Below are 112,224 nucleotides of genomic sequence, written 5' to 3'. Positions count from 1 at the left end.
GGCGCGCCTGCAGAAGAATCGCATCTTGCTGGACGGCGCGCCGGGTGGCGGACTGCTGCTGCAGATCTTTACCGAAAACCAGATTGGCCCGATCTTTTTCGAGATCATTCAGCGCAAGGGCAATGACGGCTTTGGAGAGGGCAACTTCAAGGCCCTGTTCGAATCGATCGAGCTGGACCAGATGCGCCGCGGTGTTTTGAAGACCGTGGAATAACGCTTGAAGACAGGCGCCTGGCGTGCGTCGACATAGCCTGCTCAAACCCCGCTGAGTGGCGGGGTTTTTCTTTGAGCGCGCGGCGAGCTGACACGCGCCGCATCGGGAAAAGCACCGCGCGGGGAAAGGCCCCGCATGAAAAAAGGCCCCGCAGCGGTCGGCGCAACGCGTGTCCGCCGTACGGGGCCTTCAGTCAGGCGAAGTGATTGCCGCCGCTCAGCGCTTCAGGCGATCCTGGAATTGCTTGCGGAACTTGGCGACCTTGGGTGCGATCACGAACTGGCAATAGCCTTGCTCGGGATGCAGGGCGAAATAATTGCTGTGATAGTCCTCGGCCTGCCAGAAATGCGCCGGCGCCAGCAGCTTGGTGACGATGGGCGCATCGTAGACTTTTTGCGCCTCGACCTCGGCGATGACGGCCTCGGCCTGCTCGCGCTGCGATTCGTTTTGCCAGAAGATGGCCGATTCGTACTGCGGGCCAATGTCATTGCCCTGGCGCCCCGGGGTGGTGGGATCGTGGGTGGCGAAAAAGACGCGCAGCAGATCGCTGTACGAGAGTTCGGCGGGATCGAACTCGATGCGGGCGACTTCGATGTGGCCGGTGTCCTTGCCGCAGACCTGCTCGTAGCTGGGATTGTCGACGTGTCCGCCGCTGTAGCCCGGCAACACGCTTTTGACTCCGCGCAGGTCGGCAAACACTGCTTCGACGCACCAGAAGCAACCGCCGCCAAGAACGGCGACTTCATTGCCCGGTGATGGTTGTTCTGCCATGACGATTCCTTTGCTTTAGGCGGCCGCTGCGTGCGGCCCGCGCCCCCGGCTCGATACCGGGGCATGAAAATAAGACTACTGCTTTGCCGGCGCCAGCGACAAGATCCATTCGGACAAGGCGCGGGCGTCTTCGGGCGATACGTGGGTCTGAGCGGGCATGGGCACCGCGCCCCAGGCGCCGCGGCCACCGCTACGGATCTTGCCCGCCAGATAATCCACCATGGCGTCGCCCTGCCCCGCGTATCGTTCGGCCACGCTCTTTAATGGCGGCCCGACCCGCTTGGCTTCCACCTGATGACAGGCCATGCAGGCCTTGCTCTTGGCCAGATCCAGGCCGGTGGTTTGCGCATGCGCCGCGCCAGCGCTCAGGACGCCGGCCGCGGCCAACAACAGACTAATCTTCAAAAGCATCGGTTACTGCCCCACGGCTGGCGGTGCTGGCGAGCTTGCCGAACTTGGCAAGCACGCCGCGTGTATAACGCGGCTTGGGCTGGACCCAGGCCTGGCGACGAGCCGCCATTTCTTCGTCGCTGATATTGAGCTGCAGCAGCAGCTTGTGGGCATCGATGGTAACCGAATCGCCTTCCTGGATCAGCGCGATGGGACCGCCTACATATGCTTCTGGCGCGACGTGCCCCACGACCATGCCCCAGGTGCCCCCGGAAAAACGTCCATCGGTGATGAGTCCGACGGTTTCGCCCAGTCCTTGCCCCACAAGCGCCGAGGTGGGCGCGAGCATTTCGCGCATGCCCGGGCCGCCCTTCGGGCCTTCGTAGCGGATCACTACAACGTCGCCGTCACGGATCTGCTGGGCCATGATGGCGGTCATGGCATCGTCTTCCGAGTCGAACACGCGCGCGGGGCCCGTGATGACGGGGTTCTTCAGGCCGGTGATCTTGGCGACGCACCCTTCGGGCGACAGATTTCCCTTCAGGATCGCCAGGTGGCCCTGCGGATAGAGCGCGCGATCGATGGGCATGATGACATCCTGGTCCGCGCGGGGCGCGTCAGGCACATCCGCGAGCGTTTCAGCGATGGTCTTGCCACTGATGGTGATGCAATCGCCATGCAGCAAGCCTGCATTGAGCAGGAGTTTCATGACCTGGGGAATGCCGCCGGCGCGATGCAGGTCGGTCGCCACGTACTTGCCTGACGGCTTCAGGTCGCACAGCACCGGGACGCGCCGGCGAATGCGTTCGAAATCGTCGATGGTCCACGGCACTTCGGCGGCGTGCGCGATGGCCAGGAAGTGCAGCACTGCGTTGGTCGATCCGCCCGTGGCCATGATGACGGAGACGGCGTTCTCGATGGATTCGCGGGTGATGATGTCGCGCGGGCGCAGGTTGCGCTTGACCGCGTCGACGAGCACACGCGCGGACTCGGCGGCCGAAGTGACCTTTTCCTCGTCTTCGTTGGCCATCGTGCTGGAATACGGCAGACTCATGCCCATGGCTTCGAATGCCGAGCTCATCGTATTGGCGGTGTACATGCCGCCGCAAGAGCCCGAGCCGGGAATCGCGCATTTCTCGATCTGCTTGAAGTCCTCTTCGGGCATGCGGCCCATGGTGTATTCGCCGACGGCCTCGAATACGGACACAATGGTGAGGTCGTTGCCCTTGTAGCGGCCTGGCTTGATGGTTCCGCCGTAGACATAGATGCCGGGCACGTTGGTGCGCGCCAGGGCGATCATGCCGCCAGGCATGTTCTTGTCGCATCCGCCGATGACGACGACGCCGTCCATCCATTGGCCCTGCGCGGCGGTTTCGATGCAGTCGGCGATGACCTCGCGCGACACCAGCGAGTACTTCATGCCTTCGGTGCCCATGGACATGCCATCGGAGATGGTGGGCGTGCCGAACACCTGGGGATTGGCGCGCGAGGCGCGGATCGCGTCGATGGCGGCGTCGGCCAACCGCTGCAAGCCGCTATTACAGGGCGTGATCGTCGAATGGCCGTTGGCCACGCCGATCATGGGGTTTTCGAAATCGGCCTCTTTGTAGCCCAGCGCGTAGTACATGGCGCGATTGGGCGCGCGCGCGACGCCTTGGGTGATGTGGCGGGAACGTTCGTTGTGCGGCATGGTCAGTGTCTCCTGTCGGCCGTCGGGGCGCGGACATGGCGAACGCACCCGGGGAAGCTGGCTCGCTTGGCATGCGAATCTTCAGTGCTCGCCGGTTATTATCATTCAACTTTATTGTGTCGGGCAGAACATGCTGGAATATCCAAAAATCGACCCCATCGCCCTGCAGATCGGGCCGCTAGCCATTCATTGGTATGGGCTGATGTACCTGGCGGGCTTCGCGCTCGTGTATTTGCTGGGCCGCCACCGCATCAAGAGCGGGCACACCACGTCCCTGAACGTGCGGGACCTGGAAGACCTGATCTTCTATAGCGTGCTGGGCGTGGTGCTGGGGGGCAGGCTGGGATACGTGCTGTTCTACAAGCCGGGCTATTACCTGTCGCATCCGCTTGAAGTGCTGTATCTGTGGCAAGGCGGCATGTCTTTCCACGGCGGCCTGATTGGCGTGATCCTGGTGATGCTGCTGTTCGCGCGCAAGAAGGGCCTGCCGTTCTTTGCGATCAGCGATTTCATTGCGCCGCTGATTCCGCTGGGACTGGGCTTTGGCCGGCTGGGCAATTTCATCAATGGCGAACTGTGGGGCCGTCCCACCGACGTGCCGTGGGCCATGGTGTTCCCCGACAGCGGCGACGGACTGCCGCGCCATCCGTCGCAGCTCTATGAGCTGGGCCTGGAAGGCATCGTGCTGTTTGCGCTGCTGTGGTGGTTTTCGAGCAAGCCGCGGCCGCTGGGTCAGGTCAGCGGATTGTTCCTGATGGGCTATGGAACGTTCCGCTTCCTGGTGGAATTCACGCGCGAGCCGGACAACTTCCTGGGTCTGCTCGCGGGTGGATTGAGCATGGGACAGTGGCTGTCCCTGCCGATGGTCGCCCTGGGCGCCATCATGTTCAGTCTTACTGCAAAACGATCGTCCCGTTGACCGCGACGCTGACCGTCACGTTCCCTGCTTCAAGGGGAACGCTGACGTCGGCGCTGCTGAACGAACCGCCCTTGGCCATTGCCGCGCCGACCATGCGTTGAACCGGCACGGGGCCGCCGGAACCGCCGAGTTCAATCTTGGACAGGCGGTAGCCGGAAAAGCCGAAGGCATTGGCCGCGGCCAGTGCGCGATCCTTGAAGGCCTGCGCGGCTTCTTTCAGCAGCTTGCGCTCTTCGGCTTCACGGGCGGCCGGCGACAGCGAGAAGCTGATGTTGGAAATGGCGGTCTTGTCGGACAGCTTGGAAGCCAGCGCGGCGGCAGCCGCGAAGTCCTTGGACTCCAGCACGATCTCGCCCTGGCCGCGCCACGAGGCGATCTTTCCCTTGTTGTTCATGTTGGGCCAGACGTTGAAGCTGCTGGTGCGCACTTCCACGTCCTTCGTGTCGCGCGCACGCTTGACGGCGTCTTCGAGCGCGGCGGTCAGCTTCTGGCCGGCGGCCGGCTGGTCCGGCGCTTCAACTTCCGCGGACAGCGCAATGCGGACCGTGTCCTGCTTGACCTCGGAAGACGCCATGGCTTGCAAGGTCAGTTCGGGCGAGCGGTTTGCGGCGGGCTCGGCGGCGGCCGTTGCGGCAGGCGCCTGCGTCTGCGCGAAAACGGGTTGAGCCGCAGCGATGGCGGCCACGGCTGCGCACGCCGCACCAAGCTTGGTGAGCGAAAAAACGGGGTGTTTGAACATGGACTGGTCCTAGGAGGGAGGACGAAGGGGATTTGCCGAGAGGCACCCGACGCGGACCTGCGCTAATGGCAGGCCCGCTGGGATAGATGCCCCGCCTGTGCCGTCAAGGCCGGCATCTCGAACCCTGAGGTTCAAGGTGGTCGCGTTCCGAAGAGCATCGGGTTCGTCCGCAAGAGACAATCACTCCAGCTCTGCACTCCCGCAACCAATATGCCAAAAAGACATAGGTTCAGAGAATGTATGGCCTAGTCACGAACACGGCAGGGACAAACTGAAAAATCTTGAATGCTGCTTATGAACGTTAGAGCAGTTTTTCCTGACCCGACAAGGCGTCATCGAGTACTGCGTTCATGTCCTCAATTCTACGCTTGAAGTCGCCGACCGCCAAACCGCCCAGCGGACCATCGGGCGCTTTCATTGCAAGCAGCTCGCCAGCGACCTGCAATGCGGCCATCACGGCGATGCGTTCATTGCTGGAAACCTTGCCCGTGCCCTGGATGCGCAGCATGAGCTGATCGACATGGCGCACGGCTGCCAGCAACGTGGGCTTTTCTTCGGCGGAGCATGCAAGCGAGTACTCGCGGCCGAGGATCGATACGTCTACACGTTCCATTAGTGTTGCTCTCCGGACGGCGCACCCGGCAAGCGGGCCAGGACGGCGTCGATGCGCTCGCGGGCCGACGCGGCGGCCACGCGCAAGCGCTGTAGTTCTGTGTCGCGCGATTGCAGGCTACCCTGCAGTTCGCTTTCGCGTGCGGCGAACCGCGACTCGAGCGCGTGGCGCTCGGCGGTCTCGCGCGCGAGTTGTTCGCGCAGCGCGGCTTCCGCCCGCTTGGCTTCTTCGAGCATGGCCGAGACGGCGCCGTCGTTATCTTGAAGCTTGCTTTGCAGCGTGACGACTTCGGCTTCGCGGTCAGCGGCGCGCTGCTTGAGCACGCGCTGCTCGGCTTCGAATTCGTTCACGCGTAGACGCAACGCGTCACGCTCGGCGTGGAGTTGGCGGGTGCGTTGCACCAGTTGCCCGATTCGGGCGGCGAGTTGGTCTAGATCTTGCAGCATGGGCGCTATCGTAAACCATCCTGGGATGGACCGGGCCTCTTCACGCAAGGTGAGAAACCCGGCAATATTCAGTAGGAAATACGGTTGGGTTTTGGCGCGCGAAGGTTACCGGCTCTTGCCTGCCATGAAAAGTCCCATCCCCCGAAATTGCCGCATCCGGCCGATCCGGCTTTCGCGATTCTTTCTATAAACTTTCACTTAGCTTTCAAAAAGCCCTCAAACTTTCGACCGCGTTACAAACAGGGATCGGGAGTTCCCCAATTCTAGGGAAAACCCCAGGCTTTCACCGACCTTACAGGGTTTGCAGCGTGGCAGGCGTCCATTACCATTCGGCCTTTCAAGAAACCACGTCGTCGCTTTCAGAATAATTAATGGCACCCCGAAGTGCCTTTTTTGTGCCTGTCACTCGCCTTTCGGCGGGTGTCCCATCCGGCTACAAACCTCTTTTATCTACATGCTGTAAACAGGAGCCAACCAATCATGCAGCTACGCAATCGACAGGACTTCTGGTCGGGGGTGATGTTCATCGCCCTTGGGCTAGGATTCGCCTGGCAGGCCAGCAGCTACCAAATGGGTACTGCTGCCCGAATGGGACCCGGATACTTTCCTTTCTGGCTGGGCATTGTTCTCGCACTGCTCGGCGCCATCGTGCTGCTTGGCTCGCTGTCCAAGAAAGCCCATGAAACGCATGTCGACAAGTTCGACTGGCGCATCGTCTTCCTGGTGGTGGGCTCGGTCGTTCTATATGGCCTGATCCTCAAACTTCTGGGCGTCTACATCTCGGTGTTCGTGCTGGTGGTCGTCAGCAGCCTTGCCAGCCATGAATTCAACCTGAAGGTCGCCGTGGCCAACGGCATCTTCCTGGTGCTGTTCACCTACCTGGCATTCATCAAGGGGCTGGGGCTGATTTTCCCGCTGTGGCCGTCGTTTCTGGGCATGAACTGAGGAGCAATCGGCCATGGAATTGTTTGACAACCTCATGATGGGTTTCTCGGTGGCGTTCACGCCCGAGAACCTCCTGTACGCACTGCTGGGCTGCATCCTGGGTACGCTGATCGGCGTGCTTCCGGGCATCGGCCCCGTTCCGACCATCGCCATGCTGCTGCCGATCACGTACGTGCTGCCCCCGGTGGCCGGCCTGATCATGCTGGCGGGTATTTACTACGGCGCCCAGTACGGCGGATCCACGACGGCCATTCTTGTGGCGCTGCCAGGGGAAACGTCTGCGGTGGTGACCGTGCTGGACGGTCACCAGATGGCCCGTAACGGCCGGGCGGGCGCTGCGCTGGCAATTGCCGCACTGGGCTCGTTCTTTGCCGGTTGCGTTGCCACGCTGCTGCTGGCTGCCTTTGCGCCCCCGCTGGCTGAAGTCGCGTTCAAGTTCGGCCCCGCCGAGTACTTCTCGCTGATGTGCCTGGGCCTGGTCGGCGCCGTGGTGCTGGCTTCGGGTTCGCTGCCCAAGGCCATCGCGATGATCATCCTGGGCCTGCTGCTCGGCATGGTCGGCACCGACGTCAACTCGGGCGTTGCCCGCTTCGACTTCGGCGTGCCGGAACTGCAGGACGGCATCGACTTCGCCATCGTTGCCATGGGCGTGTTCGGCTTTGCCGAAATCATGACCAACCTCGAGCAGAAGGAAAACCGCGTCGACATCACCGATAAGATCGGCACGCTGTATCCGAACAAGCAGGAATTCAAGGAAGCCGCCCCGGCCGTGCTGCGCGGCACGGCGCTGGGTTCGGCCCTGGGCATCCTGCCGGGCGGTGGCGCGGTGCTGTCGTCGTTCGCGTCGTACACGCTGGAAAAGAAGATCTCGAAGAATCCGGAACGCTTCGGCAAGGGCCACCCGGCCGGCCTGGCGGGCCCGGAATCGGCGAACAACGCCGCAGCCCAGACTTCGTTCATCCCGCTGCTGACGCTTGGTATCCCCGGCAACGCCGTGATGGCGCTGATGGTGGGCGCCATGACCATCCACAACATCCAGCCCGGCCCGCAAGTCATGTCGAGCCACCCGGAGCTGTTCTGGGGCCTGATCGCCTCGATGTGGATCGGCAACCTGATGCTGGTGGTGCTGAACCTGCCGCTGATCGGCCTGTGGGTCAAGCTGCTGAAGGTGCCCTACCGCATTCTGTTCCCGGCGATTCTGGTGTTCTGCACGATCGGTGTGTACTCGCTTAACTACAACCCGTTCGACATCTTCACCACAGCCATGTTCGGCATCATCGGGTATGTGTGGTCGAAGCTGAAGTGCGAAGGCGCCCCGCTGCTGCTGGGCCTGGTGCTGGGCCCCATGATGGAAGAGAACTTCCGCCGTGCCCTGCTGCTGTCGCGCGGCGACTTCTCCACCTTCGTGACGCGTCCGCTGTCCGCTACCCTGCTGGCCGTCGCCGTGTTCCTGGTGATCCTGGTGGCCCTGCCGGCCATCCGCAAGAAGCGCGAAGAGACCTTCGTCGAAGAAGACTAAGGCCCAGCGCGCCGCCCTTGATGCGGCGCCCCAGCCTTCAAAACCCCCGGGCCTGTCCCGGGGGTTTTTCTTTGGGCGCTCGCCGCGCTGAAAAATACAAATAATTACGCCACGCAACCAATCGTACAGAGACGGATTCATCTACGTTAAGCTACGGGTTTACCCCACGCGATGATTCGGACATGAATTTCGACTGGAAGAATCCCTACACGACCACCCGCACGCCTGTCTTCGCCCGCAATGTCGTCGCCACGTCCCACCCCTTGGCCGCTCAGGCAGGGTTGCGGATCCTGGCGCAAGGCGGCAATGCGGTGGACGCGGCCATCGCCGCGGCCTCTACGCTGGCATTGACCGAGCCGGTCAGCAACGGGCTGGGCTCGGACTGCTTTGCGATCGTCTGGGATGGGGCGAAGCTGCATGGCCTGAACGCATCCGGACCGGCGCCGGCGGCCTGGAACGTGGACTACTTCCGGCGCAAGCACCAAGGCGCGATCCCCGCGCGCGGCTGGGACAGCGTGACCGTGCCGGGTTGCGTGGCCGGCTGGGGCGCGTTGCATGAGAAGCTGGGCCGCCTGTCTTTCGCCGATATCCTGGCGCCCGCCATCGAATACGCCGAACGCGGTTTCGCGATCACGCCCATGGTGCACCAGAAGTGGGCCGCGCAAGCCGACGTGCTGCAGCCGCAGCCGGGCTTTGCCGATCATTTCCTGCCGCGCGGGCGCGCGCCGCAAATTGGCGAACACTTCGTGCTGCAAGGCGCGGCAGCCACGCTCAAGCGCATCGCCGCGACCAGCGGACGCGATTTCTACGAAGGCGAGACCGCCCACAAGCTGGTGGCGCACGCGCAGGCGCACGATGCAGCCCTGACGCTAAAGGATCTGCGCGAATTCGCGCCCGAATGGGTGACCCCGATCAGCCAGTCATACCGCGGCCATACGCTGCACCAGATTCCGCCCAATGGCCAAGGCATCGCCGCGCTGATCGCGCTGGGGATCCTGCAGAATTTCGATCTGGCCGCGCGCCCGATCGATCATCCCGAGACGCAACACCTGCTGATCGAGGCGATGAAGCTCGCCTTTGCCGACGTCTATGCGCACGTGGCCGATGCACGCCACATGCAGGTCGCGCCCGAGCAGATGCTGCGCGCGGACTACCTGGCCGAACGCGCGCGCCTGATCGATCCGCGGTCGGCGCAAACCTTCGCCACCGGCCACGCGCCGCAAGGCGGCACGGTCTACCTGACCGCCGCCGATCGCAACGGGATGATGGTCAGCTTCATCCAGTCGAACTACATGGGGTTTGGGTCTGGCGTCGTGGCGCCAGGCACCGGCGTCAGCCTGCAGAACCGCGGGTACGGCTTCAGCACCGATCCCGATCATGCGAATGTGGTGGCGAGCGGGAAGCGGCCGTTTCACACGATCATTCCGGGTTTCCTGATGCGTGACGGCGCCCCGGTGATGAGCTTTGGCGTCATGGGCGGCAACATGCAGCCGCAGGGCCAGATGCAGGCGCTGGTGCGCATGCTGGACTACGGCCAGCAGCCGCAGGCCGCGTGCGACGCGCCGCGCTGGAAGTGGAACCGCGGCCTTGAGGTGGACCTGGAGGCGACGGTCTCGCCCGCTGTTGTCCAGGGGCTGCGCGAGCGCGGCCATGTGCTGCAGGGCATGGAAGATCCCTACATGGACTTCGGATCGGGCCAGTTCATCTGGCGGCTGGGCGATCCGGCCGTCGATGGCTACGTCAGCGCCAGCGACAGCCGCCGAGATGGACTCGCCGCCGGCTTTTGATTGCGTTAAGGTTAGTGTCCTGAAACAGACCTACCCTTATTCAGCGGAGTCCACTGCATGGCAACGATCGGTACCAAGAGCTACGACGCAGCCGTAGCCCAGAAAGTCGCTTTCCTCGGATTGGGCGTGATGGGCTTGCCCATGGCCGGTCACCTGGCCCGCGCCGGGCACGACGTCACCGTCTACAACCGCACGCCCGCCAAGGCGCAGGCCTGGGTTGCCGAGTTTGGCGGCCACAGCGCCGCCACGCCGCGCGAAGCCGTTGCCGGTGCACAGATCGTCTTTGCCTGCGTGGGCAACGATGACGACCTGCGCAGCGTCGTGCTGGGTCCGGACGGCGCGTTTGCGGGCATGGCGCCCGGCGCCGTGTTCGTCGACCATACGACGGCTTCCGCCGACGTGGCGCGTGAGCTCCATGCGCACGCCAAGGAACTGGGCCTGAACTTCATCGACGCCCCCGTGTCGGGCGGCCAGGCGGGCGCCGTCAACGGCGTGCTGACGGTCATGTGCGGCGGCGAGCAGGCGGTGTTCGACGCGGTCAAGCCGGTGGCCCAGTGCTTTGGCCGCGCGGTCACGCTGGTGGGCCACCCGGGCGCCGGCCAACTTGCCAAGATGGTCAACCAGATCTGCATCGCCGGCATCGTGCAGGGCCTGTCGGAGGCGATCGCGTTCGGCCAGGCGGCAGACCTGGACATGAAGCAGGTGCTGGACGTGATCAGCAAGGGCGCGGCGCAGAGCTGGCAGATGGAGAACCGCGGCGGGACCATGGTCGACGACAAGTTCGACTTCGGCTTTGCGGTGGACTGGATGCGCAAGGACCTAGGCCTGGTGCTGGCAGAAGCGCGCAACAACGGCGCGCGCCTGCCCTTGACCGCGCTGGTGGACCAGTTCTACGGCGACGTCCAGAAGCTGGGCGGCGGCCGCTGGGACACGTCCAGCCTCATCAAGCGGCTGCGCGACTAAAGATCTGGTTTTTCGGACCTACGAAAAAGGCGAGCCTCGCGGCTCGCCTTTTTTCATGCCGGGTGCGCGCGGTCAGGCGGCAAGCGAGGCGTGGCCAGCGGCCGGCAGCAGCGCATCGATGCGTTGCTTGGCCAGGGCCAGCCCTTCCAGCGCGGCCACTTCGCCCATCGCCATGCCTTCGGCGGCAATGAAGGTCACGTCAGTCATGCCCAGGAAGGCGAGCATCTGGCGCAGGTACGGCGTCATCGTGTCCGAGGGCGTGCCCTCGGCCTTGCCGCCACGCGCGGTCAGCACGATCACCTGCTTACCCTTGACGAGCCCCTCGGGCACGCCTTCCGGCGTATAACGGAACGTGACCCCGGCGCGCGCCAGGTGGTCCAGATAGGACTTGAATTGCGCCGGCAGGTTGAAGTTGTAAACCGGGACGGCGAACACGATGCGATCGGCGTCCATCAGTTCAGCGATGAGCGAGTCGCTCAGCTCGACCAGCCGCTGCTGCTCGACGGTGCGGGACTCGGCGGGCGTGAACAGGGCGCCGGCGGTGTTGCCATCGAAGTAAGGAATGGGTTGCGCGCCGATGTCGCGGACCTTGATGGCCGAGGCCGGGTTGGCAGCCTTGACGCGGGCAATCAGGTGATCGGCCAATTGCTTGCTGTTGGAACGTTCGCCGAGAATCGAGGAAAGGATGACCAGGGTCTTCATTGCAGTATCTCCAGTGGGTTCCCCCGGGCGGGGGTCTGGATCTGTCAGCGCCGCACCCGTCAGGATGATCGGGCGGGGCCTTGCCGCTTGGGCGGCGTTGGCAGATCCGTTGTGCATGCCGTCACTGTAGATGGACCGATTGAATACATAAATACGGGTATGATGAACTGTTCGTTCCAAACATAGAACAATCATGCAAGATCTCAATGACCTCTACTACTTTTCGCAAGTCGTCGAGCAAGGAGGCTTCAGCGCGGCGGCACGCGCGCTGGACATCCCGAAATCCCGTCTCTCCCGCCGAATTTCACACCTGGAAGAAAGCCTGGGCGTGCGCCTCTTGCAGCGCACCACCCGCCGGCTGCGGCTGACGTCCGCCGGCGAACGCTATCTGCATTACTGTCGCGAGATGGCCGCCTCGGCTCGGGCTGCGGACGACGCCATGCGGCAGTTGCAGGCCGAGCCCACCGGTCCGGTCATCGTGAGTTGCCCGGTGTCGATCGCGCAGGACGTGCTGGCGCCGCTGCTGCCGGAATTCCTGGACGCGTGGCCGGCGATCTCGGTGCAATTGCTGGTCACCAACCGGCGCGTGGACCTGATCCGCGAGGGCGTGGACCTGGCGCTGCGGGTCCGCACGAAGCTGGACACGGACGCGGAACTGGTCGTGCGGCATCTGGGCACGGCGCGCGGCACGCTGGTGGCCAGCCCCGGCTATCTGCAACGCCACGGCGCGCCCGATACGCCGCAGGATCTGGCGTCTCACGTCACGCTGAGCTTCAGCGATCCGCAAAATGAAGTGCGCTGGCCCCTGCGCAACGACAAGGGCGAAGAGGTGCACATCGAACTGAAGCCGCAACTGTCATGCAACGATTTCATCGTGCTGACGGAAGCGGCCGTGCGCGGACGCGGCATTGCCCTGCTGCCGTCGATTGCCACGCAGGAGGAACTGCGCCGCGGGCAGCTAGTGCCGGTGCTGCCGCAATGGCAATCGCCCGAGGGCATCGTGCACTGCATCTATCCGTCACGGCGGGGCATGATGCCCGCCGTGCGAACGCTGCTGGATTTCCTGTCGCAGCGCCTGCCCTCGATGTACGAGCGTCTGGATAAAGCCGCGTCTCCCGCGCCTCAGTAGCCGCGCGAGCGCTCGACCACGCCGGTGATGGCTTCGCCGCGCTTCAGTTGCGCGACCTTGCCCGCGATCTGCGCGATGCTTTCGTCGCGCAGCGTGCGCGCCGCGATATGCGGCGTGACGTGGACCCGCGGGTCGTGCCAGAACGGGTGATCCTTGGGCAGCGGCTCGGTGTGAAAGACGTCGAGCGTGGCGCCCGCGATCTCGCCCTCTTCAAGCATCTGCACCAGATCGTCCTCGACCAGATGCTCGCCGCGTCCGACGTTGACCAGATGCGCGCCGGGCAGCAGCCGCGACAGGGTCTCGCGATTCAGGATGCCCTGCGTGTCGGGCGTGAGCGGCAGAACATTGACCAGAAAGCGCGTGCGGCCAAGGAATTCGGGCAAGGCGGCTTCGCCTGCGAAGGATTCCACACCGGGAATCTGGCGCGGCGACCGCGACCAGCCCGCGACGGGGTAGCCGAACTCGGCCAGCGTCTGCGCCACGCGCGCGCCGACCTGTCCCAGCCCCAGAACCCCCACGGGCCAGTCGGCTTGCCGGGTGCCTTCGCGGGTGTCCCAATGCTGCCGTGCCTGCGCCTGGTCGAAGGCTTCGAAATCGCGCGAAACGCGCAGCAATGCATACAGCGCGTATTCGGCCATCTGCACCGCCATGCCGGCGTCTTCAAGGCGCACGATGCGCACGTGATCGGGAATCTCGGGCATCTTCAACAAGGCATCGACGCCCGCGCCCAGATTGAAGAGCGTCTTCAAACCGGTTTCGTGCTGGAAGAGCTGGACGGGCGGACGCCAGACCAACGCGACTTCGGCGCCAGAAGGCGGACCGTCCGGGTTCCAGACCGAAATACGGCAGCCGGGCATCGCGGCCTCGAGGCGAGGCACCCAGGCGTCGGGATCGTGATGGGGACAAGCAAAGAGAATGTGCATGGTGGCAGCGGGCAGGCGATGAAAACCCCAAGCATGAGGGATGCCGCCGCACAAATCAAACGGCCGGGTGCAAGCCGGGCCTGCACAAGTGAAGCGGCCCGGCATGAGCCGGGCCTGCACAAGTAGAACGGCCCGGCCTAAGCCGGGCCGCGTGTGCCGGATGCCGGGGCCGGGGATCAGGCCGTCTGCGGCACTTCGGGCTTGTTCTTGTGCTTGTTGCGGCGCAGGAAGGCCCAGACCTGCAGCGTGATCAGCAATGCGCTCGCGCCGATGAACCATGCGCTGATCGGACGTTCGACGAACACGGCCAGGTCACCGCGCGAGAGCAGCAGCGCGCGGCGGAAGTTCTCTTCGACCATGGGGCCGAGCACGAAGCCCAGCAGGATGGGCGCGACCGAGAATTCCAGCGTCATGAGCACCGCGCCAATCACGCCGAAGGCCAGCACTTCCCAGATCTGGAAGAGACTGTTCTGCGTGCTGTACACGCCCACTGCGATGAAGAACAGCGCCGACGGGAAGAGGTAGCGGTAAGGCACCTGCAGCAGCTTGACCCACACGCCGATGAGCGGCACGTTCAGCACCATGAGCAGCACGTTGCCCACCCAGAAGCTGGCGATCAGGCCCCAGAAGATGTCCGGATGCTCGGTGATGAGCTGCGGGCCGGGCTGGATGCCCTGGATCAGCAGCGCGCCCAGAATCAGCGCCATCACCGCGTCGCCGGGAATGCCCAGGCTCATCGTCGGGATGAAGTCGACCTGCGTCTTCGAGTGCGACGACGCTTCTGGCGAGGCCACGCCGGCGATCATGCCGGTGCCGAACTTCTCGGGCGTCTTGGAGATCTTGCGTTCCAGCGCGTAAGCAACGAACGTGGTGATCGTCGGGCCGGTACCGGGCATGGCGCCGAACAGCGTGCCGACGGCCGTGCCGCGCACCATGGGCCAGAAGGCGGTCTTCAGTTCCTGCTTGCTGGGCCGCATGTCGCGCAGGCGCAGCTTGGCGCCGCTGCCGATGATGGTCATGCGGTTCACGCTCATCAGGAAGTCGGCAACGCCGAACAGACCCATCGAGATCGCGACCAGTTCCAGGCCGTCGGACAGGTCGAGCAAGCCGAACGAAAACCGGATGGTGCCCGTGTTCACGTCGGTGCCCACCACGCCGCACATCAGGCCGAACAGCGTCATCGCCACGCCCTTGAGCGGCGAGCCGCGCGACATGGTGGCGCCTGCCAGGAGGCCCAGCAGCATGATCGAGAAGATCTCGGTCGGGCCGAACTTGAACGCGACTTCAACCAGCAGCGGCGAGGCAAAGATCATGACGATGATGCCGACCGATGCCGCGAAGAACGAGCAGATCATCGTGATGCCGAGCGCTGTCCCGCCCTTGCCCTGCTTGGTCAGTGGATAACCGTCCAGGCAGGTAACCGCGTGCGGCGGATGCGAAGGCAGGTTGAGCAGGATCGCGCCGATGGCGCCGCCGTATTGCGAGCCATAGAAAATGCCGGCCAGCATCAGGATGGCGGGCACGGGCTGCATGACGTAGGTGAGCGGCAAGAGGATCGAGATCGCGGACAGCGCGCCCATGCCGGGCAGCACGCCGATGAGGTTGCCCACCAGCACGCCGAAGAACGACCACATCAGGTTGTGCCATTGGAACGCGACGCCGAAGCCGTACCAAAGGTCTACCAAAGCTTGAGAAATCATGGCGCTTCAACCCCAACGGAACAGCGGAAGCTGCAGTTGCAGCGCCCACCAGAAAACGACGACCGCGATCGCGGACATGGCGATCGACAGCAGGACGGCCTGCTTGATCGTGTTGGTGCGGTCGCCCAGCGCGGAGATGAAGACGATGGCGAATGTGGCGGGCAACAGGCCGCCGTAATGGCCCAGCAGCAGGAAGGCCAGGATGCCGAGCAGGATGCAGACACTGCCGCGGATGTCCGGCATGCCGGTGGGATGGCCTTCAGCGGGCGCGGGAGCCGAAGGTTCGGCCGAGCGCGCCGACATCGCGATCAGCAGGCCGGTGAGCGCCAGCAGGCCGCCCAGCGCCGCGGGAAAGAATCCCGGACCCATGTGGCTGAGCGAGCCGATGTGATAGTCCGTGCCACCGTAAATCGCGGCCAGACCGATCAGGACCATCAGCGCACCGCCGTAATAGTCCTTTCTGTTGATTGTCTTTTTCACTTCCGTCCTCCTTCCTTGTGCCGGACAGCGCCGGCCTTTCATGCGCTGCTCGAAGCGGGCAGCGCCCGGCCCCTGACGACAGGCCGGATCGCAGATTACGGAAGGAAGCTGCTAATCCGCTTTCTATGCGCTGTCGCATTCCTGAATCCGGGGGTTATCCCTGATCGGCAGGCGCGCCAGGCGCAAGAAAGTAGCGGACAGTGAAGAAACGGGCGCTATTGATCGCCCTTGAGCTGGACCTCTGCGGGTCTCGGATACTGCGATACGGTGGGCGCCAGCGGCAGCCACAGCACCGACGCAAGACCAACGCCGCCCTGGTCGTTGGGCTCGCCGTCGCGCAGTTCGATATCGCCTTCGTTGCGGCGTGCGTAGGCGCGCGCAATGCCCAACCCCAAGCCCGAACCGGAGGAAGTCATGGGCTTGTCGGTGCCCACGCGCTCGAACCGCGTGAAGGCGCGCGTGCGCATGACCGGATCCAGGCCGGGGCCGTTGTCGGACACGGCAACCTCGACGCGGTTGTCGGCGCGGCACACGGACACCGTGATGCGCGCGCCCGCCGGGGCGTAATGGATGGCGTTGTGCACAAGGTTGGACAGCGCTTCGTGCAGCTCGGCTTCGTTGCCCGACACCGGCACCGGCGTGTCCTGACCGTCTTCGGCATCGGCCTGCACCCAACCCAGGTCCTGCTGTTTTTCGTGCGCGAGCGGCAGGTACTGCAACACGACTTCGCGCGACACCGCGTTCATGTCGAGCAACTGACGCGGGGTCTGACCGGCCTGGTTGGCGTGCGCCAGCGACAGCAACTGCTCGGTCAGGCGGCGCGTGCGGCCCAACTGGTCGACGATGGCGCGCAGCCCTTCGCGCACGCGTGCCGGGTCGCGTTCGCGCAGCGTGTATTGGGCCTGCGTCAGCATAATGGCAAGCGGCGTGCGCAACTGGTGCGAGGCGTCGGCAAGGAAGCTGGATTGCTCGTCCAGCACCCGCCGGTAACGGGCGATGTGGTGATTGACGGCCTCCACCAGTGGAGCGACCTCACTGGGCACGCGCGAGGCGTCCAGCGGCGTCAGATCGTCGGGGCGGCGGCTGCGGATGTCGGCCTGCAGCCGGCGCAGCGGCTTCAATGCCCAGGACACGCCCCACCACACCAGCAGCACGACCAGCGCCAGCATCCGCGAATCGCGCAGGATCTCCTGGCGCCGCGCGCTGTTCTCGGCCTCTATGCGCTTGCCAGTGCTTTCGGCCACGACCACCAGCACCTGACGATGCTGGCCCTGGTAATAGAGATCGCGCACGACGGACACGACCCGCACGGGGTCGTTGCGATACACGCCGTCGTAGAAGATGGGTTGGCCGTTCGAGCGGGGCCAGGAAGGCGGACGCGGCATTTCCGGCATGCCGAGCAGCGTCTTGCCCTGTGTCTGGGGCACGGGCGCCCCATCCGGCAAGGGCGGATCGATTTCCTCGATGCGGAAATACTTGCGCAGGCCCGCCCGGGATTCGAGCATGACCTGCGCATACAGCGGCGTGGCCACCTGCAGGTTGCCGTCGGGCGTGAATTCCAGGCTGCTTTCAAGCACCCGCGCCGGCTCCACCAAGGCGCTGTCGTAGGCCTCGTTGGTGATTTCGGAGAGGGTGCGGTAGTCGTTCAGGCTGTCGATGACCAGCAGCACCACCACGCCGGGCAAGAGCAGGATGATGAGAAGCGCGCGGATGCCGACGCGCGGCAAACCGGGAATCCGCAGGCTCACTTAGGGTTCCGCGGACTCGCTGGCCACGCTTTCGAGCATGTAGCCCAGCCCGCGCACGGTCACGATGCGCACGTCGCTGCCGGCCAGCTTCTTGCGCAGGCGGTGCAGCACGACTTCGATGGCGTCCGGATTGGCTTCGCTGTCGTGGGTGAAAACCTTGCCGAACAATTGCGACTTGTCCACCGGGTAGCCGCTGCGCGTCAGGAGCGCCGCCAGGGCGGCGTGTTCACGCGGCGTCAGGAACAGCAGCGATCCGTCCAGCGTGAAGGCTCGGCTTTCGCTGTCGTAGGACAGCGAACCGCACTGCAGGCGCGGGTGCTGGCGGCCACGGCTGCGGCGCACGAGCGCCGTCAGGCGGGCTTCCAGTTCTTCCAGTGCGAAGGGCTTGGTCAGGAAGTCGTCCGCGCCCAGGTTCAGGCCGCGGACGCGATCCTGCAGCGCGCCCTGCGCGGTCAGCAGGAGGACGGGGGTGCGGTCGTCGCGGTTGCGCATTTCGCGCAGGACGACGAGCCCGTGCTTGTCGGGCAGGCGCAAGTCCATGACGATGGCATCGTATTCCGTGCCCGCCATGAAGGCTTCGGCCGTGCGCGCATCCGCCGCGTGATCGGGTACGAACCCGCTTTGGGCGAGCGCGCGCATCAGCCAGGACGCCATGTCCCGTTCGTCTTCAACCAACAATATGCGCATGACCGTCCGTTCCTTCGGGCAAATTCTCTGCTGCCCGCTGACCATGCACACGCTGGCGCAGGTAGCGGGTTTCGTGATGGCGCCGAAAGAGGATAGCCGACAACTCGTTCAACGCCTGGGTATAGACGTCTCGCTTGAACTCGATGACGGCATCCAGCGGAACCCAGTACTGGCTCCAGCGCCAGGCGTCGAATTCCGGATGCTGCGTCGCGCGCAAGCACACATCACTGTCACGTCCCACCAGGCGCAACAAGAACCAAATCTGTTTTTGTCCTTTATAGTGGCCGCGCCACTCACGCCGGACAAAGTGATCGGGCACGTTATAACGTAACCAATCGCGTGTACGCCCCAAAATACGGACATGCTCGGGCTTCAGGCCCACCTCTTCATGGAGTTCGCGATACATGGCCTGCACCGGGCTTTCGCCATACTTGATGCCGCCCTGAGGGAACTGCCATGCATGTTCCCTGATACGCTTGCCCCAAAAGACCTCGTTTCTAGTGTTGACGAGAATGATGCCGACATTGGGGCGGTAGCCTTCGCGGTCAAGCATGGGCCACCCCCACCGAATTCAATACAATTACGGTCGATTATACGTATCTGCTGCCACCTTTAAACATGCGCGCATCCAACTACCATATCAACACCCTCAAAGAAGCCCCTTCCGAAGCGGAAGTCGCCAGCCACCAGCTGATGACCCGCGCCGGGATGATCCGCAAGCTCGCGGGCGGCATCTACACCTACATGCCGCTGGGCCTGAAGGTCATCCGCAAGGTCGAGGCGATCATCCGCGAAGAAATGAACGCGGCGGGCGCCATCGAGTTGCTGATGCCCGTGGTGCAGCCGGCCGAGCTCTGGCAGGAATCCGGCCGCTGGGAGCAGTACGGCGCGGAACTGCTGCGCATCAAGGACCGGCACCAGCGCGATTTCGTGCTGCAGCCGACGTCCGAGGAAGTCATCACGGACATCGCCCGCAATGAAATCCACAGCTACCGCCAGCTGCCGCTGAACTTCTATCACATTCAGACCAAGTTCCGGGACGAGCGCCGTCCCCGCTTCGGCCTGATGCGCGGCCGCGAATTCACGATGAAGGACGCCTACTCCTTCGACCGCGACGAAGCCGGCGCCCAGCGCAGCTACGACACCATGTTTGCCGCCTACATGCGCATCTTTGGCCGCCTGGGCCTGGAATTCCGCGCGGTGGCGGCCGACACGGGCTCCATCGGCGGCACGCGCAGCCATGAATTCCAGGTGATCGCCGACACGGGCGAAGACCTGCTGGTCTACAACGCGGAATCGGACTACGCGGCCAACATCGAATTGGCGGAAGCGCCCAGCCTGTATGCCACCCGTGCCGCCGCCGCCCAAGCGATGGCGGACGTCGCAACGCCCGGCGCCGCCAAGTGCGAGGACGTGGCCAAGCTGCTGGGCATTCCCCTGGAGCGCACGATCAAGTCGATCGTCCTGGCCACCGACGGCGAAAAAGGCAAGGTCGACATCTGGCTGCTGCTCCTGCGCGGCGACCACGAACTGAACGAGATCAAGGCGGGCAAGCTGCCGGGCCTGGCGGGCTTCCGGTTCGCCACCGAAGCCGAGATCGTCGAGTACTTCGGCTGCAAGCCCGGCTACCTGGGCCCGGTCAAGACGGCCAAGCCGGTCCACGTGATTGCCGACCGCACCGTCGCCAACATGGCCGATTTCGTCTGCGGCGCCAACCGCGAAGACTTCCACATCCAGGGCGTGAACTGGGGCCGCGACTTGCCCGAACCGGAGCTAGTGGCCGACCTGCGCAACGTCGTGGCGGGCGACCCCTCGCCGGATGGCAAGGGCACGCTGTCGATCCAGCGCGGCATCGAAGTGGGCCACGTCTTCTATCTGGGCAAGAAGTACTCCGAAGCCCTGAAGGCCACCTTCCTGGACGAAACCGGCAAGCCGGCCGTCCTGGAAATGGGCTGCTACGGCATCGGCGTGACCCGCATCGTGGGCGCCGCCATCGAGCAGAACCACGACGCCCGCGGCATCATTTGGCCCCGCGCGCTCGCCCCCTTCGAAGTGGTCATCTGCCCCGTGGGCTGGGGCAAAAGTGAAACGGTGCGTGACACCGCGCAAAAGCTCTATGAATCCTTGCTGGCGCGCGGCGTGGACGTCATGCTGGACGACCGCGATGCGCGCCCCGGCGTCATGTTTGCCGAGTGGGAACTGATCGGTGCGCCGCTGCGTGTAACAGTTGGAGAACGCGGTCTGAACGACGGTGTGGTGGAATTGCAGGCCCGTCGGGAAACCGAAGCGGCCAAGATTCCGGTAGAGTCCGCGCTGGAAGCGGTGCTGACGAAGCTCGACACGCTTTAACCCTGTAGCTGCTACGGACTTGCCGCGTCCCGACCCGCACCATCATTTCCTGAGTATCGTGACCGATCAGAAGTCCGCCGAATCCACCCTGCAAGTCCGCGTCTACTACGAAGACACGGATGCCGGCGGGGTGGTCTTCTACGCTAACTACTTGAAATTCCTGGAGCGGGCACGCACCGAATGGCTGCGCGATCTGGGCGTCAACCAATCCGGGTTGGCCGCCAGCGAGCAACGGCTGTTCGTTGTCCGCGCCCTGGACATGTCCTACCGCAAACCGGCCAGACTGGACGATTTGCTTACCATACGCAGCCGAGTCACCAAACTGGGCCGCGCTTCGATACACTTCGCGCAGCGCGCGGAGCGCAACGGGGAACTGCTTGCCGAAGGCAACATCCAAGTCTGTTGCGTCGATGCCGTTCACATGCGGCCGGCAGAATTGCCGGCCGACATTCGCGCAAAACTGGAATTCATTCAGGAATAACCATGCAAGTCACCAACGACATGTCGTTGCTTTCGCTGATTTCGCACGCCAGCGTGCCGGTCCAGCTGATCATGCTGATGCTGTTGGGTATCTCGATCATGTCCTGGACCTACATCTTCGCCAAGCGCATGGCCATCAAGCGGGCCCATGACCAGACGCGCCGCTTCGAAGACGACTTCTGGTCGGGCGGCGACCTGTCGATGCTGCAGCAGGCCGTGGCCTCGCGCCGCGACGAGCAGGGCGCCCTCGCCCGCATCTTCGATGCCGGCATGACCGAATTCCTGAAGGCCCGCCGCGGCAATGCCAGCGGCGACGCCACGGCAGTGCTGGACGGCCCGCGCCGCGCCATGCGCGCCGCCTACCAGCGCGAAATGGACGCGCTGGAATCGCACCTGAACTTCCTGGCCTCCGCCGGTTCGGTGTCCCCGTACATCGGCCTCCTGGGCACGGTCTGGGGCATCATGCACGCCTTCATCGGCCTGTCGAACATGCAGCAGGCCACGCTGGCCTCGGTGGCTCCCGGCATTGCGGAGGCGCTGATCGCCACCGCCATCGGCCTGTTCGCCGCCATTCCTGCCGTGGTTGCCTACAACCGTTTCACGAATGATATCGACCGCATCTCGATCCGCTTTGACAGCTTCGTCGATGAATTCCTGAACATTCTGCAACGGCAGGTGCGCTAATGCCCTCGGTAAGCTCGCGCGGCAGGTCCGGCCGCCGCATGAAGGCCGACATCAACGTGGTGCCGTACATCGACGTGATGCTGGTGCTGCTGGTCATCTTCATGGTGACCGCGCCCCTCATCACGCCCGGGCTGATCCAACTGCCGTCGGTGGGCGCCGCCTCCGACGTGCCCGTCAAGCCGCTGGAAGTCCAGATTTCGGAAGACGGCAAGATCGCGCTGCGCATGCGCGAAGCCGGCGCCACCATGCAGGACATCGCGCGCACCGAACTGGTGGCGCAAGTGCGTTCGCGCATTACCGCGGAAACGCCGGTGGTCATCGCCGCCGACGGCAAGGTGCCCTACGAGACGGTTGTGAAGGTCATGGACGAGCTGCGCACCAACGGCATCACCCGCCTGGGTCTGCTGGTGGACCAGTCCGCCGCAGGCGCCCAACAGCCCGCACCCGCCAAGAAACGCTAACGCGCCGCCATCCGCCGGCCCGGCCGGCATGCACCGCACATGACGCCACCCATAATTCGACACCGCAGCGGCCCGCCGGCCACCCCGCCCAACAACGACAACCGGAATTCGCTGATTCTGGCTGTGGCGGTGCACCTGCTGCTGCTGGTTGCCCTGATCTTTGGCGTGAACTGGCATACCGAGAACCCTGGCCCCGTCCAGGTGGAACTCTGGGCAGACGGCAATTCGCCCGTCTCGCCGCCGCCCACGCCGCAGCCCGAACCGCCCAAACCCCAACCCAAGCCGCAGCCCGAGCCCGAGCCTGAAAAGACGCCGGAGCCGCCGCCTCCGCCCCCTCCTCCTCCGCCGCCGCCTGAGCCCCAACCGCAGGTCCAGGCCAAGACCGAGGAAGTCGATCCCGAGATCGCCATCCAGGAGGCGAAGAAAAAGCGCGAGCAGGAAGAGAAGGCCCGCGAAGCCGCCGAGGCCGCCAAGGAAAAGGCGCGCCTGGAAGAAGAGCGCAAGCAGGCCGAGCTGAAGGAAAAGAAGCGCCTGGAGCAGGAACGCCAGGCCGCCGAGAAGGCCGCCGCTGAAAAGGCCGCTGCCGAGAAGGCTGCCGCCCAGAAGGCCGCGGCGGAGAAGGCTGCCGCCGACAAGGCTGCTGCTGAAAAGGCCGCCGAGAAGGCTGCCGCCGAAAAGGCCGCCGCCGAGAAGAAGGCCAAGGAAGAAGCCGCCAAGAAGGCAGCAGCTGAAAAGGCTGCCGCCGAGAAAGCCGCTGCCGAGAAGGCTGCGGCCGAGAAGGCGGCTGCGGAAAAGGCTGCCGCCGAGAAGGCCGCCGCTGCCAAGAAGGCCGCCGCCGACAAGGCGTTGAAGGACGCGTTCCGCAACGACGCCCTGGGCGCCGCCGGCATTCCGGGCGGCACCGCCGACCGCAACCAGGCGGGCGGCGGACGCGACAGCGGCTACGGCGCCAAGGTCCGGGCCTGCGTGCAGCCCGGGGTGGCGTATCCGCCTCCGCCCCGCAGCGGCTCGGGAAATCCGACCGCGCAATACCGGGTACAGTTAGGTTCTGACGGGAAGGTGAATGGCGTCACGTTGACCAGTTCTTCTGGCAACGCGGGCTTTGACCGCGCGGTCGAAACCGGCATCCGCCGTTGCAACCCGTTCCCGAAGCCCTCGACGGGCCGCTACGAACCCATTATTGACGTTGTCTACAGAATGTATGACTGACAGGAGATTGACGAACATGACTCCCGCTTATAGCCGACGAGTACCCACTCTCGCGCTCTGGAGAGCGTATGGAATCGGATTGCTGATGGTGGCGCTTGCCTGCCTGATGGCCATGAAGCCCGCCCACGCGCAGCTGCGTGTCGACATCTCCGGCACCGGCGCCACGCAATACCCCGTGGCCATCGCCGACTTCGCGGTCGATGACACCCACGGCCGCGCACTGGCCGAAGTCATTCGCGCCGACCTGACCCGCACCGGCCAGTTCCGCCTGATCAACGCCGCGGGCTCCGGCCTGAACGTGGATTCCCCGATCGCCCACGACGACTGGCGCGGCAAGGGTGCGGACTTCATCGCCTACGGCAGCATCACGCGGGGCGCCGATGGCCGCTACGACGTGCGCTACCGCCTGGCCGACACGGTCAAGAAGTCGCAGCTGGACGGCGTGGCCTTCTCGGGCACCGAGCAGGAACTGCGCCGCGTGGCCCACCAGATCGCCGATCGCATCTACGAAAAGATCACCGGCGTTCGCGGCGTGTTCTCGACGCGTATCGCGTACGTGCTGAAGAAGGGTTCCACCTACGAACTGCAGGTGGCTGACGCCGACGGCCAGAATCCCCAGGTCGCCCTGCGCTCGCGCGAGCCGATCATTTCGCCGTCCTGGTCGCCCGATGGCAGCAAGCTTGCTTACGTGAGCTTCGAGTCCGGCAAGCCCGTCGTCTATGTGCACACCCTGGCCACCAGCGCGCGTGCACCGGTCGCCAACTTCAAGGGCAACAACAGCGCCCCCGGTTGGTCGCCTGACGGCAGCAAGCTCGCGGTCGCTCTGACGCGTGACGGTTTGTCGCAAATTTACGTCGTTAATGCGGCCGATGGCTCGAATCCGACCCGAGTTACGCGTTCTCCCGGGATTGACACCGAGCCGAGCTTTACGCCTGACGGTGCTTCCATTATCTTTACGAGTGACCGCAGCGGCGGGCCGCAAATCTATCAGACCGGCTCGACAGGCGGCGAAGCCCGCCGTCTCACGTTTAATGGTGGTTACAACATATCACCCCGAATTTCCCCCGACGGATCGACGCTGCTGTACGTTGCAAGACGAGACGGCGCGTTTCGAATCGCATCCTTGAACCTGTCCACTGGCGCCGAAGCCTTGCTGACTGATGGTCGTGACGATCAGTCGCCCAGCTTTGCGCCAAACGGCATGCAAGTGCTCTACGCAGCCATCCAGAATGGCCGTAGCGTGCTTGCAGGTGTCTCGAGCGATGGACGCGTACGACAGACGCTTTCGGTACTGAACGGGGAAATACGTGAACCGACTTGGGGCCCATTTACCCGATAACACGTGTGACTCTCTTTGCAAAGGAACTATCATGAAGTCGCGCATTGCCAAAAGCCTAACCATCGCCGCTCTGGCTGCCGCCCTGGCAGCTTGCAGCTCCGTCCCTCTCGACGATAAAGCGGGTCAGGGTGGAGGCGCTGGCCAAGGATCTTCGGCCTCTGGCCAAATCCTTGATCCTTTCAACCCCCAAAGCATCCTGGCGCAACAGCGCTCGGTGTACTTTGATTTCGACAGCTACACCGTGTCGGACCAATACCGTGGCCTGGTCGAAACCCATGCCAAGTACCTGGCCTCGCACCAACAGCAAAAGGTCAAGATCGAAGGCAATACCGACGAACGCGGCGGTGCTGAGTACAACCTGGCCCTCGGCCAGCGTCGTGCCGACGCCGTGCGTCGCATGATGACCCTGCTGGGCGTCAGCGACAACCAGATCGAAACCATCAGCTTCGGCAAGGAAAAGCCGCGCTCGACGGGTACGACTGAAGCCGACTTTGCCGAAAACCGCCGCGCCGATATCAATTATCTGCGTTAAGCTTTTCGCTTAGTCTGGAGCCCTACCTCGCGTCGGGACGGCCAGCCGGCCGTCCCGACGTTTGTTTTTATCCCCGGGAATATTCATGCGCGATCAAGTTCTGTCCCTGCGTCCCCTGATTGTGGCCACTGGCCTGGCGCTAGCCGCCCTCACGGCCCCCGCTCACGCTTTTTCCGACGATGAAGCCCGCAAGGCCATCCTGGATTTGCGCCAGCAGGTGCAGCAGCAGAACGAGCAAAGCCAGCGCGCCAAGCTGCAATTGGCCGACCAGATTCAATCCCTGCAGCAGGAAATTGCCCAGCTGCGCGACCAGCTCGAACTGGTGTCGCGCCAGCAACCGAGCGCGAAGCCGGGCGGCGCCGCGCCGGGTAGCGCAAATCCCCCGGGCGCCTCTGCAGGCGATCCCCAGGAACAGACCGCCTATGACGGCGCGATGGACCTGTTCCGCAAGGGCCAATACAAGGAAGCCGCCGAATCGCTGGCCGCCTTCACCGCGCTCTACCCCAACAGCCAGCTCGCGCCCAGCGCCCAGTTCTACCAGGGCAGCAGCCGCTATGCGCTCAAGGACTTCAAGGGCACCATCGAGCAGCTGAACGCCATGGTGCAAAAGTCGCCGGACAACGCCCGCGCGCCGGATGCCCTGCTGATCATCGCGGGCAGCCAGATCGAACTGAACAACCGCGCCGGCGCCAAGGCCACCTTGCAACGCATCGTGCGCGACTACCCCACCACGCCGGCCGCCACCACGGCCAAGAGCCGGCTGCAACTGCTGCAGTAATGCCGCACGCCGCCAGCGCGGCAGGCGCTTACCGCCAGATTCTTCGCCGCCGGGCGGGGCTGATTGCCCTGCTGCTGGCGGCGATTCTGTTTGCGCTGCTGATCGACTTCACCGTGGGCCCATCCGGCCTGCCCTGGCGCGCGCTCTGGCAAACGCTTGCGGCGCCGGGCGATGCTGATCCGACCTATCGCGTGATCGTCTGGGACATCCGCCTGCCGTCGGCCCTGATGGCGGCGCTGGTAGGCATGGCGCTCGGCCTGGCGGGCGCCGAGATGCAGACCATCCTGAACAATCCCCTTGCCAGCCCGTTCACCCTGGGTGTGTCGTCGGCGGCGGCCTTTGGCGCCTCGCTGGCGATCGTGCTCCAGTTCGGGCTGCCGGGCGTTCCCGCCGGCTGGCTGATTGCCGCCAACGCCTTTCTGTTCGCCCTGCTGGCGGCGCTGCTGCTGGATGCGGTGGCCCGGTGGGGCGGCATGAACACATCGGGCGTCGTGCTGTTCGGCATCGCGATGGTGTTCACCTTCAATGCGCTGGTCTCGCTGGTGCAATTCACCGCCAGCGCCGAAGCCTTGCAGAACCTGGTGTTCTGGACGATGGGCAGCCTGGCGCGTTCCAGCTGGACGACCGTGGGCGTGCTGGCGCTGGCGTTCGCGGTGGCCTTGCCGCTGGCCATGCGGCAATCCTGGAAGCTGACCGCGCTGCGGCTGGGCGAGGACCGCGCCGCCAGCTTTGGCGTGGATGTGCGCCGCGTGCGCGTTGCGGCGTTGGCGCGCGTGAGCCTGCTGTCCGCGCTGGCGGTCGCCTTTGTCGGGACGATCGGGTTCATCGGACTGGTGGCGCCGCACATCGCGCGCCGGCTCTTCGGCGAAGACCACCGCTTCTATCTGCCGGGCAGCGCCCTGGTGGGCGCGGTGATCCTGTCGCTGGCGTCGATCGCATCCAAGAATCTCATGCCGGGCGTGGTGGTGCCCGTGGGCATCGTGACCGCGCTGGTGGGCATTCCCTTCTTCGTTTCCGTCGTGCTGCGCAGGCAGTTGCCATGACAAGGCCCGCTCCCGCCTCACACCCCGCCGGCCTGGCGGTCCAGGCGCTTTCGGCCGGTTACGGGCGCGAAGACGTGCTGCACGACCTGACGATCCCCGCGCTTGCCGCGGGCGAAGTGACGGCGTTGCTGGGCCCGAACGGCAGCGGCAAGTCCACGTTGCTCAAGGCGCTGGCCGGCTTGGTGCGGCCCCGCGCGGGCGGCGCGGCGCTGGACGGGCTGGACCTCACGCGCCTTGACCACGCCGAGCGTGCCCGCCACGTCGTGTACCTGCCTCAAAGCCTGCCCGCGGCCGTGCACCTGCGCGTATTCGAGTCCGTGCTGGTCGCGGCCCGCGCCAGCGGCGCGGCGGCGCGCCCCGTGGACCTTCAAGCCATCGACCAGCTGCTGGCGCGGCTGGGCATCGCGCATCTGGCCCTTCACTATCTGGACGCGCTGTCTGGCGGGCAAAAACAATTGGTGGGGTTGGCGCAGGCGCTGATCCGCCACCCGCGCGTGCTACTGCTGGACGAGCCGCTATCGGCCCTGGATCTGAACTACCAGTTTCACGTCATGCGCCTGCTGCAGCAGGAAACGCGCGAGCATGGCCTAATCAGCCTCATCGTGCTGCACGACCTGAACGTGGCCCTGCAGCATGCGGACCAGGCCGTGATGATCCATGAAGGGCGGCTGCACGCCGCAGGCAGCCCGGCCGACGTCATCACGCCCCACGCGCTGGCCGCCGTCTATGGCGTGCAGGCGCGCGTGGAGGCGTGCTCGAAAGGCCGGCGGCAGGTGCTGATCGACGGGTTGCAGGCGCACCCGGGCTGAACCGCGCAGCCCGGCACGGGCAAGCTCAGGCGCGCTGCGCCACGTCCGCGACGGGCGCGCCCGTCATGTCCGCCAGCTGGGCCGGCGTCAGGTTGAACACGGTATGCGGATGGCCGGCGGCGGCCCACAGGCTTTCGTAATTGAAGAGGTCCGCGTCCAGCAGCATGACCGGCTTGACGGCGTGGCCGATGGGGCAGACGCCGCCGATGGCATAACCGGTCATGTCGCGCACGAAGCGCGCGTCGGCCTTGGCCAGTTCGCCGACCTGCGCCGCGACCTTGGCTTCATCCACACGGTTGGCGCCACTGGCGATGACGAGCACCGGCGCGTTGTCGGTGGCGCGGCGGAAGATGATGGACTTGGCAATCTGGGCGACTTCGCAGCCCAGCCCCGCGGCCGCCTCGGCCGAGGTCTTGCCCGTCTGGGGCAGCACCACCACGGGTTTGTCATGCCCCAATTCCACGAGCAGACGCGCAACGCGCTGAGCGGATTCCGGCAAGGCGGCGATGGATTCTGGCGACATCGTTGAAAACTCCGTTCAAGAAAACTGGCCCGCGCGCGGACGGCGCCGGCGGGCCGCAGACGAGTGTATCAGCGTCCGGCCGGGCCGCCGCGCCCTGATGCCGGGCTAGAATGCGGACCTGGCTACACGTCCCGATCCCCATGCGTTCCGAACCCGTTTTGCCCTTGCAGACCGCGCCCATCGGCGGTTATGCCATGTCCTACACCGAGTACGGCAGCGGCACGCCGCTGGTGCTGGTGCACGGCTCCCTGTCCGACAGCCGCTACTGGAAGTCGCAGATGGCGCCGCTGGGGCGTTCGTTCCGGGTGCTGGCCGTGTGCCTGCGCCGCTATTGGCCCGAGACCTGGGACGGCGAAGGCGGCGGCTTTTCGGTCGAGCAGCACGCCAGCGATGTGCTGGAATTCATCGACACGGTGGCAGGCGGCCCGGCCCATCTGGTGGGCCATTCCCGCGGCGGGCGTGTCGCATTGGAAGCCGCGCTGCGTCAGCCGCAATCGCTGCGCAGTCTTACGCTGGCGGATCCCGGCCTGCAGTTGCCCGGTTGCGTCGATGAACGCGGGGGCTTTCGCCAACGCGCCCTGACGCTGATCCGGCAAGGCGACATCGAGGAAGGGTTGGCGCTGTTCGTGGACACGGTGACCGGCCCCAACACCTGGCAGCGCATGGTGCCGTGGTTCAAGGAGATGGTCCGCGACAACGTGGGCACGCTCTTCGGACAGGTGGACGAACGGCCGGAAACCCTGACGCCCGAGCAGATCGGCGGCGTGACGATGCCGGTGCTGCTAATTGGCGGCGCGCTAAGCCCGGCGCCCTATCCCGCGGTGCTCGATGCGCTGGCGCAATGGCTGCCGCAATCCCGCCGCATCGACATCGTGGGCTCTTCGCACGGCATGAACCTGGGCAACCCCCGCGCCTTCAATGGCGCCATCCAGGAATTCATCGGCGGTTGATCCGCGCGGTCAGGGTTCGACCGACGGCGTGTGCTTCAGGCGCCGCAGCACAAACGTGGAACGGCTGTGCCGCACGCCGCGCAGCTTGTACAGGCGCTTGCGCAGGAATTCCTCGTAGCCTTCCGTGCCCGCCACGGCAACCTTGATCAGGTAGTCGTATTCGCCCGTGACCAGAAACGCCTCGACCACTTCGGGCAGGCGGCTGATTTCCTCGCCAAAGCGCGCCAGGGTGTCGTCGTCGTGGTGCTCAAGCGTGACTTCGATCATTACCGTGTCCGGCAGCCCCAGCGCCTTCTGGTTCAGCAAGGCCGCATAACCTTCGATCACCCCCGCCTCTTCCAGCGCCTTGACGCGGTTCCAGCAGGGCGTGGGCGACAGGCCGACCGTTTCGGCCAGCTTCAGGTTCGTCAGCCGGCCATCTGCGCGCAGGGCGCGCAGGATCTTGCGGTCGGTGTCATCGAGTTTGGGCAATGTGGGCATGGTTGACGGACTATTGGAGGAAGAATCCCTACGGCAACGGATTTTACAGAAATCAGATTCTTCAAATCGTCGTAAACCGGCGTGAATCAAGAAACCTATTTTGCGCATGACGCCGTAGACTTTCCTCAAGGCGCGCACCTATCCCGCGCGTCCCGATTCGGCGCTCACGCTGCGGCACAACCCGGCAGGTGCGCCGGCAGTTTTCACGCAGCAAGCCCGCGCGCCGATCCGCGCGGCTGGAAATCATGCCTCACGCAGCAGCACCCGCGAAATCCGGTCTCGGCCTATCCGGCGCCGTCATGCTTTTCGTCGCCCCCGCGCTCTTCGCCTCGAACATGGTTGCGGCCCGCTGGGCGCACGACGCCAACCTTCCCCCCGTCTTTCTCGCCTTCGGCCGCTGGCTGATTGCCCTGCTGATCCTGTTGCCGTTTGCCGCCCCCGCCTTGCGCGCCCATCGCCGGGCCTTGTGGCGCGGCCTGCCGGCGCTGTTGCCGCTGGCCGTGCTGGGCATGGGCGTGGCGGTGGCGCCGCAGTACATCGGTGCGCAGACCACCAGCGCCACCAACATTGCGCTGATCTTTTCGTGCAGCCCGCTGCTGGTGACGCTGCTGGAAGCGGTGATCTGGCGCAAGCCGCTGTCAGCGCCTCGCGCGGCCGGCCTGGCGCTGGCGTTGACCGGCGTGCTGGTGGTGCTGACGCGCGGCGACGCCCACGCGCTGGTGCGGCTGGCGTTCGGACAAGGAGATCTGTGGGTGCTGCTGGCCGCCACCGGCTGGGCGTTGTACACGGTGCTGCAAAAGCGCCTGACGCTGCCTGCGGTGCCCGACAGTGCGCGGCTCGCGACGATGATGCTGGGCGGCGCGGTGGCGCTGGCGCCCTTTGCCGGCATTGAAGCGGCAGCCGGCATGGCGCCTGCGTGGACGGACCCGCGCCTGGCGGCGGTGCTGCTGTTCCTGGCGGTGGTGCCGAGCCTGGGCGCCTATTACGTTTATGGCCGGCTTATCAGCGTGGCCGGTCCCGCAACCGCGGGCCTGTCGATGTTTCTGGTGCCGGTCTACGCGGCGCTGCTGGCCTGGCCGCTGCTGGGCGAGGCGCCGCAGCTCTTTCATGCCTACGGCTTTGCCATGATCCTGCTGGGCGTGAAGCTGGCCTCGTCGCGGCTGCGCCCGGCGGCGGCCGCAGCCGCCGCCTGAGGTCACTGCATGACGGTCAGCGGCCCGCGCCCTGGGCCGCCATGACTTCCTGCGCCACCTGGCGGGGCGCTTCGGCGTAGTGCTTGAACTCCATCGTGTAGGTGGCGCGGCCCTGCGTCAGCGAACGCAGCGACGTGGAGTAGCCAAACATCTCGGCCAAGGGCACCTCGGCGCGCACGACCTTGCCGCCGCCGCCCGCGATGTCTTCCATGCCCTGCACCATGCCGCGGCGCGACGACAGATCGCCCATGACGTTGCCGGTGAAGTCTTCGGGCGTCTCGACCTCGACCTGCATCATGGGTTCCAGCAGCACGGGATCGGCGCGCCGCATGCCTTCCTTGAACGCCATCGAGCCGGCCATCTTGAACGCGTTTTCGTTCGAGTCGACGTCGTGGTACGACCCGAAGAACAGCGTCACCTTCACGTCCACAACCGGATACCCGGCCAGCACGCCGGCGTTAAGGGCCTCGCGAATGCCCTTGTCGACCGCGGGGATGAATTCGCGCGGCACCACGCCGCCCTTGATCGCGTCGACGAACTCGTAGCCCTTGCCCGCCTCTTGCGGCTCGAGCTTGAGCACCACGTGGCCGTACTGGCCGCGGCCGCCCGACTGCTTGACGAACTTGCCTTCGACCTCGTTGCAGGTCTTGCGGATGGTCTCGCGGTACGCCACCTGCGGCTTGCCCACCGTGGCTTCCACGTTGAATTCGCGCTTCATGCGATCGACCAGGATTTCCAGGTGCAGCTCGCCCATGCCGGAGATGATGGTCTGCCCGGATTCCTCGTCGGTGCGCACGCGGAACGACGGATCTTCCTGCGCCAGGCGGCCCAGCGCGATGCCCATCTTTTCCTGGTCGGCCTTGGTCTTGGGTTCCACGGCCTGCGAAATGACGGGCTCGGGGAACACCATGCGTTCCAGGATGATGATGTGCGAGGGATCGGTCAGCGTGTCGCCGGTGGTGACGTCCTTGATGCCGACCGCCGCGGCGATGTCGCCCGCATAGACTTCGGTGATCTCGCGCCGTTCGTTGGCGTGCATCTGCAGAATGCGGCCCAGGCGCTCTTTCTTTTCCTTGATGGGGTTGTAGACCGAGTCGCCCGACTTCACCACGCCCGAATACACGCGGAAGAACACGAGCTGCCCGACGAAGGGATCGGTCATGATCTTGAAGGCAAGCGCGGAGAACGGCTCGTTGTCGGTCGGATGGCGCTCGATTTCATGGTCGCGCTGGTCATGGCCCTTGATGGCGGGCACATCCACCGGCGAGGGCATGTAGTCGATGACCGCATCCAGCATTGCCTGCACGCCCTTGTTCTTGAAGGCGCTGCCGCACAGCATCGGCACGATCTCGTTGGCGATCGTGCGGGCGCGCAGGCCTTCCTTGATTTCCGCTTCGGTCAGCGGTTCGCCGGACAGGTATTTTTCGAGCAGGGTTTCGTTGGCCTCGGCGGCCTTTTCCACCATCTTCTCGTGCCATTCCTGCGCCTGGTCCTGCATCGCCGCGGGGATGTCCACGTACTGGAACTTCACGCCCTGGCTGGCGTCGTCCCAGATGATGGCCTTCATCTTGACCAGGTCGATCACGCCCTCGAAGTGGTCTTCGGCGCCCACCGGCAACTGGATGGGCACGGCGTCGCCCTTCAGGCGCTCGGCGATCTGGCGCTGCACGCGCAGGAAGTCCGCGCCGACGCGATCCATCTTGTTGACGAAGGCCAGCCGCGGCACCTTGTATTTGTTGGCCTGGCGCCAGACGGTCTCGGACTGCGGCTGCACGCCGCCCACGGCGTCATAGACCATGACGGCGCCGTCCAGCACGCGCATGGAGCGTTCGACCTCGATGGTGAAGTCGACGTGGCCCGGCGTGTCGATGATGTTGATGCGGTGCTCGGGATAGTTGCCCGCCATGCCCTTCCAGAAGGCGGTGGTGGCGGCCGACGTGATGGTGATGCCGCGTTCCTGCTCCTGCTCCATCCAGTCCATCACCGCCGCGCCGTCATGGACCTCACCGATCTTGTGGGTGATGCCGGTGTAGAAGAGGATGCGCTCGGTGGTCGTCGTTTTGCCTGCGTCAATATGGGCGCTGATGCCAATATTGCGATAAAGCTCGATGCGCGTCTTGCGGGTCATGGCCTCTTCCTACGGTTGGATGAAGATGCGTAAATATTACGCGCCGTGCGGCAAGATACAAGCCTGAATCGGCCCGCTGACGCGAGTTTGGCGGGTCCATGAGTTTGGCCCCGCCATACCAACGTATAAGCGCATGCGCCGGGCATGAAAAAGCCCCTCTGACAGAGGGGCCTTGGCGCATGCGGTGGCGCGCTACGCGCACCAAGTTGGCGCGCAATTACTTCTTGTCTTCCTTGACGCGATAGACCAGCACGGCAGTGGTGGCCAGCGAGAGCACCTTGGCGGTGACGCTGCCCAGCAGCAGGCGCGACAGGCCGCTGCGGCCGTGGCTGCCGATGAAGATCAGATCGCAGCCCGCATCGGTGGCGGCCTGGACGATGCCGTCAGCCACGTTGAAGTTGGACACGGCGCGCGCTTCGACCTTGACGCCAGCGGTGTCGGCGCGGTCGCTGATCTGCTTGAGGTACTTGTCGGCTTGCTCGGCGGAGGCCTTTTCGTAGTCTTCGTCGGTGATGGCATAGGCCGCGGCCATGCCGTCAAAACCGATGGTGGCCGCGAAGGGCTGCGTCACGTAGAGGGCGACGACTTCGGCGCCGACTTCGCGCGCGAAGCAGATACCTGCGTTGGCGGCTTGGGCCGAGAGCGGGGAACCGTCGGTGGGAATCAGGATCTTCTTGAACATCTTGCCTGCTCCTGTGTTGGAGGAATCTTTATGCTACCGGAAAGCCGCCGGGCCGACATCAGCCGAACTGGCGGCCTTGACGAGGGTCAAGGCGGGGTTTATCCCAACTGCTGGGCAGCCGCAAACAGGTTGGTGCAGCGGGTGCCGGTGCGGCAGTATGCCAGGACCGGGCCCGGCAGGGTGCGCAGCAGTTCCGCAAAGCGGGCGACGTCGGCGGCCGTCATGGCGCTGCCCACGACGGGCTGATATTCGATCTGCAGGCCGGCTTGCTGCGCGGCGCGCGACACGTCGGCGGCAGTGGGCTGGTCCGGACCGCCTTCAAAATCGGGGCGGTTGATGATGACGCTCTTGTACCCGGCGGCGGCCACGTCGGCCATGTCGTCGGGGCCCAGTTGCGGGGCGACAGCAAAGTTCTGGGTAAGGGGCTTGATGGGTGCGGACATGACGGTTCCTTCGGTGACTGGGCGATCTGGCTCGGAATTATTGATTGTAGGACCCGTTTTGCGCGAAAAGTTTTTCCAGTTCGGCCCAGATGCCCCGGTGGTCGGCAATCGATACCGAAAAGCGCAGCATGGTCGACGGCGCCTGCGTCGGCGAGAACAGCGTCCCCGGCGCGAGCAGCATGCCGCGGTCCGCGGCCTCGCGCGCCAGCACCTCGGAATCCCGGCCGCAATCGGCCCAGACGAACATGCCGGCGTGCGCCTCGTGCGGGATGGTCAGGCCCAGTTTCAGCAAGCCCTTCATGCAGCGCTGGCGCGCGTCGTCGACCCGCTGTCGCACGCGTTCGATATGGCGCCGGAACTGCCCTTCCATGAGGACGCGGTGCACGACGCGCTCGCCCAGTTCGGGTGAAGTCAGACCCGCCAGCATCTTCAGGTCGGCCAGCTTCTGCAGCAGGTCGGCATTGGCCGCCACATAGCCCACGCGCAGGCTGGCAGCCAGCATCTTGGAGTATCCCCCCACGAAGATGACGCGGTTCAGCCGGTCCAAGGCCGCGAGCTTGATGGCGCCGCCCGGATGCAGCTCGCCGTAGGTGTCGTCTTCGACAACCATGAAATCGTGGCGTTCGGCGATGCGCAGGATGCCGTAGGCGGCCCCGGCGGACAGCGTGTGGCCGGTGGGGTTGTGAACCGATCCGTTGATGATGAAAAGCTTGGGCTTGTGCTGCGCGGCCAGTTGCTCAAGCAGGTCGAGGTCCGGGCCGTCGGGGCCGCGCGGCACGCCGATCAGGCGGGCGCCAAAGGCGGCAAGGCGGCCGAAGATCACGAACCAGGCCGGGTCCTCGACCAGGACGGTATCGCCCGGCTTGACCAGGTGGCGCGCGATGAGATCCAGCCCGTGGGTGACACCGTTGGTCGTGAGCAGGTTGAGCTCTGGATGGGCCGGCACGCCCTCGTTCTGCAGCACCGCGGCGATCTGCTGGCGCAGGGGCGCAAAACCCTGGGGGCTGCCGTAGCTGACGAGGTTGGCGCGCACTGAACGACCCACCGCGCGCACGGCGCCAGCCACCATGTCGGGATCCAGCCAATCGGCCGGCAGGAGGCCCGCCCCGCCCGGCATGCCCGGCGCGTTGGATTCCCGGAACATGCTGCGCAACAGCCAGGCGATGTCCACCCGCGCGGGCGGCGCGAGCGTGCTGGGCGCGGCGGCGGCCACCGCCGTCAGCGGGCCGCTGCGGGCCTTTACGAAAAACCCCGCGCCCCGGCGCGATTGCACCAGCCCGCGGGCCACGAGGCGGTCGTAGGCCTCGACCACGGTGAAACGGCTGACGCCCGACTGTTCGGCCATCTTGCGGATGGACGGCAGGCGCGTGCCGGGCCGCAAGCCTTGCTCGTCGATGCGGCGGGCCAGGCCATCGGCCAGTTGCGCCACCAGGGTGGCATCGGCCTGGCGCACGGGCTGCCAGGGCATGGAAGGAGAGGACGGAGCAACTGTCATGGAGATTTGACCAGGCCAGTGATTAAAGTGACACGCCATTGTGTACCGGTACTGTACTGATGGCTGTGCGTAGAGTGACAGCAATGCCGAAAGCCTGCAACCGCAGGCTCGGCCATTGAGACATTTTTCCGGTGCTGTCATGACCCGTCCCGCGCTCTTCCCCTCGCCTTCGGCCGTTCCCGCCCCCTCGTCTTCCCTCTGGGAGGGATACGGCTACGGTTTCCTGGGCGTGCTGGTGTTTTCGCTAACGTTGCCCATGACTCGCGTGGCGGTGGCCGAACTGGCGCCGCTGCTGGTGGGACTGGGCCGCGCGCTGATCGCCGCGCTGCCCGCGGTCGCCCTGTTGTGGCTGACGCGCAGCCGCCGGCCCAATCGCGCGGAGTGGCCGGGCGTGATCTTGGCGGCGCTGGGCATCGTCGTGGGCTGGCCGCTGGCCTCGTCGATCGCGATGCAGACGGTGCCTTCGTCGCAAGGCGCGGTATTCAACGGCCTGCTGCCGCTGTCCACCGCCGCCTTTGCCGCGCTGCGCAGCGGTGAAAGGCCTTCGGCCGCCTTCTGGGGCTGGGCCGTCGCGGGCGCCGCGCTGGTTACCGCTTATGCGCTGCGCCAGGGCGAAGGCACGCTGACTGCGGGCTACCTGTGGCTGCTGGTGGCCGTGGTGCTGGGCGGCATGGGCTACGCCGAGGGCGCGCGCGCCTCGCGCACGCTGGGCGGTTGGCGCACAATATGTTGGGCGCTTGCCATCAGCGCACCCGTGGTGGCCCTGCCGGTCGGCTGGATGGCGGCGCAGCAGCCCCACTGGCCCAGCCCGGACGTCATCGCTGCCTGCGCCTACCTGGCCTTCGGCTCGATGTTCCTGGGATTTTTCGCCTGGTACCGCGGCCTGGCCGCCGGCGGAATTGCCCGGGTCGGACAAGTGCAATTGCTGCAACCCTTCCTTACCGTCGTGGCCGCTGCTTTGCTGTTTGGCGAAACCGTGGAGGCGACGACGTTCGTGTTTGCCGCCGCCGTGATCGCCGTTATTGCCGGCGGACGCCGCGCCATCGTGAGGACCCCGAAATGAACCTGCTTCCCGCCAATTGGGCCGACGTCCCGCTGGCCTCGCTTTCCCTGCTGGGCCCGCTGGCGTTGTTTGCGCTGGTCAGCTCGATCACGCCCGGCCCCAATAACGTCATGCTGGCCTCGTCGGGGCTGAACTTCGGGTTCCGGCGCAGCGTGCCGCATCTGCTGGGCGTGAACCTGGGCTTCACGCTGATGATCTTTCTGGTGGGCGTCGGCCTGGGTTCGGTCTTTCAGCAGACGCCCGCCCTCTACACCGTCCTGAAGTACGCCGGCGCAGCCTATCTGCTGTATCTGGCGTGGAAGATCGCCAACTCTGGCCCGCTGGACGAGGGCGAGGCGCGCGGCAAGCCGTTCACGTTCCTGCAGGCCGCCGCGTTCCAGTGGGTCAATCCCAAGGCCTGGGTGATGGCGGTGGGCGTGGTGGCGACCTACACGCCGCAGAACGGCTTCTTCGCCAACCTGGTGATCGCGACGCTGGTCAGCGGCATCGTCAACCTGCCCAGCATCGGCATCTGGGTGACCTTCGGCACGGCCCTGCGCCGCGTGCTGCACCGGCCTGCCGCCATCCGCGCCTTCAATGTGGGCATGGCCCTGCTGCTGGTGGCCTCGCTGTATCCCGTCGCGCTGGAACTGCTCCACTGACCCGCCGTTCAGGCCAGCAGCCCCACCACCACGGCCGGCGTGACCAGCACGTTGAACAGGCCCGCCATCACCATCACCAGGCCCGCGACTGCGCCCTCTTCGGCGGCCAACTCGCGGGCCTTGGCCGTGCCCGCCCCGTGCGCCCCCATGCCGAATAACGCGCCGCGCGCCAATGCCGAGCGCAGCGGCAGCCACCTGCACATGAGCTGGCCGATGGCCGCGCCAAACACGCCCGTCACGATGACGAAAACGGCCGTCAGGTCGGGCACGCCGCCCACGTGGGACGACACCGCCACGGCAAACGGCGTGGCGACCGAACGCGGCAACAAGCTGAGCCGCAGGTCCGGCGGCAAATCCAGCAGGCTGCCCAGCAGCCATGCGCTGGCGCCCGCGATGCCACTGCCCACCGCCACCCCGGCGGCCAGCACCGGCCAGTAGCGCCGGATCAGCGCGCGCTGCTGATACAGCGGCAAGGCGAACGCGACGATGACCGGGCCCAGCATGGCCATCAGCCAGTGCGAGCCGGACATGTATTCGCGATAGCCGGTATGCAGCAGGATGGCCAGCGTCAGCAGGAGCGCGGGCGCAACGACCAGCGTGGACGTCCACCAGTAGGCGTAGCGGCGGTAGAACAGACGCGCGCAGACGTAGGCGGCGACCGTCGCGGCCGGCCAGAAAAGCAGGTTGAATTCAGGCCGCATGGCGGTTCATCCAGCGGTAGCAAAGATCGATGGTCAGCGCCGTCCCTGCCATGACGAGCGCCGTGCCCAGCAGGATGACCGCCAGCAGCTTGACGCCCAGCAGCCCCAGGAATTCACGGTGGTCCAGCAGCGACATGACCGCTGGCACGAAGAAGAGCAGCATTTCGCCCAGCAGCCAGCTTGCGCCGCGCTGCACATTGCGCACGCGCAACCGGCGCGTCGCCAGCAGCAGGAGCACCAGCGCCATCCCGATGACGCCGCCGGGCACCGGCAGGCCCGAGGCCTGCGCCACCGCCTGCCCCGCCAGGGAAAAAAGAACGATCAACGCGATCTGGAGCAGACGGCTGCGGCGCAGCGCGCTGCGCAAAAGGATGGAATGGCGAAAGCGGGTCATGAGACGAAATCCAGCGGCAAGGTTCCGTTGTACGCCTGCGGCGGGCATAGATAAAATGAATTCGATGAATCCCTTCTATTCCAATCAGGCATAGCCATGGAACTGCGTACGTTGCGCGCCCTGGTCGAAGTCGTCCGGCAAGGCGGTTTTTCCCAGGCGGCGAAGGTCATCCATGCCACCCAACCCACGGTCAGCAAGGCCGTGCGGCAACTGGAGGATGAACTGGGCATGCCGCTTCTGGACCGGCAGGCGCAGCCGTTAAGGCTGACGGCGGCTGGCGAGATCGTGTACCGGCGCGCCATCGCCATGTTGGCCGAACGCGACGATCTGCGGGCCGAGCTGGACGATCTGAAGGGCTTGAAGCGCGGCGTGCTGCGCCTGGGTCTGCCGCCGCTGGGCAGCAGTTCTTTGTTCGCGCCGATGTTCGCGCGCTTTCGCAGCCGCTATCCCCGCATCGAGATCAGTCTGGTGGAACATGGCAGCCGCCGCCTCGAAGAGATGGTGATGGCCGGCGAAATCGAGCTGGCCGGGTCGCTCAAGCCGGTGCCCGACCATTTCGAATGGCAGCCGGTGGCGCGTGAACCGCTGGTCGCTCTGATGCCCGCCGACCATCCGCAGGCGCATGCGGCCTCCGTGGGGCTGCACGACCTGCGCGACTCGCCCTTCATCCTGTTCGAGAGCGGCTTCGCCTTGAATCGCATCATCCACGACGCGTGTCAGCGGGCGGGCTTCGTGCCGGCCATCGCCGCGCGCAGCGGCCAGATCGATTTCATCGTGGCGCTGGTGGCCGCGGGGCTGGGCGTCGCCTTCCTGCCGCGCATCACGGCAGACGTGGCGCTGCACGCAGGCGTGGCGCGCGCGCCCTTGCGCGATACGGGGACGGACTGGGAAATGGTGCTGGTGTGGCGCCGCGGCGGCTACCTGTCCTACGCCGCGCAGGCATGGCTGGCGTTGACGCGCGAGGTGCATCCCGGCACCCCGTGACGGCGCCGGGCCGGCCGCGCCGGAGTATGCTGATGCCGGAACCCAACCCGACTTGCCGGGTCAGACCCTTCATGCCCGCCTTGCCCCGCTTCTCTGCCCGCCGACTGTTTGCCGCCGCCGTGCTCACCGCCGCCGGCGTGGTCGGTTGCACGCAACTGGATTCCTGGCAACGCCAGACCATTTTTTCGCCGCAATCCGAGCCGCAATCGTGGTGGCGGGATCCCGCCGCCGGGACGCAGGTCTACGACCTGACGCTGGAAAACGGCGACAAGGTGCGCGCCTGGTATCTGGCAAGCCCCAAGCCGGGCGCCCCCACGGTCCTGTATCTGCATGGCGCGCGCTGGAACCTGAATGGCAGCGCGTTCCGTATCGACGGCTGGAGCCGCATGGGATATTCCATGCTGGCGATCGACTATCGCGGCTTTGGCGCGTCCACGCCCCGCCTGCCGTCCGAGGAAAGCGCGCTGCAGGACGCCATGGCGGGCCTGAAGGAACTGGCGCGGCTGCAGCCCGATCCGGCGCGCCGCTTCGTCTACGGGCACAGCCTGGGCGGCGCAATCGCCATCGACCTGGCCTCGCGTCCGGAGCAGCCGGACTTTGCCGGCCTGATCGTGGAATCCAGCTTCACCAGCATCGGCGCGATGCTGGCCACCCTGCGCTGGGGCAACGTGCCCGGCGCCAGCCTGCTGGTCACGCAGCCGTTTGCTTCCGTGGACAAGCTGGCCCAGCTGCATACGCCGATGCTGTTCATGCACGGCACCGCGGACCGCGTGGTGCCGCACACCATGAGCGACGAGCTCTTTGCGGCCGCCCGCAACGTAGCGCCGGATTTGAAGCGGCTGGTCAAGATTGAAGGCGCCTCGCATTCGGGCGCCTTCCGCAGCGGCACGCAGTACGAAACCGCCGTCAAGACCTTCATGCGGGACGCCCGCCAGGCCTACCAGCGCAAGAAGGGTTGAGCCTTTATGCCTCGGCGGCGGCAGCGCCGCGGCGCGACAGCCAGGCGATCACGCGGGGACGCGCGCGGTCGTAGGCCAGGTTGTAGAAGAAGGCATAGGGCAGATAAAACAGCACCAGCGCGATATCCAGCACGAAGGCTTCCCACAAGCTGATGCTGAGCCACCAGGCCGCCAGCGGGATCACGATGAGGATCAGGCCGAACTCAAAGCCGAATGCATGCACCACGCGCACCCGAAAAGTGCGCGTCCAGCCAAAACGGTTTTCGATGCGGTCAAAGCCCGCGTTGTAGATCATGTTCCACACCAGCGCGATCCAGGCGATCACCGCGGTCAGCACGCCCATTTCAAACAGGGATTTGCCCATGGCCCAGGCCGCCACGGGGGCACACAGCCCGATCGCGATGATTTCGAACAGGAAGGCGTGGAGGAATCGTTCTTTGAGGGTTTTCTTGGCTTGCGTCATGACCCACCTGCGGTCGGTTTGCTTCGGAGTGACGGCATTTTCCACGCCTATTCCGTTACGATAAAGATCATATCCATCGGAAAATCCGATACTCCGACCGATCACCGCCATGCGTCATTCCCTTGAATCCCTGGCTGCCTTCGCCCAGGTAGCCGCCGAAGGCTCTTTCTCGGCCGCGGCCCGCAAGCTGGGCAAAAGCCAATCCACCATCAGCGAAACCATCGCCAACCTGGAGGTGGATCTGAACGTCACGCTGTTCGATCGTACCCAGCGCCAGCCCGCGCTGACCGCCGCGGGCAAGGTGCTGCTGGGACAGGCCATGCAGGTGCTGGCCGCCAACGACCGGCTGAACCGCAGCGCCAGCCAGTTGTCCGAAGGCCTGGAACCCCGGCTTACGGTCGTGCTGTCCGACACCTTCCAGTCGCGCACGTTCGAAACCATGCTGAGCCAGATCGACAAGCGCTACCCGGCCCTGCGCTTCGAATGCCTGATCGCGGAATACGAGGACGTGGTGGCGCTGGTGCAGCAGGGCCGTGCCCACGTCGGCCTGATGGCCGCGCAGGAAACCTACCCGCCGGACGTGGCGCATGCGTGCCTGGCCGAGGGCTCGGAAATCGTCCTGTGCGTGGGGCGTTCGCATCCGCTGGCCAGCCTGCCGTCGGTCACGTCCGACCACCTGAAAACCGAACGCGAACTGCGCCTGAGCACGTACGAGCTGGATGACAAGGACGCCACGCCCGCGCATGCGACGTGGTCGGCGCCCGGCTACCTGATGCTGCTGGAAATGGCCAGTCTGGGATTCGGCTGGACTGAACTGCCGCGCTGGATGATCCAGCGCTTCGGCGGCGATCAGCTCGTGGAACTGAAGGTGCCGGGATGGCCGCGCCGGATCCATGTCGACGCGGTCTGGTCGACCCGGCGCGCGCTGGGGCCGGCGGGCGCATGGCTGCTGGAAAGCCTCACGCGGGGATAGCGCGTCCCACTACCGGCAATTCGTGATCGGCGCGTGTCAACGCCAGGCGCGTGATGCGCACGCCGTTGGCGTCCAGCCAGTCACCCAGCTTGGGGCTGGCCAGCACGTCGAATTCGGCACGGCGCTGGCGCGCCATCGCGCTGTCCTGCTCGTTGCTTCTAGCAAATCCCAATGCCGGATGACACATGACGAGATCGCCCTCGCGCGCATTGAACAGCCAGGTCTGCAAGAGCTGCGCGTAGCGGCGCTGGCCGCCGTCGAACGCATACACACCCAACAGGCGCCGGTTGGTCCGCAAGCCGCTTGAACGGGCCTCGCGCGCCAGCGCTGCCGCCCCCAACGCGCCGATCACATGCGCCTTGAACGATTCCTTAAGCGGAATGCCGCATTGCATGCCGGGCGCCGTCTGCCGCAACCAGGGCCTTTGCGTCCCGTAACGCTGCGCGAGCCGCGCCAGGACGCGCTTGCGGATGCCGGGCAATTGATGCACGTGCTGATGCCCGTCGACATAGTCCGGCGCGCGGCCGAACGCGGCTTCGAAAGCGTCGAACTGTTCATCAAGCCGCGCATCGATCCAGGCGGCATCGAGCCGGCCCGCATAGGCCTTCAGGATCAACGCGCCAAGCGAAGGCAGCGGTTCGGCGTCCGCGCCCAGCGTTTCCGAGAAGTTCAGATGCAGGCCGATGTCCACATCCTGCGCCGCCAGCCTGGGGGCATTGGCGGCGAACGTGGGGCCCAAGGAGAGACAGCTGACCGCGCTGACCCGCCGCATGCCGGCCAGCGCAATCATGCCCTCATCGACGTCCGCATTCATGCCAAAATCATCACCGCACACCACGACGCGCTTGCTCATCAACGTCTCTCCATTCAGCTCTTCGACACATTCCCCATGCGCACCCTCATCCGGCAGATCAGTCTTTTCGTCGCCGTCGGCTGCGCTGCCGCCGCAACGCATTGGGCCGTTGCCGTGGGCTGCGTCGAAGCGTTCGGCGCACCGCCGCTGGCGGCCAACCTGATCGGCTGGCTGAGCGCCTTCGTGGTGTCCTTCAGCGGCCATTACCGGCTCACGTTTCGACATTCGCCCATACCCTGGACCGTAGCGGCCCGTCGTTTCTTTTTTATTTCAGCGATCGGCTTTGCGATCAACGAATCTGCCTATGCCTGGTTGCTGCACGCCACCGACGTACCCTACGACACGTTGCTGGCGCTGATCCTCATCGGCCTGGCGTTCGGCACCTTCATCGCTAGCCGGCTGTGGGCGTTCCGGCACAAACCCGCTGCCTGAGCGCCGCGCCCGCGTCCACGCGCCACATCGCATGCCGGGCGCTCGTCACGACGGGCGCCAGCCCTTGCAGCGGCAGGTAGATGGCGCCATCGCCATGACCGCCCCACACCCAGAACCGCGCCCCGTCCGGCGCCGCGCACAGCGTGGCGTTGAACTGCGCAGCGCTGATCAGCACCTGTTTGCCGGTGACCGGATCGAACTTCGCGGCGTCGTACAGCTCCTTGCGCCAGTTGTCGCGCACCGGCACCTCGGGATTGAGCCAGTCATCCACGACCCAGGTGGGCCGCGGGGCGCGCGCGTAAAGCGCCAGGTCGAAGGGATAGGCGTGCAGCGACACGAAGGTATCGTCCGGCCGCGCTTCCTGCCGCACGACCTGGGCCAGCGGCGCGGCGCTGCCCTTCGCATTGAATGCGGCGATGCCCACGGCGATGACGCAGATCCCGGCGCCGACCGCGGCGCTGATGCGCACCAGCCGCGGCGTCGTCAAACCGTTCTCGCTGCGCCACGCTGCCAGGATGACCTCCGCCAGCAGAAACGCGAGCGGCGCCAGCGCAGGCAGCACATAGCCAATCAGCTTGGAATGCGGCAACGAAAAGAACACCACCACCACGGCGAACCACACCGCGGCCAGGCGCCGCAGGCTGCGCGCCGGACCCGCGATCCAGAACGCGCGGCGCAGGATGCCGCCGCCCCATAGCGACCACGGCAGGCTCAATCCGGCCAGCACGGGCAGGTAGAACCAGAACGGCTGGGCATTGTTGAAACCGGCGGCCGCGAAGCGCTGGAAATGCTGGTAGACGAAGAAGTAGTCGTAAAAGCCCGGAAACCGCACCTGCATCAGCACGAACCACGGCGCCGCCACCGCCAGGAACACCAGCAGCGCCGGCGGCCAGACCAGCGCCCCAAGCCCGCGCCAGCGCCGCTCCCAGACCAGCCACAGCAACAGGATGGCGCCGGGCAGCACCAGGCCGATCAGCCCCTTGGCCAGCACCGCCAGCGCGGCCAGCGCCCCGGCCGCCACGGACATCGCGCGCCACCGATCGCCACGCTCGACGCGCAACACGGTTTCCGCGGCGGCCAGCACGCACAGCGTAATGAGGCCCGCGACCAGCATGTCCAGGTTGGCAAACTGCGCGCCGCCGTAGAAGAACGGCACGGTGCAAAGCACCAGCACCGTCAGCGAGGCGGCCGCCGCGTCGCGATGCCGGCGCACGAATACGTACAAACCGGCAGCCGCGCTCCACGCGGCCAGCCACGACGGCAAGCGCGCCGCCCACGGATGCACGCCGAACACCGAAAACGATAGTTCGGTCAGCCAGTAATACAGCGGCGGCTTGTGAAAGTACGGCATGCCGTCCAGCAGCGGGACGGCGTGCGAGCCGCTGCGCAGCATGTCCCAGGCGACACCGGCGTAACGCCCTTCGTCGGGCAGCGTCAGCGGACGCATCCACGCCAACCAGGCCAGCCAGATTCCCGCGGCCAGCAGCAGCCATCCTGCCGGCGGGGTCCATTCGGAGCGCGCCGGCTTGTTAAGGTCGGCCATCATCAGCCCTGCGCCTTGCCGGCGGGACCGCCTCGGGTGCGTCGCACGACAAACAGCGGTCGGCCCTTCACTTCGTCGAAAATTCGGGCCACATATTCGCCCACGACGCCTAGCGAGATCAGGTTGACCCCCGCAAAGAACAGCACCGCCGTGACGATGGTCGTCCACCCGGATACGGCGTTGCCGGACATCAGGTAGTCCACCACCAGGAATCCCGCATAGGCCAGCGCCAGGACGGCAAACGCCACGCCCACCAGGCTGACCATGCGCAGCGGCCAGGTCGTAAAGGCAGTCAGTCCGTCCAGCGCCAGGCGAAAGAGGCGCAGACCGCTATAGGTGCTGGTGCCGTGCATGCGCTCGTCGGGCGTGTATGGCAGGGCCTCGCCCTTGAACCCGACCCAGGCATACAGGCCTTTCATGAAACGGGTGCGCTCGGGCAGCGCGATCAGCGCGTCGACCACGCTGCGATCCATCAGCCGGAAGTCGCCGGCGTGCGCGGGCACCTGCACGCCGCGCGCATTGCTGAGCAACTGATAGAACCAGCGCGCGCCCGAGCGCTTGAGCCAGGATTCGTCGGCGCGGTCGCGCCGCACGGCGTACACCATTTCAGCGCCGGCAGACCAGCGCGCGAGCATCAGCTCGATCAGCGCGGGCGGATGCTGCAGATCGGCGTCCAGGCAGATCACCACGTTGCCGGTGGAGGCCTCCAGGCCCGCGCTCAGCGCGGCTTCCTTGCCGAAATTGCGCGACAGCTGCACATGGCGAAAGCCCTCGTGCTCAGTCCATTCCGACATCAGCGCTTCGGTGCCGTCGGTGCTGCCGTCGTCGGCTACGATGATCTCCCAGCTGGTGCACAAGGCCGACAGCCGGTTGCGCAAGAGCGGCAGCAGCACGCGCAGGTTCTCGCACTCGTTCAGGCACGGAATGACGCAGGTAACACGGGTGTCATACGGCACGTCGGCCGTCTGCGGCGGCCACACGGAACGCAGGGGCAGAGGCTTACCCAACACCTGCGGCGCTGGGGGGTCGGACCGGAACTGGATGTGCATGGGACTTTGATTGGACGGAATGCGGGGCACGATGCGGTGCAGTATGCGCAGGGGCTCGTCGAATTTTCATGAAATGCCGGCGCGCCTCCGATCGTTACAATGGCGGGCAGTTTTCAGGCTTCGACACGTCATGCAATACCAAGTCCGTCCCATGCTGGCCAGCGATGTGGACGCCATCCTCCAGGCCCAGGCCCTCGCCTATCCGCAGTTCCTGCTGGAGGGCGCCGGCTTTTTCCTGAACCGCCTCGCGCTCGCTCCCCAATATTGCTGGGTTGCCCAGCCGGATGCGGCACGCAGATCCGGCGCGGTGCTGGGCTATCTGATTTCCTATCCCTGGGACGCGGGCCTGCCGCCCGCGCTGGATGTGCCGCTTTCCGCGCTGCCGCCGCGGGCCGATCACTGGTTCCTGCATGACTGCGCGGTCGTGCCGGCGGCGCAGGGCTTGGGCGTGGGCCAGGCGCTGGTGGGCGCCGCCGCCGCGCGCGCCGTGGACAACGGCCTGACGCGCGCCAGCCTGGTGTCCCTGGCGTCGGCGGCCGGCTACTGGCTGCGGCATGGGTATGCGCCGCTTGCCCCGCAGCCCGCCGGCCTGGCCGAGAAACTCGCCGGCTATGGCGCAGGCGCCAGTTACATGTCGCGCGCCTTTCCCTCCCCGGCCTCAACCCCCTCACGCGCCTGACCGAGCCGTCTTTCAAAACGTGTACAGCCACGCTTTGCCGGACGTAAGATAGGTCCGCAGTCCGCCAACGATGCGGCGGCAAAACGGTCTGAAAACGCGGTTTGATTACGGCTTGAAATCGGTTTGAACAGTCTGGCTTGCTGCGCCCCGGCGGGGCGCGAAGGTTCATATGATCTCCCTTTCGCCCGTCCAATCCCTTCTCGCCTGCTGCCTCGTGCTCGTCATCGGACGCGTCATGACCACGCGCATCGGCGTCCTGGCGCGCTACAGCATTCCGGACCCCATCGTGGGCGGGCTGCTGTTCGCCGTGCTGGCCTACCTGCTGTCCACCTGGGGCGGCGTCGCCGTTTCGCTGGAAACCAGCATCAAGCCCACGCTGCTCCTGCTGTTCTTCGGCTGCATCGGGCTCACCGCCAACCTGAAGCTGCTGGCCCGCGGCGGCCCCCGCCTCATTGCCTTCCTGCTGGCGCTGATCCCGTTTCTCGTCTTGCAGAATGCCGTCGGCCTGGGCATGGCCTGGCTGCTGGACATGCACCCGCTCATGGGACTGCTGGGCGGCACGATCACGCTCGTGGGCGGACATGGCACCGGCGCGGCCTACGCGACACGCTTTGCCGACTTCAACAACATCCAGGACGTCATGCCGCTGGCCATGACGGCTGCGACGCTGGGCCTGGTGCTGGGCGGCGTCGTGGGCGGGCCCGTGGCGGAATGGATCATGCGCCGCCACAAGGTGTCGGGCAGCCTTGACCATACCGCGGCTCAAGGCGACCAGCCCGCCGACCTGAATGAAGATAATCAGCCGCCCACGGCCGGGACGTTCATCCTGTCCATGACCGCGGCGTTCGTCTGCCTGGTGGTCGGCGGCGTCCTGGCGGCGCTGGTTGAAGACGCTCCCGTCAGCCTGCCCAACTTCCTGTGGTGCCTGGCCACCGGCGTGCTCATCCGCAACGCCGGTCCGCTGGTCGGCATCCGGCTCGACGACCGGGCCACCGACATCATCGGCACGATCTCGCTGTCGCTGTTCCTGGGCATGACGATGATGACACTGGACCTGTCCAGCGTCGCGCGCCTTGCCGGCCCGCTGGCGCTGATGCTGGCGGTGCAGACGCTGGTGTGCGCGATGTACGCCGGCTGGGTGGTGTTCCGGCTGCTCAAGCGGGACTACGAGGCGGCGATCATGTCCGCCGCGTTCTGCGGCTTCGCGCTGGGTGCGACGGCCACCGCCATCGCCAACATGCAGGCCCTCACGCGCCGCCACGGCCCGGCGCCGGAAGCGTTCATCGTGGTCCCCGTCACCGGGGCCTTCCTGGTGGACATCCTGAACGTGATCGTCCTGAGCTCGCTGATCTCCTTGCCATTCGTGGGAGGGATGTAGCCATGTTCAAGAAACTACTGATGGTCCTGCTGTGCGCGATGCTGGCCGCCTGCGGCCGCGCGCCCGACGTGGACGCCCTGCGCGCCGACGTCACGCGCAGCCTGGAGGCCACCTATGGACAGGACCTGTTTCGCATAAGCGATCTCAGGCGCATGGGCTCGGCCACGGACAGCACCGCCCCAGCCGGCGAAACCCGCCGCGTCGTGTATTACGACGTCGACCTGGAACTGACCCGCGACATTTCACTGGGCGCGTGGGACCAGCCCGGCGCGGCGTCGCTGGTGACGCTGCTGGGCGCCGGCCCGCGCAGCATCAGCGGCGTGAAGTCCGGCGGCAACAAGGCCGGCGATCGCATCATCGCCCATGCCAGCGCCATCTACCGCGAAGAAGGCGGGACGTGGAAGCTGGTGACGCCGGCAGGCTTCAAGGCGGCCGAAGCGCCGTCGCTGGACACCGGCGCGCCGCCCCCGGTCACGCGCCAGTTGCTGGACACGCTGGACCAGATCACGCATTCGGTGACCTACAGCGCGTCCAGCACGGCCCAGCACGTCGTGCAGCAGGAACTGGAACGCTCGGTGGCGCGCATCAACGGCCGCCTGTCCCGGCTGCAGCAGGGTTACCCGCTGGCTGGCGGCCCGGACCGCGGCGAGTACCTGGCGTTTGCGCGCGCCCTGAGCGACGTCGCCCGAAAACGCCAGATCCGGGTGTCGCCGCTCATCACCGGCGGCGGCGCCGACAACATCGCGCTCCTGCGCAGCGGCGACGCCGTGGTCGGTTTGGCCCAGGCCGACACGGCGCGGCTGGCCTACGAGGGCGCGGGCCCCTTCGCGGGGCAAGGCCCCTTCCCCGGTCTGCGTGCCCTGGGCAGCCTGTATCCGGAACTGGTCCATATCGTCGTGCGTGACGACCCCGCGCTGCGCGGCGTGCGGGATCTCAAGGGCAAGACGATCGCGCTGGGGCCGGAAGGATCGGCCGTACGCGAGACGCTGCAAACCGTGCTGGCGGCGCATGGCCTGCAGGCGGGCCGCGATTACAAGGTGTCCGACACGCCTTTCGTCGCCGCCCTGCCGCTCCTGCATGCTGGCACGGTCGACGCCGCGGCCCAGGTGATCGGCGTGCCGGCCACGCCGCTGCGCGATGCGCTGATTCCGGCGCAGCTCAAGCTCCTGCCGCTGGACCCGGACGCCATCAAGACCCTCACGTCCGGGGACAGCGTGCTGATGCCGCTGGATATCGCGGCCGGCACCTACCCCAATCAGGCACAGCGCATTCCGACGGTGGGGGTGGCGGCGCTGATGCTGACCACCACCGACCTCACGCGCGACGAAGCGCTTGTCGTGGTGCGCGCCGTCTACCAGGCCGGGCAGGACCTGCTGGCGGCCGGTTCGGCACAGGGCTCGCAGGTGTCGGCGGCCACCGCCCGGCTTGGCCTGAGCGTGCCGCTACACGACGGCGCCGAGGAAGGCATCGCCCAACTGGAGCACGCCAAACCGCGCTGAGCCGGGTTGCGTCTATGATGGCGCTCCCTATCAGGAAATCCGATGAATAAATTCGACCTCCAAAAGAACCAGGCCCTGAAGCTGGCCGGCCAACTCAAGCAATCGGCCACGCCGGACCGCTTCGGCGCCGCTTCCCAGATGCCCGACCGCCGCGAACAGCGCAAGCTGGATCAGGCCGCCGGCCTGGTCCCCTTCCCCCTGAAACTGTCGCAGGCGCAGGCCGACAAGCTGCGCGCCGCCGCCGCCGAACGCGGCGTGTCGACCAATGACCTCGTGGCCGAGGCGCTTGAGAAAGCGCTGGGCGCGTAAGCGCGATGCACATCTGGGTCGACGCGGACGCCTGTCCCGCCGTCATCAAGGACATCCTCTTTCGCGCCGCGCAGCGCTGGCAGATGCCGCTGACGCTGGTGGCCAACCAGGCGCTCTACACCCCGCCATCGCCGCTGATCCGTGCCGTGCAGGTGCCGCGCGGCTTTGACGTGGCTGACGCGCACATCGTGGAGCGAGCGGAAACGGGCGATCTCGTCATCACAGGCGACATTCCGCTGGCCGCGCAGGTGCTTGAGAAAGGCGCCATGGCGATCAATCCTCGCGGCGAACGCTATTCGACGGAGACGATCCGCGAACGGCTGGCGCTGCGGGACATGATGGAGGAACTGCGCGCCAGCGGCGTGGACACGGGCGGGCCGTCGTCCTTCAGCCAGTCCGACCGCAAGGCGTTTGCAAACCAGCTGGACACGCTGCTTGCGCGCGTGGCCCGGCAGCAGGCGCAAAAAAGCTGAAGCCGCCGGCGGCGGGGTCAAGAAAAGGTGATGTAGGCCTTGTAGATAATCGCGCCGATGGCGGTGACCAGGCCAAGGCCCATCAGGGTCATGCCAAGATTGCGGTCACGAAACCCGAAGCCGATCAACATGAGCGCCACGCCCGTGCAAATGATGATGAGCATGGTATTGGTGTGCGGACTCATGGCCTTCTCCTGTTTGCTTGGCAGTCAATCGCCGATTTATTGATGATAGACAGGCGTGGAACAGGCTTGGCGCAACCGCAGTACTGCCGGGTTGCGCCAGATCAGAGAAAGAGTAATGAATCAAAAACAAAAAAGCCAACCGATGAAGGTTGGCTTTTTGTTTGCTGCCCGAAGAACAAGACCGGCATCGCGAAAAACCTGCTGCGAACTGGCCATTGTCTTTTGGGGCACTTCAAAGGCTTAAGCGCCTTGGAAGGTCTTTGGTGGGTAGTACTGGGTTCGAACCAGTGACCCCTGCCGTGTGAAGGCAGTGCTCTACCACTGAGCTAACCACCCCGAAAGAGGCGAAATAATAGCACGAATTTTTAAACGCGTGCAAGTCGCCTCTGATAACTTCTTATGCGGCTGCCGCAACGGGCGCATCGACCTTGCGCCACACGCACTCGCCACCCACGCTCTTGTCCAGCGCGGCAAGGTAGGCCTCGTGTTCGGCAAGTTCTTCGGCGCTGGCCGTGATGACCGGCAGACCCGAGGCGTCGAACCGGGCAAGCACCATGCCGCCGCCGCTGGCGCCGGCGCTGTCGTCCACATCGATCAGCAGCGCATCCTGGCCACGCGTCATCGCCAGCCAGACTTCAGCCAGAAGCTGCGAGTCCAGCAAGGCGCCGTGCAGCGTGCGGTGCGCGTTCGAGATGCCGAAGCGGTCGCACAGCGCATCCAGCGAATTGCGCTTGCCCGGGAACAGCGACCGGGCGTGCAGCAGCGAGTCGGTGACGGTCTCGCAGAATTCGGTGATGGGACCGCGGCCGATCTTTGCGAGTTCGGCGTTGAAGAACTTCACGTCGAACGCGGCGTTGTGCGCGATCAGTTCGGCGCCCTGGATGAACTTGACGAATTCGTCCGCGACTTCCGCAAAGCGCGGCTTGTCCGACAGGAACTCGGTGGTCAGCCCGTGCACCGCCAGCGCCTCGGGATCGCTGTCGCGGTCCGGGTTCAGGTAGATGTGCAGGTTGTTGCCGGTCGGCGTGCGGTTGACGATTTCCACGCAGCCGATTTCGACGATGCGATGACCCTGTGCAGGGTCCAGTCCGGTGGTTTCCGTGTCAAAGATGATCTGGCGCATAACTATTCCGACGCTTGGGGCTGCGAGGCGGGCGGCGTGGGCGCGGAATGCGCCTGGCTGCCGGAGGTGCCTGGCTTCTTGCGTGCGGTGGCAATCAGCGTGTAGGCCACCGGCACGACGAACAAGGTCAGTAGTGTACCCAGCAACAGCCCGCCAACCAGAACCCAGCCGATCTGCTGGCGCGATTCCGCCCCCGCGCCCGTGGACAGCGCCAGGGGAACGGTACCCAGCACCATGGCGCCGGTCGTCATCAGAATGGGGCGCAGCCGCAGCACGCTGGCTTCGACCACGGCCTCGAACAGTTCCCTGCCCTCGTCGCGCAGCTGGTTCGTGAACTCCACGATCAGGATGCCGTGCTTGGTGATCAGGCCGACCAGCGTGATGAGCCCGATCTGGCTGTAGATGGACAGCGTGCCGCCCGTCAGCCACAGGGCAAGCAAGGCGCCCGTCATGGACAGCGGCACCGACAGCATGATGATGAACGGGTTGCGCCAGCTTTCGAACTGCGCGGCGAGCACCAGGTAGATGAAGGCCAGCGCCATCGCAAAGACCAGGTAGATGCTGCCCGACGAATCGCGGAATTCGCGCGACTGGCCGTCCAGGTCCGTGATGATCGTGTTGGGCAGGACCTCTCGCGCCACCTGGTGCATGTGGTCCAGCACCTCGCCCAGCGCATAGCCGGGCGCCACCGCCGCGTCGATCTTCACTGCCCGCAGGCGGTTGAAGTGGTTCAGCGACTGCGGCGACACGCCTTCGTGCACGCCCAGCAGGTTGTCCAGCTGAACCATGCTGCCGTCGCGCGCCCGCACGTAGATGCCCGAGATGTCGGTGGGATTGGCGCGGTCGCGCGGCGTCACCTGCACGATCACGTCGTACTGCTCGCCCTCGTCCTTGTAGCGCGTGACCTGGCGGCCGCCCAGCATCGACTCGAGCGTGCGGCCCACCACGTCCACGTTGGCGCCCACGTCGGCCATCTTGTCGCGGTCCACGCGAACGCGCAGCTCCGGCGTGTTCAGGCGCAGGTCGGTGTCCAGATTCAGCAGGCCCGGATACTTGCGCAGCTCCGCCAGGAAGATCTCGGTCAGCCGCGACAGCTCCTGGTACGAGGCCTGGCTCATGATGATGAATTCCACCGGTTTGGATCGGGCCGACTGGCCCAGCGACGGCGGATTGGTCGGGAAGGCGCGCACGCCCGGCAGCGACGCGAACTGCGGCTGCAACTGCTGGGTGATGGCCTGCTGCTTGCGCTCGCGTTCTTCCCAGGGCTTCAAGCGCAGGATCGCGGTGCCGTCCGTGACCGTGGGAAAGCCCACCGTGACCTGGCTGCCGCTGGCTTCCGGGATGTCGGCATAGAACTTTTCAATGCCCAGCATGCTGTCCAGGGTGTAATTCAGCGTGGCGCCTTCGGGCGAGCTGACAAGGCCAAAGACCACGCCGCGGTCCTCGACCGGCGCCAGTTCGCTCTTGACCACCTTGAACAGCACGCCGCTGCCTGCCGCCACGGCCAGCCCGATTACCACGACGATCCAGCGATGCCGCAGCGAGGCGCCCAGCATGCGGCGATAGCCGTTGCTCAGGCCGTTCAGCCAGCCTTCGATCAGGTTGTACCAGCGGTTGTGGCGGGTCTGGTGGCGCAGCAGCACCGAACACATCATGGGCGTGAGGGTCAGCGCCACGAAGCCCGACACCAGCACCGCCCCCGCCAGCGCCAGCGCGAACTCGATGAACAGGCGCCCCGTGCGCCCGGTGGCGAACGCCAGCGGCGCATACACGGTGACCAGCGTCATGGTCATGGCGACCACCGCGAAGCCGATCTCCCTGGAGCCGCGCAGCGCGGCTTCCTTGCGCGGCATGCCGTCCTCGATGTGCCGGTAGATGTTCTCCAGGACCACGATGGCGTCGTCCACCACAAGCCCGATCGCCAGCACCATGGCAAGCAACGTCAGCGTGTTGATCGAAAAGCCGAACAGATACATCAGCGCGCAGGCGCCCACCAGCGACACCGGGATGGTGACGATGGGAATGATGCTGGCGCGCAGGTTGCGCAGGAAAAAGAAGATCACCAGCACCACCAGAACGATGGCTTCAATGATGGTGTGGAACACGGAATCGATGGAGCGTTCGATGAACACCGACGAGTCGTACGCGATGTTCAGCTTCATGCCGGCCGGCAGGGTCTCGTTCAGCCGCTCGACCTCCTGGCGGGCGGCCTTGGAAAGCTCCAGGGGATTGGCGGTGGATTGGCGCGTGATGCCGATGTTGATGGCGGGCTTGCCGTTGAAGCGGGACAGGATCCGGTCGTTGGCGGCCGCGATCTCGACCTTGGCGACGTCGCGCATCCGCACCGGATAGCCCTTCACGTTGGCAACGATCACGTCCTCGAACTGGGCGGGCGTCTGCAGGTCGGTGGCCGACACCACCGAAAATTCCCGTGCCCGCGACTCGATCCGGCCCGCCGGAATTTCGACGTTCTGGCTGCGCAGCGCGGCTTCCACGTCCTGGACCGTCAATCCGTACGCCGCCAGCTTGTCGCGGTCGACGTAGATGCGCATGGACGGCAGGCGCTCGCCAAAGACGCGCACTTCGGCCGCGCCGGGCAGCACCGACAGGCGGGTCTTGATGTAGCGGTTGATGTAATCGGAGGTCTGGATCGCCGAGAACGATCCCGACTCCACGGCGATGTAGATGATGGGCTGGGAATCGGCCTCGACCTTGCCAATGATCGGTTCGTCGATCTCGTCGGGCAGGAAACGCCGCGCGCGCGAAACCTTGTCGCGCACTTCGGCCGCCGCCGCGTCGGGGTCGCGCGAGAGGTTGAACTTGATGTTGATGAGACTGCGCTCGGAGCGGCTGCGCGAGGTCATCACGTTGACCCCTTCGATGCCGGCCAGCTGGTCTTCCAACGGCTTGGTCACCTGCGACTCGATCACCTCCGGCGAGGCGCCCTTGTACGTGGTGTCCACCGACACGATCGGCTCGTCGATCTTCGGGTACTCGCGCACCGTCAGGCGCGAATACGAGATCAGGCCGATCAGCACGATGATCAGCGACAGGACCGACGCAAACACCGGGCGCTTGATACAGGTTTCCGAGATACGCATGGCGCTATCGCTGAAAAGGTGAAGGGCCGGCTATGGGCCGTTGCCCACGATGGTCACGCGCGCGCCATCGGTCACGCGCTGCAGGCCCGAGACCACCAGCATGTCGTTCAGGGCGACGCCGGTCAGGATTTCGACGCGGCCCTCGCGGCGTTCGCCGATGGTCACTTCGCGCCGATGCGCCACGCCGTTCTCGACCCGGTAAACGTACTGCGTTTCGCCCGACGGCGATAGCGCGGCCTCGGGCGCGACCAGCGCTTTGTCCTCGTTAAAGAGCAGTTGCACCCGGGCGAACATGCCGGGGCGCAGCACGCCGTCCTGGTTGGCAACCGTGGCGCGCAGCAGGATGGACCGGCCGCCCGCGTCGACCAGCGGGCTGACCGCGTAGACCAGTCCGCGCCGCTCCTGGCCGGGCAGCGCATCCAGGCGCAGCGTCAGTTGCTGTCCGACGCGCACCTTGCTCAGGTACATCTCGGGCACGCGGAAATCCACCTTGAGCGGATCGATGGCCTCAAGGGGCGCCAGGTCCTGCCCCTGGTTGACGTAATCGCCCACGGACACGCTGCGCAGGCCGACGATGCCGGCAAAGGGCGCGGTAATGGTCATCTTGTCCAGGCGGGCCTGCGCCAGCGCCACGGCGGCCTCCTGCACCTTCAGCGTGCTGGCCGACTCGTCGCGCGCCTGCTGGCTGACGAAGCCCTTGCCCTGCAGTTCGACAGCGCGGCGGTAATGGCTTTGCGCCAGCGTCAGGTTGGCGCGCGCCTGCGCCAATTCAGCGCGCGGCACGGAGTCGTCCAGGCGGATGAGAAGCTGGCCCTGCTTGACGGGCTGGCCTTCCTTGAAATCAATGGCTTGGATGCGTCCGGCCACTTCGGGGCGCAGGACGACGGACTCATCGGAGCGCAGGCTGCCCACGGCCGACAGACCGCGCGCAAAAGGCACTTCCTGGACGGCGGCCACGGCGACACGGGCCGGCGCGGCGGGAGAGGATTGAGGTTTGGCGGAAGCCTGGGCAGGGGTTGCGGCCGGCGCCAGCCAGCGCGGCACAAATACGCCGAGCGCGGCCCCCGCGGCCAACCCTGCCGCGACGGCGGCCAGCAGTACAGCTTTTTTCATGCGCGAAAGTGGCGGTGTTGCGGCGCGGACCGGGCATGCCCCACTCGGACGTCGCCGCAGGAACTGGAGGAAGGGTTGGCACTTTAGCACCCGGATTTACATACTGGAACAATCCTGAAGCGCGATGAAAGAACTAATCTGCCCTGGACGGTGATTTCGAGGGTATATCCGGATGCCGCAAGGCGGCTGGGCGAGGCGCGGGGCAGGTGCTCGGGGTCCTGCCGCGACGTGCCACCCCGGACAGCCGTCCAGTGGGCGGCGCCTGCCGCGTCAAGCGCGGCGCGCGACGTCCACGCCCATGTTGGCCAGCTGGTCGGCGCGCTCGTTGCCGGGGTCGCCCGCGTGCCCGCGAACCCAGCGCCAGGACACCGTGTGGCGCTGCACCTGTTCATCCAGCGCCTGCCAGAGCTCGGCGTTCTTGACGGGCTTTTTCTCGGCGGTGATCCAGCCGCGCCGTTTCCAGTTGGCCAGCCACTCGGTCATGCCCTTCATGACATATTGCGAGTCGGTGTGGATCGTGACGACGCAGGGGCGCTTGAGCGCGCGCAGGCCTTCGATGACCGCCAGCAGTTCCATCCGGTTGTTCGTGGTCTGGAGCTCGCCGCCATGCAGCGTCTTTTCGTGCGTGCCGGCGCGCATCAGCACGCCCCAGCCGCCGGGCCCCGGATTGCCCTTGCAGGCGCCGTCGGTCCACATTTCCACTTTCTGGTCGTTCGTTTTGTTGTCCTGCATGGTGCTGCGTGCGTGTCCTTGTGCTTGCAATGTGAGGCGGGCCCGGCGGCTCAGGAGGGGTCAAAGCCATCGTCCGCCTGGCGGTTGACCACCACCGAGGCCGCGCGGGCGCGCTTGGGTTTGGTCTTCCAGGCAGGCCCGATGATACGCATGCCGGTCACGCGCTTGACCGCCGAGACCATGTACACCGCGCCGCCCAGGCTCCACCAGCGGGCGCCGGCCGATTCCAGGAAGCTCCAGCGCTCAAGCCATTTTTCGCTGCGGCAGGCCGGCGCGTAGCAACCGAACTGGCTTTCATCGACCTCCAGCGACAGCAGCTTGAACCAGTCCTTGAGCCGCGCCAGCGACACCTGCGACGACGGCGGCTGCGGCAGCCAGGGCTCCATGCCCGGCATGCGGGTGCGGGCGCCCCACATGCTCCAGGGGTTGAACCCCGAAATGACGACGCGGCCCTCGGGGACGAGGACGCGCTCGACCTCGCGCAGCACGTTGTGGGGTTCGGGCGTGAGTTCAAAGGTGTGCGGCAGGATCAGGAGGTCCACGCTCTGGGATTCGAACGGCAGGGCCTCCGGCTGCGCGACGACCACGCGCGACTGCCAGCCCGGCAGGCTTTCCGGCGCCGGGGTCTCGGTGCCCACGTAGCCCTTGAACGGCATCCGGTTGGCCCCCAAGAGGTTCAGGTCGGCAAGGCCGACCTGCCAGGCGTAATATCCGAAGACATCCGCGACGGCCGCGTCGAACTGGGCGCGCTCCCAGGCCAGCACGTACTGGCCCGGCGGCGTCTGGAACCATTCGGCCAGTTCTACAATCGGCGGAGTTTCTTCTGCCACGTTTTTTCCTTCGAATCCCATGCAAGCCTTGACCGCCCCCGCAGGCGGCCGCGATCGCAACGCCGCGGTCTTGCCTTTGCCAGCCTTTTCCGACAACTACATCTGGGCAATCGTCCGCGACGGCCAGGTGGCGGTCGTGGACCCCGGCGAAGCCGGGCCCGTCTTGCGGTTTCTGGATCAGCAAGGCTTGAAGCTGCGCGCCATTCTACTCACGCACCACCACGGCGACCATGTGGGAGGCGTGCTGGAATTGTCCCGCATCGAGGGCATCACCGTATATGGTCCTGCGCGCGAAAAGCTGCCGCGCTGCGATGTCCGGCTGGCCGAAGGCGACCGCGTGACGCTGCCGGAACTGGATCTGGACCTGTCGGTGCTGGACGTTCCGGGCCACACGGCGGGCCACATCGCCTACGCGGGCCGCGCGGCCGGCGTCGACCACGCGCTTTTCTGTGGCGACACGCTTTTCGCGGGGGGCTGTGGCCGGCTTTTCGAGGGCACGCCCGCGCAAATGTTTGATTCCTTGGAAAAATTTTCCGCTTTACCGCCAGATACAAAAGTTTTTTGCGCACACGAGTACACTCTAGCGAACCTTCGCTGGGCATTGGCCGTCGAACCGGCCAACCGCGACCTGCAAACGTGGCATCTGCGGGCCCAGCAATTACGCGCGGAAGGACTCCCCACGCTTCCTTCGACCATCGGTCAGGAACGCGCGACCAATCCGTTCTTGCGCACACAGCAGCCCGACGTCGTCCAGGCCGCAGCAAGTTGGGCCGGACGCAGCCAGACTACGCCGGTAGAGGTCTTTGCCTCCCTTCGTGAATGGAAGAACGATTTCAAGTGACCACCTGATGAATCTATCCCGACTCCTTCTGCCGCTCATGCTGGCAGTCCTCGCCGGTTGCGCAGGAACCAAAGCCCCCGATAGCAAGAACCTCACCACCAATTCCCAAGGCCGATACATCGCCCGGGACACCTCCCGCACGATCGACCTGACCAACCCGCCGGCTGACGCGTGGGACCGCATCCGCCGCGGTTTCGCCATCCCCAACCTGAACACCGACCTCTCCAAGCAGTGGACCGACTACTACGCGTCCCACCCCGAGGCGGTGCAGCGCATGGCCGAGCGCGCCGGCAAATATCTGTACTTCATCGTTGACGAGATCAACCGCCGCGGCCTGCCGACCGAGCTGGCGCTGCTGCCCTTCGTGGAAAGCGCGTACAACCCGACCGCACTGTCGCGCGCGCAGGCCTCGGGCCTATGGCAGTTCGTGCCGGCCACGGGCCAGCACTTCAACCTGAAGCAGGACTGGTGGCGCGACGAGCGCCGCGATCCCATCGCCTCGACCAACGCGGCGCTGGACTACCTGGAAAAGCTGTTTGAAATGCAGGGCGACTGGTACCTCGCCCTGGCCTCGTACAACTGGGGCGAAGGCTCGGTGCAGCGCGCCATGGCCAAGAACGAGGCCGCCGGCCAGAACACCGACTACCTGTCGCTGAACATGCCGGACGAGACCCGCAACTACGTGCCCAAGCTGCAGGCCATCAAGAACATCATTGCCGATCCGCAGCGCTATGCGGTGGCGCTGCCGCCCGTCGGCAACACGCCGTACTTCGTGACGGTGCAGAAGAACAGCGACATCGACCTGGAAATCGCCGCCAAGCTGGCTGAAATGCCGCTGGACGAGTTCAAGGCCCTGAACCCCTCGTTCAACCGCCCGGTCATCCGCGGCGATCACGGCCCCACGCTGCTGCTGCCGGCCGACCGCGTCGAGATCTTCAACGCGAACCTCACCAACTACAAGGGCGACCTGTCCGCCTGGAAGGTCTACCACTCGCGCCGCGGTGAATCCTACGCGTCCATCGCCAAGCGGTTTGGCGTGTCCGAAGCCACCCTGCGCGAAACCAACGACATCAGCCGCCGCCAGAAGGCCGCTGACGGCCAGGCGCTGCTGGTGCCGGGCGACCTCGGCACGGGCGGCGTGCAGATCGCGTCGCTGGCGCCCCCGGTGGGCGCGCTGGACTCGGCCCCGCAAGACAACAAGGCCGCCGCACCGCGTGGCCGCGCCGCGCAGGCGCCCGCCGTGCGCGTCTCCAGCGCCCGCCCCAACGTGCGCAGCCACAAGGTCCGCCAGGGCGACACCCTGTTCTCGCTGGCCAAACAGTACGGCACCACCGTCGACGCGCTGCGCGCGCTCAACAACATCAAGGGCAGCGCCCTGAAGATCGGCACGCAGCTGCGCGTGCCCGGCACGAACGCGCGCGGCTGACAGCCGCCACGCACGGCGCGGCGCCCCGGCACGGGAGCCGCGCCGCTCGCCCGCTGGTCCGCCAAATTCCCTAAAATAGGCGGTCTCCAGAAGGGAAAAAATCAAAGGACACATCTATGGGCTTTCTTGCCGGCAAACGCATCCTGGTCACCGGGGTGCTTTCCAACCGTTCCATCGCCTACGGCATCGCGCGCGCCTGTCATCAGCAAGGCGCCGAACTGGCGTTCACTTACGTCGGCGACCGCTTCAAGGACCGCGTGAGCGAGTTTGCCGCCGAATTCAACAGCAACATCGTGCTGCCTTGCGACGTGGCCGAAGACAGCCAGATCGACGGCGCCTTTGCTGAACTGGCCCAGCACTGGGACGGCCTGGACGGCCTGGTCCATTCGATCGGATTTGCACCGCGCGAAGCCATCGCCGGCAATTTCCTGGATGGCCTGTCGCGCGAAGGCTTTCGCATCGCCCACGACATCTCGGCCTACAGTTTCGCCGCCATGGCCAAGGCCGCCCTGCCCCTGATGGAAGGCCGCAACGGCTCGGTGCTGACGCTGACCTACCTGGGCGCCGAGCGCGTGGTCCCGAACTACAACACGATGGGCCTGGCCAAGGCGTCGCTCGAAGCCAGCGTGCGCTACCTGGCCTCGGCGCTTGGCCCGCGCGGCATCCGCGCCAACGGCATCTCCGCCGGCCCGATCAAGACCCTGGCCGCCAGCGGCATCAAGGACTTCTCGGCCATCCTGAAGTTCGTCGAAAACCAGGCTCCGCTGCGCCGCAATATCACCATCGAAGACGTCGGCAATGTCGCGGCCTTCATGCTGTCGGATCTGGCTGCCGGCGTGACCGGCGAGATCACCCACGTGGACGGCGGTTTCTCGACCGTCGTCCCGGGCATGGAAGAGTAAGAATTCCCTGGGCGGGGCGCGGCGCCCCGCCTTGCACAGGCGGCCCCGCCGCCTGTGCCGCTATTCCTCAGTCCGGCCGCACGATCAGCGTGGACACCTGCACGTCCACCGCCGTCATCAGCTTGTGGATCGGGCACTTCTCGGCCACCGCCAGCAATTCGTCGATCTGCGCATCAGACAGCTCGCCGTGCAGCGTCAGCTTGGCGGTCAGCCGATAGATGCCGCGGCGTTCCTCGCTGGCATCGCGCACCACTTCCACCCCCACCGATTCCAGCGGCAGCCCCTTGCGCTGCGCGTAGACCATCAGGGTCATCGCCTTGCAGCCGCCCAGCGCCGTATCGAAGTAATCATGCGGATCCGGGCCCTCCCCCTGCGGCTTGGGCATGTCCAGCGGCAGGTCGTGGCCTTCGGCCGTCGCGGTGAACTGCAGGGACTGGGGCGCATTCTGGCGCACGCGGATGCTCATGGGTCGATTCTCCTGGTTGGGATTGCCGGGGACTGCCGAATGGCCGGCTTCAGGACGGTTTTAGCACTTGCTGAACCCTTGCGGGGCCGGATGACCCGCCTGACGGAAAGCTGAACTTCCTGCCGCGGCCACGGTCCGATATCCCTGACCGTCAGATTCACAGGAGGCCGCATGAGCGCCCGGCAATTACTCGATCAACTGTTGCAGTCCGGACAAGGGCTACTTTCCGACACCACGAACCGCGTGCAGAACGCCACCGGCGGCAAGGGCTCGTCCCTGCTTTCGGGCCTTGGCGGCGGCGCCCTGGGGGCAGGCGCCCTCGGCCTCTTGATGGGCAGCAAGAAGGCCCGCAAGATCGGCGGCAAGGTCGCCATGTACGGCGGCATGGCCGCGCTGGGCGCGCTGGCCTATCGCGCCTACGGCGATTGGCAGCGCAAGCAGGCCGGCGCCCCCACCGCGCCGCCGCAGACGCTGGACCGCCTGCCGGCCCCTGAAGCCGAACAGCACAGCAATGCGGTCCTCACCGCCATGATCGGCGCCGCCAAGGCCGACGGCCACATCGGCCCCGAGGAAAAATCCCTGCTGGAAACGGAACTGGCCAAGCTGTCGTCCGACGCCCAGGACCGCCGCTGGCTGGAGGCCGAACTGTCGCGCCCCCTGGATCCCAGCGTGATCGCCCAGTCGGCCAAGACGCCCGAAATGGCGGCCGAGATGTATCTGGCCAGCCTGCTCGTCGTGGACGAGGAAAGCTTCATGGAGCGTGCCTACCTGGACGAACTGGCGCGCCAGCTCAAGCTGGAACCGGGCCTGAAGGAACAGCTGGAGCAGCACGCCAAGGCGGCCGCCTGACCGCCGCGGCCGGCCTTGCCGCTCAGTCCGCCCGTAGCCCGATTGCCTCGGTCAGCGCCGTGTAGCGGTCGATATCCGCGCCGATCATTCGCTGGAATTCTTCCGGCGTGCTGCTGGCAGGCGTGAAGCCCTGCTCGCGCAGCGCGGCCTGCACGTCCGGCCGCCGCACGATCTTCGCCACCGCGGCATTCAGCTTGTCGACCACGGAGGGCGGGGTGGCCGCCGGGGTCAACAGGCCATGCCACTGATCCAGCGCGTAGCCGGACACGCCCTGCTCGGCCACCGTCGGCACCGTGGGCATCAGCGGCGAACGCGCCGGAGACGTCACGGCCAGCGCGCGCAGCTTGCCGGCCGCAATGAGCGGCGCCGCGCTGGATGCCGTCACCACGCCGAGGCCCACCTGACCCGCCGTCACGTCCGTGAGCGCCGGGCCGCAGCCCTTGTACGGCACCTGCTGCATCACCGCGCCCGTCTTGCGAGAGAGCAGCTCGCCCGCCAGATGTTGCGGCGTGCCGTTGCCGCACGTGGCAAAGGGCAGCGGCTTGTCCGGCACGGCGGCAGCGATCACGTCGTCCAGGTTGCGCAGGGGCGAGGCGGCCGGCACGACGAACACCGAAGGCACGAAGGCCACGTTGATGACTGCCGCAAAATCCCGCTTCGGCGAGAAGCCCAGGTTGCGGTAGACACCGGGGTTGATCGCAAACGAACTATTCACCATCAGCAGCGTGTAGCCGTCGGGCGGCGCTTCGGCCACGATGCGCGCGCCAATGTTGCCGCTTGCGCCCGGCCGGTTTTCCACCACGACCGGCTGCCCCAGCGACTCCTGCAGGCTGGAGCCGAGGCGGCGCGCAAGCAGGTCGGTGCCGCCGCCCGGCGGAAACGTCACGACGATCGTGATCGGATGCGATGGATACGATGCGTCTGCCGGCGCTTCGCCCGACGGCGGATTGCCGCAGGCAGTCAGGGTCAGGGTCAGCAGCGAGAGCGACGAAAGCAGCAGGCGTTTCATTTTGCGGGCCGATAAAAGTTCAGGCGTCCAGACCGATGTCGAGCACCTTGGCGCTGTGCGTCAGCCAGCCCACGGCGATCTGGTCCACGCCGGTGGCGGCCACGGCCGCCGCGATGTCGGGCGTGATGCGGCCCGAAGCTTCGGTAATCGCCCGGCCCCGCGCCATGGCGACGGCGCGGCGCAGGTCGTCCAGGCTCATGTTGTCCAGCAGCACCACGTCCACGTCTAGCGCCAGCGCGACCTCAAGCTGCTCCAGCGTGTCGACCTCCAGTTCGATCTTGACCATGTGGCCGACGCCGGCGCGTGCGCGCTCGACGGCTGTCGCCACGCTGCCGGCCAGCGCGATGTGGTTGTCCTTGATCAGCACCGCATCGTCCAACCCGTGACGGTGATTGCTGCCGCCCCCCACGCGCACGGCGTACTTCTGCACCGCCCGCAGTCCCGGCATGGTCTTGCGCGTGCACGTGACGCGCGCGCCGTAACCCGCAATCGCACGCGCAATCGACGCCGTGGCGGTCGCCACGCCGCTCAGATGGCACAGGAAATTGAGCGCGACCCGCTCCGCGCTGAGCATCGCGCGGGCATTGCCCTGAATGCGTGCGATCTCCATCCCCGGCGCCAGATCAGTGCCGTCGCGGTGAGACACCGTGAACGCAAGACTGGGATCCATCAGCCGGAACGCCAGGCGGGCCAGATCCAGCCCCGCCAGCACGCCCTCCTGCCGTGCCACCAGCCGCGTTTCGGCGGTGGCGTCGGCCGACACGATGGCGTCGGTGGTCAGGTCGCCAGCGCGGCCCAGGTCTTCCAGCAGCGCCGCGCGCACAAGCGGCTCCAGCATGACGTCCGGCAAGGGCGGAATGGGCAGGCGATCGGCGGCGGCGGGCACAGCGGCTTTAATGCTCATTTTGAGTATTTGTAGCGTAAAAAAAGGCGCGCGAGATTTGCGCAACACTTATGCTAAATATGAGTATAAGCCTTGTCAAGCGTCAAACGACACGCGAGACGGGCAACTTGCTGCCTGCAATGGCGCGCTCCAGCAGGACATCCCGCCGGAACCGGAAAAGCTTTGCAGGCCGTCCGGCCATCCCGGTCGCCATCGCGCCGGTCTCTTCCACCAAGTCCTGCTGCTCGATAAAGCGGCGAAAGTTCTGCTTGTGCAGACCCCGCCCCGCCAGCGCCTCGACCGCCATCTGCAACTGCAACAGCGTGAATTCATCTGGCATCAGCTCGAACACCACTGGCCGGTACTTGATCTTGGCGCGCAAGCGCGCGATGCCGGTGGCCAGGATGCGCCGGTGGTCGTGACGCATCGGCTGCCCCGGCGCTGCGGCCTGGCCCCCGGTGCGCCGCGCCGCCTCGGGCACCAGCCCGGCTTCGAACAGCAGTTCGTAGCGTTGCAGCACCATGTCTTCGTTCCACGCGGCGCCGTCCAGGCCGAACGTAATGGCTGCGCGTTGATGGCGGCGCGCACGGACCGAGGCGTCCGCACTGTCTTCGCACCAGGCCGACAGGCGCGGCACGATCACCTCGTCCACCAGCGCGGGGGTGCCGGCGCGCCGGTCCTCCCACGGAAAATAGCGATACCAGTCCTGCCATCCGACCTGCGCAACGCCCGTTTCGCCCGCCTCGCGCGTCAGGCCCAGATAGCTGACCGAAATGACGCGCCCGCCCGACTCATCGGAGCGGTCGCCGTCCGCGAACGTATAAAGCTGCTCGACATAGCCCAGCGGATGGTGCGTCTGCGCTTCCACCCAGTCTCGCAAACCTGCCTGCAGCGAGCGATGCGACAGCTCGAACGGTCCGGCCGGCAACGCGCGCGCATCGTCCGTGGTCAGCACGCGCGGCTCGCCGTTGGTGACGGCCACCAGCACGGCAACGAGTTCAGCATGAACGGAGCGTTCGACGGATTCGGTCAAGGCAGGCGAGGAAAAGGAAGTGTGGGTGTCGGCGCGCGCAAGGCGGGCGGGAAGGTGAGGATTATAAGGATGCAGTGTGGCAAGTTTGGGGGCCGTTGTCCTGCAACAGCCCCTTGCAATCGTGACATCCAGAACGCAGCCTGCCCGCGGCGGCGGTTCTAAGATAGATCCATGTCCAGGCGCATCGCCATCCTGGCATGCGCGCAGTCGGAGCAATCGCCATGTTGAAAACCTCTCCCGATCCGAACGCCGCGTCCAAGGCCGCTGACGAACAAAAACCTCACACCGACCCGCGCAAGGGCACCGAAACCCTGCCCATGCCCGATGAAAGCAAGGTCGTGGCCGGCATGCCGCGGCGCGGACGCGCCATTGCCGAACCCGGCGAGCCCGGCGTCATCACGCCAGAAGACGACGTGCTGGATACGTCGTACGACACGCCCAAGCCTTGACGCGCAGCCGTCACCCGACCACCGCCGGCATCCAGCCGGCGGTTTTAATTACGGTTGGGGCAAATCCCTGCACCGGCCCGCCAGAATCTCCACGAACGCTTCCGTCACCAGCGAGGGCGCCGTCTGCGTCGGGTAGGCCATGCTGACGCGCACCGGCAGGCGCGGCGTGAACGGCCGGATGGCCAACTGGCCGGCAAACACGCCGGCAATGTACGGATTGACGATGCCCAGTCCGCTGCCCGCCGCGGCCAGCGCGCAGATCGTCGACGAATAGGTGGTTTCGATTTCGGACGCAGGCTGGACCCGGTGTTCCTGCATCGCACCGCGAAGCTGCAGGTACACGTCGTCGTCCGCATTGAGCACCAGCAACCGCCGCGCATGCAGGTCCATGATGCCGACGCTCGCCTGCGCGGCCAGCGGGTGGTCCGGCCGCATCACACACACGGCGGCGCTTTCGTGCAGGGTGCGCAAATCGAGTTGCGTCCCCTCCAGCGGCGCGGTGGTCACGACCACGTCGTAGGTTCCATGCAGCAGCCCTTCGCGCAAGTATTGGCTGCCGACGGTCTGCATGTTGATGTGGACATCCGGATAGCGCTGCGCGAATTCCTCCACCGCGCCGGGCAACATGCCCAGGCCCAGCGCTGGCGTGCACGCCAGCCGCAGCACGCCGCTGCCGCTGCGGCGCATGGCCGCGACCCGATCCTCGATTCGTTCCAAACCCACGAAATGACGCTGCACCGTGTCGAAGAGATCCTTCGCCTCGCGCGTGGGCCGCAGCCGCCCGCGCTCCATGTCGAACAGGCGCAGCCCGGTGGCCTGCTGGGTCTGCGCCAGCAGCCGGCTGACCGAAGGTTGGGTGGTGCGCAGCATCTGGGCCGCGCCGGTGGTGGTGCCCGCCAGCATCACCGCATGGAAGGCTTCGATCTGGCGGAAATTCAGCGGTCGGCTCATGGCGTCACAGAGTATGGCAATTCTGCATAGCCTATGTGCAAAAAAGAATTTTTTCAAATACTAGGCGGCTCCTACACTGGATTTTCCAGGGCGCCGTCAGATGTGCCCGCCACGCATCCACTGTTTGGGGAAATGACCATGAATCGCCGCCGCCTTCTGCAGGCCCTGTGCCTGACGCTTGCAAGTGCCGCCTTGCCGCTCACCGCGCAGGCCCAGGCCAACTATCCCGACCGCCCCGTGCGCATCATCGTGCCCTTCACGGCGGGCGGCAGTTCCGATATCCAGGGCCGCCTGCTGGCCGAACACCTGGGCAAGCTGTATGGGCAATCGGTGGTCGTGGAGAACCGTCCAGGCGCTGGCGGCCACATCGGCGGCAAGTTCGTGGCGGATTCCGGGCCGGACGGCTATACGCTGCTGCTCGGCTCCATTGGCCTGCACGCGACCTATGGCGTGTACAAGGCGCTGAACTACCAGCCCGCCAAGGACCTGAAGCTGATCACCATCGTGGCGGAGATGCCCCACGTCGTGGTCGCAAATCCGGCGTTGCAGGCCAACAGCCTGGCCGAGCTCACCGCGCTGGCCAAGGCACAGCCCGACACCCTGCATTTCGGCTCGGCAGGTGTCGGATCGTCCGTGCACATGGTCGGCGAGCTCTACAAGATGTCAGCGCAGGCCCCCATCGTGCACATCCCGTATCGCGGCAGTTCGGCGGCCACCAACGACCTGCTGGGCGGCCAGATCCAGCTGTTGTTCGAGAACGTGCCCACCACCATCGGCTACATCCAGGCCAACAAGCTCAAGGCGCTTGCGATCACGGGCGCCAGCCGCTCGCCCGCCCTGCCCGACGTGCCGACCGCCGCCGAAGCCGGCCTGCCGGGCCTGACCGTCACGTCATGGACCACGCTGGCCGCCAGCAAGGACGTGCCCGATGCGCTGATCGAGAAGATCAGCGCCGACCTGAAGCGGATCTATGCCGATCCCGCGTTTCGCAGCGGCCTGGAACGCCTGGGCATGACCCCGGTCGGCAACTCGCCCGCAGAGGCTCGCGACTTCGTCGAACGCGAGCGCGCCCGCTGGAACAAGGTCATCGAAACCGAACACATCACCGCGGGTTGAACCCATGAATCGCATGTTTGCCACGCCCATCGCCTGCCGCCGTCTGAACGACGCGCCGCACCACCATTTCTTCGGTTACTACAACAAGACCGTCTGGCATCGCGACGGGCGCTATCTGCTTGCCAACCGCACCGCCTTCGCCGATGCCGTCCTGACGCCCGAATTGCGCGCCGAAGTCGGTTACTTCGACCTGCAAGACGGCGACCGCTATCACGCGGTGGGCGAGACCGCCGCATGGAACTGGCAGATGGGCTGCCAGTTGCAATGGCTGGACAGCGCCCCCAGCCCGCAGCTGATCTACAACTGCCGCAGCGCCGACGACAGCGGCGTCTATCCCGGCTTTCGTAGCGCCATCCACGACATCGCCACCGGCCAGACCCGCGTGCTCCCCCTGCCGATCTACGTGGCCGCGCCCAACAGCCGCTATGCGTTGTGCGTGGACTACCGCCGGCTCTACATCACCCACCAGACGATCGGCTACAGCGAACATGCCCCCGGCCCCGTCGCCCTCGCGCCTGCCGATGACGGCATTCGTGCGATGGATCTGGAGACCGGCGCTCACCGCCTGCTGGTCAGCTATGCCGACCTGCGCAACTTCCATCCGCGCGAGTCGATGGACCGGGCCATCCACTGGGTCAGCCACATCGAGGTCAATCCCTCGTCCACGCGCATCCTGTTCCTGCACCGCTGGACCGAACGCGTCGCGGATGAAACGTGCTTCCTGCATCGCCTCATCACCATGAACGCGGACGGCAGCGACATGCGCCTCCTGGAATGCTCCGACCACCCGCTGCCGCAACTGGCCGACGACTTCGACCCGAACGCGGTGGGCACCTTCGACTACGAGAAGTCCGAATACCAGATCTCGCACCCGCTGTGGCGCGACGACACCTCGATCATCGTCTGGGGCCCGCATGCCGGCAGCATCCACTACCACCTGTATGAAGACGCCCCGGACGGCCACGTGCAAGTCGTGGGCGACGGCGTGCTGACCGAGAACGGCCACATGACGTTTTCACCGGTCGACACGCGTTGGCTGCTCAGCGACACCTATCCGGACAGCGCCACGCACGAGCGCATCCTGTTCCTGTACGACATGGAAACGGGCGGCCGGCATGCGCTGGGAAGCTTTTATGCCGACCCGAACCTGTCCAAAGAAAACCGCTGCGACCTGCATCCGCGCTGGAGCCGCGACGGCACGCAGGTCTGCATCGACTCCGTGCACGAAGGCGAACGCCAGATGTATGTGCTGGACGTGTCGCCGATCGTGCTCAATCCAGCTTGACTTTCGCGCCCTCGATCACAGGCTTCCACTTCTGGTAGTCCTGCTTGATGGTCGCGGCGAACTGCTCAGGCGTGGTGGGCATGGCCTGCGCGCCCTGAGCAGCCAAGGCTTCCTGCATCGCCGGCAACGCCAGCACCTTGTTCAGTTCCGTGTTCAGCGTCTGGATGATGGGCTTGGGCGTCTTGGCCGACGCCAGCAAGCCATACCAGACCCGCACGTCGAAGTTCGGATACCCCAGTTCCGCCACCGTCGGCACGTCGGGCAGAACCGGGCTGCGCTTCGGCGAGGTCACGGCCAGCGCGACGGCGCTGCCGGCCTTGAGCTGCGGCGCTGCCGACGGGATTGACGTGAAGATCACCGGCACCTGTCCGCCCAGCAGGTCCGCCATGGCCGGCCCCGACCCCTTGTACGGCACATGCACGAGCTTGATGTCCGCCCGCTGCTGAAGCAGTTCGGCAGCCAGGTGCGTGATGGTGCCGGCGCCGGGCGACCCGTAGTTGACCGCGCCGGGCGCCTTGCGGGCCGCTTCGATCAGCGCCTGCAAGGTCTGGTAGGGGCTGGATTTTCCGGCCACGATGACCAGCGGCGCTTCGCCCACGATGCCGATCGGCGCAAAGTCCTTGACCGGGTCGTACGAAAGCTTGCTGCAGATGGAAGGCGCCACCGCCAGGTTGTCGACCTGCCCCATGACGATCTCGTAGCCGTCCGGCTTGGCGCGCGCGGCCGCGCCGATGCCGATGGTGCCGCCCGCGCCCGGCCGGTTCTCGGCCACCACGTTCCATTTGGTGGTCTCGCCCAGTTTGGCGGCCACTGTGCGGGACAGGAAGTCCGTGCCGCCGCCCGGCGTGAACGGAACGATGATGCGGATGGGCTGATTCGGGTAGGACTCCTGGGCGTGGGCGCCTGCCGCGACGCCCAGCACGCAAGCTGAAAGCAGAAGATTGCGTAGCATGTGATGTGTCTCCGTCGTTATTGCTTTATAGGCAGGCGGTGTCGCCTTGGTGGTCCTGCCGCGGCGCGTTCAGATGACGCCGCGTTCCTGCAATCCAAGAATGTCGTCCTGCGCAAAACCCAACTGCAGCAGCACATCGTGTGTATCGGCGCCCAGCGCGGGCGCCGGTTGCACGGGCCGGGCTTCGGCCTGCGCAAACTTGATCGGGAAACCCAGCATACGCACGTCGCCGTGGCCGCCGTGCGGCACGTCGATGGCCATGCGCTGGTCCTGCACCTGGGGATCCTCGAACACTTCCTGCAGGTTCAGCACCTGGCCGCATGGCACGCCGAACCGGTTCAGCCGTTCGATCCAGTGGGCGCTGGTGTGCTGACGCGTGCGCGTCTGGATGGCCTCGGTGATCGCGCCACGGTTGCGCATGCGATCCGCGTTCGTCGCATAGCGCGGGTCGGCGCGCAGCTCGGACAGCTCCAGCGCGTCCAGCAGCTTGTGATAAACGACGTCGTTGCTGGGCGCGATGGCGACCTGCCCGTCGGCCGTCTCGAACAGCCCGTAGGGCGACGCGATGCCGTGATCGTTGCCCGTGCGCGCCGGCAGCCGGCCGTCGGCAAAATAGTTCGACGCCTGAAAGCTCAGGAGGCCGATCATGCTGCCCAAAAGGCTCACGCTGACGCTATCGCCCTGGCCGGTGCGCTCGCGGCGCAGCAGCGCCGCCACGATGCCCAGCGCGCCATTCATGCCAGCCACCAGATCGCTGATGGGCGGGCCCGCGCGCATGGGCGGCTGGCTTTCCGCGCCATTCAGGCTCATGAACCCGCTCATCGCCTGCGCGATGAAATCGAAGGCCGGCCGGTCGCGATAAGGCCCCGTCGTGCCAAAGCCGTTGATGCTGCAATGAATGATGTCGGGCTTGAGCGCCTTGAGCGCCTCGTCTCCCAGGCCCATCTTCTGCATGACGCCCGGGCGGTAGTTCTCGACAATCACATCGCATTCGGCGATCAGGCGCCGCAGCACGGCCTTGCCCTCCTCGCTGTACAGGTCGAGCGTGACGGATTTCTTGTTGCGGTTGTAGTTGGCGAAGTACCAGCTCAGGCCATCGCGTATCACGCCCTGGGCGCGCACCGGGTCGCCTTCGCCAGGCGTCTCGATCTTGATGACCTCTGCGCCCATGTCGGCGAGAAGTGAGGTGCAGAACGGGCCCGAGATGATGCGGGTCAGGTCCAGAATGCGGAATCCGGATAAAGGCATGGGTTCTTGTGAATCCAGGGTTGCGGAAATCAGCCGACGGCGGCCACGGCGCCGTCGTAATCGTGCAAGGCAAGACGCGGCCCGGCCTTCATCACCTGGCCGGACAACGGGCGCTTCATCACCTGTTCAAGATGCCGCGACGCCTGAATCAGCGCCGCCAGGTCAATGCCCGTCTCGATGTCCATCTCGTGCAGCAGATTGACCGTGTCTTCGGTGCAGACATTTCCCGTCGCCCCCGGCGCGAACGGGCAGCCGCCCAAGCCGCCGAGCGACGATTCAAAGGACGTGATGCCCGCGTGCAGCCCCTCGACCACATTCACCAGCCCGAGGCCGCGCGTGTTGTGAAAGTGCAGGGAAAAATCCATGGCTGGAAACGCCGCGCGCAGCGCGTCGACCGTCTTGCGCACCAGCCGCGGCGTCGCCATGCCCGTCGTGTCGCCCAGCGTGACGGCGTCGAAATCCAGGCGGGCAAACTCGGCCACGATGGTCTTTAACGTGGCGATATCGATATCGCCTTCGAACGGACAACCGAAGGCCACCGCGATGGCGCCCTTGCGCCGCATGGGATGGCCCTTCAACAGCGCCGCCACGTCCTCGATATCGCGCAGCGATTGCTCCACGGACCGGTTCAGGTTCTTTCTGTTGTGGCTTTCGCTGGCCGACAGGAACACCACGACCTCATCGGCACGCGATGCCAGCGCGCGTTCAACGCCGCGCGGGTTCGGCGCCAGCGCGCTCAACACCACGCCAGGCTGCTTGTCCGCCAGCGCCAGCAGTTCCGCGGCGTCGCACATCTGAGGCGCGGCACGGGGCGACACGAACGAGGTTGCCTCGATGTGGCGCACGCCGGCGGCGATCAATTCATTCAGGATGGCAGCCTTGGTGTCGGTGGGCACGAACTCGGGCTCGCTTTGCAGTCCGTCCCGCAGTCCCACCTCCACGATCTGCACTCGGCTTGGAAGGCTCACTTCTGTCTCCTCGCGCCCGCGCGGCGGGCGGTCCATGGGCTTGATGAGTCATCTTCCGAGGTCATCCGCCCCGGCACAAATCGCGAATCTTCAGCGGGGCGTCGCCATTCGCGATGGCTGGGCGCGGCGGCTTGTGAGCTGGCCGTCTGGATTTTGCTGCGCAACATCCGGGTCCGAATTCGGAAAGACCTGCCTCAATTGCCGGAGGCGGCGGCCTCTTGCAGCAGGTGTTCCATCAGCAGCCGGGCTGCGCCGGACAGGGGTTCATTGCTGCGCACGCACAATTTGAGCTGGCGCCGCGCCCACGCGTCCGTCAAAGGGATAATCCTTAGATCGCCGCAATCGAAAAGGGACAGCGCCTCCACGGGCACGATGCCGATGCCCAGTTCCCGGCGCACCATCGACACCAGCGCATCGTACGAGGTCACCTGGAACCGCAGCCGCACCGTGCGATTGATGGCCGCCGCCTCGCGCGTGAACAGGTAGTTCGCGGCGCTGCCCCGGTGCATGCCGACATGGTCGTATTCCAGCGTGTCGGCAAACGCCACGCGCTCGCGCGCGGCAAGCGGATGAGACCGGTTGACCACCAGCGTCATCACATCGCGCCGGTACGGAAAACTCTGTAGCCCGCTGTCGTCGTCGGTCTGGGTATAGATGCCGATATCGCTCACGTTTTCCTGCACCGCGCGCGTCACCGCCGAACTGACGTTTTCCTCAAGATCGATCTGCACGCCGGGATGCAGAGCCAGAAAGCGCTGCAGATCTTCCGGCAGGAACTGCGTGATGGACGACAGGTTGGCCGCAATGCGCACGTGCCCGCGCACGCCCGACGAAAAGTCCCGGATCTCGTCCGTGAGGCCGCGCGCCTGATGCAGCAGCGCCCGCGCATGCCGCGCCAACGCGTGACCCGCGCCCGTCGCTTCCACCCCGCGAGCATGCCGCGTGATCAGCGCCACATCCAGGATGCGCTCCAGTTCCGACAACCGCTTGCTCAGCGCCGAAGGCGCAATGTGCTCACGCGTGGCGGCCGCCGCAATACTGCCCTCTTCGACCACGGCCACAAAGACCTGCAGGCTGTAGAGATCCAGGCGAGGCGCGGATGATCGGATCGATGGGTCGAAAGTCATGGCACGAGCGTACCGTAACGATTCCCGGAAATGCAAAAAGCCCCGATTTCTGGGAAATCGGGGCTTTTATTGGCTGGCCGGTGAGGCCTTGCCGGTGTTCGTGGGGGACAGGGGGGGAGTGCGGTTACACATCGGGGCTTTAAGCGACGAACTCGCTACAAGTGCCCAGCGTGACGCAAAAAGGCTGCAGATGCGAGCGCACGGTGGGCGCCTCCCCTACGGCCCATACGCGATCGGAGTCGGGCAATTGAGATGAGTTAGATGAGCAAAGCGGTTCTCGCAGGGGGGAACAAAATGCTCAATTACATGACTTCTGAGTATTGATGCCGCGTATAACTTGTCATCGCCGAGTGCAGAAAATCAAGCACAATTTCTCCAATTTGCCTCGAAAGATAGGGAGGAACTGCATTTCCAACCTGCCAATATTGATGCGTGCGGCTTCCCTCGAAATAATAATTATCCGGGAACGTCTGTAGTCGAGCCGCCTCCCTCACCGTGAGACTGCGGCATTGTGCTGGGTCAGGGTGAATGTAGTAATGCCCGTCTTTAGCAATATGTGACACGATGGTTGTTGACGGCTGATCCCTTAGCTGAACCCGGAACCTATCGAGAAAGGGCACGCTCTCACCATAGACATTGTCATGCAGAGGAAGAAGCTTAGGGGGAAAGTCCGGCACCTTCAGTGACCGCTCCTTCATCTCTGCATAGCATGATGCAAACAGATAGCGCCCAAGGTCAGAACGCATGTGCTTCCGCGTCTCATGCTGAAGCACTCCGCCCATTCTCGAATCCCCAAGCCACGCGTGCAAAGACCGAGGCATTCCTGACAAATCCTGTTCACACTCTATAAAAGAGCTGCCAAAAGAGTCGTTGGTTTGCGCTTGTGCATATGCACCAATCATTTTCTCTTCAATTTCCTGACGATCGGGATGCCGCCAGCCCTTTAGTGCCTGCTTTGCGTCACGCAATGCGGACAACCACGTCGCATGGCTGTCGTCTTCCTTTGAAAGCCTGCTTCGCAAAGGAGGCATGCCGGCTAGAGCCTCACCAACCGTCACCACCGCGGGTGCAGGCTTCAACACCAACCGACCCGCTTCATTCAGCGCGCAGGCGCCCCTGCCGGCCCAATCAGAACGGATGCCGAATAGTATGACTCGATGCCGTGCCTGGGGCAGGCCGAGCGTTTCAGACTCGATGAGGTAGTCGAGAGGCGTCAGATTTGCTTTGTCCGTCACAAAAGATCGAATCTCATAGTGATGGCCGTTGCCCGGACTTCGCAGATCCGACAGTATTCGTTCAAAGATGAGTGATCCGCCAAGACGGGACGTCAGAATTCCTTTTACGTTCTCCATGACGAACACTGTCGGCCCGAAATCACGCAGAATTCGCAGATATTGCTCATAAAGCAGATGGCGCGCGTCACTCTCAAACTTCTTTGGGTCGCCGGGTCTCATTCTGGATCGGCCTGCCATTGAGTAAGCCTGACACGGAGGCCCGCCAATCAGCACCCACTCCGAAGCTCCGCCCAAGGCGGACTCGATCCAGTTATCGACTTCCCGGTTTGGAGTACCCCCGAGTTCGGCGCACCGGGCTTCCAGCGCGGCAGAACGCGCTTCCGGCGGCACATCGGGATGAGCGAACAACTCTTCTCGAGAGATTTTTCCCCTTACATAATCGTAGTAGCAGTCCGGGACATGCTTGTCGCGCATTGCCCTGTATAGCGCGCGGAGAGACAACGTACGGTGGGCGATTTCGTCCTTTTCTATCGACAGCCGAACATCGAATTTTCGTTGGCCGTCGTCTCCCAGGATGGAAGAGAACCCCTCACCCAGCCCACCCGGCCCTGCGAAAAGGTCTATCACAGGTATGGCAGCAGCTGGTTTCATCGTTTTGCAAAGTGGAGTCATCCGGAGGGATTCTGGAGTGTGTCGAAGTATACCAGGCGGGTCCTACTGCCCGGACCCTTTGCCCCCCCGGAAGACGTCCGCTGCCTTCTGACATTTTGTGGCAAGATGATACGATATTATTGTTAATCATTACCAAGCCTAACGATTCATCATATCCGTCAATTTAGACGTCACCAGAATTAACCCAGGCATCCCGGACACCACGCCCCAAGCATTCGTGCGTTAACCAACTTAATGGCGCCACATAGGAAAAAAGGAGGGAAGGAATGAGCGAGAAGTCGGCACTCGCGAGCCGGACCCTGCCGCGCCTGCTGAAGATGGCTATCCGAGCCGGAATCCAGGCGGTCGTGCGCGTTCACCTGAATCGGGGGATGCAGGTGGACGCAACCGACAGCGGCGGACGCACGGCTCTTTCGCTAGCGGCCACGTACGGACATGAGGGAATATGCCGATTGCTGCTGGAATCGGGTGCCGACCCACACGCACGCGATCTTCAAGGAGATGACGCATTCTCCCTCGCCCTCAAATCCAATAACGTCGGAATTCTCTCGCTACTTGGCCAGCATCGTCACCTCGTTCCAGGAAGTCAGGAAAGCCGCGACACGATATCCGCCGTACCGGAAAAAGCAAAAACACCATCGCCGTCAGCTCCCCCGCTTCCCGCGTTATTTTCACCGGTGGCCGTAAGCCCGCTCGAAGGAGAGCGACGTTGCCAGAATGCCATGCTGCCGACCGAGAAGGCGGCCGACTCAAAGAACGGCACGCGGCTGGATCAGGGCAAGAATCCCGCCCAGGAACAGCAAGAGGAACGTGGCCCCGTCCCAGATGCACCGCCTAATGAGGCGTCACCGCAAGCGACAGTTTATCCGTTGCACGCCCAGCACGAACCGGCACGGGTTATTCCGAGCGCAGCTGCTCAAAAATACTCCGGAGAATCCTTTCAATTTGAGGTCGGCAGGCTGCTCGTTGAGCGCAGCAGTACCGCCCCACAGCGTCGTGATGAGTGCAACCGTGCAATAAGTGCCTTGGCGCATGCTGAACCGCCGTACATCATGGCCTCCCAGCCCAGCGGGTCATCCCGAACGCAAGAGATCGCCGCCACAGCGGCAGCCGAGCCGCTACTAGAAGACCTGGAACTTTCCGGTTGGGAGCCGGAGGACGAAGCCCCTCTTCCTGCCACGAACGAGGCCTGTGAGAACGCGGCTCTGGAACTGCAAGGTCACATTTCACGGCACATACCAATAGACGACTACCAAGATTGGTCAGATATTGATATTGATTTACCGGAATCTCGTCGCAGATTGAAGCCGTCTGCGGCGGAAGATCTCGAGCCCTTGCGCATCTTCCTGCTCCAGGGTTTGAGGGACGGGAGCGTCTCTTCCCAAGCGTTCTCAAATGTTATCTTCGCGCCGTCAGAAGAGACCGAGGTCGCATCGGAAACTCGTCTTCGCAATCTGCTCGGCGACTTGGGCATAATCATCAGTGACGACCTTCCCGGATGGTCCGAATCTGCTCGAATCTCCGACGAGTGGAACGATGACATGGAGACCCTGGCGGATGAAGCGGTGTCCTTCTGGACTCAGCTTTCACGGCAGGACAACGAGCCAGTGTGGCTATTTTTGAAGGAAGCGAGCGCCTTTGAACTGCTGACAGCTGAGGCCGAGATCAGCATAGCCAAACGGATCGAGGAAGGCACTAGAAATAGTGTCTCGGCCATCGCGGCGTGCCCTGCCACAATCGACGAAATCCTCGCATCCATGCGCGCTGTCCGTAATGGATCCGTGTCCATCGATCAGGTTATCGATGGCTTTAACGACGACGATAATGAAGATAGCGATGAAGCCGAGCCTGAATTGCCTGTCGACGACTATGACTCCGATCACGCGGCCGCCGGCAAGCTGACCGAGCAACTTCGTCTCAAGTCCTTGGCCAAATTCGCAGTGATTGAGTCGTGGCATCTCAGGATGAGCGACGCTTTCGAAAGTCAGGGGCCAGACTCAGAGGCATATTTAGAAGCCCGAGAGGCCATTCAGGCTGAACTGATGAATGTCCGGTTCACGCCCGGCATGGTAGAGCGAATGACCGACACACTTCGATCCTGCCTCGCAGAGCTCCGTACCCATGAACAGGCCGCGATGTCGATCTGCGTGGAGCGCGTCGGGATGCCACGCGAGCACTTCGCAAAGTCCTTCCGCGTCAACGCCACGAACCTGGACTGGGCACCTCAGGAGGTTGCTGCCGGAGGAGATTATGTTGAAGCGCTTGGCCGCCACGTCGAAGCCATCCAGGAAACGCAGCAGCATCTCATAGAACTGCAACGTCGCCTGGCCCTACCCCTCATACGGCTCAAAGACATCAGCCAACGCATGACCGCCGGGGAGGCGACAGTCCGCAAGGCGAAGCATGAGATGACGGTAGCGAACCTGCGCCTGGTGTTCTCGATCGCCAAGAAATACTTCAATAGAGGAATGGACATATCCGACCTCGTTCAGGAAGGTTGCCTCGGGCTAATGAAGGCAGTAGACAAGTTCGATTACCGTCGCGGCTTCAGGTTTTCGACGTATGCGACCTGGTGGATACGACAGGCCATAACGCGCTCAATTGCCGATCAAGGCTCGACCATCCGGATCCCCGTTCACATGGTAGAAACAATCAACAAGATGGACAAGGCTCGACGCGAGCTGAGCAACGCTACCGGATTTGAGCCAAACATCACCGAGCTGGCAGACAAGATGGAAATATCCAGAGAGGCCGCATCGAAAATCGCGAAGGTCATCCGTAGGCCGGTTTCACTGGAGGAGTTTGCGGACGATGCGCAACAGCAAAGTTTCGATTGCCACATCCATGGCTCCGGACTGACCCTGGCTTCGCCGGAAGAACTTGTCTCGGAGCGGGAAATGAAAGACATTGTCCGCGAAGTACTCGACGCACTGCCGCCACGAGAGGCCAAGGTCTTATGCCTGCGGTTCGGTATCGGGTGGGGGGCCGACATGACGCTGGAGCAGGTTGGTGCCCAGTTCGACCTCACTCGCGAACGCATCCGTCAGATCGAGGCCACGGCTCTGCGGAAGTTACGGCATCCCGGCCGAAAAGCCAAGCTCACGGGCTTGCTAGAAGGCTGTTGAACCGTGATGACAACAACAATGACCGGCTCCTCCCGCATGCGACACGCGCCCCCGAAGGCAACAGCGATGATAGAGTCGCTGCGAGGATTGGGGTATTCCACCGCCACTGCGTTGGCAGACGTGATAGACAACAGCATCGCTGCGCATGCAACCCATGTGGAACTCCGTTTCGCATGGGCTGGTTCCCTGAGTACCGTGGCCATTCTAGACAATGGCGACGGAATGAACGAAGCGGAGCTGGACATCGCAATGCGTCTGGGCGAGAAAAGCCCTCAGGATGCCAGGGATGCGTCCGATCTCGGCCGGTTCGGGCTGGGCATGAAGACCGCCTCCTTCTCGCAATGCCGAAGGCTCACCGTTGCGAGTCGCAAGCTGGGCGCTCTCAATTGCCTGCGTTGGGATCTCGATGCACTGGCATCCAGTGAAAATGATGGCTGGTATTTGCTGGAAGGAGCTGCGGCGGGCTCCGAACACATGCTGCGGGCCCTGGACGGCAAGGAGCAAGGAACTCTGGTGCTCTGGGAGCACAACGACCGGATCGTCACGCCCGGGTTTCGAGAGCAGGATTTTCTCGACCTGATCGACAAGGTCGAGCGTCATCTTGCGATGGTCTTCCACCGCTTCCTGCAAGGCCCCCAACCCCAGTTCCTGCTGACCATAAATGATCGGCCGGTTAGGCCATGGGATCCATTCCTGACTGGCCATCCTGCGACATGGTCGTCGCCCATCGCCACTTTTTCATCCGCCGGCGGACAGGTGGAGGCTCAGGCATATGTCCTTCCTCACAAGGACAGGCTGGCCCCCACCGCACACGAAAATGCGGCCGGGCCTGACGGCTGGACGGCACAGCAAGGCTTCTACGTATACCGCAACAGGCGCCTCCTGCTGGCGGGAAGCTGGCTTGGTCTTGGACGAGGCCGGTCATGGACGAAGGAAGAAGCACATCGCCTCGCCAGGATCAGACTGGACATTTCCAACACCGCGGACTCGGAATGGAAGATAGACATACGAAAATCGACGGCCCGGCCGCCCGTAGCCCTGCGTATGCCCCTGACGAGGCTCGCCGAAGACGTGCGCGAGCGCGCACGAAGGGTTTTTGCCCATCGTGGCAAGGCAGTGAAGGCCGGGGGTGAGAAGAGTCTCGCCGAAGCGTGGCACGCAGAACACTTCAAGGGCGGGATCCGCTACCGGATAGACAGGGGTCATCCCGCAGTGAAATCAGTGCTCGATGATGCCGGTCCGCTGAAAATGGACATAGGCGTCATGTTGCGCATATTGGAAGAAACAATCCCGGTCCAGAGAATCTGGCTTGATACTGCCGAAGCAAAGGAAACGCCGCGCACCGGCTTCGCGGAGGAGCCGCCGGCAGAAGTCTTGAAAGTTCTGTCGACCTTCTACAAGAACATGATACGGCGTCGCGGGTTGTCGCCAGTTCGCGCGCGCGAAATGCTCCTGAGGGTGGAACCCTTCGATGCTTATCCGGAAATCATTCGGGCCCTCCCTGACGTCCCTGAAGAACTTCAACAAGACTTAGGTCATGACAACAACTGCCGAAACGAACAGTAATAAGGTCGTAAAGTTTGTCCAGGAACTTTTACTTGACCATGACGAATCCGAGATCACGGCCGGTCTGATTGCCGACAAGATAGGGCTTGTGGTAGGAATGAACCCGAAATGGGGAGAGGCGCTCGACAAGGATAGCGTCACTGACGAACTCATCCGGCGCTTCAGCATGTGGACCGGAAAAGATACAGCCTTGACCAGTGACATCAATCATCAGCCATGGTTGGTGTCCGCTCGCAAGGACGACTGGCGATATTGGCAACGGTATCGCGAATGGCTGGAACGCAAGCTTTCATTCAAGGCCGTCGAAGCTCTGGACAGGTCCACTGACGCGGTTCTCGAGCAGCTGGAAGACCCGAAGCGGGAAGGAAGGTGGGACCGCCGCGGGCTTGTCGTAGGCCACGTCCAATCGGGCAAGACGGGCAACTATACCGGTCTCATCTGCAAGGCAGCAGACGCTGGCTACAAGATCATCATCGTACTTGCAGGCCTGCACAATAATCTCAGGTCACAGACTCAAATGCGACTGGACGAGGGTTTTCTTGGCTATGAGACCAAGCCTGCGCAAGAGGATATAAGGATCATCGGAGTCGGTGAAATCGACAGTGATCCTGCCATTCGTCCCAACTATGTGACCAACCGCACGGACAAGGGGGACTTCAATACCGCAATAGCCAGAAAGCTCGGCATCACACCGGAGCAACGCCCTTGGCTCTTCGTGGTCAAGAAGAACAAGACGGTACTCGAACGCCTGTTTCAATGGATACGGAACCACGTTGCGGACACTCATGACTCGGAGGGCGGTAGAAAGATCGTCACCAGATTTCCCCTGCTCCTGATTGATGACGAAGCAGACCATGCATCCGTGGACACTGGAGAATTATGGTTTGATGCCGACGGGAATCCTGACGAAGAACATCAGCCTACGGCAATCAACAGCAGAATAAGGAAAATTCTCCATTCCTTCTCCAGAGCCGCATATGTCGGGTATACCGCCACTCCATTCGCAAACATCTTCATCCACGAAAAAGGCGCCACACGGGAAGAAGGACCTGACCTTTTCCCCTCTGCGTTCGTGATCAATTTAGCGGCTTCGTCAAACTATGTCGGCCCGTTGAAAGTCTTCGGCACTTCGACCCCCGAGGGCCGGCAGGGGGGATTGCCTCTGGTGCGCCCCGTAAGCGATTACGCAAGCGAAGACGGTCTCGACGGATGGATGCACCAAAAACACAGAAATAGTCATATACCACTCCATGACGGCCAGCTGAAAATTCCGCCGTCGCTTGTGGAAAGCATTGACGCATTTCTGTTGTCCTGCGCCCTGCGCCACATCCGCGGCCAAGGCAGCGACCATAGCTCGATGCTCGTTCACGTGACTCGATTCAACACTGTACAAGAGTATGTGCATCGACAGGTTGAGGAACACATCGATCAAATCCGTCAACGTCTTCACCGCCGAGTCGACCACGAAAGCACGGTCCAGCGCCTGCACACTCTCTGGAAAGAGGACTTTGAGCCCACCTCGCGCGAACTGCAGGCGTCATCTGTCGAGCGACTGCCCGAACACGCTCCCGAATGGGAGAACGTGTTGCAGGCTCTCACGGATGTCATAGGGGACGTCCAGGTCCGGATGATCAACGGAACGGCGAAGGATGCGCTGGACTACTCCGAACACGACGGAGTCGGCCTCAAGGTCATAGCCATCGGAGGGGACAAGCTTGCACGCGGGCTGACACTGGAAGGCCTTTGTACAAGCTACTTTCTTCGTGCGTCACGAATGTACGACACTCTCATGCAGATGGGGCGCTGGTTTGGGTATAGGCCAGGCTACCTTGATCTATGCCGCTTATACACCACACAAGAGCTATGCGAATGGTTCGGGCATATCACGGATGCGGCAGAGGAGCTCAGGGAAGAATTCGACCTGATGGCTGCGACGGGCGGGACGCCGCGAGATTTCGGCCTAAAGGTGCAATCTCATCCGGTACTCATGGTGACCTCGCGTTTGAAAATGAGATCCGCCAAGAGCTTGTGGCTCTCCTTCAGCGGACAACTGCTGGAAACCGTGTCCCTGTTCCGTGACAAGGCCACCTTGCAGCGGAACCTCAAGGCTGCGCAGGGACTGCTGGCAAGCCTCGGCACACCGGAGAAGAACCCGACTCGGCAAAGGCCTGGCGGTTCCCAGCAATGGCAAGGTTTTCTCTGGGAAGAGGTTGAAGCAACCCAAATAGTGGAATTTTTGTCTTCGTACGAAACGCACCCACAAGCCCACAAGGTGAACAGCGCCATGATCGCTGAATTCATTCAGTCCATGTCCGCAAAGGATGAGCTTAAACAATGGACTGTGGCGCTTATCGGAGGCGGCGAAGGAAACGAGGATGAGATCATCGACGGCATCTCGGTAAAAATGCTCAGGCGGAAAGCCAACGCCGCATTGGAGGACCGTTACGCCATCGGCCGGCTGCTGTCTCCACGCGATGAAGCGATTGACCTAGATGAGGACTCGTGGGCGGCCGCACTGAGTCTCACGCGTGAAGCATGGAGAAAGGACGCAGCGAGAACCGCCGGAGAAAAGGAGCCCGACGTGCCAAACGGACCGGCAATCCGGAGAGTTCGTGGTTCAGGTTCCGGGGACGTAAAAGGTCACCCGGAAAAGGGCTTGCTCTTGCTGTATGCCCTCGATCCTGCAGAGGCCAAGGCGGAGTTCTCGCACGACACACCGCCCGTCATCGCGTTCGGCATCAGCTTTCCCGATAGCAAGGCGGGCGTCAAGGTCGAGTACAAGGTCAACAATGTAGGTTGGGAGCTGGAATATGGCGGCGCGGACTGACCCATACGACGAGCTCGCAGCGGCATGGCGTGCTCTCGGCAACTCCAGTGATGATGACGGCTGGCGACTCATTCCGGTGGCCCCGGACGGCCCCTGCCGATTCCTCGCCGGCAGACGGTTCCCGGGGAATGAGGAGTCGCTGCTCATAGGTTTTGCTACAGCGCAACTGCCTGCTGCCCTCACACTTCCACAAGGCAGAGGCTTCAAGGTGGACAAGGTGTCGCTGGCAGGAAGAGAGGCGAGCCATCCCTGGATTGCCCTCTCCAGGAAGGAGGGTCGCAGCACCGAGCTCTTCACGATGATGGCTACAGACGTCATCACGACGATGATGCGACACACCCCAGCTGGGGACGTGCGTGCCTTCAATCTTTTCCTGACTCGCATACGCGCCTGGCAGGACTTCATGCAACGCAATCCGGATGACGTGCTTTCCGCAGAGGCGGAGGTCGGTCTCTTCGGCGAGCTTCACCTCCTGCAGTCCCTGGCGTTGAATGGTTTGCCCCCCCATGACGCAGTGGAGGGATGGCTCGGGCCTCTAGACGGTTTGCATGATTTCCTTTTCGGAACCGGCGGAGTGGAGGTGAAGAGCACTGTCGCGTCAGGGAGCTTTCCCTCGCAAATCGGAAGTCTGGAACAACTGGACGACAGCTTGGTCCAGCCCCTGTTCCTGGCTGGAGTTCGACTCGAACTGTCTCCCGAGGGAGAGACACTCACGGAACGCGCGGCTGCCATCCAGGCACTCTTTGCTGATGACCCTGTAGCGCAGTCCATACTTGACGGCAAACTCCTCCGGGCCGGGCTGTTGCCTGGCACCGAAGAGAAGTACACCAGGAAGTTCAGACACGTGGGAACCAGGATTCTGCGAGTGGCTGAGGGGTTCCCTCGTCTCACCGGCCGGAGCGTACCAAATGAGATAAGAAAGGTACGCTACGAGATCGATCTGGATCTCATCTCTGCACACACAGTCGGCCTGCGCCACGCAATGAAAGAACTAGGATTAATTTGACAATGGAACTGGAAGAATTCCTGCAACAGACGCAGGCCGATGTTCGGACGCAGATCAGCGAACGTCTTGAATCACAGGATGGCCAGGGATACCCGTATCCCGAGACGATCTTCGCCGAAGTGGTGATGGAGCATATGGCCGATATCGGGATGACGCATGAACCAACCACATGTCACTACTCCGCCAAAGTGGGAAATGCCAATCTCCGTCTCAGCGGATATGCCCTGTCCGAAGACGCCGAGCAACTCGACCTTTTCGTAAGCCTTTACGAAGGAGTCGATCAGATCACTCCAGTGACGGACACGGAGACGAAGACTGCAGCAGAACAGTGCCTGCGCTTTCTGGCGAAATGTGCTGAGGGTAAGCTGTCTCGCACGATGGACGAGTCCAATGATGCATACGCGCTGGCGCTGTCCATCGAAGGGGGCTATGCGAATCTTGATGAAATCAGGATCTACGTCGTAACGGACCGGCGGGCAAAGTCGAAGGTGTTCAAACCGCGCGAGGTCGGCGGAAAGACAATAAAGCTGGAGGTTATGGATATCGAGCGGCTGCACCGCCACTGGTCTGAAGGCAAGCCACGTGACGAACTCGTCGTCAACTTTGAAGAGCTAGCAGGAAGCCCGCTTCCTTGCGTCTATGTACCTGCCCAGGACGCAGACTACGACTATGCCCTGACGGTGATTCCCGGAGAGTCGCTTCGCTTCATATATGAGAAATACGGTCAGCGCCTTCTGGAGGCCAATGTCCGTTCGTTTCTCAGCGTGACCGGCAAAGTCAACCGGGGGATCCGCGATACGCTCAAGAGCAATCCTGAACGGTTCATGGCCTACAACAATGGCATCGTGATCGTGGCAGACGAGATAAGCATTAATCGCGCAGCAGACGGCAGCCCCGGCATTTCCTCTCTCAAGGGGATGCAGATAGTCAATGGCGGACAAACCACCGCGTCCATCTATTTCTCGAAAAAACGGGCACCAGAGATCGATCTGAAACGAGTCCGTGTCCCGGCGAAAGTCATCATATTGCGGTCGCAGGACGATCTTGCCGAAGAGGCCCTGATCTACGACATTTCCAAATACGCCAACAGTCAGAATGCCGTCAAGCAGTCCGACCTTTCTGCCAACCAGCCATTCCATGTTGAAATTGAAAAGCTGGCTCAGGCTGTGGTGTGTCCGAACGGAGTGGGGCGATGGTTTTACGAACGTGCTGCCGGCAGCTACAAGACTCTGCTTGCTCGTGAGGGAACGACGCCAGCAAAGCTCAAGCATTTGCGGACTGAGATCATCCCTCCCGCACGCAAGATTACAAAGACCGACTTGGCCAAATATCTGACGGCTTGGGATAGAAAACCGCATATGGTGAGTTTGGGTAGCCAGAAGAACTTCGAGCGTTACATGGAGAGCATTTCTCCAGGAGACCCGCAATCTTCAGCCCCTCTTCCTGACGTAAAGACGTTCAAGGAAATGATCGCCAAAGCGGTGTTCTTCAAGAAGACTCACGCCCTCGTACGGCCTCTGTTTCCGGCATTCCAGGCCAACGTGGCCGCCTACCTGGTGTCTATTGCTTCTGAAAAAATCGGTGACCGAATTGCCCTCGACAAGGTCTGGCTGCAGCAAGACATCTCACCAGCGCTCCGAGCACAGCTTACGACTTGGGCCTCCGAGGTCAATGAAGTCTTGCATCGCAGCGCTGAGGGCAGGATGATCTCTGAGTGGGCGAAGAAACCTGAGTGCTGGGAGGCGGTCCGCTCCGCGCACTATTCTCCAGTGAACGAAAACACACCTGAGCTGACCTAATATATTCGCGGGGAATGCAAAACCCATGGCCGACATCGTCACCAAAGAGCAGCGCAGCAAGATGATGGCAGGGATTCGTGGCAAAGGAACAAAGCCCGAGCTGCTCGTCCGTCAGATGCTCACTGCAGACGGTTTTCGCTATCGCTTGCATCGGAGAGATCTTCCGGGAACACCGGACGTCGTCATGCCCGGCAGGAAAATAGCGATATTTATCCATGGGTGCTTCTGGCATCAGCATCAGGGTTGTAAGTTTGCGAAGTTGCCGGCAAGCAATGAGAATTTCTGGCGGCAAAAGTTTGATGAGAACAAACAACGCGACCTGCTGGCGTTGGCCGCCTTGAGAGATTCCGGATGGCGCGTCCTCACGGTATGGGAGTGTGCAACACGCACCAAAGAGTCCACCGATTCTTTCGGGACACGGATACGCGAGTGGATTGAAAGCGACTGCGTTCTCATGGAAATTCCGTCGAAGGTCCATGCTCCCGATCCACAATGTCGCTGAGACCGATAGCTCGCCGCCACCATCAGGATCGAAAAGTTTCTGATAGCCAAGCTAGGAACACGCCCTGAGTGCCGAAAAAGCGCGCACGTTCTGGATACACCAAGCAAAGTTACGGACTCTGCCGCTAGGCGAGATTACGCAATATGCTCGCAGGTCGCATGACGTGCCCCCGGAATATCCGTACAGGTCAAAACTAGAGGTATGGTTGCTTCTCAGCGCCCCGAACGGGGCGAGGAGGAGCCATGAAACGGTCGAGATTTACCGAAGAGCAGATCACGTATGCGCTGCGACTGGCAGATAGCGGTACGCCGGTGGTCGACGTCTGTCGGCAGCTTGGTGTGTCCGAGGCGACCTTCTATACCTGGAAGAAGAAGTACGCCGACTTCGGTGTAAGCGAACTGGGTAAGCTCAAGCAGCTCGAGGATGAGAACGCACGGCTGCGGCGCATCGTCGCTGATCTGACACTGGACAAGCAGATCCTGCAGGAGGTGGTGCGAAAAAAAGTCTGAAGGCCGCCAAGCGGCGCGAGCTGGCGGCTTGGATGCACGAGCGCTTCCGGATCAGAGTGCAGCGCGCCTGCGCACTGGCGTTGCTGCAACGGTCGACCTGGTACGCCAAGAGCCATGCGCGGGACCAAAGCGCGCTGCGTCAGCGCATTCGCGACATTGCCCTGAGTCGTCCGAGGTTCGGCTACCGGCGCGTGTTAGTGATGCTGCAACGCGAAGGCTGGAACGTAGGCAAGAAGCGCGTGTATCGCCTTTACAGCCTGGAAGGCTTGCAACTGCGAATGAAGGTCAAACGTCGCAAGCGCATTGCGCTACTTCGGGGCAAGCCACCGGTGCCAACCGGGCCGAACCAGCACTGGAGCATGGATTTCGTTCATGATCAGATGCTCGATGGGCGCAGCGTTCGCATCTTGACCGTCATCGATCAATGGAGTCGCGAGAGTGTGTGTCTAGAGGCCAACTTTCGGCAAACGGGCCGGGGCGTCGGTCAGGCACTGGACCGGTCTGCGGTTCTGCGCGGCTGGCCCAAGGCGATCACCGTCGATAACGGAACGGAATTTACGTCTCGGGCGTTAGACGACTGGGCATACCGACACGGCATCAAACTCGATTACACACGCCCAGGCAAGCCGACGGATGATGGGCTCATCGAGTCGTTCAACGGTCGATTGCGTGATGAATTCCTGAATGTGCATGAATTCATCACGTTGCACGACCTGCAGCAAAAACTGCGAGCTTGGCAGGACGATTACAACCATCACCGTCCTCACGGTTCACTCGGCCATCTGACCCCGAGTGAGTACGTTCAAAAGTGGTCAGCGCAACCCAAAGAGGCAGCCACTTTCCAGTTTTGAACTGTCCAATTTGTGGGGGAAGGTCACGCACCCTCAGGCAATGTCGCCTCATCGGGGTCTTTTACTGGGCCATCCAAAAATTCGCTATAGGCCTGCATCATCCTTGCTCGAGGTTCGAAGATAAAGAGCATGGTTATAGGCCGCGCTGGTATCGTCTTGCTCTTGGTGGACCAATTGAAGCTCAATATGGGCGTGAGGCCATCCTTGCTCATGGAGAACGGTTGAAGCCACTCCCCTAAAGTCATGACCCGTCATTCTGCCGCGATAGCCCATACGGTATAACGCATAGAGAATTGTGTTGTTGCTCATACACTTCCTTCGGTCCACGTCGCCGGGAAGTACCCAGTCGCTTCCAAACGACAGCATCTTCAGCTCGTTAGGCACGGCGAGGGCTTGTCTAGAAAGTGGCACGATATGAGGTTTTCTCATTTCCATGCGCTCTGGCGGAATGTTCGAACGCGCCGCAGCGAACTCGAATTCACTCCAAGTGGCCTGAATAAGCTCACTAGTACGAACGAAGGTGTAAGCCATCAATTTGAGAGCGAGCCTGGTATGCTCTCCCCCGACATAGCCATCAACGTCGCGTAATAGCTGTGGCAACTCAGCTACGCCAACACGGACATAATTTCGCTTCCGGCGAGTTCTGATGATGCCGGAAGTCCGTATCCCGGCTACGGGATTTGCTCCCGCCAGATCATGAACCACTGCGTATCTCATGATCTGTGAGCATGTTTGCATCGCTCGCTTCGCGATGTCTATTGCCCCTCGCGCCTCAATTCTCTTGATAGCATCTCGAAATAACGAGGCGGATAGGTCCGCGATAGGCTTTGTTATCAGGAAAGATATCTTGCTGCGGCCGCGTCATGACGTATGCGGCATGCCTCGCGGTGCACCCCTCCGACCAAAGGGCATGTCACTGCCTCGCCACGGATTCAAAGGTCAGTAGGTCACCGCTCTTCTTCTCTTTGTTGCCCGCCGCCGGGTCTTCACCCTGGCTCAAAGCCTTCCGGTTCTATGCATGCCGCTCTCGTGCGAGCATGAGCGTGACTTCAGGATAAACCCCCAAAGCCAGCGCTTTTCTTTTCCCCTCGTACCGGTAGTCCCAACGCTAATACTTTCCACCGTTGGTGGCGACTAACAGATACAGCCCCCCCCACCATCAGCCAGCTTTTGAGGTTTGGAGCCAGCCCTAGCCTTGCGGCACGCAATATCGGTAAGGGACATGACGGTACTTTTCCTCCCGAGAACACTCGATACCGTCAAAAATACCGCCACAAATGGTTGCTGGCGATGAGCAAAGTTGGGAAACGATAGGCAAACAAAAACCCGCAGAGTAGCCAGTGCGGGTTTTTGGCCAACGCTGGGCAACGTTGGAAAAATATGTGGCGGACAGAGGGGGATTCGAACCCCCGATACGCTTTTGACGTATACACGCTTTCCAGGCGTGCGCCTTCAACCGCTCGGCCACCTGTCCTACTGCATCTTCAGGGGCCTTTTGGTGCTGCTAAAAAGGCGCTGCTGAAAATGCGAATCCGCGATTCTAGCAGAATGCGCGGCCACACAGCAAGCGGCCATATAAAAAGGGACGCACTACGCGCGTCCCTTCCCCTGCCAACGGCTTTACTTCGACGCCGGCGGGTCCTGCTCCCGGTAGGAGCTGATCGTGCCGTCCGGTTCGGTCTCTTCGAGCCGGACGCGGAATCCCCACAGGCGGGCCAGGTGCTTCATGACCTGTTCGGCGTCTTCGCCCGCCAGCGGTCGGCCGCGGCTTTTCAGGTGGCGCAGCACCAGTGAGCGGTCGGTGTCACGATTGAAGCGGATGACCTGGATGTCGGGGACCTGGTTGTCGCGGTTGTGCTGCGCGGCAAGCAAGCGGCGGATGTCGCGGTAGCCCTCATCGTCGTGGATCGCGGCCACTTCCAGCTTGGGGTTGGCCTGATGGTCCGAGATGGCGAAGAAGCGGAACTCGCGGATCAGCCGCGGTGACAGGTATTGCGAGATGAAGGATTCGTCCTTGAAGTTGCGCATGGCGAAGTCCAGCGTCTTCAGCCAGTCGCCGCCCGCAATGTCGGGGAACCAGCGGCGGTCCTCGGGCGTGGGCGCCTCGCAGATGCGGCGGATGTCCGACATCATGGCAAAGCCCAGCGCGTAGGGGTTGATCCCGCCATAGCCGCGCTCGTCAAAGCCGCGCTGGCTGACGACGTTGGTGTGGCTTTGCAGGAACTCCATCATGAAGCCGTCGTTCACCAGCCCCTTGTCATGCAGGCGGTTCAGGATGGTGTAGTGCCAGAACGTGGCCCAGCCTTCGTTCATGACCTTGGTCTGGGTCTGCGGATAGAAATACTGCGCGACCTTGCGCACGATGCGCACCAGTTCCTTCTGCCACGGCGCCAGCTTGGGCGAATACTTCTCGATGAAGTACAGCAAGTTTTCCTCGGGCTCGGGCGGAAACACGGTTGCCGCAACGCGGGTGTCCTTGTCCGCCTCGATCCGCGGCAGCGTGCGCCACAGGTCGTTGTATTGCAGGCGCGCGTGTTCTTCGCGCTCGGCCTGGCGGGTCGCCTCTTCCTTGTACGAGACCGGCGCCGGCCGCTTGTAGCGGTCCACCCCGTGGTGCGACAGCGCATGGCAGGAGTCCAGCAAAGACTCCACGGCGTCGATGCCGTAGCGGTCTTCGCAGTCCATCACGTACTTGCGCGCGAAGACCAGGTAGTCCAGCACACCATCGGCGTCCGTCCATTGCCGGAACAGGTAGTTGCCCTTGAAGAAGGAATTGTGCCCGTAGCAGGCGTGCGCAATCACGAGCGCCTGCATCGGCATGGAATTCTCTTCCATCAGATAGGAGATGCACGGGTTGGAATTGATGACGATTTCGTACGCCAGCCCTTGCATGCCGCGGCGATAGAACTGCTCGTTGCGGATGAACTCCTTGCCGTAGGACCAGTGGGGATAGCCGATGGGCAAGCCCGCCGATGCGTAGGCATCCAGCATCTGTTCCGAGGTGATGACCTCGATCTGGTTCGGATAGGTGTCCAGGCCGTATTCGCGGGCGATCTGCGAGATCGCGTCGTCATAGGTCTGGATCAGTTCGAACGTCCATTCGGAACCCTGCGAGATCGGCACGGTGGCACCGCCCGATCCCGGCTCCGCGAGAGCACCCATGTTGGCGTTCATGCGGTCTCCTTCTTGAACAGGTCGTGGAACACGGGAAAGATCTCGCCGCGGTCGCAGATGCGCCGCATGACGAAATGCGGTTCCAGTTTCTGTTCGTACTCGGCCCACAGGCTGCTCTTGCGAGCCTCTTGCGAGTCGGGAATTTCAATGTAGGCGAAGTAGCGCGTCGAGGGCAGCAGATGCTCGGCCAGGAATCGCGCGCTCTTGCCCGCGTCGGCGCCAAACGAATCGCCGTCGCTGGCCTGCGCCGCATAGACGTTCCATGCGGCCGGCGGGTAGCGCTTTTCCAGGATCTCGCGCATCAGCTCCAGCGCCGACAGCACGATCGTGCCGCCGCTCTTGGGGTCGTAGAAGAAGGTGTGTTCGTCGACTTCCTCGGCGTTGTCGGTATGGCGGATGAAAACCAGGTCGACGTGTTCGTACTTGCGCGACAGGAAGAGATAAAGCAGCGTGAAGAAGCGCTTGGCGAGATCCTTCTTGCCCTCGTCCATGGAGCCGGACACGTCCATCAGGCAGAACATGACCGCGCGCGCCATGGGGATGGCGACCGACACGCGATTGCGATAGCGCAGGTCCAGGTCGTCCAGGAACGGCACACGCGCCAGGCGCTCACGGCAGTCCTCGACGTCCTGTTCCAGTTCGCGCACGCGCGCCGCTGGCGCGCCCGACGCCTTGGCCTCTTCCAACGCTTTTTCCGCGTCTTCAAGGTCGGCGCGCGCCTTCACGCCGAGCGACACGCGCCGCGCCAGCGACGACTTCAGCGTGCGGCTGATACTGAGCGTGCTGGGCGAGCCCGTGGTGGTGTAGCCGGCGCGCTGCCACTTCTTCTGGCTGACCTCGCCAAGCTGGTTGCGCGCCAGGTGCGGCAATTCCAGATCCTCGAAAAAGAGGTTCAGGAATTCGGCGCGCGACAGGCTGAAGGTGAACTGGTCCACCGACTCGCCTTCACCCGGCTCGGACCCGCCTTCGCCCTGCCCGCCCTGCGGCCGGTCGAAGGTGTCGCCCTTGGCGAATTCGCGATTGCCCGGATGCACCATCTCGCGGTCGCCGCCCGCGCCGTGCCGAAACGTCGGCTCGGAGATATCACGGGCGGGCAGGTTGATCTCACCGCCTTGATCCATATCCTGGATCGAGCGGTCACGGATCATCCCGTGCACCGCCTTGCGGATCTGATCCTTGTAACGCCGAAGAAAGCGCTCCCGGTTAACGGCGCTCTTGTTGCGACCGTTAAGACGGCGATCGATCAGTGAATTCATGATTCACCTCGCTCAGGAAGACTTCCTCACACGGAGATACCACTCGCACAGCAGCCTGACCTGCTTTTCCGTGTAGCCCTTCTCCACCATCCGGTCGACGAAGCTCTGGTGTTTCGACTTGTCCTCGGCCGAGGCCTTGGCGTTGAACGAAATCACCGGCAGCAGGTCTTCCGTGTTCGAGAACATCTTCTTCTCGATCACTTCGCGCAGCTTTTCATAGCTGGTCCAGTTCGGATTGCGGCCGCTGTTGTTGGCGCGCGCCCGCAGCACGAAGTTCACGATCTCGTTGCGGAAGTCCTTCGGATTGGCAATGCCCGCCGGCTTCTCGATCTTTTCCAGCTCATCGTTCAGCGCGCTGCGGTCGAAGCTTTCACCGGTTTCGGGATCGCGGAATTCCTCGTCCTGGATCCAGCAGTCGGCAAACGTCACGTAGCGGTCGAAGATGTTCTGGCCGTACTCGGAGTAGGACTCCAGGTAGGCGGTCTGGATCTCCTTGCCGATGAACTCCGCGTAGCGCGGCGCGAGGAAGCCCTTGATGAACTCCAGGTAGCGCCGGCGGATCTCGTCGGGATAGTCTTCGCGGCCGATGCGTTGCTCCAGCACGTACATCAGATGCACCGGATTGGCGGCCACTTCGGTCTGGTCGTAATTGAAGACGCTGGACAGGATCTTGTACGCGAAACGCGTTGAGACCCCGGTCATGCCTTCGTCTGTGCCCGCATAGTCCTTGTATTCCTGCAGCGCCTTGGCCTTGGGATCGACATCCTTCAGGCTTTCGCCGTCGTAGACCCGCAGCTTGGAATAGATGCTGGAATTCTCGGGCTCCTTCAGGCGCGTCAGCACCGAGAACTGCGCCATCATGTCCAGCGTTCCGGGCGCGCACGGCGCTTCGGACAGCGAGCTGTGATGCAGCAGCTTCTCGTAGATGCGGACCTCTTCGGAAACCTGCAGGCAGTAAGGCACCTTGACGATATAGATACGGTCAAGGAACGCCTCGTTGTGCTTGTTGTTGCGGAAGGTCTGCCACTCGGATTCGTTCGAGTGCGCCAGGATCGTGCCGTTGAACGGGATGGCCGAGAAGCCTTCCGTGCCCTTGAAGTTGCCTTCCTGGGTGGCCGTCAACAGCGGATGCAGCATCTTGATCGGCGCCTTGAACATTTCCACGAACTCGAGCAGCCCCTGGTTCGCCAGGCACAACCCGCCCGAGTAACTGTAGGCGTCGGGGTCGTCCTGCGAATGGCGATCGAGCTTGCGGATATCCACCTTGCCCACCAGCGACGAAATGTCCTGGTTGTTCTCGTCGCCCGGCTCGGTCTTGGCGATGGCGATCTGGCGCAGCACCGAAGGGTTCAGGCGCACGACGCGAAACTTCGAGATGTCGCCGTCGAATTCCTTCAGGCGCTTGACTGCCCACGGCGACATGATGCCGGTCAGGTAGCGCTTTGGAATGCCGTATTCCTTTTCGAGCATGTCGCCGAACCGATCGGGATGAAACAACCCGAGCGGCGATTCGTTGACCGGCGATCCCTTCAGGGCGTAGATCGGAAAACTTTCCATCAACGCCTTGAGCCGTTCCGCGATGGACGACTTGCCGCCGCCCACCGGCCCGAGCAGATAGAGGATTTGCTTGCGCTCCTCCAGTCCCTGCGCGGCGTGCTTGAAGAACGCGACGATCTGTCCGATCACGTCCTCCATGCCGTAGAACTCCTGGAACGCCGGATAGCGTCGGATGGTCCGGTTGGAAAACAAACGGGAAAGACGTGGGTCGTTGCGCGTATCCACGATCTCAGGTTCGCCGATCGCGGCCAGCATGCGCTCAGCGGGGCTGGCGTAGGCCATGGGATCGCGCTTGGCGAGGTTCAGATACTCCTCGAGCGAGAGCTCCGATTCCTGCTCTCTTGCATACTGCGACTTGAAGCCTTCGACGATGTTTTGCACGGAAACCTCCTACAACACGCGAAAAATTCAATACGTCCCTACATGCCCATTGTGCATCAGCGCCTGCGAATTACTAAACAACTTCGCTGTCGGCGTTTTCGGCAGGTCGTTATGTTGCTTTCGCCACACATCAACCATAAGCACGATCGGACCCTTTCTGTTTAGGCTGCACCCCTCGGATACAAGTTCCGTCAGGGATTGCAACGTTGGTGAGCAAGTTCGCTCAGTCGTTTTCAGCATAGAGCCGCATATAGCGTGCCCGACGCAGCCGCACATGAAATGCTCGGCAATGAAATGACGGAATGAGCGATATCCAATGGATTCTTATGAGCCGGGGATAAACCCGAAGCGTCCGCCATGCGATCGCAGCGAACGTGCTGAACGGCGCTTTGCGTCTTCGTTCAGTGTCGTGCCGGTCGGTGTTGAACTGCGCCGATTCGCGGCACGGGAATCCGTGGTGACGAGGGCGCGCGGCGGCTGTGCGGGGTGTCCGTGTGCGCGTAGCGCCAAGTCATGCGTCTTATGCTAAGCCTGTGACCGTCTTGTGGCAATTCATTTTGTGCGAATTGCGCGTGCGCGTAATCACGCGAAACACGATTGACGCCGCGCGTGCCGATGCCGGTCATGCAATACGGCACGTCGCATCGGCGGCGCCGCGCCGCCAAGACGCAGGCAGCGCGCGGCTCTACGCGGATTGGCAGCCGAACCCTCGGAGTGCTAGCAGCGGTTTTGCTACGACAGCGCGGGCAGCGCCACGCTTTCCATCAATTGGCGCCACGTGCCTGCGACACGCGCGCGAACGCATAGATCCGCACCCACGCGCACGGCATCGATGAATTCATAACGGCGCGCGGCGTCCAGATGTTCCAGCATCGGCAGGCGCACCATGCCGGCCGCGTCGCCCAGCAGCACCGGCGCCAGATACAGCAGCAGTTCGTCGACGCAGCCGGCGGAAACCAGCGCGCCGCTCAGGCCCGCGCCGGCCTCGACGTGGACCTCGTTGAACTGCTCGGCAGCCATCCAGCGCATCATCGCGGGCAGATCGACGCGCCCCGGCTCCGTCCCGGGCAAGCACACGACACGCGCGTTCTTGTCCGCCAGGCGCGCGGCCTTTGCGGCGTCCTCGCGCGCGGTGAACACGATGACTTGCGCCCCGTCGAAAAGCCGCGCGGTTTCGGGGATCTCGAAACGGCCGTCCACGACGGCCTTGCGCGGCTGGCGCGGCGTCTGGACGTCGCGCACGTTCAGTTGGGGATCGTCCTTCTGCACCGTGCCCATGCCCGTCAGGACGACACAACTGCGCGCGCGCCAGCGGTGCCCGTTGGCGCGCGCCTCCGGGCCGGTGATCCATTGCGACATGCCGTTATGCAGCGCGCTGCGACCGTCCAGCGACGCCGCCATCTTCATCCACACCCACGGCAGGCCGCGGCTCATGCGCGAGATGAAGCCGGCGTTCACCGCCAGCGCCTCTTCGCGGCATACGCCCGTCGTCACCGCGATGCCGGCGTCGCGCAGGCGCGCCAGCCCCTGGCCGTTCACCAGCGGATTCGGATCGCCCATTGCGACCACCACGCGCGCCGGCCGCGCCGCCAGCACCGCATCCACGCAAGGCGGCGTGCGGCCGAAATGGCTGCAGGGCTCCAGCGTGACGTACAACGTGGAACCTGCCACGGATTCGCCACGCGACTGCGCGTCGCGCAGCGCGCAGATTTCGGCATGCGGGCCGCCTGGCGGCTGCGTCGCGCCTTCGCCAAGCACGCGGCCGTCGCGCACGATGACGCAGCCGACCCGGGGGTTGGGCGCGGTGGTCGTCATGACGGTCTGCGCCAGCGCCAGCGCGCGTCGCATCCAGAAGAGGTCGTCGGAGTCGCGGGAAATGTCCATGCCGGCGATTGTATGTCCGCCGGCGCCGTCCCGCCCGGCTTTGCCCATGCCGCCGCGCCAAGAAGCGGATGTCCGTTTTGGGCCGTACGTGGTCTCGGATCGCGCTCGCCGCCGAGCCGGTTCGGAGTAAAAATAGCGCCGTACCCCTTGAATTCATGGCCAGGAGGCCCGGAAATGAAACAGGCACTTATCGTTATCGACGTACAAGACTCTTTCCGCCAACGTCCGTTTTGGGACGAATCGGAGTATCCGGCGTTCATTTCGCAGCTTCAGGCCCTGATCGATGGCGCCCAGGCCAAGGACATTCCGGTGCTGCAGGTGTTTCACACCAGCCCGTCCGATGATCCCGCGAACCCCTTTTCGCTCGCCTCCGGACACATCAAGACGTTGAAGGAACTGCGTATTGCTCCGACCGCGGTGTTCCACAAGACGGTCCATTCGTCGCTCTACGCGAAGGATGAAACCGGCGCCACGTTGCACGACTGGCTGCTCAAGCACGGCATCGAAGGCATCATCGTGGCTGGTATCCGCACCGAACAATGCTGCGAAACCACGTCGCGCCATGCCAGCGATGCCGGCTTCAAGGTGGTCTTTCCGACTGACGCCACGCTGACCTTCGCGATGCAAAGCCCGTCGGGCAGGACCTACACGTCGGCCGAGATCCGCGATCGGACCGAGCTGGTGCTGCAAGGCCGTTTTGCCCGCATCGTCCGCGCCGCCGACGCGCTGGCCGTGTAACGCGCAGGCGGGAGGCGCAGATGGTTCCGGTGTACTTCGTGGTGCCGCGCGGCATCGTCCTCCTGGACCTCGCCGGTCCGGCGGAGGCCTTCCGCGTGGCCAACAAGCTGTGCCCGGGCACATTCACCCAGCATTTCTGCAGCCCCTCCCGCGACGTCGAAAGCGGCATTCCCGGCCTGCACCTGGCGCGCTTGCAGCCCCTGCCGGCCGTGCTGCCGGCAAACGCGCTGGTCATCGTCTCGGGCGTGGTGGGCAAGCACACGCGCCTGGACGATGAGGACGCGCGCGCCATCGTGGCGTGGCTGGCTGCCCGGCATCCGGCCGACGGCTTCACCTTGATGACGGTCTGCGCGGGCGCGCTGTTCGCGGCCGCGGCGGGGCTGACGCGGCAGCGCGAATGCACCACCCACCACACCTGCCTGGAAGAGCTCGCCGCCCTTGATCCCACCGCGCGCCTGCTGGACAACCGCATCTTCGTCGAAGACGGAAACCTCGTCAGCAGCGCTGGCATCACGGCGGGGATCGATCTGGCGCTGCACATGGTGGCGCGCCATTGCGGCCCGCGCGTGGCCAGCGAGGCGGCGCGCGACATGGTTGTCTACCAGCGCCGCGCCGGCTCGGACTCGGCCTTGTCGCCGTGGCTGGACCATCGCAGCCATATGCATCCGGGCGTACACCGGGTGCAGGATGCCGTCATCCGCGATCCCGCCGCCCCCTGGTCGGCCCAGTCGCTGGCGGACCAGGCGCACACCAGTGCCCGGCACCTGACGCGCCTGTTTCGCGAGCACGCGGGGTGCACGCCGATGGATTACCTGTATCAGATCCGCGTGGCGCTGGCTCGCGACCTGCTGCGCGACACCCGGCTGGACCTGGAACGCGTGGCGGAGAAGTCGGGATTTGGATCGGCGCAGCACATGCGCCGCGTGTGGCGCAAATTCCAGCCGCTGACGCCCAGCCTGATGCGCGGGGCGCCTGGCTAGTCCTTGCGCAACTTGCCCGGCAGCAGCGGGCCCTGCATCTCGCGGATGGCTTCGACGAATTCACCGATGTCCTCGAAGCTTTTGTAGACCGAGGCGAAACGCACGTAGGCCACCTTGTCCAGCTTGCGCAGCTCGTTCATGACGAGCTCGCCGATGTGTTCGGACGGCACCTCGCGCTGGCCGCTGGCCAGCAATTGCTCTTCGATCCGGGCGACGGCGGCATCCACGTCCTCCGTGCTGACGGGGCGTTTGCGCAGCGCAAGGCTCAGGCTTGCGCGCAGCTTGACGGGATCGTATTCGCTGCGGCTGCCATTGCGCTTGACGATCGACGGCATGGCAAGCTCCACCCGTTCGTAGGTGGTGAACCGCTTGTCACAGGACAGGCAGCGGCGGCGACGGCGGATGGCGTCGCCCTCTTCGGAGACCCGGCTGTCGACAACCTGCGTTTCGGCATTGCCGCAAAATGGACACCGCATGTGTGATCCCTAAAGGCGCTGGTGGCAATAATTGAGCATATTGTAACGACGGGCATGATGCAAAGCGTCAATTCGGACGACTGCCCTGCCGCGGCCGCTTGGCCGATTGCCAGGCGGGACGCCGCCTGCATGCCCAAAAAGAACAAGGGACGGCGTCTTGCGAAACCGTCCCTTTGCCCGATTCCCGTTCGCGGCGTGGCCGCGCCCGGGTCGCCCGCTTACTTCTTGCCGTAAACCGGCAGGCGCGAGGTCAGTTCATTGACCTTGGCGCGCACGGCGGCGATGTTGGCTTCGTCGCGCGGGTTGTCCAGCACGTCGGCGATCAGGTTGGCCGTCAGCTCGGCGTCGGCTTCGGTGAAGCCGCGGGTCGTCATGGCCGGCGTGCCCAGGCGGATGCCGCTGGTCACGAAGGGCTTTTCCGGATCGTTCGGGATGGCGTTCTTGTTGACCGTGATGTGGGCCTGGCCCAGCACCGCTTCGGCTTCCTTGCCCGTGATGCCCTTGGAACGCAGGTCCACCAGCATGACGTGGCTCTCGGTACGGCCCGAGACGATACGCAGGCCGCGCTTGACCAGCGTGTCGGCCAGCACCTTGGCGTTCTTGACGACTTGCTGCGCGTAGTCCTTGAACCCGGGTTCCAGCGCTTCCTTGAAGGCCACGGCCTTGCCGGCGATGACATGCATCAGCGGACCGCCCTGGATGCCGGGGAAAATCGCCGAGTTGATGATCTTCTCGTGCTCGGCCTTCATCATGATGACGCCGCCGCGCGGGCCGCGCAGCGACTTGTGCGTGGTCGAGGTGACGAAGTCGGCGTGCGGGACCGGGTTGGGGTAGGCGCCGCCAGCAACCAGGCCGGCGTAGTGGGCGATGTCGACCATGAACAGCGCGCCGTTTTCACGGGCGATGCGGGCCATGCGCTCGAAATCGATGTGCAGGGCGTAGGCCGACGCGCCAGCCACGATCAGCTTGGGCTTGTGTTCCTTGGCCAGCTGCTCGACCTGGTCGTAGTTCAGGACTTCGTTTTCGTCCAGGCCATAGGAGATGAAGTTGTACAGCTTGCCCGAGGCGTTGACCGACGCGCCGTGCGTCAGGTGGCCGCCTTCGGCCAGGCTCATGCCCAGCACGGTGTCGCCCGGCTTGAGGACCGCCATGTACACGCCCTGGTTTGCCTGCGAACCCGAGTTGGGCTGCACGTTGGCGGCTTCGGCGCCAAAGATCTGCTTCAGGCGGTCGATGGCCAGCTGTTCGACCACGTCCACGTATTCGCAACCACCGTAGTAGCGCTTGCCCGGGTAGCCTTCGGCGTACTTGTTCGTGAGCTGCGTGCCCTGCGCTTCCATGACGGCGGGGCTGGCGTAGTTCTCCGAAGCGATCAGCTCGATGTGCTGCTCTTGGCGCTGGTCTTCCTTCTGGATGGCGGCCCAAACGTCCGGGTCAGCCTTGGACAAGGTGAGGTTGCGGTCAAACATGACGGGGGTTTCCTGAGGCGGTAATGGAAAAGAAACGGCAGATAAGAAAACGGCGTCGGGCGGGTAAACCCGGAGAATGCTGAGTAGTTTACCCCGTCGCGCCTGATCATTTGCGCTTAAAACCACCGGAACCGCGCCAAATTCCGGCGCACGGGCGCGAAAACCACGGCTTGCCCACGCGGCCGGAAACGGCACTCATGCCGACTTGAGAAAGTTTCATGCAAGGGTGTTCACGCCACGGCCAACGGTGTGACCGGCCGCGCCGCGGCCTGCCGCCATGAAAAAGGGCCGCACTGGGCGGCCCTGCGTACATCTGGCTGAGCGTCAGGCCGACGTGGCCCCGATTTGCTTGGGCGCGAGCCGGGGGTTCAGCGTATAGGTCCCGGTCAGCGACGCCTTCGCCAGCACGTGCTTCTGGATCGCCCGCAGCGCGTCTTCGCCCGTGAACGAGCCCTGCAGGTTCAGGCTGGGCACGTCCAATGCATACAGGGTGAAGATGTAGCGATGCACCAGGGCATCGTTCCAGGGCGGGCACGGACCGTCGTAGCCGAAGTACTCGCCGCTCATGTCGTGGTCATTGGCGAACCACGACGAGTAGGAGTTGATGCCCTGGCGCGCGTCCATGGGCGCCAGCGGGCCACCCTTGCCGCGCGGCGTGATGCCGTTGGAGAACGCGCCTTCGTCGATCTCGCGCAGGTCGGCCGGCAGGTCCACCAGCACCCAGTGGAAGAAATCCACGCGGGCCAGGTCGGCGGGCACTTCGCGGCCTTCCTGGTTGACGTCGTCTGGGCGCGAGGGCACATCCGGATCGTGGCAGATCAGTGCAAACGACTGTGTGCCCGCGGGGACGTCGTCCCAGGAAAACTGCGGGTTGAAGTTATCTGCCAGCGCGACGTGCGATTGCGCATCGATCTTGCCGAATGCGTAGCGCTCGGGAATCGACTCGTGATCGGAAAATGACAAACTCGAAAGTTCCATGTCGTGCTCCTGTAAATGCCGCAAAGGCGCTCTGCCCCTGTCTGTACCCTGAGCGTATCAAAACTTCGCAATTACGGGTTCAAGTTAACACGGGCAAACTTTCGCTTGCCCACCTGAACGACGTAAGTCCCGGCCGGCAATTGCAACGATTTGTCTTCCACGCGATCGCCATTGACGCGCACCCCGCCCTGCTCGACGTTGCGCTGCGCTTCCGACCCGGAGGCGACCAGACCCGCTTCGCGCAACAGCTTCAGGATGCCCACCGGCGCGCCGCCGATATTGACCTCGGGCATGTCGTCGGGAATCGCGCCGTCGCGGAAACGCGCCTCAAACGAGGCCAGCGCATCGTCGGCGGCCTTGGCGGAATGAAAGCGCGCGATGATTTCCTGCGCCAGCATCACCTTGGCATCGCGCGGATTGCGCCCGCCATCGATCTCTTGCTTGAGCGCCGCGATCTCCTCCAGCGAGCGGAATGACAGCAGTTCGAAGTAGCGCCACATCAGCGTGTCGGAGATCGACATCAGCTTGCCGAACATGGAATCGGGCGACTCCGAAATGCCGATGTAGTTCCCCTTGGACTTGGACATCTTCTCTACGCCGTCCGTCCCGACCAGCAGCGGCATCGTCAGGATGCACTGCGGCTCCTGTCCATACTCTTTTTGCAGTTCGCGCCCGACCAGCAGGTTGAACTTCTGATCGGTGCCCCCCAGCTCCAGATCTGACTTCAGCGCGACCGAGTCGTAGCCCTGCATCAGCGGATACAGGAATTCATGGACCGAGATCGGGATACCGCCCTTGAAGCGCTTGGTGAAGTCTTCGCGCTCCATCATGCGCGCCACCGTGTAACGCGACGCGAGCTGGATCATGCCGCGCGCGCCGAGCGGGTCGCACCATTCGGAGTTGTAGCGGATCTCGGTGCGGGCCGGATCCAGCACCAGGCTGGCCTGCGCGTAATAGGTCTTGGCGTTGGCCTCGATCTGTTCGCGCGTGAGCGGCGGGCGGGTGCTGTTGCGGCCGCTGGGGTCGCCGATGGTGGAGGTGAAGTCGCCGATCAGGAAGATGACGTTGTGCCCCAGGTCCTGCAGCTGGCGCATCTTGTTCAGCACCACCGTGTGGCCCAGGTGGATGTCCGGTGCGGTCGGATCCAGGCCAAGCTTGATGCGCAGCGGCACGCCGGTGGCGCGGCTCTTGGCCAGCTTGCGGGCGAATTCGGATTCGACCAGCAGCTCATCGCAGCCGCGCTTGGCTATACGCAGATCGGCTTCGACTTCAGGTGTAATGGGGGCTTCGGTGGGTGACATGACAGGGGGGCCAATGCGGCTTCAGCCGACAAAAAGGTGTAAAAAGTGACGAAAACTATCGTAAATTCTAGCCGAATCAGCTAGGATACCGGCCTAATCATACGCAACTGCCATATGTACGCAGTTGCGTTCGCTCTACATCCCTTGTTCACAAGATGCGCCCCCGCGCCAGCCCTTGCCCCGGAAACGGTGCGCGCGAGGGCCGTTCGTGTACCGCACCCTGCGAGTTCAAGCCACCTGAGAGGGTATTTTCACGATGAATCGTGGCCTCCACGAACTGGCGAGTGGCCTCAAGCGCAAAGTCGCTGCCGTATTTGCGCCCGTTGAGCCCAAGCCCCATCGCTCGGGACTTTTCCGCCGCACGCTTCTCGTCACCGCAATTGGTCTGTTCGCAGGCGCCGCCGCTCTCGGCATGGTGCAGCAACCCGACCGCACCGAACTCCCCCCCTCGCGCGTCATCCAGAGCATTCTGCCGCTGACCGCCGAGCAAGTCGAAGTCAGCACGCCCAGCGCCGCCCCCTACATCAGCGAAACCCGGATCCGTCCGGGCGACACGCTGTCGGCGGTGCTGCAGCGCCTGGAACTCGACGCCCCCAATCTCCAGTCGTTCCTGACCCACGACGCCAGCGCCCGCAGCATCTACAAGCTGTACCCGGGCCGCTCGGTGCAAGCCGCCACGGACGAAGCGGGCAATCTGGTGTGGCTGCGCTACATCCACACGCCCGGCAACGAGACCGACGGCCAGGTCGTGACGCGCATGCTGCACGTGGCCCCGTCCGGCGACGGCTACAAGGCCGAGGAAGTCACCGAAAGCACGGAACGCCAGACCCGCGTCGCGGTCGGCACCATCAAGTCCTCGCTCTTCGGCGCCACGGACTCGGCCGGCATTCCCGACTCGGTCACCATGCAGATGGCCGACATCCTCAGCGCCAAGATCGACTTCCTGCGCGACCTGCGCCAGGGCGATCAATTCCGCGTGGTCTACGAAGTGCGCTCGCACGACGGCCGCTACGCCGGCGCCGGCCGCGTGCTGGCCCTGGAATTCATCAACGGCGGCAAGACCTACAACGCCGTCTGGTTCAGCCCCGACGAAAAGACCGGCTCCTATTACGACTTTGACGGCACCAGCCTGCGCGGCGCCTTCCTGCGCACCGCCCTGAAGTTCAGCCGAATCAGCTCGACCTTCGGCATGCGCATGCACCCCATCCACAAGACCTGGACGGGACACAAGGGCGTGGACTACGCCGCGCCGTCGGGCACGCCGATCCACTCCACCGCGGACGGCACGGTCGAATTCTCGGGCTGGCAGAATGGCTATGGCAACGTGGTCATCGTCAAGCACCACGGCAAGTACTCGACCCTCTACGCGCACCAGAGCCGCATCGCCGAAGGCGTCACCAAGGGCTCGAAGGTGTCGCAGGGCCAACTGCTGGGCTACGTCGGTTCCACCGGCTGGGCCACCGGTCCGCACCTGCACTACGAGTTCCGCGTCGACAACCAGCCCATCGATCCGCTGTCGGTGGACCTGCCCGTGGCCCGCGCCCTCGAACCCGCGGAAGTCCGCGCGTTCAACCAGGCGGTTGGCCCCTACAAGCAGCAGATCCAATTGCTGACGCAGTTCCAGCAGACGCTGCCCGACGCGCTGACCAACGTGGCCAGCCGCTAAGGCAGGTCCAAAAAACAGGCCCGCGCGCAGCGGGTGCGGCGGCGGGGCATCAAGCCCCAGCCGCCTTTTTCTTTGGAGGCGCCCGTGAATGCCACCCAGCCCATCCAGCAGGACCGCAGCACGCTATACATTGGCCTGATGTCCGGCACCAGCGTCGACGGCGTCGACGGCGTGCTGACCCGCCTGGACGACGGCCAGGCGCCTCAGGTGCTGGCCAACGCCAGCCTCCCCATGCCAGAAAATCTGCGGCACGAGCTGCTGGCGCTGAACGAATCGGGCGGCGATGAACTTGCCCGCGCGGCGCTCGCGGCCAACGCGTTGGCGCGTGTCTATGCCCAAGCCGTGTCGGCATTGCTTGCGGATGCGGGCGTGGCCGCCAGCGACGTCAGCGCCATCGGCGCGCACGGTCAGACCGTGCGTCACCGCCCTGATCTTGGGTACACCCTGCAACTGAACGCACCCGCCCTGCTGGCGGAACTGACGGGCATTGCCGTCGTGGCCGACTTCCGTTCGCGCGACGTTGCCGCTGGCGGCCAGGGCGCACCGCTGGTGCCGCCGTTTCACGCCGCCATCTTCGGCGCCAGCCACGGGCGCGCCGTGCTGAACCTGGGCGGCATCGCCAACGTGACGCTGCTTGTGCCCGGGCAGCCGGCGCGCGGCTTTGACACCGGCCCGGCCAACGTACTGCTGGACGGCTGGTGCCAACGGCACCTGGGCCGCCCTTACGACGCCGGGGGCCGCTGGGCGGCCTCGGGACAAGTGCTGGCGCCCTTGCTTGAACAACTCATCGGCAGCGAGCCGTGGTTCGGCCTGCCGCCGCCCAAATCCACGGGCCGCGATCTTTTCAACATCCAATGGCTTGACGCCCGCCTGGCGGAATTCGACGGCGCCGCGCCCGCGCCGGAGGACGTTCAGGCCACGCTGCAGCGGCTGACGGCCAGAACCGTGGCGGACGCCATCGACCGGGCGGCCGCGGGCACGCAAGAAGTCTTTGTCTGCGGCGGCGGCGCCCACAACGCCGGCCTGATGCAGGAACTGGCGTATTGCCTGCAACGCCCCGTCCGCGCGACCGACGCCCTTGGCGTGCCTGCGCAACAGGTGGAGGCTCTGGCGTTCGCCTGGCTGGCTCACGCGTTCATGACCGGCAAACCGGCCGGCCTGCCCAGCGTGACGGGCGCGCGCGGCGCGCGGATTCTTGGGGCGCTGTATCCGGCCTGAGCGCGATCCATCACGCGCCCATGCAAAAAGCCCTTCGGTTTGCCGAAGGGCTTTTTAACTTTCGGCCTGGGTGATTACACCGAGAACGAGGAGCCGCAGCCGCAGGTGGTGCTGGCGTTGGGATTGCGGATGACGAACTGCGCGCCTTCCAGATCTTCCTTGTAGTCGATCTCGGCGCCGACCAGATACTGGAAGCTCATCGGATCGACGAGCAATTGCACGCCGGCCTTGTCCAGCACGGTGTCGTCTTCGTTGACGACTTCATCAAACGTAAAACCGTATTGGAAGCCGGAACAGCCGCCGCCCTGCACGAAAACGCGCAGCTTCAGTTCGGGGTTGCCTTCTTCGGCCAACAGGTCTTTCACTTTGGCGGCAGCCGAGTCGGTGAACACCAGGGGAACAGGCGGGGGGGCCTGAAGGTCGACGGTTTCGGTCACTGCATTCATGGTTCACTCCTGGCCGGTACGGCCAAAATTCAGTGAGCGGCGTCGCCGCTCGTATGGTGTCACTATAGCGCAGGGCTTGACCAGACTCAAAGTTCAAGCTTGACACTGCGCGAAGCGCGGACGGTTTCCCCCTCGAGGACGCTGACGGTCACGCTTTCGGGGACAAATCCGTCAGGCACGGCCAGGATGCCCTGACTGCGCTGATACTGGTCGAACTGCAGGGCGAGCGACGCGGCGGTCAGGTTTTCTCCGGTGGCCGTGACGGGGCCGGTCTCGGCCTTGAGCTGCATGGGCGCTAGGTCCACCGTGACGGTTTCGCCCTTGAGCACGCCGGTGGCCTGAAAGCGCAGCGCGCCCGCAAAGGGCGTACCACCATTGCGGCCACTGCGCATCAGCAGGACCTTGTACCGCAGGCCGCCGCCCTCGCGGTCGATCTGCATGCTGCGAATGTCCACCGAGCCCTCAGGGCCGGGCGGCAGCAGCTGTTCATAGAAGGCAAGCTGGTCACGCACGCGGCCGAGTTCGGCTTGGGCGGCGTGAAGCTGGGTTTCGAGTTCTTGGCGGGCCGATCGCTCGATGACGAGTTCGCCATCGGCCTTATCGAGCTGGCCGCGAATGTAGCGCAGTTGCGTGGCCTGCTGACGCATGGCCTCGTCCTGCGCCTCGGCCTGCTGGACGCTGATGACCACGGCGTCCTGCGGACGATAGAGCTGGCGCGCGTGGAAGAACCCGGCGATCCCGCCCACCAGCACGCCCAGCAGCAGCATCGCGCACAGGCGCACGACTGCGCCGTGACTTCGCGATGGGGAACGGGCGGCGGGATCTGCGGGCATAAAGAGCAATATTGGCGGCCCGACAAACGGGCCGCCTTGGCGTTACGGCAGGATGGCGACCTGGTCCAGGCCCATCGTTTCGGGGATGCCGAACATGAGGTTCATGTTCTGCACGGCCTGACCGGCGGCGCCCTTGACCAGATTGTCCTGCACCACCATGACGATCAGCAGGTCGCCGTTGCCCGGGCGGCTGAGCGCGATGCGCAGGTTGTTGGACCCGCGCACCGAGCGCGTTTCGGGATGGCTGCCGGCAGGCATGACGTCCACGAACGGCTCATCGGCGTAGCGCGCTTCGAACAGGGCTTGGAAGTCGGTGTCGCGCGCCTCGGGTTGGATGCGGGCGTAAATGGTGGAGAACATGCCGCGGATCATCGGCACCAGATGCGGCACGAACGTCAGGCCCACCTTGCCGCCGGCCAGCTTTTCCAGCTGGGCGGTGATTTCGGGGTGGTGGCGATGGCCGGCCACGCCGTAGGCCTTGAAGTTGTCGGACGCTTCCGAGAACAGCGAGCCCACCTCTGCCTTGCGGCCGGCGCCGGACACACCCGACTTGCAGTCGGCGATCAGCGTTTGCGTATCGACCAGCGCCTTGCCGCCTTCAAGCAGCGGCGCCAGGCCCAGCAGCACCGTGGTGGGGTAGCAGCCGGGGTTGCCGATGACGCGCGCCTTGGAGATGGCTTCGCGGTTCAGTTCGACCAGGCCGTATTGCGACTCGGCCAGGATGTCCGGGCAGGTGTGGGGAATCTTGTACCAGCGTTCGAACGTGGGGATGTCCTGCAGGCGGAAATCGGCGGCCAGGTCGATGACGCGGGTGCCGGCGGCGATGAGCTCTTGCGCCTGCGCCATGGCCACGCCGTGGGGCGTGGCGAAGAAGACGACGTCGCAGTCAGTCAGCGAAGCCTTTTCCGGGGCCGAGAATGCAAGCTTCACACGGCCGCGCAGGTTCGGGTACATGTCGGCGACGGGCAGGCCGTCTTCCTTGCGGGACGTGATGGCAGTCAATTCCACGTTCGGATGCTGCGAAAGCAAGCGCAGCAGTTCGACACCGGTGTATCCGGTGCCGCCGACGATACCAACCTTGATGCGGGTGTTCGATGCTTGGGCCATGATGAATGCTCTTCGGAGAACGAATAACGATTGTATCGCTCGGGAAACCCGCTAATGCGCGGCAGGCGTGCTGGAATTGCCACTGCAAGCCTTTTTCCGACCGAACGCGTGGCGCGGAGTTCCGCGCGCGGGGCCAGCGATGACATTGCATTGCCGGCCCAAAAACAAAAAGCCCGCCGAAGCGGGCTTTTTGCAGGGCATTAACGCTTGCTGAACTGCTTGCGACGACGCGCCTTGCGGAAGCCGACCTTCTTACGTTCGACTTCACGGGCATCGCGGGTCACGAAGCCAGCTTGCGACAGCGAGGGCTTCAGCGTGGCGTCGTAATCGATCAGGGCACGCGTGATGCCGTGACGGATGGCGCCGGCTTGGCCGGTTTCGCCGCCGCCGTGCACGTTGACCTTGATGTCAAACGATTCCAGGTGGCCGGTCAGTTCCAGCGGCTGGCGCACGACCATGCGGCCGGTTTCACGAGCGAAGAACTCGTCGACGGGCTTGCCGTTGACGACGATCTTGCCAGTGCCCTTCTTGATGAAAACGCGAGCCACCGAAGTTTTGCGACGGCCGGTTCCGTAATTCCAGTTACCGATCATGGCGTTTCCTTAGATATCCAGCGTCTTGGGCTGCTGGGCGGTGTGCGGGTGCTCGGCACCAGCATAGACCTTCAGCTTCTTGATCATGGCGTAGCCCAGAGGACCCTTGGGCAGCATGCCCTTGACGGCCTTCTGAATGGCACGGCCGGGAAAACGCTCTTGCATTTTCTCGAAGTTCGTTTCACGGATACCGCCCGGGTACGTCGTGTGGCGGAAGTACTTCTTGTCTTTCGCCTTGGCGCCGGTAACAACGATATCGGACGCGTTGATGATGACAATGTAGTCACCGGTATCAACGTGAGGCGTGAATTCAGGTTTGTGCTTGCCACGCAGACGACGTGCGACTTCGCTGGCCACACGACCGAGGACTTTGCCCTTGGCGTCGATCACAAACCAGTCACGTTGGACTTCATGCGGCTTGGCCACAAAGGTCTTCATGATGGTTCCTAAGAATAAAAAATTTGCTCTGACCGGAACATCCAGCCAGTGTTTTTTCCCAGACTAGGCCAAAATTTGCAGCCCTTCGGGTTGCAGCCATTCAGGTACAAATTCCAGCCCTTATCGCCCCCCGCCTAAGCGTTATGAATCCGCCCGTGCAAAGGTCAAAATGAGGGAAAGCCTGAAATTCTAACACGGCTGCTCAAAAAATGGGCAAGCGGACAGAATTCAGGAGATTCGCAGCGGCCATTCCAGAACAGCCGCCGCAAAATTCATCAGGGGACGCATGCCGCCCCCTGCCCGTCAGGCGCCCAGGTAGGCTTCCAGGACGCGCGGGTGGCCGAGCAGTTCGCGGCCCGTGCCCGTCAGCGCCATGGCGCCGTTTTCAAGCACGTAGCCTTGCTGGGCAATCTTGAGCGCCTGGCGCACGTTCTGTTCGACCAGGAACAGCGTGAGGCCGTCGGCATTGATGGCGCGCAGCGACCGGAAGATTTCCTGCACGACGATCGGCGCCAAGCCCATCGAGGGCTCGTCCAGCAGCAGCAGACGCGGCTTGGCCATCAGGGCGCGGCCGATGGCCAGCATCTGCTGCTCGCCGCCGGACAGGTTGCCGGCCATGCCGCTGATCCGCTCTTTCAGGCGCGGAAACAGGTTGAACACGTATTCCAGATCGGACGCGACGTTCTTCAGGCCGCGGCGATAGGCGCCGAGTTCCAGGTTTTCCAGCACCGTCATGGTGGTCAGGATGGCCCGGCCTTCGGGCACCTGCACGATGCCGCGCGCGACCAGCTGGTTCGGCGCAAGGTTGGTGACGTCTTCGCCCTCGAAGAGGATGCGGCCGCGCGCCTTGGGCAACAGGCCCGACAGCGCAAGCAGCGTCGTCGACTTGCCGGCGCCGTTGGCGCCGACCAGGGCGGTGATTTCGTTGGCGTTCAGGTCCAGGTCGATGCCGCGCACGGCTTCGATGTGGCCGTAGTTGACCTCGAGCCCGCGGACTTCCAGCATGGCGCTCATTGTGTAGCCTCCGCGCGTCGCGCTGCGGTATTCGTCTTGGGAGCGGCCCGGCGACTCATCGGGCGGCCTCCGCTTGTTCGGTGTCTTCGTCGTCTTCGCGGCCCAGGTAGGCCTCGATGACCTGTTCGTTGTTGCGGATGTCCTCGGGACCGCCGCACGCGATGATCTTGCCGAAGTTCAGCACCGCGATGCGTTCGCACAGGCCCATGACGAAGCGCATGTCGTGCTCGATCATGAGGATGGTGTAGCCGCGGTCGCGAATGGCCAGGATCTCGCGCATCAGTTCGGCGCGTTCGCCGGTGTTCATGCCGGCGACGGGCTCGTCCAGGAGCAGCAGCTTGGGCTCGGTGGCCAGCGCGCGCGCCAGCTCCAGGCGGCGCTGCTCGCCGTAGGACAGGTTGTCGGCCAGATCGTTGGCCTTGTGGTCCAGGCGCATCCACGTCAGCAGTTCGTGCGCGCGTTCGCGGGCGCGCTGCTCGTGTTCGCGGTAACCCGGCAGACCCAGCAGCAGGCTGGGGAAACCGTAGTTCATGTGGCGGTAGGCGCCCACGACGACGTTTTCCAGCAGCGTCATCTCCTTGAAGAGACGGATGTTCTGAAACGTGCGGGCGATGCCCATGCGCGTGATGCTGTGCGGCTTCTTGCGCAGCACGCTCTCGCCCTGGAAGGTGATGGAGCCGCCGCTCGGCGGGAGCAGTCCGGTGATCAGGTTGAACACCGTGGTCTTGCCGGCGCCGTTCGGGCCGATCAGGCCGAAGATGGCGCCTTCGGGCACCGACAGGCTGACGTCATGCAGCACATGCAGGCCGCCAAAGCTCTTGGAGACGGAGGAGAGCTCAAGCATGGCGCTTTCCTCCCTGGCGGCTTTGACGCATCCAGCGCTTGAAGCGCGCCGGATCCCAGATGCCTTGCGGCAGGAACAACACAATCACCACCAGGATCACTCCATTCGCGATCAGGCGCAGATCCGCAAATCCGCGCAGCAATTCGGGCAGCGTCGTAATGATGAAGCTGCCCAGCACGGGGCCGGCCAGGCCGCCGATGCCGCCCAGGATCGCCATCGTCAGGATTTCGACGCCGCGGTCGAAGCCGTATTCGTTGGGACCGATGAAGAACGTCAGGTGCGCGTTCAGCGCGCCGGCAAGACCGGCGATCACCGCGCCGGCCACGAAGGCCAGCATCTTGTTGGCGCGCACGTCGATGCCCATCATGCCGGCGGCGGTCTCGTCGCCACGGATGGCGTCGAAGGAACGGCCGATCTTGGAGGCCCGCACGCGCCACAGCACGAACAGCACGATGATCACGGCCAGCAGCACATGCCACCACTGCGTGAGCTGGGGAATGCCGTTCAGGCCCAGCGCGCCGCCAGTGATGGACTCGGTGTTCAGGATGGTCACGCGGACCACTTCACCGAAGCCCAGCGTGGCCATCGCCAGATAGACCCCCGACAACCGCAGCGTCGGCAGGCCGATCAGGGCCGCGACCAGCGCCGGGGCGGCCATGCCGCCCGCCAGTGCGACCGCGAAGGGCGCGTCGTAATTCATGGTGAGCAGCGCGGCCGTGTAGGCCCCGATGCCCATGAAGGCGGCGTTGGCCATGGCAAGCATGCCGCAGGCCAGCGTCAGCCAGATGGAGAGGGCCAGGAGTGCATTGGTGCCAAGCGTCAGCACCAGGTTGCCGTAGATGGCCCAGAAATTTTCGAATCCGCTCATACCTTAAGCCTTGCGTTGAACCACTTTGCCGAACAGACCTTGCGGGCGGACCAGCAGGATCAGGAACAGCAGGCCGAAAGCCACCGCGTCGCGCATGGTGGAGCCGATGTAAGCGACGGACAGCACCTCGGCGAAGCCCAGGAAGAGACCGCCCAGCATGGCGCCGCGGATGTCGCCCATGCCGCCCAGGATGATGACCGCGATGCCCTTGTGCAGCATCGGCTGGCCCATCAGCGGGAACAGCGCGTTCGAGTACAGGCCGATCAGCACGCCGGCCACGCCGCCCAGGGCGGCCGCGGCGAACGAGGTGGTGATGAACAGCTTTTCGACGTTGATGCCCAGCAGCCAGGCGGCCTTGGGCGATTCGGCGATGGCGCGCAGCGCGCGGCCGAACTGCGTGCGGCGCATCACGAACATCAGCACGGCCATCAGCGCGAACGACAGGAAGATGATCCCCAGTTCGATGACGGTCAGGTGCAGGCCGGCGACTTCGATGACTTCCTCGGGCACGGTGCCGTGCGGGAAGCGCAGATTGCTGGCGCCAAAGATGCTTTGGGCGCCGTTGTTCAGGATGATGCCGACACCGATGGTGGCGATCATGGGAATCAGGTGGGGTGCGTTGCGCTTGCGCAGCGGCTTGAGCACCAGGTAGTCGATGATGACCCCGGTAAAGCCGGCGACGAAGAACGCAACCATCAGCGCGGCCCACAAGGGCAGGCTGAATTGCTCGACCACGACCAATGCTGCGTAGGCGCCAACCATGAAGACGGCGCCATGCGCCAGGTTGATCACCCCGAGCACGCCGAAGATCAGCGTGAAGCCCAGCGCGAACAGTGCATACACACAGCCCAGCGACAAGGCATTGACGAATTGTTGTTCGAACATGATGGGACTTTCCAAATCTGATAGGGCCGCCTCGCCGTGCCCACAGCGAGGTCTGGTGTGCTTCCGGGGAAGCTTTCTACTTGGTGAGGCCCTGCGATAAAAAGCGCCTTGCGGACGGCCGGGAGGCCATCCGCAAGGCGCATCCCCCCGCGCGGGGATGCGTACTGCTTACTTCTCGATGACGTACTTGCCGTCCTTGGTCACGCTGACGATCGGTGCCTGGTCGGCGTCGTAACCGGCCGGCTTGCCGGCGCGATCGTTGGCCTGACGGAACTTGAACGGGCCGGTGGCGCCGGTCCAGGTCACGGACGGCAGGGCATCGCGCAGGGCAGCGCGATCCTTGGGCAGTTCGCCGGTGAGCTTGGTGTTCTTCAGGGCCTGGGCGACGATGTACATGGCGTCATACGACTGGGCCGCGAACTGGTCGGGGGCATTCGTGAACTTGGCCTTGTAGGCGTCGATGAACTTGGTGTTCTCGGGGGACTTGTTTTCGATCGACCACGGGCTGCCGATCCACAGATTGTTCGACGCGCCGCCGGGGGCCAGGTCGAAAATCTTGACCGAGTTCATGCCGTTGCCGCCGATGACGGGCACGTTCAGGCCGAGCTGGCGGGCCTGGACCATGATCGGGGCGCCTTCGGCCAGCAGTGCGGACAGCACGATGGCGTCGGGGTTGGTGCCCTTGATCTTGGTGAGCTGGGCCTTGAAGTCCACGTCGCCCTTGGCGAACGTTTCGGTCGTCGTGACCGGGATCTTCTGGTCTTCCAGGGCCTTCTTGAAGTTGTCGTAGCCGCTCTTGGTGAAGACGTCGTCGTTGCCGTAGAGCACCGCCACGTTCTTCAGGCCGGTCTTGGCCTTGACGGTGGAGATGGTGGCGGGCAGCACGTCGGCTTCGGTGACCGAGTTGCGGAACACGTAGTTGCCGATGGAGGTGATGCCGTCGGCGGTGTTGGAGGTGCCGAAGACGACCGTCTTGGCGGCCTGGGCGACCGGGTCTGCGGCCTGGGCGGAATTCGACAGGGTGGGACCGAAGACCATCAGGACGTTGTCCTTGAAGATCAGCTTCTTGAAGACGTTGATGGCTTCTTCTTTCTTGCCTTG

109 protein-coding genes, 2 tRNA genes and 1 other RNA gene (2 of these 112 cut by a window edge) are annotated in these 112,224 nt (G+C 64.1%); 48 read left to right on the top strand and 64 right to left on the bottom strand.

Going from position 1 to position 112,224, the window contains the following annotated elements:
* Positions 1-214, top strand: the 3' portion of a protein-coding gene (gene hppD / locus ASD87_RS26480; RefSeq protein WP_056327926.1) for a 4-hydroxyphenylpyruvate dioxygenase. The gene continues 899 nt to the left of window position 1, outside the view; only the last 214 of its 1,113 coding nucleotides appear in the window; its start codon lies off the left edge, out of view; its stop codon occupies positions 212-214.
* 216 nt (positions 215-430) lie between these two features.
* Here hppD and msrA read toward each other — a convergent pair whose 3' ends face one another.
* The 3 genes from msrA to ilvD form a co-directional block, all read right to left on the bottom strand.
* A complete protein-coding gene (msrA, locus tag ASD87_RS26475; RefSeq protein WP_056327925.1) occupies positions 431-985 on the bottom strand; it encodes a peptide-methionine (S)-S-oxide reductase MsrA in 555 nt (184 codons plus the stop codon).
* Between the two features lie 75 nt (positions 986-1,060).
* Positions 1,061-1,396, bottom strand: a complete 336-nt coding sequence (locus ASD87_RS26470; RefSeq protein ID WP_056327924.1) for a c-type cytochrome — start codon at positions 1,394-1,396, stop codon at positions 1,061-1,063.
* Positions 1,380-3,065 (bottom strand): dihydroxy-acid dehydratase, encoded by a 1,686-nt coding sequence (gene ilvD / locus ASD87_RS26465; RefSeq protein ID WP_056327923.1) that lies wholly within the window; start codon positions 3,063-3,065, stop codon positions 1,380-1,382. Before ilvD ends, ASD87_RS26470 begins: the two co-directional genes overlap by 17 nt.
* Positions 3,066-3,195: 130 nt before the next feature.
* Between ilvD and lgt the strand changes: the two genes are divergently transcribed.
* Positions 3,196-3,984 carry a prolipoprotein diacylglyceryl transferase gene (gene lgt / locus ASD87_RS26460; RefSeq protein WP_056327922.1) on the top strand — a complete coding sequence of 263 codons (789 nt, stop codon included), beginning with the start codon at positions 3,196-3,198 and terminating at the stop codon, positions 3,982-3,984.
* Here the strand turns inward: lgt and ASD87_RS26455 are convergent.
* The 4 genes from ASD87_RS26455 to ASD87_RS26445 all read right to left on the bottom strand — a co-directional run bounded on the left by ASD87_RS26455 (position 3,959) and on the right by ASD87_RS26445 (position 5,782).
* Positions 3,959-4,723 (bottom strand): SIMPL domain-containing protein, encoded by a 765-nt coding sequence (locus ASD87_RS26455; protein WP_056327921.1) that lies wholly within the window; start codon positions 4,721-4,723, stop codon positions 3,959-3,961. The two genes, lgt and ASD87_RS26455, sit on opposite strands and share 26 nt — an antisense overlap.
* 84 nt (positions 4,724-4,807) lie before the next feature.
* A non-coding RNA gene (gene ssrS, locus ASD87_RS26810) (6S RNA) lies at positions 4,808-4,993 on the bottom strand.
* 31 nt (positions 4,994-5,024) lie between these two features.
* The gene (locus tag ASD87_RS26450) at positions 5,025-5,336 is read right to left on the bottom strand and encodes a cell division protein ZapA (RefSeq protein ID WP_056327920.1); all 312 of its coding nucleotides are present in this window, start codon (positions 5,334-5,336) and stop codon (positions 5,025-5,027) included.
* Positions 5,336-5,782, bottom strand: coding sequence for a hypothetical protein (locus ASD87_RS26445; RefSeq protein ID WP_056327919.1), 447 nt, complete (start codon positions 5,780-5,782; stop codon positions 5,336-5,338). The genes ASD87_RS26450 and ASD87_RS26445 overlap by 1 nt, the downstream gene beginning before the upstream one ends.
* Positions 5,783-6,262: 480 nt before the next feature.
* On the opposite strand from ASD87_RS26445, the gene ASD87_RS26440 reads away from it, so the two are divergent.
* The 4 genes from ASD87_RS26440 to ASD87_RS26425 all read left to right on the top strand — a co-directional run bounded on the left by ASD87_RS26440 (position 6,263) and on the right by ASD87_RS26425 (position 10,996).
* A complete protein-coding gene (locus ASD87_RS26440; protein WP_056327918.1) occupies positions 6,263-6,727 on the top strand; it encodes a tripartite tricarboxylate transporter TctB family protein in 465 nt (154 codons plus the stop codon).
* A 13-nt stretch (positions 6,728-6,740) separates the two neighbouring features.
* A complete protein-coding gene (locus ASD87_RS26435) occupies positions 6,741-8,246 on the top strand; it encodes a tripartite tricarboxylate transporter permease (protein WP_056327917.1) in 1,506 nt (501 codons plus the stop codon).
* Positions 8,247-8,428: 182 nt separating this feature from the next.
* Positions 8,429-10,033, top strand: a complete 1,605-nt coding sequence (locus ASD87_RS26430) for a gamma-glutamyltransferase family protein (RefSeq protein WP_056327916.1) — start codon at positions 8,429-8,431, stop codon at positions 10,031-10,033.
* A 57-nt stretch (positions 10,034-10,090) separates the two neighbouring features.
* Complete coding sequence (locus ASD87_RS26425) at positions 10,091-10,996, top strand: NAD(P)-dependent oxidoreductase (protein WP_056327915.1); 906 nt, start codon at positions 10,091-10,093, stop codon at positions 10,994-10,996.
* Between the two features lie 72 nt (positions 10,997-11,068).
* Here ASD87_RS26425 and ASD87_RS26420 read toward each other — a convergent pair whose 3' ends face one another.
* The gene (locus ASD87_RS26420) at positions 11,069-11,698 is read right to left on the bottom strand and encodes an FMN-dependent NADH-azoreductase (protein WP_056327914.1); all 630 of its coding nucleotides are present in this window, start codon (positions 11,696-11,698) and stop codon (positions 11,069-11,071) included.
* A gap of 193 nt (positions 11,699-11,891) precedes the next feature.
* Here ASD87_RS26420 and ASD87_RS26415 point away from each other — a divergent pair, with 193 nt between their 5' ends.
* Positions 11,892-12,827: a LysR family transcriptional regulator gene (locus tag ASD87_RS26415; RefSeq protein WP_056327913.1), complete on the top strand. Its 936-nt coding sequence runs from the start codon at positions 11,892-11,894 to the stop codon at positions 12,825-12,827.
* On the opposite strand, the gene ASD87_RS26410 is transcribed toward ASD87_RS26415, so the two are convergent.
* From ASD87_RS26410 to ASD87_RS26385, 6 genes are all read right to left on the bottom strand, one after another.
* Entirely contained in the window at positions 12,821-13,750 is a 930-nt protein-coding gene (locus ASD87_RS26410; RefSeq protein WP_056327912.1) for a glyoxylate/hydroxypyruvate reductase A, read from the bottom strand. The genes ASD87_RS26415 and ASD87_RS26410 overlap by 7 nt on opposite strands.
* A gap of 176 nt (positions 13,751-13,926) precedes the next feature.
* Positions 13,927-15,450 (bottom strand): tripartite tricarboxylate transporter permease, encoded by a 1,524-nt coding sequence (locus ASD87_RS26405; protein WP_056327911.1) that lies wholly within the window; start codon positions 15,448-15,450, stop codon positions 13,927-13,929.
* A gap of 6 nt (positions 15,451-15,456) precedes the next feature.
* Complete coding sequence (locus tag ASD87_RS26400) at positions 15,457-15,885, bottom strand: tripartite tricarboxylate transporter TctB family protein (RefSeq protein ID WP_056327938.1); 429 nt, start codon at positions 15,883-15,885, stop codon at positions 15,457-15,459.
* 260 nt (positions 15,886-16,145) lie between these two features.
* Positions 16,146-17,678 carry a sensor histidine kinase gene (locus ASD87_RS26395; RefSeq protein ID WP_235512828.1) on the bottom strand — a complete coding sequence of 511 codons (1,533 nt, stop codon included), beginning with the start codon at positions 17,676-17,678 and terminating at the stop codon, positions 16,146-16,148.
* Positions 17,679-18,365, bottom strand: coding sequence for a response regulator (locus tag ASD87_RS26390; protein WP_056327910.1), 687 nt, complete (start codon positions 18,363-18,365; stop codon positions 17,679-17,681). It lies immediately after the preceding gene.
* The gene (locus tag ASD87_RS26385) at positions 18,346-18,918 is read right to left on the bottom strand and encodes an RNA pyrophosphohydrolase (RefSeq protein WP_056327909.1); all 573 of its coding nucleotides are present in this window, start codon (positions 18,916-18,918) and stop codon (positions 18,346-18,348) included. Before ASD87_RS26385 ends, ASD87_RS26390 begins: the two co-directional genes overlap by 20 nt.
* A gap of 65 nt (positions 18,919-18,983) precedes the next feature.
* Between ASD87_RS26385 and ASD87_RS26380 the strand changes: the two genes are divergently transcribed.
* The 10 genes from ASD87_RS26380 to ASD87_RS26335 all read left to right on the top strand — a co-directional run bounded on the left by ASD87_RS26380 (position 18,984) and on the right by ASD87_RS26335 (position 28,049).
* Positions 18,984-20,714, top strand: a complete 1,731-nt coding sequence (locus ASD87_RS26380; protein WP_056327908.1) for a proline--tRNA ligase — start codon at positions 18,984-18,986, stop codon at positions 20,712-20,714.
* A gap of 58 nt (positions 20,715-20,772) precedes the next feature.
* A complete protein-coding gene (ybgC, locus tag ASD87_RS26375) occupies positions 20,773-21,195 on the top strand; it encodes a tol-pal system-associated acyl-CoA thioesterase (RefSeq protein ID WP_056327936.1) in 423 nt (140 codons plus the stop codon).
* 2 nt (positions 21,196-21,197) lie between these two features.
* Positions 21,198-21,878, top strand: coding sequence for a protein TolQ (gene tolQ / locus ASD87_RS26370; RefSeq protein WP_056327907.1), 681 nt, complete (start codon positions 21,198-21,200; stop codon positions 21,876-21,878).
* A complete protein-coding gene (tolR, locus tag ASD87_RS26365) occupies positions 21,878-22,339 on the top strand; it encodes a protein TolR (RefSeq protein WP_056327906.1) in 462 nt (153 codons plus the stop codon). The genes tolQ and tolR overlap by 1 nt, the downstream gene beginning before the upstream one ends.
* A gap of 39 nt (positions 22,340-22,378) precedes the next feature.
* A complete protein-coding gene (gene tolA, locus ASD87_RS26360; RefSeq protein ID WP_056327905.1) occupies positions 22,379-23,548 on the top strand; it encodes a cell envelope integrity protein TolA in 1,170 nt (389 codons plus the stop codon).
* A 16-nt stretch (positions 23,549-23,564) separates the two neighbouring features.
* The gene (gene tolB, locus ASD87_RS26355; protein WP_056327904.1) at positions 23,565-24,887 is read left to right on the top strand and encodes a Tol-Pal system beta propeller repeat protein TolB; all 1,323 of its coding nucleotides are present in this window, start codon (positions 23,565-23,567) and stop codon (positions 24,885-24,887) included.
* A gap of 31 nt (positions 24,888-24,918) precedes the next feature.
* Positions 24,919-25,419, top strand: coding sequence for a peptidoglycan-associated lipoprotein Pal (gene pal, locus ASD87_RS26350; RefSeq protein ID WP_056327903.1), 501 nt, complete (start codon positions 24,919-24,921; stop codon positions 25,417-25,419).
* A gap of 85 nt (positions 25,420-25,504) precedes the next feature.
* Positions 25,505-26,197, top strand: coding sequence for a tol-pal system protein YbgF (gene ybgF / locus ASD87_RS26345; RefSeq protein ID WP_056327902.1), 693 nt, complete (start codon positions 25,505-25,507; stop codon positions 26,195-26,197).
* Positions 26,197-27,240 (top strand): iron ABC transporter permease, encoded by a 1,044-nt coding sequence (locus ASD87_RS26340; RefSeq protein WP_056327901.1) that lies wholly within the window; start codon positions 26,197-26,199, stop codon positions 27,238-27,240. Before ybgF ends, ASD87_RS26340 begins: the two co-directional genes overlap by 1 nt.
* Entirely contained in the window at positions 27,237-28,049 is an 813-nt protein-coding gene (locus ASD87_RS26335; protein WP_056327900.1) for an ABC transporter ATP-binding protein, read from the top strand. Before ASD87_RS26340 ends, ASD87_RS26335 begins: the two co-directional genes overlap by 4 nt.
* 25 nt (positions 28,050-28,074) lie before the next feature.
* Here ASD87_RS26335 and ASD87_RS26330 read toward each other — a convergent pair whose 3' ends face one another.
* A complete protein-coding gene (locus ASD87_RS26330; protein ID WP_056327899.1) occupies positions 28,075-28,572 on the bottom strand; it encodes a YbaK/EbsC family protein in 498 nt (165 codons plus the stop codon).
* A gap of 140 nt (positions 28,573-28,712) precedes the next feature.
* Between ASD87_RS26330 and ASD87_RS26325 the strand changes: the two genes are divergently transcribed.
* On the top strand, positions 28,713-29,522 hold the full coding sequence (locus tag ASD87_RS26325) for an alpha/beta fold hydrolase (protein WP_056327898.1): 810 nt from the start codon (positions 28,713-28,715) through the stop codon (positions 29,520-29,522).
* A 9-nt stretch (positions 29,523-29,531) separates the two neighbouring features.
* On the opposite strand, the gene ASD87_RS26320 is transcribed toward ASD87_RS26325, so the two are convergent.
* Positions 29,532-30,002 (bottom strand): Lrp/AsnC family transcriptional regulator, encoded by a 471-nt coding sequence (locus ASD87_RS26320; RefSeq protein ID WP_056327897.1) that lies wholly within the window; start codon positions 30,000-30,002, stop codon positions 29,532-29,534.
* Positions 30,003-30,301: 299 nt separating this feature from the next.
* On the opposite strand from ASD87_RS26320, the gene ASD87_RS26315 reads away from it, so the two are divergent.
* Positions 30,302-31,195, top strand: a complete 894-nt coding sequence (locus ASD87_RS26315; RefSeq protein ID WP_056327896.1) for a DMT family transporter — start codon at positions 30,302-30,304, stop codon at positions 31,193-31,195.
* 16 nt (positions 31,196-31,211) lie between these two features.
* Here the strand turns inward: ASD87_RS26315 and fusA are convergent, their stop codons facing one another.
* The 4 genes from fusA to ASD87_RS26295 form a co-directional block, all read right to left on the bottom strand.
* Positions 31,212-33,323, bottom strand: coding sequence for an elongation factor G (fusA, locus tag ASD87_RS26310; RefSeq protein WP_056327895.1), 2,112 nt, complete (start codon positions 33,321-33,323; stop codon positions 31,212-31,214).
* 217 nt (positions 33,324-33,540) lie between these two features.
* Positions 33,541-34,005, bottom strand: coding sequence for a universal stress protein (locus ASD87_RS26305; protein ID WP_056327894.1), 465 nt, complete (start codon positions 34,003-34,005; stop codon positions 33,541-33,543).
* Between the two features lie 98 nt (positions 34,006-34,103).
* Complete coding sequence (locus ASD87_RS26300) at positions 34,104-34,448, bottom strand: TIGR01244 family sulfur transferase (protein WP_056327893.1); 345 nt, start codon at positions 34,446-34,448, stop codon at positions 34,104-34,106.
* A gap of 37 nt (positions 34,449-34,485) precedes the next feature.
* Positions 34,486-35,901, bottom strand: a complete 1,416-nt coding sequence (locus ASD87_RS26295) for a PLP-dependent aminotransferase family protein (protein ID WP_156403522.1) — start codon at positions 35,899-35,901, stop codon at positions 34,486-34,488.
* 181 nt (positions 35,902-36,082) lie between these two features.
* Here ASD87_RS26295 and ASD87_RS26290 point away from each other — a divergent pair, with 181 nt between their 5' ends.
* The gene (locus ASD87_RS26290) at positions 36,083-37,006 is read left to right on the top strand and encodes a DMT family transporter (protein WP_056327891.1); all 924 of its coding nucleotides are present in this window, start codon (positions 36,083-36,085) and stop codon (positions 37,004-37,006) included.
* On the top strand, positions 37,003-37,647 hold the full coding sequence (locus tag ASD87_RS26285; protein WP_056327890.1) for a LysE family translocator: 645 nt from the start codon (positions 37,003-37,005) through the stop codon (positions 37,645-37,647). Before ASD87_RS26290 ends, ASD87_RS26285 begins: the two co-directional genes overlap by 4 nt.
* Before the next feature lie 8 nt (positions 37,648-37,655).
* Here the strand turns inward: ASD87_RS26285 and ASD87_RS26280 are convergent, their stop codons facing one another.
* Both ASD87_RS26280 and ASD87_RS26275 read right to left on the bottom strand, forming a co-directional pair.
* Positions 37,656-38,348, bottom strand: coding sequence for an LrgB family protein (locus tag ASD87_RS26280; RefSeq protein ID WP_056327889.1), 693 nt, complete (start codon positions 38,346-38,348; stop codon positions 37,656-37,658).
* Positions 38,338-38,742, bottom strand: coding sequence for a CidA/LrgA family protein (locus ASD87_RS26275; RefSeq protein ID WP_056327888.1), 405 nt, complete (start codon positions 38,740-38,742; stop codon positions 38,338-38,340). Before ASD87_RS26275 ends, ASD87_RS26280 begins: the two co-directional genes overlap by 11 nt.
* A 96-nt stretch (positions 38,743-38,838) precedes the next feature.
* On the opposite strand from ASD87_RS26275, the gene ASD87_RS26270 reads away from it, so the two are divergent.
* Positions 38,839-39,726, top strand: a complete 888-nt coding sequence (locus ASD87_RS26270; RefSeq protein ID WP_056327887.1) for a LysR family transcriptional regulator — start codon at positions 38,839-38,841, stop codon at positions 39,724-39,726.
* 71 nt (positions 39,727-39,797) lie between these two features.
* Positions 39,798-40,685, top strand: coding sequence for an alpha/beta hydrolase (locus tag ASD87_RS26265; RefSeq protein WP_056327886.1), 888 nt, complete (start codon positions 39,798-39,800; stop codon positions 40,683-40,685).
* Positions 40,686-40,689: 4 nt separating this feature from the next.
* On the opposite strand, the gene ASD87_RS26260 is transcribed toward ASD87_RS26265, so the two are convergent.
* The gene (locus tag ASD87_RS26260; RefSeq protein ID WP_056327885.1) at positions 40,690-41,148 is read right to left on the bottom strand and encodes a multidrug/biocide efflux PACE transporter; all 459 of its coding nucleotides are present in this window, start codon (positions 41,146-41,148) and stop codon (positions 40,690-40,692) included.
* A 109-nt stretch (positions 41,149-41,257) separates the two neighbouring features.
* On the opposite strand from ASD87_RS26260, the gene ASD87_RS26255 reads away from it, so the two are divergent.
* Positions 41,258-42,121, top strand: coding sequence for a LysR family transcriptional regulator (locus tag ASD87_RS26255; protein ID WP_056327884.1), 864 nt, complete (start codon positions 41,258-41,260; stop codon positions 42,119-42,121).
* Here ASD87_RS26255 and ASD87_RS26250 read toward each other — a convergent pair.
* Positions 42,108-42,974, bottom strand: a complete 867-nt coding sequence (locus tag ASD87_RS26250; protein WP_056327935.1) for a ChbG/HpnK family deacetylase — start codon at positions 42,972-42,974, stop codon at positions 42,108-42,110. The two genes, ASD87_RS26255 and ASD87_RS26250, sit on opposite strands and share 14 nt — an antisense overlap.
* 36 nt (positions 42,975-43,010) lie before the next feature.
* On the opposite strand from ASD87_RS26250, the gene ASD87_RS26245 reads away from it, so the two are divergent.
* Positions 43,011-43,406 (top strand): GtrA family protein, encoded by a 396-nt coding sequence (locus tag ASD87_RS26245; protein WP_082586437.1) that lies wholly within the window; start codon positions 43,011-43,013, stop codon positions 43,404-43,406.
* Here ASD87_RS26245 and ASD87_RS26240 read toward each other — a convergent pair.
* Positions 43,366-44,949, bottom strand: a complete 1,584-nt coding sequence (locus tag ASD87_RS26240; RefSeq protein ID WP_056327933.1) for a glycosyltransferase family 39 protein — start codon at positions 44,947-44,949, stop codon at positions 43,366-43,368. The two genes, ASD87_RS26245 and ASD87_RS26240, sit on opposite strands and share 41 nt — an antisense overlap.
* Before the next feature lie 2 nt (positions 44,950-44,951).
* Positions 44,952-45,998 (bottom strand): glycosyltransferase family 2 protein, encoded by a 1,047-nt coding sequence (locus ASD87_RS26235; protein WP_056327883.1) that lies wholly within the window; start codon positions 45,996-45,998, stop codon positions 44,952-44,954.
* Positions 45,999-46,149: 151 nt separating this feature from the next.
* Here ASD87_RS26235 and ASD87_RS26230 point away from each other — a divergent pair, with 151 nt between their 5' ends.
* The 5 genes from ASD87_RS26230 (at position 46,150) to ASD87_RS26210 (ending at position 50,336) form a co-directional block, all read left to right on the top strand.
* The gene (locus ASD87_RS26230) at positions 46,150-46,677 is read left to right on the top strand and encodes a GNAT family N-acetyltransferase (RefSeq protein ID WP_056327882.1); all 528 of its coding nucleotides are present in this window, start codon (positions 46,150-46,152) and stop codon (positions 46,675-46,677) included.
* Between the two features lie 169 nt (positions 46,678-46,846).
* A complete protein-coding gene (gene gltS, locus ASD87_RS26225; protein ID WP_056327881.1) occupies positions 46,847-48,055 on the top strand; it encodes a sodium/glutamate symporter in 1,209 nt (402 codons plus the stop codon).
* 2 nt (positions 48,056-48,057) lie between these two features.
* The gene (locus ASD87_RS26220) at positions 48,058-49,554 is read left to right on the top strand and encodes a TAXI family TRAP transporter solute-binding subunit (protein WP_056327880.1); all 1,497 of its coding nucleotides are present in this window, start codon (positions 48,058-48,060) and stop codon (positions 49,552-49,554) included.
* 42 nt (positions 49,555-49,596) lie between these two features.
* On the top strand, positions 49,597-49,863 hold the full coding sequence (locus tag ASD87_RS26215; protein WP_056327879.1) for a hypothetical protein: 267 nt from the start codon (positions 49,597-49,599) through the stop codon (positions 49,861-49,863).
* Positions 49,864-49,868: 5 nt separating this feature from the next.
* Positions 49,869-50,336 (top strand): YaiI/YqxD family protein, encoded by a 468-nt coding sequence (locus ASD87_RS26210; protein ID WP_056327878.1) that lies wholly within the window; start codon positions 49,869-49,871, stop codon positions 50,334-50,336.
* A gap of 17 nt (positions 50,337-50,353) precedes the next feature.
* Here the strand turns inward: ASD87_RS26210 and ASD87_RS27250 are convergent, their stop codons facing one another.
* The 7 genes from ASD87_RS27250 to ASD87_RS26180 form a co-directional block, all read right to left on the bottom strand.
* Positions 50,354-50,521, bottom strand: a complete 168-nt coding sequence (locus tag ASD87_RS27250; protein WP_167427935.1) for a hypothetical protein — start codon at positions 50,519-50,521, stop codon at positions 50,354-50,356.
* A gap of 261 nt (positions 50,522-50,782) precedes the next feature.
* Positions 50,783-50,857, bottom strand: a tRNA-Val gene (locus tag ASD87_RS26205).
* 61 nt (positions 50,858-50,918) lie between these two features.
* Positions 50,919-51,644 (bottom strand): DNA polymerase III subunit epsilon, encoded by a 726-nt coding sequence (gene dnaQ / locus ASD87_RS26200; protein ID WP_056327877.1) that lies wholly within the window; start codon positions 51,642-51,644, stop codon positions 50,919-50,921.
* Between the two features lie 2 nt (positions 51,645-51,646).
* Positions 51,647-54,745 carry an efflux RND transporter permease subunit gene (locus ASD87_RS26195; RefSeq protein ID WP_056327876.1) on the bottom strand — a complete coding sequence of 1,033 codons (3,099 nt, stop codon included), beginning with the start codon at positions 54,743-54,745 and terminating at the stop codon, positions 51,647-51,649.
* A 30-nt stretch (positions 54,746-54,775) separates the two neighbouring features.
* Positions 54,776-55,858 (bottom strand): efflux RND transporter periplasmic adaptor subunit, encoded by a 1,083-nt coding sequence (locus ASD87_RS26190; RefSeq protein WP_056327875.1) that lies wholly within the window; start codon positions 55,856-55,858, stop codon positions 54,776-54,778.
* A 270-nt stretch (positions 55,859-56,128) separates the two neighbouring features.
* Complete coding sequence (gene rnhA / locus ASD87_RS26185; RefSeq protein WP_056327874.1) at positions 56,129-56,590, bottom strand: ribonuclease HI; 462 nt, start codon at positions 56,588-56,590, stop codon at positions 56,129-56,131.
* A gap of 50 nt (positions 56,591-56,640) precedes the next feature.
* Entirely contained in the window at positions 56,641-57,420 is a 780-nt protein-coding gene (locus tag ASD87_RS26180; RefSeq protein ID WP_056327932.1) for a class I SAM-dependent methyltransferase, read from the bottom strand.
* 19 nt (positions 57,421-57,439) lie between these two features.
* Here ASD87_RS26180 and gloB point away from each other — a divergent pair, with 19 nt between their 5' ends.
* The 3 genes from gloB to fabI all read left to right on the top strand — a co-directional run bounded on the left by gloB (position 57,440) and on the right by fabI (position 60,589).
* Positions 57,440-58,261, top strand: coding sequence for a hydroxyacylglutathione hydrolase (gene gloB / locus ASD87_RS26175; RefSeq protein ID WP_056327873.1), 822 nt, complete (start codon positions 57,440-57,442; stop codon positions 58,259-58,261).
* Positions 58,262-58,268: 7 nt separating this feature from the next.
* On the top strand, positions 58,269-59,687 hold the full coding sequence (locus ASD87_RS26170) for a transglycosylase SLT domain-containing protein (RefSeq protein ID WP_056327872.1): 1,419 nt from the start codon (positions 58,269-58,271) through the stop codon (positions 59,685-59,687).
* 116 nt (positions 59,688-59,803) lie between these two features.
* On the top strand, positions 59,804-60,589 hold the full coding sequence (fabI, locus tag ASD87_RS26165) for an enoyl-ACP reductase FabI (RefSeq protein ID WP_056327871.1): 786 nt from the start codon (positions 59,804-59,806) through the stop codon (positions 60,587-60,589).
* Between the two features lie 67 nt (positions 60,590-60,656).
* Here fabI and ASD87_RS26160 read toward each other — a convergent pair whose 3' ends face one another.
* Positions 60,657-61,055: an OsmC family protein gene (locus tag ASD87_RS26160; RefSeq protein WP_056327870.1), complete on the bottom strand. Its 399-nt coding sequence runs from the start codon at positions 61,053-61,055 to the stop codon at positions 60,657-60,659.
* 171 nt (positions 61,056-61,226) lie between these two features.
* Here ASD87_RS26160 and ASD87_RS26155 point away from each other — a divergent pair, with 171 nt between their 5' ends.
* The gene (locus tag ASD87_RS26155; RefSeq protein WP_056327869.1) at positions 61,227-61,904 is read left to right on the top strand and encodes a tellurite resistance TerB family protein; all 678 of its coding nucleotides are present in this window, start codon (positions 61,227-61,229) and stop codon (positions 61,902-61,904) included.
* 22 nt (positions 61,905-61,926) lie between these two features.
* Here the strand turns inward: ASD87_RS26155 and ASD87_RS26150 are convergent, their stop codons facing one another.
* From ASD87_RS26150 to ASD87_RS26140, 3 genes are all read right to left on the bottom strand, one after another.
* Entirely contained in the window at positions 61,927-62,913 is a 987-nt protein-coding gene (locus ASD87_RS26150; protein WP_056327868.1) for a tripartite tricarboxylate transporter substrate binding protein, read from the bottom strand.
* Positions 62,914-62,932: 19 nt separating this feature from the next.
* Complete coding sequence (nadC, locus tag ASD87_RS26145; protein WP_056327867.1) at positions 62,933-63,817, bottom strand: carboxylating nicotinate-nucleotide diphosphorylase; 885 nt, start codon at positions 63,815-63,817, stop codon at positions 62,933-62,935.
* 82 nt (positions 63,818-63,899) lie between these two features.
* A complete protein-coding gene (locus ASD87_RS26140; protein WP_056327866.1) occupies positions 63,900-64,829 on the bottom strand; it encodes a hypothetical protein in 930 nt (309 codons plus the stop codon).
* 221 nt (positions 64,830-65,050) lie between these two features.
* Between ASD87_RS26140 and ASD87_RS26135 the strand changes: the two genes are divergently transcribed.
* The gene (locus ASD87_RS26135) at positions 65,051-65,278 is read left to right on the top strand and encodes a hypothetical protein (RefSeq protein ID WP_056327865.1); all 228 of its coding nucleotides are present in this window, start codon (positions 65,051-65,053) and stop codon (positions 65,276-65,278) included.
* Positions 65,279-65,326: 48 nt separating this feature from the next.
* Here the strand turns inward: ASD87_RS26135 and ASD87_RS26130 are convergent, their stop codons facing one another.
* Positions 65,327-66,229 (bottom strand): LysR substrate-binding domain-containing protein, encoded by a 903-nt coding sequence (locus ASD87_RS26130; RefSeq protein ID WP_056327864.1) that lies wholly within the window; start codon positions 66,227-66,229, stop codon positions 65,327-65,329.
* Positions 66,230-66,367: 138 nt separating this feature from the next.
* Between ASD87_RS26130 and ASD87_RS26125 the strand changes: the two genes are divergently transcribed.
* Together ASD87_RS26125 and ASD87_RS26120 are read left to right on the top strand one after the other, a co-directional pair.
* Positions 66,368-67,345, top strand: coding sequence for a tripartite tricarboxylate transporter substrate binding protein (locus ASD87_RS26125; RefSeq protein ID WP_056327863.1), 978 nt, complete (start codon positions 66,368-66,370; stop codon positions 67,343-67,345).
* Between the two features lie 4 nt (positions 67,346-67,349).
* The gene (locus tag ASD87_RS26120; protein ID WP_056327862.1) at positions 67,350-68,630 is read left to right on the top strand and encodes a hypothetical protein; all 1,281 of its coding nucleotides are present in this window, start codon (positions 67,350-67,352) and stop codon (positions 68,628-68,630) included.
* Here ASD87_RS26120 and ASD87_RS26115 read toward each other — a convergent pair.
* From ASD87_RS26115 to ASD87_RS26805, 5 genes are all read right to left on the bottom strand, one after another.
* A complete protein-coding gene (locus ASD87_RS26115) occupies positions 68,617-69,582 on the bottom strand; it encodes a tripartite tricarboxylate transporter substrate binding protein (protein WP_056327861.1) in 966 nt (321 codons plus the stop codon). The genes ASD87_RS26120 and ASD87_RS26115 overlap by 14 nt on opposite strands.
* Before the next feature lie 69 nt (positions 69,583-69,651).
* Entirely contained in the window at positions 69,652-70,830 is a 1,179-nt protein-coding gene (locus tag ASD87_RS26110; RefSeq protein ID WP_156403518.1) for a CaiB/BaiF CoA-transferase family protein, read from the bottom strand.
* A 29-nt stretch (positions 70,831-70,859) separates the two neighbouring features.
* The gene (locus ASD87_RS26105; protein WP_156403517.1) at positions 70,860-71,798 is read right to left on the bottom strand and encodes a hydroxymethylglutaryl-CoA lyase; all 939 of its coding nucleotides are present in this window, start codon (positions 71,796-71,798) and stop codon (positions 70,860-70,862) included.
* A 194-nt stretch (positions 71,799-71,992) separates the two neighbouring features.
* Positions 71,993-72,925: a LysR substrate-binding domain-containing protein gene (locus ASD87_RS26100; protein ID WP_056327858.1), complete on the bottom strand. Its 933-nt coding sequence runs from the start codon at positions 72,923-72,925 to the stop codon at positions 71,993-71,995.
* Between the two features lie 302 nt (positions 72,926-73,227).
* A complete protein-coding gene (locus ASD87_RS26805) occupies positions 73,228-74,811 on the bottom strand; it encodes a DNA cytosine methyltransferase (protein WP_082586436.1) in 1,584 nt (527 codons plus the stop codon).
* Between the two features lie 287 nt (positions 74,812-75,098).
* Here ASD87_RS26805 and ASD87_RS26800 point away from each other — a divergent pair, with 287 nt between their 5' ends.
* The 7 genes from ASD87_RS26800 (at position 75,099) to ASD87_RS26060 (ending at position 87,017) form a co-directional block, all read left to right on the top strand.
* Positions 75,099-77,957, top strand: a complete 2,859-nt coding sequence (locus ASD87_RS26800) for a sigma-70 family RNA polymerase sigma factor (RefSeq protein ID WP_082586435.1) — start codon at positions 75,099-75,101, stop codon at positions 77,955-77,957.
* Positions 77,958-78,023: 66 nt separating this feature from the next.
* Entirely contained in the window at positions 78,024-79,523 is a 1,500-nt protein-coding gene (locus ASD87_RS26090) for an ATP-binding protein (protein WP_056327856.1), read from the top strand.
* Complete coding sequence (locus tag ASD87_RS26085; RefSeq protein WP_056327855.1) at positions 79,495-82,350, top strand: Z1 domain-containing protein; 2,856 nt, start codon at positions 79,495-79,497, stop codon at positions 82,348-82,350. Before ASD87_RS26090 ends, ASD87_RS26085 begins: the two co-directional genes overlap by 29 nt.
* Positions 82,334-83,356 carry a PD-(D/E)XK motif protein gene (locus ASD87_RS26080; protein ID WP_056327854.1) on the top strand — a complete coding sequence of 341 codons (1,023 nt, stop codon included), beginning with the start codon at positions 82,334-82,336 and terminating at the stop codon, positions 83,354-83,356. The genes ASD87_RS26085 and ASD87_RS26080 overlap by 17 nt, the downstream gene beginning before the upstream one ends.
* A gap of 2 nt (positions 83,357-83,358) precedes the next feature.
* Positions 83,359-85,155 carry an AIPR family protein gene (locus ASD87_RS26075; RefSeq protein ID WP_056327853.1) on the top strand — a complete coding sequence of 599 codons (1,797 nt, stop codon included), beginning with the start codon at positions 83,359-83,361 and terminating at the stop codon, positions 85,153-85,155.
* A gap of 25 nt (positions 85,156-85,180) precedes the next feature.
* Positions 85,181-85,657, top strand: coding sequence for a very short patch repair endonuclease (locus tag ASD87_RS26070; protein ID WP_056327852.1), 477 nt, complete (start codon positions 85,181-85,183; stop codon positions 85,655-85,657).
* A gap of 242 nt (positions 85,658-85,899) precedes the next feature.
* Positions 85,900-87,017, top strand: a protein-coding gene (locus tag ASD87_RS26060; protein ID WP_369818603.1) for an IS3 family transposase whose coding sequence is annotated in 2 segments (ribosomal slippage) — positions 85,900-86,149 and positions 86,149-87,017 — 1,119 coding nt in all. Because the reading frame shifts where the segments join, the coding sequence is not laid out codon by codon here.
* Positions 87,018-87,101: 84 nt separating this feature from the next.
* Here ASD87_RS26060 and ASD87_RS27475 read toward each other — a convergent pair.
* From ASD87_RS27475 to ribD, 7 genes are all read right to left on the bottom strand, one after another.
* Positions 87,102-87,722: a site-specific integrase gene (locus tag ASD87_RS27475; RefSeq protein WP_235512823.1), complete on the bottom strand. Its 621-nt coding sequence runs from the start codon at positions 87,720-87,722 to the stop codon at positions 87,102-87,104.
* A gap of 307 nt (positions 87,723-88,029) precedes the next feature.
* On the bottom strand, positions 88,030-88,083 hold the full coding sequence (locus ASD87_RS27705; protein WP_369818606.1) for a hypothetical protein: 54 nt from the start codon (positions 88,081-88,083) through the stop codon (positions 88,030-88,032).
* A gap of 317 nt (positions 88,084-88,400) precedes the next feature.
* Positions 88,401-88,491: transfer RNA gene (locus tag ASD87_RS26055), tRNA-Ser, on the bottom strand.
* A 146-nt stretch (positions 88,492-88,637) separates the two neighbouring features.
* A complete protein-coding gene (locus tag ASD87_RS26050; RefSeq protein ID WP_162256811.1) occupies positions 88,638-90,191 on the bottom strand; it encodes a SpoVR family protein in 1,554 nt (517 codons plus the stop codon).
* Positions 90,188-91,447 (bottom strand): YeaH/YhbH family protein, encoded by a 1,260-nt coding sequence (locus tag ASD87_RS26045; RefSeq protein ID WP_056327849.1) that lies wholly within the window; start codon positions 91,445-91,447, stop codon positions 90,188-90,190. The genes ASD87_RS26050 and ASD87_RS26045 overlap by 4 nt, the downstream gene beginning before the upstream one ends.
* 12 nt (positions 91,448-91,459) lie before the next feature.
* On the bottom strand, positions 91,460-93,376 hold the full coding sequence (locus ASD87_RS26040) for a PrkA family serine protein kinase (protein WP_369818605.1): 1,917 nt from the start codon (positions 93,374-93,376) through the stop codon (positions 91,460-91,462).
* 741 nt (positions 93,377-94,117) lie between these two features.
* A complete protein-coding gene (gene ribD / locus ASD87_RS26035) occupies positions 94,118-95,269 on the bottom strand; it encodes a bifunctional diaminohydroxyphosphoribosylaminopyrimidine deaminase/5-amino-6-(5-phosphoribosylamino)uracil reductase RibD (protein ID WP_056327930.1) in 1,152 nt (383 codons plus the stop codon).
* 174 nt (positions 95,270-95,443) lie between these two features.
* On the opposite strand from ribD, the gene ASD87_RS26030 reads away from it, so the two are divergent.
* Complete coding sequence (locus ASD87_RS26030; protein WP_056327847.1) at positions 95,444-96,007, top strand: cysteine hydrolase family protein; 564 nt, start codon at positions 95,444-95,446, stop codon at positions 96,005-96,007.
* Positions 96,008-96,027: 20 nt separating this feature from the next.
* Positions 96,028-96,987: a GlxA family transcriptional regulator gene (locus tag ASD87_RS26025; protein WP_056327846.1), complete on the top strand. Its 960-nt coding sequence runs from the start codon at positions 96,028-96,030 to the stop codon at positions 96,985-96,987.
* On the opposite strand, the gene nrdR is transcribed toward ASD87_RS26025, so the two are convergent.
* The 4 genes from nrdR to tyrS all read right to left on the bottom strand — a co-directional run bounded on the left by nrdR (position 96,984) and on the right by tyrS (position 101,211).
* Entirely contained in the window at positions 96,984-97,463 is a 480-nt protein-coding gene (gene nrdR / locus ASD87_RS26020) for a transcriptional regulator NrdR (protein WP_056327845.1), read from the bottom strand. The genes ASD87_RS26025 and nrdR overlap by 4 nt on opposite strands.
* 218 nt (positions 97,464-97,681) lie before the next feature.
* Complete coding sequence (glyA, locus tag ASD87_RS26015; RefSeq protein ID WP_056327844.1) at positions 97,682-98,932, bottom strand: serine hydroxymethyltransferase; 1,251 nt, start codon at positions 98,930-98,932, stop codon at positions 97,682-97,684.
* Positions 98,933-99,256: 324 nt separating this feature from the next.
* Complete coding sequence (locus ASD87_RS26010) at positions 99,257-99,910, bottom strand: YbhB/YbcL family Raf kinase inhibitor-like protein (RefSeq protein WP_056327843.1); 654 nt, start codon at positions 99,908-99,910, stop codon at positions 99,257-99,259.
* A gap of 71 nt (positions 99,911-99,981) precedes the next feature.
* Positions 99,982-101,211, bottom strand: coding sequence for a tyrosine--tRNA ligase (tyrS, locus tag ASD87_RS26005; protein WP_056327842.1), 1,230 nt, complete (start codon positions 101,209-101,211; stop codon positions 99,982-99,984).
* A gap of 256 nt (positions 101,212-101,467) precedes the next feature.
* Here tyrS and ASD87_RS26000 point away from each other — a divergent pair, with 256 nt between their 5' ends.
* Together ASD87_RS26000 and ASD87_RS25995 are read left to right on the top strand one after the other, a co-directional pair.
* Positions 101,468-102,877 (top strand): peptidoglycan DD-metalloendopeptidase family protein, encoded by a 1,410-nt coding sequence (locus tag ASD87_RS26000; protein WP_056327841.1) that lies wholly within the window; start codon positions 101,468-101,470, stop codon positions 102,875-102,877.
* 84 nt (positions 102,878-102,961) lie between these two features.
* Entirely contained in the window at positions 102,962-104,095 is a 1,134-nt protein-coding gene (locus ASD87_RS25995; protein WP_082586434.1) for an anhydro-N-acetylmuramic acid kinase, read from the top strand.
* A gap of 74 nt (positions 104,096-104,169) precedes the next feature.
* Here the strand turns inward: ASD87_RS25995 and erpA are convergent, their stop codons facing one another.
* The 10 genes from erpA to ASD87_RS25945 all read right to left on the bottom strand — a co-directional run.
* Positions 104,170-104,541, bottom strand: a complete 372-nt coding sequence (erpA, locus tag ASD87_RS25990) for an iron-sulfur cluster insertion protein ErpA (RefSeq protein ID WP_056327840.1) — start codon at positions 104,539-104,541, stop codon at positions 104,170-104,172.
* 86 nt (positions 104,542-104,627) lie between these two features.
* A complete protein-coding gene (locus ASD87_RS25985) occupies positions 104,628-105,374 on the bottom strand; it encodes a DUF6776 family protein (protein ID WP_056327839.1) in 747 nt (248 codons plus the stop codon).
* 42 nt (positions 105,375-105,416) lie between these two features.
* A complete protein-coding gene (argC, locus tag ASD87_RS25980; protein ID WP_056327838.1) occupies positions 105,417-106,481 on the bottom strand; it encodes an N-acetyl-gamma-glutamyl-phosphate reductase in 1,065 nt (354 codons plus the stop codon).
* A gap of 200 nt (positions 106,482-106,681) precedes the next feature.
* The gene (gene rpsI, locus ASD87_RS25975) at positions 106,682-107,074 is read right to left on the bottom strand and encodes a 30S ribosomal protein S9 (RefSeq protein WP_008163098.1); all 393 of its coding nucleotides are present in this window, start codon (positions 107,072-107,074) and stop codon (positions 106,682-106,684) included.
* A gap of 9 nt (positions 107,075-107,083) precedes the next feature.
* A complete protein-coding gene (rplM, locus tag ASD87_RS25970; RefSeq protein ID WP_008163100.1) occupies positions 107,084-107,512 on the bottom strand; it encodes a 50S ribosomal protein L13 in 429 nt (142 codons plus the stop codon).
* A gap of 303 nt (positions 107,513-107,815) precedes the next feature.
* Positions 107,816-108,526, bottom strand: coding sequence for an ABC transporter ATP-binding protein (locus ASD87_RS25965; protein WP_056327837.1), 711 nt, complete (start codon positions 108,524-108,526; stop codon positions 107,816-107,818).
* Between the two features lie 55 nt (positions 108,527-108,581).
* Positions 108,582-109,370, bottom strand: coding sequence for an ABC transporter ATP-binding protein (locus tag ASD87_RS25960; RefSeq protein WP_056327836.1), 789 nt, complete (start codon positions 109,368-109,370; stop codon positions 108,582-108,584).
* Entirely contained in the window at positions 109,363-110,238 is an 876-nt protein-coding gene (locus ASD87_RS25955; protein ID WP_056327835.1) for a branched-chain amino acid ABC transporter permease, read from the bottom strand. Before ASD87_RS25955 ends, ASD87_RS25960 begins: the two co-directional genes overlap by 8 nt.
* A gap of 3 nt (positions 110,239-110,241) precedes the next feature.
* Complete coding sequence (locus tag ASD87_RS25950; RefSeq protein ID WP_056327834.1) at positions 110,242-111,123, bottom strand: branched-chain amino acid ABC transporter permease; 882 nt, start codon at positions 111,121-111,123, stop codon at positions 110,242-110,244.
* A gap of 168 nt (positions 111,124-111,291) precedes the next feature.
* On the bottom strand, positions 111,292-112,224 hold the 3' portion of the coding sequence (locus ASD87_RS25945) for an ABC transporter substrate-binding protein (RefSeq protein ID WP_056327833.1). Its footprint extends 222 nt past the window's final position; 933 of the gene's 1,155 nt are visible here — the last part of the coding sequence; its start codon lies off the right edge, out of view — the gene reads right to left on this strand; its stop codon occupies positions 111,292-111,294.

The sequence above is a fragment of the Achromobacter sp. Root170 genome (assembly GCF_001428165.1).
GTDB lineage: Bacteria > Pseudomonadota > Gammaproteobacteria > Burkholderiales > Burkholderiaceae_B > Achromobacter > Achromobacter mucicolens.
This window is presented reverse-complemented; position numbering and strand designations above follow the sequence as displayed.

Excerpts from the sequence above, each read along its gene's own strand:
- msrA (WP_056327925.1), bottom strand. The coding sequence starts at position 985 with ATGGCAGAACAACCATCACCGGGCAATGAAGTCGCCGTTCTTGGCGGC.
- ASD87_RS26470 (WP_056327924.1), bottom strand. The coding sequence starts at position 1,396 with ATGCTTTTGAAGATTAGTCTGTTGTTGGCCGCGGCCGGCGTCCTGAGC.
- ilvD (WP_056327923.1), bottom strand. The coding sequence starts at position 3,065 with ATGCCGCACAACGAACGTTCCCGCCACATCACCCAAGGCGTCGCGCGC.
- lgt (WP_056327922.1), top strand. The coding sequence starts at position 3,196 with ATGCTGGAATATCCAAAAATCGACCCCATCGCCCTGCAGATCGGGCCG.
- ASD87_RS26455 (WP_056327921.1), bottom strand. The coding sequence starts at position 4,723 with ATGTTCAAACACCCCGTTTTTTCGCTCACCAAGCTTGGTGCGGCGTGC.
- ASD87_RS26450 (WP_056327920.1), bottom strand. The coding sequence starts at position 5,336 with ATGGAACGTGTAGACGTATCGATCCTCGGCCGCGAGTACTCGCTTGCA.
- ASD87_RS26445 (WP_056327919.1), bottom strand. The coding sequence starts at position 5,782 with ATGCTGCAAGATCTAGACCAACTCGCCGCCCGAATCGGGCAACTGGTG.
- ASD87_RS26440 (WP_056327918.1), top strand. The coding sequence starts at position 6,263 with ATGCAGCTACGCAATCGACAGGACTTCTGGTCGGGGGTGATGTTCATC.
- ASD87_RS26435 (WP_056327917.1), top strand. The coding sequence starts at position 6,741 with ATGGAATTGTTTGACAACCTCATGATGGGTTTCTCGGTGGCGTTCACG.
- ASD87_RS26430 (WP_056327916.1), top strand. The coding sequence starts at position 8,429 with ATGAATTTCGACTGGAAGAATCCCTACACGACCACCCGCACGCCTGTC.
- ASD87_RS26425 (WP_056327915.1), top strand. The coding sequence starts at position 10,091 with ATGGCAACGATCGGTACCAAGAGCTACGACGCAGCCGTAGCCCAGAAA.
- ASD87_RS26420 (WP_056327914.1), bottom strand. The coding sequence starts at position 11,698 with ATGAAGACCCTGGTCATCCTTTCCTCGATTCTCGGCGAACGTTCCAAC.
- ASD87_RS26415 (WP_056327913.1), top strand. The coding sequence starts at position 11,892 with ATGCAAGATCTCAATGACCTCTACTACTTTTCGCAAGTCGTCGAGCAA.
- ASD87_RS26410 (WP_056327912.1), bottom strand. The coding sequence starts at position 13,750 with ATGCACATTCTCTTTGCTTGTCCCCATCACGATCCCGACGCCTGGGTG.
- ASD87_RS26405 (WP_056327911.1), bottom strand. The coding sequence starts at position 15,450 with ATGATTTCTCAAGCTTTGGTAGACCTTTGGTACGGCTTCGGCGTCGCG.
- ASD87_RS26400 (WP_056327938.1), bottom strand. The coding sequence starts at position 15,885 with ATGGTCCTGATCGGTCTGGCCGCGATTTACGGTGGCACGGACTATCAC.
- ASD87_RS26390 (WP_056327910.1), bottom strand. The coding sequence starts at position 18,365 with ATGCGCATATTGTTGGTTGAAGACGAACGGGACATGGCGTCCTGGCTG.
- ASD87_RS26385 (WP_056327909.1), bottom strand. The coding sequence starts at position 18,918 with ATGCTTGACCGCGAAGGCTACCGCCCCAATGTCGGCATCATTCTCGTC.
- ASD87_RS26380 (WP_056327908.1), top strand. The coding sequence starts at position 18,984 with ATGCGCGCATCCAACTACCATATCAACACCCTCAAAGAAGCCCCTTCC.
- tolQ (WP_056327907.1), top strand. The coding sequence starts at position 21,198 with ATGCAAGTCACCAACGACATGTCGTTGCTTTCGCTGATTTCGCACGCC.
- tolR (WP_056327906.1), top strand. The coding sequence starts at position 21,878 with ATGCCCTCGGTAAGCTCGCGCGGCAGGTCCGGCCGCCGCATGAAGGCC.
- tolA (WP_056327905.1), top strand. The coding sequence starts at position 22,379 with ATGACGCCACCCATAATTCGACACCGCAGCGGCCCGCCGGCCACCCCG.
- tolB (WP_056327904.1), top strand. The coding sequence starts at position 23,565 with ATGACTCCCGCTTATAGCCGACGAGTACCCACTCTCGCGCTCTGGAGA.
- pal (WP_056327903.1), top strand. The coding sequence starts at position 24,919 with ATGAAGTCGCGCATTGCCAAAAGCCTAACCATCGCCGCTCTGGCTGCC.
- ybgF (WP_056327902.1), top strand. The coding sequence starts at position 25,505 with ATGCGCGATCAAGTTCTGTCCCTGCGTCCCCTGATTGTGGCCACTGGC.
- ASD87_RS26340 (WP_056327901.1), top strand. The coding sequence starts at position 26,197 with ATGCCGCACGCCGCCAGCGCGGCAGGCGCTTACCGCCAGATTCTTCGC.
- ASD87_RS26335 (WP_056327900.1), top strand. The coding sequence starts at position 27,237 with ATGACAAGGCCCGCTCCCGCCTCACACCCCGCCGGCCTGGCGGTCCAG.
- ASD87_RS26330 (WP_056327899.1), bottom strand. The coding sequence starts at position 28,572 with ATGTCGCCAGAATCCATCGCCGCCTTGCCGGAATCCGCTCAGCGCGTT.
- ASD87_RS26325 (WP_056327898.1), top strand. The coding sequence starts at position 28,713 with ATGCGTTCCGAACCCGTTTTGCCCTTGCAGACCGCGCCCATCGGCGGT.
- ASD87_RS26320 (WP_056327897.1), bottom strand. The coding sequence starts at position 30,002 with ATGCCCACATTGCCCAAACTCGATGACACCGACCGCAAGATCCTGCGC.
- ASD87_RS26315 (WP_056327896.1), top strand. The coding sequence starts at position 30,302 with ATGCTTTTCGTCGCCCCCGCGCTCTTCGCCTCGAACATGGTTGCGGCC.
- fusA (WP_056327895.1), bottom strand. The coding sequence starts at position 33,323 with ATGACCCGCAAGACGCGCATCGAGCTTTATCGCAATATTGGCATCAGC.
- ASD87_RS26305 (WP_056327894.1), bottom strand. The coding sequence starts at position 34,005 with ATGTTCAAGAAGATCCTGATTCCCACCGACGGTTCCCCGCTCTCGGCC.
- ASD87_RS26300 (WP_056327893.1), bottom strand. The coding sequence starts at position 34,448 with ATGTCCGCACCCATCAAGCCCCTTACCCAGAACTTTGCTGTCGCCCCG.
- ASD87_RS26290 (WP_056327891.1), top strand. The coding sequence starts at position 36,083 with ATGACCCGTCCCGCGCTCTTCCCCTCGCCTTCGGCCGTTCCCGCCCCC.
- ASD87_RS26285 (WP_056327890.1), top strand. The coding sequence starts at position 37,003 with ATGAACCTGCTTCCCGCCAATTGGGCCGACGTCCCGCTGGCCTCGCTT.
- ASD87_RS26280 (WP_056327889.1), bottom strand. The coding sequence starts at position 38,348 with ATGCGGCCTGAATTCAACCTGCTTTTCTGGCCGGCCGCGACGGTCGCC.
- ASD87_RS26275 (WP_056327888.1), bottom strand. The coding sequence starts at position 38,742 with ATGACCCGCTTTCGCCATTCCATCCTTTTGCGCAGCGCGCTGCGCCGC.
- ASD87_RS26270 (WP_056327887.1), top strand. The coding sequence starts at position 38,839 with ATGGAACTGCGTACGTTGCGCGCCCTGGTCGAAGTCGTCCGGCAAGGC.
- ASD87_RS26265 (WP_056327886.1), top strand. The coding sequence starts at position 39,798 with ATGCCCGCCTTGCCCCGCTTCTCTGCCCGCCGACTGTTTGCCGCCGCC.
- ASD87_RS26260 (WP_056327885.1), bottom strand. The coding sequence starts at position 41,148 with ATGACGCAAGCCAAGAAAACCCTCAAAGAACGATTCCTCCACGCCTTC.
- ASD87_RS26255 (WP_056327884.1), top strand. The coding sequence starts at position 41,258 with ATGCGTCATTCCCTTGAATCCCTGGCTGCCTTCGCCCAGGTAGCCGCC.
- ASD87_RS26250 (WP_056327935.1), bottom strand. The coding sequence starts at position 42,974 with ATGAGCAAGCGCGTCGTGGTGTGCGGTGATGATTTTGGCATGAATGCG.
- ASD87_RS26245 (WP_082586437.1), top strand. The coding sequence starts at position 43,011 with ATGCGCACCCTCATCCGGCAGATCAGTCTTTTCGTCGCCGTCGGCTGC.
- ASD87_RS26240 (WP_056327933.1), bottom strand. The coding sequence starts at position 44,949 with ATGGCCGACCTTAACAAGCCGGCGCGCTCCGAATGGACCCCGCCGGCA.
- ASD87_RS26235 (WP_056327883.1), bottom strand. The coding sequence starts at position 45,998 with ATGCACATCCAGTTCCGGTCCGACCCCCCAGCGCCGCAGGTGTTGGGT.
- ASD87_RS26230 (WP_056327882.1), top strand. The coding sequence starts at position 46,150 with ATGCTGGCCAGCGATGTGGACGCCATCCTCCAGGCCCAGGCCCTCGCC.
- gltS (WP_056327881.1), top strand. The coding sequence starts at position 46,847 with ATGATCTCCCTTTCGCCCGTCCAATCCCTTCTCGCCTGCTGCCTCGTG.
- ASD87_RS26220 (WP_056327880.1), top strand. The coding sequence starts at position 48,058 with ATGTTCAAGAAACTACTGATGGTCCTGCTGTGCGCGATGCTGGCCGCC.
- ASD87_RS26215 (WP_056327879.1), top strand. The coding sequence starts at position 49,597 with ATGAATAAATTCGACCTCCAAAAGAACCAGGCCCTGAAGCTGGCCGGC.
- ASD87_RS26210 (WP_056327878.1), top strand. The coding sequence starts at position 49,869 with ATGCACATCTGGGTCGACGCGGACGCCTGTCCCGCCGTCATCAAGGAC.
- ASD87_RS27250 (WP_167427935.1), bottom strand. The coding sequence starts at position 50,521 with ATGAGTCCGCACACCAATACCATGCTCATCATCATTTGCACGGGCGTG.
- dnaQ (WP_056327877.1), bottom strand. The coding sequence starts at position 51,644 with ATGCGCCAGATCATCTTTGACACGGAAACCACCGGACTGGACCCTGCA.
- ASD87_RS26195 (WP_056327876.1), bottom strand. The coding sequence starts at position 54,745 with ATGCGTATCTCGGAAACCTGTATCAAGCGCCCGGTGTTTGCGTCGGTC.
- ASD87_RS26190 (WP_056327875.1), bottom strand. The coding sequence starts at position 55,858 with ATGAAAAAAGCTGTACTGCTGGCCGCCGTCGCGGCAGGGTTGGCCGCG.
- rnhA (WP_056327874.1), bottom strand. The coding sequence starts at position 56,590 with ATGCAGGACAACAAAACGAACGACCAGAAAGTGGAAATGTGGACCGAC.
- gloB (WP_056327873.1), top strand. The coding sequence starts at position 57,440 with ATGCAAGCCTTGACCGCCCCCGCAGGCGGCCGCGATCGCAACGCCGCG.
- ASD87_RS26170 (WP_056327872.1), top strand. The coding sequence starts at position 58,269 with ATGAATCTATCCCGACTCCTTCTGCCGCTCATGCTGGCAGTCCTCGCC.
- fabI (WP_056327871.1), top strand. The coding sequence starts at position 59,804 with ATGGGCTTTCTTGCCGGCAAACGCATCCTGGTCACCGGGGTGCTTTCC.
- ASD87_RS26160 (WP_056327870.1), bottom strand. The coding sequence starts at position 61,055 with ATGAGCATCCGCGTGCGCCAGAATGCGCCCCAGTCCCTGCAGTTCACC.
- ASD87_RS26155 (WP_056327869.1), top strand. The coding sequence starts at position 61,227 with ATGAGCGCCCGGCAATTACTCGATCAACTGTTGCAGTCCGGACAAGGG.
- ASD87_RS26150 (WP_056327868.1), bottom strand. The coding sequence starts at position 62,913 with ATGAAACGCCTGCTGCTTTCGTCGCTCTCGCTGCTGACCCTGACCCTG.
- nadC (WP_056327867.1), bottom strand. The coding sequence starts at position 63,817 with ATGAGCATTAAAGCCGCTGTGCCCGCCGCCGCCGATCGCCTGCCCATT.
- ASD87_RS26135 (WP_056327865.1), top strand. The coding sequence starts at position 65,051 with ATGTTGAAAACCTCTCCCGATCCGAACGCCGCGTCCAAGGCCGCTGAC.
- ASD87_RS26130 (WP_056327864.1), bottom strand. The coding sequence starts at position 66,229 with ATGAGCCGACCGCTGAATTTCCGCCAGATCGAAGCCTTCCATGCGGTG.
- ASD87_RS26125 (WP_056327863.1), top strand. The coding sequence starts at position 66,368 with ATGAATCGCCGCCGCCTTCTGCAGGCCCTGTGCCTGACGCTTGCAAGT.
- ASD87_RS26120 (WP_056327862.1), top strand. The coding sequence starts at position 67,350 with ATGAATCGCATGTTTGCCACGCCCATCGCCTGCCGCCGTCTGAACGAC.
- ASD87_RS26115 (WP_056327861.1), bottom strand. The coding sequence starts at position 69,582 with ATGCTACGCAATCTTCTGCTTTCAGCTTGCGTGCTGGGCGTCGCGGCA.
- ASD87_RS26110 (WP_156403518.1), bottom strand. The coding sequence starts at position 70,830 with ATGCCTTTATCCGGATTCCGCATTCTGGACCTGACCCGCATCATCTCG.
- ASD87_RS26100 (WP_056327858.1), bottom strand. The coding sequence starts at position 72,925 with ATGACTTTCGACCCATCGATCCGATCATCCGCGCCTCGCCTGGATCTC.
- ASD87_RS26805 (WP_082586436.1), bottom strand. The coding sequence starts at position 74,811 with ATGAAACCAGCTGCTGCCATACCTGTGATAGACCTTTTCGCAGGGCCG.
- ASD87_RS26800 (WP_082586435.1), top strand. The coding sequence starts at position 75,099 with ATGAGCGAGAAGTCGGCACTCGCGAGCCGGACCCTGCCGCGCCTGCTG.
- ASD87_RS26090 (WP_056327856.1), top strand. The coding sequence starts at position 78,024 with ATGATAGAGTCGCTGCGAGGATTGGGGTATTCCACCGCCACTGCGTTG.
- ASD87_RS26085 (WP_056327855.1), top strand. The coding sequence starts at position 79,495 with ATGACAACAACTGCCGAAACGAACAGTAATAAGGTCGTAAAGTTTGTC.
- ASD87_RS26080 (WP_056327854.1), top strand. The coding sequence starts at position 82,334 with ATGGCGGCGCGGACTGACCCATACGACGAGCTCGCAGCGGCATGGCGT.
- ASD87_RS26075 (WP_056327853.1), top strand. The coding sequence starts at position 83,359 with ATGGAACTGGAAGAATTCCTGCAACAGACGCAGGCCGATGTTCGGACG.
- ASD87_RS26070 (WP_056327852.1), top strand. The coding sequence starts at position 85,181 with ATGGCCGACATCGTCACCAAAGAGCAGCGCAGCAAGATGATGGCAGGG.
- ASD87_RS26050 (WP_162256811.1), bottom strand. The coding sequence starts at position 90,191 with ATGAACGCCAACATGGGTGCTCTCGCGGAGCCGGGATCGGGCGGTGCC.
- ASD87_RS26045 (WP_056327849.1), bottom strand. The coding sequence starts at position 91,447 with ATGAATTCACTGATCGATCGCCGTCTTAACGGTCGCAACAAGAGCGCC.
- ribD (WP_056327930.1), bottom strand. The coding sequence starts at position 95,269 with ATGGACATTTCCCGCGACTCCGACGACCTCTTCTGGATGCGACGCGCG.
- ASD87_RS26030 (WP_056327847.1), top strand. The coding sequence starts at position 95,444 with ATGAAACAGGCACTTATCGTTATCGACGTACAAGACTCTTTCCGCCAA.
- ASD87_RS26025 (WP_056327846.1), top strand. The coding sequence starts at position 96,028 with ATGGTTCCGGTGTACTTCGTGGTGCCGCGCGGCATCGTCCTCCTGGAC.
- nrdR (WP_056327845.1), bottom strand. The coding sequence starts at position 97,463 with ATGCGGTGTCCATTTTGCGGCAATGCCGAAACGCAGGTTGTCGACAGC.
- glyA (WP_056327844.1), bottom strand. The coding sequence starts at position 98,932 with ATGTTTGACCGCAACCTCACCTTGTCCAAGGCTGACCCGGACGTTTGG.
- ASD87_RS26010 (WP_056327843.1), bottom strand. The coding sequence starts at position 99,910 with ATGGAACTTTCGAGTTTGTCATTTTCCGATCACGAGTCGATTCCCGAG.
- tyrS (WP_056327842.1), bottom strand. The coding sequence starts at position 101,211 with ATGTCACCCACCGAAGCCCCCATTACACCTGAAGTCGAAGCCGATCTG.
- ASD87_RS26000 (WP_056327841.1), top strand. The coding sequence starts at position 101,468 with ATGAATCGTGGCCTCCACGAACTGGCGAGTGGCCTCAAGCGCAAAGTC.
- erpA (WP_056327840.1), bottom strand. The coding sequence starts at position 104,541 with ATGAATGCAGTGACCGAAACCGTCGACCTTCAGGCCCCCCCGCCTGTT.
- ASD87_RS25985 (WP_056327839.1), bottom strand. The coding sequence starts at position 105,374 with ATGCCCGCAGATCCCGCCGCCCGTTCCCCATCGCGAAGTCACGGCGCA.
- argC (WP_056327838.1), bottom strand. The coding sequence starts at position 106,481 with ATGGCCCAAGCATCGAACACCCGCATCAAGGTTGGTATCGTCGGCGGC.
- rpsI (WP_008163098.1), bottom strand. The coding sequence starts at position 107,074 with ATGATCGGTAACTGGAATTACGGAACCGGCCGTCGCAAAACTTCGGTG.
- rplM (WP_008163100.1), bottom strand. The coding sequence starts at position 107,512 with ATGAAGACCTTTGTGGCCAAGCCGCATGAAGTCCAACGTGACTGGTTT.
- ASD87_RS25965 (WP_056327837.1), bottom strand. The coding sequence starts at position 108,526 with ATGAGCGCCATGCTGGAAGTCCGCGGGCTCGAGGTCAACTACGGCCAC.
- ASD87_RS25960 (WP_056327836.1), bottom strand. The coding sequence starts at position 109,370 with ATGCTTGAGCTCTCCTCCGTCTCCAAGAGCTTTGGCGGCCTGCATGTG.
- ASD87_RS25955 (WP_056327835.1), bottom strand. The coding sequence starts at position 110,238 with ATGAGCGGATTCGAAAATTTCTGGGCCATCTACGGCAACCTGGTGCTG.
- ASD87_RS25950 (WP_056327834.1), bottom strand. The coding sequence starts at position 111,123 with ATGTTCGAACAACAATTCGTCAATGCCTTGTCGCTGGGCTGTGTGTAT.